The sequence below is a fragment of the Pantoea stewartii genome (genome assembly GCF_011044475.1).
GTDB classification, from domain to species: domain Bacteria; phylum Pseudomonadota; class Gammaproteobacteria; order Enterobacterales; family Enterobacteriaceae; genus Pantoea; species Pantoea stewartii.
This window is the reverse complement of record NZ_CP049115.1, coordinates 3,558,684-3,674,026: the sequence shown is the minus strand read 5'-3', so window position 1 is coordinate 3,674,026 and position 115,343 is coordinate 3,558,684. Positions and strand designations below refer to the sequence as shown.

Annotated in this window: 91 protein-coding genes, 2 pseudogenes, 1 riboswitch and 1 other annotated feature (2 of these 95 cut by a window edge); of the genes and pseudogenes, 32 read left to right on the top strand and 61 right to left on the bottom strand. The window is 54.1% G+C overall.

Annotation, left to right across the window (positions count from 1 at the left end):
• The 5 genes and pseudogenes from dtnK to G5574_RS17230 all read right to left on the bottom strand — a co-directional run.
• A protein-coding gene (gene dtnK / locus G5574_RS17250; protein ID WP_164482958.1) for a D-threonate kinase crosses the window boundary here: on the bottom strand, positions 1–1,203 show its 5' portion. The gene continues 66 nt to the left of window position 1, outside the view; only the first 1,203 of its 1,269 coding nucleotides appear in the window; it begins with the start codon at positions 1,201–1,203; its stop codon lies off the left edge, out of view.
• Positions 1,200–1,770: pseudogene (locus G5574_RS17245) on the bottom strand (2-keto-3-deoxygluconate permease). Before G5574_RS17245 ends, dtnK begins: the two are co-directional and overlap by 4 nt.
• Before the next feature lie 150 nt (positions 1,771–1,920).
• A complete protein-coding gene (yacL, locus tag G5574_RS17240; protein ID WP_006117708.1) occupies positions 1,921–2,283 on the bottom strand; it encodes a protein YacL in 363 nt (120 codons plus the stop codon).
• A gap of 159 nt (positions 2,284–2,442) precedes the next feature.
• Positions 2,443–5,040, bottom strand: a complete 2,598-nt coding sequence (acnB, locus tag G5574_RS17235) for a bifunctional aconitate hydratase 2/2-methylisocitrate dehydratase (protein ID WP_072021701.1) — start codon at positions 5,038–5,040, stop codon at positions 2,443–2,445.
• Positions 5,041–5,285: 245 nt separating this feature from the next.
• Positions 5,286–6,284: an aldo/keto reductase gene (locus G5574_RS17230; protein WP_006117706.1), complete on the bottom strand. Its 999-nt coding sequence runs from the start codon at positions 6,282–6,284 to the stop codon at positions 5,286–5,288.
• Between the two features lie 97 nt (positions 6,285–6,381).
• On the opposite strand from G5574_RS17230, the gene G5574_RS17225 reads away from it, so the two are divergent.
• Entirely contained in the window at positions 6,382–7,302 is a 921-nt protein-coding gene (locus G5574_RS17225; RefSeq protein WP_006117705.1) for a LysR family transcriptional regulator, read from the top strand.
• Positions 7,303–7,918: 616 nt separating this feature from the next.
• Here G5574_RS17225 and lpdA read toward each other — a convergent pair.
• From lpdA to pdhR, 4 genes are all read right to left on the bottom strand, one after another.
• Positions 7,919–9,343 (bottom strand): dihydrolipoyl dehydrogenase, encoded by a 1,425-nt coding sequence (gene lpdA, locus G5574_RS17220; RefSeq protein ID WP_028724707.1) that lies wholly within the window; start codon positions 9,341–9,343, stop codon positions 7,919–7,921.
• Between the two features lie 282 nt (positions 9,344–9,625).
• Positions 9,626–11,521, bottom strand: a complete 1,896-nt coding sequence (gene aceF / locus G5574_RS17215; protein ID WP_164482957.1) for a pyruvate dehydrogenase complex dihydrolipoyllysine-residue acetyltransferase — start codon at positions 11,519–11,521, stop codon at positions 9,626–9,628.
• Positions 11,522–11,535: 14 nt separating this feature from the next.
• Positions 11,536–14,202 (bottom strand): pyruvate dehydrogenase (acetyl-transferring), homodimeric type, encoded by a 2,667-nt coding sequence (aceE, locus tag G5574_RS17210; RefSeq protein WP_164482956.1) that lies wholly within the window; start codon positions 14,200–14,202, stop codon positions 11,536–11,538.
• A gap of 102 nt (positions 14,203–14,304) precedes the next feature.
• Complete coding sequence (pdhR, locus tag G5574_RS17205; protein ID WP_033740273.1) at positions 14,305–15,069, bottom strand: pyruvate dehydrogenase complex transcriptional repressor PdhR; 765 nt, start codon at positions 15,067–15,069, stop codon at positions 14,305–14,307.
• A 512-nt stretch (positions 15,070–15,581) separates the two neighbouring features.
• Between pdhR and aroP the strand changes: the two genes are divergently transcribed.
• The 3 genes and pseudogenes from aroP (at position 15,582) to G5574_RS17190 (ending at position 19,465) form a co-directional block, all read left to right on the top strand.
• Positions 15,582–16,937, top strand: coding sequence for an aromatic amino acid transporter AroP (gene aroP, locus G5574_RS17200; RefSeq protein WP_164482955.1), 1,356 nt, complete (start codon positions 15,582–15,584; stop codon positions 16,935–16,937).
• A gap of 176 nt (positions 16,938–17,113) precedes the next feature.
• Positions 17,114–18,509 (top strand): annotated as a pseudogene (locus tag G5574_RS17195) (glycoside-pentoside-hexuronide (GPH):cation symporter).
• Complete coding sequence (locus G5574_RS17190) at positions 18,506–19,465, top strand: glycoside hydrolase family 43 protein (RefSeq protein WP_164482954.1); 960 nt, start codon at positions 18,506–18,508, stop codon at positions 19,463–19,465. The pseudogene G5574_RS17195 and the gene G5574_RS17190 overlap by 4 nt, the downstream one beginning before the upstream one ends.
• Here G5574_RS17190 and ampE read toward each other — a convergent pair.
• Both ampE and ampD read right to left on the bottom strand, forming a co-directional pair.
• Positions 19,447–20,301, bottom strand: a complete 855-nt coding sequence (gene ampE / locus G5574_RS17185) for a beta-lactamase regulator AmpE (protein ID WP_006117697.1) — start codon at positions 20,299–20,301, stop codon at positions 19,447–19,449. The two genes, G5574_RS17190 and ampE, sit on opposite strands and share 19 nt — an antisense overlap.
• 2 nt (positions 20,302–20,303) lie before the next feature.
• Positions 20,304–20,858, bottom strand: a complete 555-nt coding sequence (ampD, locus tag G5574_RS17180; RefSeq protein ID WP_006117696.1) for a 1,6-anhydro-N-acetylmuramyl-L-alanine amidase AmpD — start codon at positions 20,856–20,858, stop codon at positions 20,304–20,306.
• Positions 20,859–21,058: 200 nt separating this feature from the next.
• Here ampD and nadC point away from each other — a divergent pair, with 200 nt between their 5' ends.
• From nadC to hofC, 4 genes are all read left to right on the top strand, one after another.
• Complete coding sequence (gene nadC, locus G5574_RS17175) at positions 21,059–21,955, top strand: carboxylating nicotinate-nucleotide diphosphorylase (RefSeq protein WP_033740266.1); 897 nt, start codon at positions 21,059–21,061, stop codon at positions 21,953–21,955.
• 174 nt (positions 21,956–22,129) lie between these two features.
• The gene (gene ppdD / locus G5574_RS17170; protein ID WP_006117693.1) at positions 22,130–22,579 is read left to right on the top strand and encodes a prepilin peptidase-dependent pilin; all 450 of its coding nucleotides are present in this window, start codon (positions 22,130–22,132) and stop codon (positions 22,577–22,579) included.
• On the top strand, positions 22,572–23,954 hold the full coding sequence (gene gspE, locus G5574_RS17165) for a type II secretion system protein GspE (RefSeq protein WP_164482953.1): 1,383 nt from the start codon (positions 22,572–22,574) through the stop codon (positions 23,952–23,954). Before ppdD ends, gspE begins: the two co-directional genes overlap by 8 nt.
• Complete coding sequence (gene hofC, locus G5574_RS17160; protein WP_164482952.1) at positions 23,951–25,150, top strand: protein transport protein HofC; 1,200 nt, start codon at positions 23,951–23,953, stop codon at positions 25,148–25,150. The genes gspE and hofC overlap by 4 nt, the downstream gene beginning before the upstream one ends.
• Before the next feature lie 39 nt (positions 25,151–25,189).
• Here hofC and G5574_RS17155 read toward each other — a convergent pair whose 3' ends face one another.
• Complete coding sequence (locus G5574_RS17155; RefSeq protein ID WP_033740262.1) at positions 25,190–26,230, bottom strand: GMP reductase; 1,041 nt, start codon at positions 26,228–26,230, stop codon at positions 25,190–25,192.
• A gap of 226 nt (positions 26,231–26,456) precedes the next feature.
• On the opposite strand from G5574_RS17155, the gene coaE reads away from it, so the two are divergent.
• From coaE to yacG, 3 genes are read left to right on the top strand one after another with little or no spacing between them, the layout of a single operon-like run.
• Positions 26,457–27,074: a dephospho-CoA kinase gene (gene coaE, locus G5574_RS17150; protein WP_164482951.1), complete on the top strand. Its 618-nt coding sequence runs from the start codon at positions 26,457–26,459 to the stop codon at positions 27,072–27,074.
• 3 nt (positions 27,075–27,077) lie between these two features.
• Positions 27,078–27,821, top strand: coding sequence for a cell division protein ZapD (zapD, locus tag G5574_RS17145; protein WP_006117688.1), 744 nt, complete (start codon positions 27,078–27,080; stop codon positions 27,819–27,821).
• 8 nt (positions 27,822–27,829) lie between these two features.
• Positions 27,830–28,027 (top strand): DNA gyrase inhibitor YacG, encoded by a 198-nt coding sequence (gene yacG, locus G5574_RS17140; RefSeq protein WP_006117687.1) that lies wholly within the window; start codon positions 27,830–27,832, stop codon positions 28,025–28,027.
• A 31-nt stretch (positions 28,028–28,058) separates the two neighbouring features.
• Here the strand turns inward: yacG and mutT are convergent, their stop codons facing one another.
• The 22 genes from mutT to ilvI form a co-directional block, all read right to left on the bottom strand.
• Positions 28,059–28,454, bottom strand: coding sequence for an 8-oxo-dGTP diphosphatase MutT (mutT, locus tag G5574_RS17135; protein WP_006117686.1), 396 nt, complete (start codon positions 28,452–28,454; stop codon positions 28,059–28,061).
• Between the two features lie 132 nt (positions 28,455–28,586).
• Positions 28,587–31,292, bottom strand: a complete 2,706-nt coding sequence (gene secA, locus G5574_RS17130; protein ID WP_164482950.1) for a preprotein translocase subunit SecA — start codon at positions 31,290–31,292, stop codon at positions 28,587–28,589.
• Positions 31,293–31,359: 67 nt separating this feature from the next.
• On the bottom strand, positions 31,360–31,866 hold the full coding sequence (gene secM / locus G5574_RS17125) for a secA translation cis-regulator SecM (protein WP_233255760.1): 507 nt from the start codon (positions 31,864–31,866) through the stop codon (positions 31,360–31,362).
• Positions 31,867–32,156: 290 nt separating this feature from the next.
• Positions 32,157–33,074 carry a UDP-3-O-acyl-N-acetylglucosamine deacetylase gene (gene lpxC, locus G5574_RS17120; RefSeq protein ID WP_033740259.1) on the bottom strand — a complete coding sequence of 306 codons (918 nt, stop codon included), beginning with the start codon at positions 33,072–33,074 and terminating at the stop codon, positions 32,157–32,159.
• A gap of 101 nt (positions 33,075–33,175) precedes the next feature.
• Positions 33,176–34,330, bottom strand: coding sequence for a cell division protein FtsZ (gene ftsZ / locus G5574_RS17115; protein ID WP_006117682.1), 1,155 nt, complete (start codon positions 34,328–34,330; stop codon positions 33,176–33,178).
• Between the two features lie 71 nt (positions 34,331–34,401).
• Positions 34,402–35,658 carry a cell division protein FtsA gene (ftsA, locus tag G5574_RS17110; protein WP_006117681.1) on the bottom strand — a complete coding sequence of 419 codons (1,257 nt, stop codon included), beginning with the start codon at positions 35,656–35,658 and terminating at the stop codon, positions 34,402–34,404.
• Positions 35,655–36,494, bottom strand: coding sequence for a cell division protein FtsQ (ftsQ, locus tag G5574_RS17105; protein WP_054634500.1), 840 nt, complete (start codon positions 36,492–36,494; stop codon positions 35,655–35,657). The genes ftsA and ftsQ overlap by 4 nt, the downstream gene beginning before the upstream one ends.
• A 1-nt stretch (position 36,495) precedes the next feature.
• Entirely contained in the window at positions 36,496–37,413 is a 918-nt protein-coding gene (locus G5574_RS17100; RefSeq protein ID WP_164482949.1) for a D-alanine--D-alanine ligase, read from the bottom strand.
• Positions 37,406–38,881 carry a UDP-N-acetylmuramate--L-alanine ligase gene (gene murC / locus G5574_RS17095; RefSeq protein WP_006117678.1) on the bottom strand — a complete coding sequence of 492 codons (1,476 nt, stop codon included), beginning with the start codon at positions 38,879–38,881 and terminating at the stop codon, positions 37,406–37,408. The genes G5574_RS17100 and murC overlap by 8 nt, the downstream gene beginning before the upstream one ends.
• A gap of 75 nt (positions 38,882–38,956) precedes the next feature.
• Positions 38,957–40,015, bottom strand: a complete 1,059-nt coding sequence (gene murG / locus G5574_RS17090; RefSeq protein ID WP_039338747.1) for an undecaprenyldiphospho-muramoylpentapeptide beta-N-acetylglucosaminyltransferase — start codon at positions 40,013–40,015, stop codon at positions 38,957–38,959.
• Complete coding sequence (gene ftsW, locus G5574_RS17085; RefSeq protein ID WP_164482948.1) at positions 40,012–41,226, bottom strand: cell division protein FtsW; 1,215 nt, start codon at positions 41,224–41,226, stop codon at positions 40,012–40,014. Before ftsW ends, murG begins: the two co-directional genes overlap by 4 nt.
• Positions 41,226–42,542: a UDP-N-acetylmuramoyl-L-alanine--D-glutamate ligase gene (murD, locus tag G5574_RS17080; protein ID WP_164482947.1), complete on the bottom strand. Its 1,317-nt coding sequence runs from the start codon at positions 42,540–42,542 to the stop codon at positions 41,226–41,228. Before murD ends, ftsW begins: the two co-directional genes overlap by 1 nt.
• Positions 42,543–42,544: 2 nt before the next feature.
• Positions 42,545–43,627 (bottom strand): phospho-N-acetylmuramoyl-pentapeptide-transferase, encoded by a 1,083-nt coding sequence (gene mraY / locus G5574_RS17075; RefSeq protein ID WP_033740254.1) that lies wholly within the window; start codon positions 43,625–43,627, stop codon positions 42,545–42,547.
• Positions 43,621–44,979, bottom strand: coding sequence for a UDP-N-acetylmuramoyl-tripeptide--D-alanyl-D-alanine ligase (murF, locus tag G5574_RS17070; protein WP_164482946.1), 1,359 nt, complete (start codon positions 44,977–44,979; stop codon positions 43,621–43,623). The genes mraY and murF overlap by 7 nt, the downstream gene beginning before the upstream one ends.
• Positions 44,976–46,463: a UDP-N-acetylmuramoyl-L-alanyl-D-glutamate--2,6-diaminopimelate ligase gene (gene murE / locus G5574_RS17065; RefSeq protein ID WP_164482945.1), complete on the bottom strand. Its 1,488-nt coding sequence runs from the start codon at positions 46,461–46,463 to the stop codon at positions 44,976–44,978. Before murE ends, murF begins: the two co-directional genes overlap by 4 nt.
• Entirely contained in the window at positions 46,450–48,216 is a 1,767-nt protein-coding gene (locus G5574_RS17060; protein ID WP_006117671.1) for a peptidoglycan glycosyltransferase FtsI, read from the bottom strand. The genes murE and G5574_RS17060 overlap by 14 nt, the downstream gene beginning before the upstream one ends.
• Positions 48,217–48,232: 16 nt before the next feature.
• On the bottom strand, positions 48,233–48,553 hold the full coding sequence (gene ftsL, locus G5574_RS17055) for a cell division protein FtsL (RefSeq protein WP_006117670.1): 321 nt from the start codon (positions 48,551–48,553) through the stop codon (positions 48,233–48,235).
• Complete coding sequence (gene rsmH / locus G5574_RS17050) at positions 48,550–49,491, bottom strand: 16S rRNA (cytosine(1402)-N(4))-methyltransferase RsmH (protein WP_054634505.1); 942 nt, start codon at positions 49,489–49,491, stop codon at positions 48,550–48,552. Before rsmH ends, ftsL begins: the two co-directional genes overlap by 4 nt.
• Before the next feature lie 2 nt (positions 49,492–49,493).
• Positions 49,494–49,952: a division/cell wall cluster transcriptional repressor MraZ gene (mraZ, locus tag G5574_RS17045; protein ID WP_006117668.1), complete on the bottom strand. Its 459-nt coding sequence runs from the start codon at positions 49,950–49,952 to the stop codon at positions 49,494–49,496.
• Positions 49,953–50,445: 493 nt separating this feature from the next.
• The gene (gene cra / locus G5574_RS17040) at positions 50,446–51,456 is read right to left on the bottom strand and encodes a catabolite repressor/activator (protein ID WP_006117666.1); all 1,011 of its coding nucleotides are present in this window, start codon (positions 51,454–51,456) and stop codon (positions 50,446–50,448) included.
• Positions 51,457–51,642: 186 nt separating this feature from the next.
• Positions 51,643–52,134: an acetolactate synthase small subunit gene (ilvN, locus tag G5574_RS17035; protein ID WP_006117664.1), complete on the bottom strand. Its 492-nt coding sequence runs from the start codon at positions 52,132–52,134 to the stop codon at positions 51,643–51,645.
• Between the two features lie 2 nt (positions 52,135–52,136).
• A complete protein-coding gene (gene ilvI / locus G5574_RS17030; protein ID WP_006117663.1) occupies positions 52,137–53,861 on the bottom strand; it encodes an acetolactate synthase 3 large subunit in 1,725 nt (574 codons plus the stop codon).
• Between the two features lie 903 nt (positions 53,862–54,764).
• Here ilvI and leuA point away from each other — a divergent pair.
• From leuA to leuD, 4 genes are read left to right on the top strand one after another with little or no spacing between them, the layout of a single operon-like run.
• Positions 54,765–56,327 (top strand): 2-isopropylmalate synthase, encoded by a 1,563-nt coding sequence (gene leuA, locus G5574_RS17020; protein WP_006117662.1) that lies wholly within the window; start codon positions 54,765–54,767, stop codon positions 56,325–56,327.
• A 2-nt stretch (positions 56,328–56,329) separates the two neighbouring features.
• A complete protein-coding gene (gene leuB, locus G5574_RS17015; protein WP_006117661.1) occupies positions 56,330–57,421 on the top strand; it encodes a 3-isopropylmalate dehydrogenase in 1,092 nt (363 codons plus the stop codon).
• A gap of 4 nt (positions 57,422–57,425) precedes the next feature.
• Positions 57,426–58,823 (top strand): 3-isopropylmalate dehydratase large subunit, encoded by a 1,398-nt coding sequence (leuC, locus tag G5574_RS17010; RefSeq protein ID WP_164482944.1) that lies wholly within the window; start codon positions 57,426–57,428, stop codon positions 58,821–58,823.
• Between the two features lie 10 nt (positions 58,824–58,833).
• Positions 58,834–59,439 (top strand): 3-isopropylmalate dehydratase small subunit, encoded by a 606-nt coding sequence (leuD, locus tag G5574_RS17005; protein WP_033740246.1) that lies wholly within the window; start codon positions 58,834–58,836, stop codon positions 59,437–59,439.
• 72 nt (positions 59,440–59,511) lie between these two features.
• Here the strand turns inward: leuD and G5574_RS17000 are convergent, their stop codons facing one another.
• Positions 59,512–60,690 carry an MFS transporter gene (locus G5574_RS17000; RefSeq protein WP_033740244.1) on the bottom strand — a complete coding sequence of 393 codons (1,179 nt, stop codon included), beginning with the start codon at positions 60,688–60,690 and terminating at the stop codon, positions 59,512–59,514.
• A 253-nt stretch (positions 60,691–60,943) separates the two neighbouring features.
• On the opposite strand from G5574_RS17000, the gene sgrR reads away from it, so the two are divergent.
• The 4 genes from sgrR (at position 60,944) to thiQ (ending at position 66,046) form a co-directional block, all read left to right on the top strand.
• The gene (gene sgrR / locus G5574_RS16995) at positions 60,944–62,605 is read left to right on the top strand and encodes an HTH-type transcriptional regulator SgrR (protein ID WP_033740242.1); all 1,662 of its coding nucleotides are present in this window, start codon (positions 60,944–60,946) and stop codon (positions 62,603–62,605) included.
• Between the two features lie 35 nt (positions 62,606–62,640).
• A riboswitch (TPP riboswitch) is annotated at positions 62,641–62,745 on the top strand.
• Positions 62,746–62,788: 43 nt separating this feature from the next.
• Positions 62,789–63,775, top strand: a complete 987-nt coding sequence (gene thiB, locus G5574_RS16990; RefSeq protein WP_033740240.1) for a thiamine ABC transporter substrate binding subunit — start codon at positions 62,789–62,791, stop codon at positions 63,773–63,775.
• A complete protein-coding gene (gene thiP, locus G5574_RS16985) occupies positions 63,751–65,361 on the top strand; it encodes a thiamine/thiamine pyrophosphate ABC transporter permease ThiP (RefSeq protein WP_033740239.1) in 1,611 nt (536 codons plus the stop codon). Before thiB ends, thiP begins: the two co-directional genes overlap by 25 nt.
• Positions 65,345–66,046 carry a thiamine ABC transporter ATP-binding protein ThiQ gene (gene thiQ, locus G5574_RS16980; protein WP_033740237.1) on the top strand — a complete coding sequence of 234 codons (702 nt, stop codon included), beginning with the start codon at positions 65,345–65,347 and terminating at the stop codon, positions 66,044–66,046. Before thiP ends, thiQ begins: the two co-directional genes overlap by 17 nt.
• Here the strand turns inward: thiQ and G5574_RS16975 are convergent.
• Positions 66,043–66,807, bottom strand: coding sequence for a DedA family protein (locus G5574_RS16975; RefSeq protein ID WP_006117654.1), 765 nt, complete (start codon positions 66,805–66,807; stop codon positions 66,043–66,045). The two genes, thiQ and G5574_RS16975, sit on opposite strands and share 4 nt — an antisense overlap.
• Before the next feature lie 167 nt (positions 66,808–66,974).
• Here G5574_RS16975 and polB point away from each other — a divergent pair, with 167 nt between their 5' ends.
• The 3 genes from polB (at position 66,975) to rluA (ending at position 73,088) form a co-directional block, all read left to right on the top strand.
• Positions 66,975–69,335 carry a DNA polymerase II gene (gene polB, locus G5574_RS16970; RefSeq protein WP_164482943.1) on the top strand — a complete coding sequence of 787 codons (2,361 nt, stop codon included), beginning with the start codon at positions 66,975–66,977 and terminating at the stop codon, positions 69,333–69,335.
• 155 nt (positions 69,336–69,490) lie between these two features.
• Positions 69,491–72,397 carry an RNA polymerase-associated protein RapA gene (rapA, locus tag G5574_RS16965; RefSeq protein ID WP_033740345.1) on the top strand — a complete coding sequence of 969 codons (2,907 nt, stop codon included), beginning with the start codon at positions 69,491–69,493 and terminating at the stop codon, positions 72,395–72,397.
• A 37-nt stretch (positions 72,398–72,434) separates the two neighbouring features.
• Complete coding sequence (gene rluA, locus G5574_RS16960) at positions 72,435–73,088, top strand: bifunctional tRNA pseudouridine(32) synthase/23S rRNA pseudouridine(746) synthase RluA (RefSeq protein ID WP_006117651.1); 654 nt, start codon at positions 72,435–72,437, stop codon at positions 73,086–73,088.
• A gap of 55 nt (positions 73,089–73,143) precedes the next feature.
• Here the strand turns inward: rluA and djlA are convergent, their stop codons facing one another.
• Positions 73,144–73,956 (bottom strand): co-chaperone DjlA, encoded by an 813-nt coding sequence (gene djlA / locus G5574_RS16955; protein WP_006117650.1) that lies wholly within the window; start codon positions 73,954–73,956, stop codon positions 73,144–73,146.
• Between the two features lie 182 nt (positions 73,957–74,138).
• On the opposite strand from djlA, the gene lptD reads away from it, so the two are divergent.
• From lptD to apaH, 6 genes are read left to right on the top strand one after another with little or no spacing between them, the layout of a single operon-like run.
• The gene (gene lptD, locus G5574_RS16950; RefSeq protein WP_164482942.1) at positions 74,139–76,511 is read left to right on the top strand and encodes an LPS assembly protein LptD; all 2,373 of its coding nucleotides are present in this window, start codon (positions 74,139–74,141) and stop codon (positions 76,509–76,511) included.
• Positions 76,512–76,565: 54 nt separating this feature from the next.
• Positions 76,566–77,861, top strand: a complete 1,296-nt coding sequence (gene surA / locus G5574_RS16945; RefSeq protein WP_054634509.1) for a peptidylprolyl isomerase SurA — start codon at positions 76,566–76,568, stop codon at positions 77,859–77,861.
• Entirely contained in the window at positions 77,851–78,843 is a 993-nt protein-coding gene (pdxA, locus tag G5574_RS16940) for a 4-hydroxythreonine-4-phosphate dehydrogenase PdxA (protein ID WP_164482941.1), read from the top strand. The genes surA and pdxA overlap by 11 nt, the downstream gene beginning before the upstream one ends.
• Entirely contained in the window at positions 78,836–79,657 is an 822-nt protein-coding gene (gene rsmA / locus G5574_RS16935) for a 16S rRNA (adenine(1518)-N(6)/adenine(1519)-N(6))-dimethyltransferase RsmA (RefSeq protein WP_033740232.1), read from the top strand. The genes pdxA and rsmA overlap by 8 nt, the downstream gene beginning before the upstream one ends.
• 3 nt (positions 79,658–79,660) lie before the next feature.
• Complete coding sequence (gene apaG, locus G5574_RS16930; RefSeq protein ID WP_006117645.1) at positions 79,661–80,038, top strand: Co2+/Mg2+ efflux protein ApaG; 378 nt, start codon at positions 79,661–79,663, stop codon at positions 80,036–80,038.
• Positions 80,039–80,093: 55 nt separating this feature from the next.
• Entirely contained in the window at positions 80,094–80,951 is an 858-nt protein-coding gene (apaH, locus tag G5574_RS16925; RefSeq protein WP_164482940.1) for a bis(5'-nucleosyl)-tetraphosphatase (symmetrical) ApaH, read from the top strand.
• Positions 80,952–81,004: 53 nt separating this feature from the next.
• Here apaH and folA read toward each other — a convergent pair whose 3' ends face one another.
• The 11 genes from folA to ribF all read right to left on the bottom strand — a co-directional run bounded on the left by folA (position 81,005) and on the right by ribF (position 96,283).
• Complete coding sequence (gene folA / locus G5574_RS16920) at positions 81,005–81,487, bottom strand: type 3 dihydrofolate reductase (RefSeq protein WP_006117643.1); 483 nt, start codon at positions 81,485–81,487, stop codon at positions 81,005–81,007.
• Between the two features lie 231 nt (positions 81,488–81,718).
• Entirely contained in the window at positions 81,719–82,858 is a 1,140-nt protein-coding gene (locus tag G5574_RS16915) for a porin (protein WP_033740230.1), read from the bottom strand.
• A 295-nt stretch (positions 82,859–83,153) separates the two neighbouring features.
• The gene (locus tag G5574_RS16910) at positions 83,154–84,053 is read right to left on the bottom strand and encodes a GNAT family protein (RefSeq protein ID WP_164482939.1); all 900 of its coding nucleotides are present in this window, start codon (positions 84,051–84,053) and stop codon (positions 83,154–83,156) included.
• 657 nt (positions 84,054–84,710) lie between these two features.
• The gene (gene carB, locus G5574_RS16905; protein ID WP_164482938.1) at positions 84,711–87,941 is read right to left on the bottom strand and encodes a carbamoyl-phosphate synthase large subunit; all 3,231 of its coding nucleotides are present in this window, start codon (positions 87,939–87,941) and stop codon (positions 84,711–84,713) included.
• A gap of 13 nt (positions 87,942–87,954) precedes the next feature.
• A complete protein-coding gene (carA, locus tag G5574_RS16900) occupies positions 87,955–89,103 on the bottom strand; it encodes a glutamine-hydrolyzing carbamoyl-phosphate synthase small subunit (RefSeq protein ID WP_164482937.1) in 1,149 nt (382 codons plus the stop codon).
• A 468-nt stretch (positions 89,104–89,571) separates the two neighbouring features.
• A complete protein-coding gene (gene dapB, locus G5574_RS16895; RefSeq protein WP_006117639.1) occupies positions 89,572–90,387 on the bottom strand; it encodes a 4-hydroxy-tetrahydrodipicolinate reductase in 816 nt (271 codons plus the stop codon).
• A gap of 212 nt (positions 90,388–90,599) precedes the next feature.
• Positions 90,600–91,550 (bottom strand): 4-hydroxy-3-methylbut-2-enyl diphosphate reductase, encoded by a 951-nt coding sequence (ispH, locus tag G5574_RS16890; RefSeq protein ID WP_054634514.1) that lies wholly within the window; start codon positions 91,548–91,550, stop codon positions 90,600–90,602.
• Positions 91,531–92,001 (bottom strand): FKBP-type peptidyl-prolyl cis-trans isomerase, encoded by a 471-nt coding sequence (gene fkpB / locus G5574_RS16885; RefSeq protein WP_006117637.1) that lies wholly within the window; start codon positions 91,999–92,001, stop codon positions 91,531–91,533. Before fkpB ends, ispH begins: the two co-directional genes overlap by 20 nt.
• Before the next feature lie 3 nt (positions 92,002–92,004).
• Positions 92,005–92,508, bottom strand: coding sequence for a signal peptidase II (gene lspA / locus G5574_RS16880; protein ID WP_006117636.1), 504 nt, complete (start codon positions 92,506–92,508; stop codon positions 92,005–92,007).
• The gene (gene ileS / locus G5574_RS16875) at positions 92,508–95,327 is read right to left on the bottom strand and encodes an isoleucine--tRNA ligase (RefSeq protein ID WP_164482936.1); all 2,820 of its coding nucleotides are present in this window, start codon (positions 95,325–95,327) and stop codon (positions 92,508–92,510) included. Before ileS ends, lspA begins: the two co-directional genes overlap by 1 nt.
• A gap of 29 nt (positions 95,328–95,356) precedes the next feature.
• Entirely contained in the window at positions 95,357–96,283 is a 927-nt protein-coding gene (ribF, locus tag G5574_RS16870) for a bifunctional riboflavin kinase/FAD synthetase (protein WP_006117634.1), read from the bottom strand.
• 317 nt (positions 96,284–96,600) lie between these two features.
• Between ribF and rpsT the strand changes: the two genes are divergently transcribed.
• Positions 96,601–96,864 carry a 30S ribosomal protein S20 gene (gene rpsT, locus G5574_RS16865; protein ID WP_006117633.1) on the top strand — a complete coding sequence of 88 codons (264 nt, stop codon included), beginning with the start codon at positions 96,601–96,603 and terminating at the stop codon, positions 96,862–96,864.
• A gap of 344 nt (positions 96,865–97,208) precedes the next feature.
• On the opposite strand, the gene nhaA is transcribed toward rpsT, so the two are convergent.
• The 6 genes from nhaA to tal form a co-directional block, all read right to left on the bottom strand.
• A complete protein-coding gene (gene nhaA, locus G5574_RS16860; protein ID WP_006117632.1) occupies positions 97,209–98,387 on the bottom strand; it encodes a Na+/H+ antiporter NhaA in 1,179 nt (392 codons plus the stop codon).
• Positions 98,388–98,623: 236 nt separating this feature from the next.
• The gene (gene dnaJ, locus G5574_RS16855; protein ID WP_006117631.1) at positions 98,624–99,766 is read right to left on the bottom strand and encodes a molecular chaperone DnaJ; all 1,143 of its coding nucleotides are present in this window, start codon (positions 99,764–99,766) and stop codon (positions 98,624–98,626) included.
• A 102-nt stretch (positions 99,767–99,868) separates the two neighbouring features.
• Positions 99,869–101,779: a molecular chaperone DnaK gene (gene dnaK / locus G5574_RS16850; protein WP_164482935.1), complete on the bottom strand. Its 1,911-nt coding sequence runs from the start codon at positions 101,777–101,779 to the stop codon at positions 99,869–99,871.
• Positions 101,780–102,186: 407 nt separating this feature from the next.
• Positions 102,187–103,494 carry an MFS transporter gene (locus G5574_RS16845; protein ID WP_164482934.1) on the bottom strand — a complete coding sequence of 436 codons (1,308 nt, stop codon included), beginning with the start codon at positions 103,492–103,494 and terminating at the stop codon, positions 102,187–102,189.
• 104 nt (positions 103,495–103,598) lie between these two features.
• The gene (mog, locus tag G5574_RS16840) at positions 103,599–104,186 is read right to left on the bottom strand and encodes a molybdopterin adenylyltransferase (protein WP_006117627.1); all 588 of its coding nucleotides are present in this window, start codon (positions 104,184–104,186) and stop codon (positions 103,599–103,601) included.
• Between the two features lie 116 nt (positions 104,187–104,302).
• A complete protein-coding gene (tal, locus tag G5574_RS16835) occupies positions 104,303–105,256 on the bottom strand; it encodes a transaldolase (RefSeq protein ID WP_033740221.1) in 954 nt (317 codons plus the stop codon).
• 207 nt (positions 105,257–105,463) lie between these two features.
• Here tal and yaaA point away from each other — a divergent pair, with 207 nt between their 5' ends.
• A complete protein-coding gene (yaaA, locus tag G5574_RS16830) occupies positions 105,464–106,237 on the top strand; it encodes a peroxide stress protein YaaA (protein WP_054634518.1) in 774 nt (257 codons plus the stop codon).
• Positions 106,238–106,289: 52 nt separating this feature from the next.
• Here yaaA and thrC read toward each other — a convergent pair whose 3' ends face one another.
• The 5 genes from thrC to G5574_RS16805 all read right to left on the bottom strand — a co-directional run bounded on the left by thrC (position 106,290) and on the right by G5574_RS16805 (position 112,015).
• Positions 106,290–107,573, bottom strand: coding sequence for a threonine synthase (gene thrC, locus G5574_RS16825; protein ID WP_006117624.1), 1,284 nt, complete (start codon positions 107,571–107,573; stop codon positions 106,290–106,292).
• 3 nt (positions 107,574–107,576) lie between these two features.
• Positions 107,577–108,506 carry a homoserine kinase gene (gene thrB, locus G5574_RS16820; RefSeq protein WP_006117623.1) on the bottom strand — a complete coding sequence of 310 codons (930 nt, stop codon included), beginning with the start codon at positions 108,504–108,506 and terminating at the stop codon, positions 107,577–107,579.
• A 2-nt stretch (positions 108,507–108,508) separates the two neighbouring features.
• Positions 108,509–110,971 carry a bifunctional aspartate kinase/homoserine dehydrogenase I gene (thrA, locus tag G5574_RS16815; protein WP_033740220.1) on the bottom strand — a complete coding sequence of 821 codons (2,463 nt, stop codon included), beginning with the start codon at positions 110,969–110,971 and terminating at the stop codon, positions 108,509–108,511.
• 25 nt (positions 110,972–110,996) lie between these two features.
• Positions 110,997–111,116: a sequence feature (Thr leader region), on the bottom strand.
• Positions 111,055–111,123 carry a thr operon leader peptide gene (gene thrL, locus G5574_RS24050; protein ID WP_071988721.1) on the bottom strand — a complete coding sequence of 23 codons (69 nt, stop codon included), beginning with the start codon at positions 111,121–111,123 and terminating at the stop codon, positions 111,055–111,057. It overlaps the preceding feature by 62 nt.
• A 187-nt stretch (positions 111,124–111,310) precedes the next feature.
• Positions 111,311–112,015: a tRNA/rRNA methyltransferase gene (locus G5574_RS16805; protein WP_006117621.1), complete on the bottom strand. Its 705-nt coding sequence runs from the start codon at positions 112,013–112,015 to the stop codon at positions 111,311–111,313.
• A gap of 601 nt (positions 112,016–112,616) precedes the next feature.
• Between G5574_RS16805 and arcA the strand changes: the two genes are divergently transcribed.
• Complete coding sequence (gene arcA / locus G5574_RS16800) at positions 112,617–113,333, top strand: two-component system response regulator ArcA (RefSeq protein ID WP_006117620.1); 717 nt, start codon at positions 112,617–112,619, stop codon at positions 113,331–113,333.
• A gap of 39 nt (positions 113,334–113,372) precedes the next feature.
• Here arcA and creA read toward each other — a convergent pair whose 3' ends face one another.
• Positions 113,373–113,846, bottom strand: coding sequence for a protein CreA (creA, locus tag G5574_RS16795; protein WP_006117619.1), 474 nt, complete (start codon positions 113,844–113,846; stop codon positions 113,373–113,375).
• A 197-nt stretch (positions 113,847–114,043) separates the two neighbouring features.
• On the opposite strand from creA, the gene robA reads away from it, so the two are divergent.
• The gene (gene robA, locus G5574_RS16790) at positions 114,044–114,910 is read left to right on the top strand and encodes an MDR efflux pump AcrAB transcriptional activator RobA (RefSeq protein ID WP_006117617.1); all 867 of its coding nucleotides are present in this window, start codon (positions 114,044–114,046) and stop codon (positions 114,908–114,910) included.
• A gap of 46 nt (positions 114,911–114,956) precedes the next feature.
• On the opposite strand, the gene gpmB is transcribed toward robA, so the two are convergent.
• On the bottom strand, positions 114,957–115,343 hold the 3' portion of the coding sequence (gene gpmB / locus G5574_RS16785) for a 2,3-diphosphoglycerate-dependent phosphoglycerate mutase GpmB (RefSeq protein ID WP_033740218.1). 261 nt of this gene lie beyond the right edge of the window; 387 of the gene's 648 nt are visible here — the last part of the coding sequence; its start codon lies beyond the right edge, outside the window; it ends in the stop codon at positions 114,957–114,959.

Sequence of the window (115,343 nt, the reverse complement as noted above, 5' to 3'; positions counted from 1 at the left end):
TCCCCCTGCTTTAGTGATAACGGGTAAATCATCGATGTCACTGTTTACGAAGGTGCCACACGGGATACAGGGCGCCACTTCGCCGTGGATACGGTAACCTTCGGCGCCGAGAGCATTCGCCACCGCGATCGCGATGTCGCCGCCCGTCAGGAACAGCCCACCCGTACGGGCACGATCCAGGATCGCTAAGGTGATATCCCCCATTCGCCGACTCAGCGTTTCGCCCAACGCCTCGCGACTCAATGCATATTTTCCGGTCAGCGCTGCAATCTGGTTACGGTCGTCCCCGTGGCTGCTGGTCTGCAGAATACAGTGCCTGTTCTGTGCAAGGATCTGGCACGCCTGCTCTACGATCTCTTTTTGCTCTTTCTCAGGTGCAAGCAGGGTTTCAACCGCGATTCTGACCACGTCAGCCCGCCCCAGACGTTGCGCCTGGGCTACCTGACGCCGGGTCATTTCACTCATCGAGCCCGCCACCACCAGAACCGGAAGCGTTTGATCGCTGTCCATATAGCTGTCGGTCGGAAGCGCGTTGGCCAGTCCCGCCGCCCCAACCAGCAATGGGCGCGCAGCCATTGAGAGAGCAGCCCGGGCAATCAGGGCCAGATCGTTATCGCTTTCTGCATCAATAATGACGATGCTGGCGGGCTGTTGGCGCAGGTTTTCAAGCCGGTCTGCGAGGTCGCCACGCCTGACGTCGTCCAGCGTCATCTCCCTGACAGGCAGATCGGTCTGTAAGCCGATCAGCGTGCGGATACGCGAGGAGATAATCGGTGTGCGCGGATCGCTGGCAAACTCGGTTTCCAGCAACGGGCGCTGGTGAACCCAGCATTCACCATTGCGCGTCATGCGCCCCGCAGACGGAATGGCTGCGGCGACAATCGCCAGCGTGGTTCCGCTGGCGGCCATAGCCGCAGCAATCTCTGCGCCGGGATTGCCACGAAAGGTAGAGTCGATTTTTTTATAGATCAGCACGCTGTTTTGCCCAGGGCGCACCCAGGGAGACAGCGCCTGTTTCACCGCAACCGCCGCCTGCTCAGCGCTGAGTGCCCGGCTGTCTGTGTTAATCACCAGCACATCAGCGCGACGTGAGGGCTTTTGCTGTGACGTCAGCATCACTTCCGTACGTGCCCCTTTTTTAGCCAGTTGCACGCCCGTATCATTCGCACCGGTAAAGTCGTCGGCAATAACGATCATTTTCATCGTGATTTTTCCGTAGATAAAGCGACAGCCCGTCGCTGATTACCTTTTGCCACCCAGGAAGGTCAGCATCGGCGTTAAAAGGGCGGTGACAATCACCGATGTCGCAATCAGCGGCGTTGCCGCGGCGACCACACAAGACAGAGCCGGATCGGCCTGCGCCAGCGCAGCCGGCGTGACGGCAGTTGTCCTGGCGGCGGCCCCTGCCGGGACCGTATGAAGACCGCCGTTGCTGTTGTCCATCGCCGCAATGACCGCAACGGATGACAATCCCCACCGGCCTTCAGGGCCAGACAACGTATCGACAGACAGACCCAGCGCGACAGCAGCAGGACACTTCGTCACGGTGATACCGCCGCCCGTAACCCGCGCCTGGGGCAGCGCTTTAACCGATCTCATGCATAACAAAAAAACACCGATAAGCGCAGGCACGTCCTCTTTAAACGGTGCCGGCGTAAAGCCCCCTGTCCCTGAGGCGTCGGGAGCCAGCGTGTTAGCGGCGGCCCCCAGCACTAACGGGATAATCATCATTCCGCCAGGCACTTTTTCGATTGTTTCCTTAATCTTCATACCACCACCTTAGTGATTAATTACAATCACTATGATGATATTAAATCACAAGGATAAAATATGCGGCGGGAATCTCAGATTAAAACGCTGATAATTGAGCATTATCAATCAACAAAGGAGGTAAATGGCGATCGGTGTGCAAGCTTTCAATCATTTGCCCGACATAAATCGCCGCCAGGCGGCAATCACGGCCAGGAAATCTTCCTTACCGCAGAAGCACAGGCTTTCTTCATCGTAGTAATTCATGCCCTCTTCCATCTCATCGCCTTCGAAATTCAATGTATTCGCGCGGACAATGACCTCTTCATCATCCATCCAGAGCGTATATTCGCGCCCGATGCGCTGCCACTGGCGCTCACTGCCTGTAAGTTTTTGGGCTTCGGCTTCAACCTCATCCAGCACGCTGGCGTCATGCCCGACTTCTTCATTAAACCAGTGGCCTAATGCTTCATGGCCCATCGACATGCGCACTTTTACCTTGCCCGTGATGTCGCGTAAAAATTCATACTCCATGATCTTATCTCTTTGTCAGTTACTCGCGCTGTTATACCGCTATTTTTATTGCCGTGCACCTGCTTAGCGCGCCTATCCAGATTCCCTGGACGCCCCTTTTCAGGCATAAAAAAAGAGGAGCGCCGGGGCGCTCCTCTCAAACAGAACGATCGTCACCTGTCAGACGGCAGTCTGGAAAATCACGCCGTCTGCTTTTTCCGTGTACTGACTCAACTGGTCAAAGTTGAGATAGCGATAGGTGTCAGTGGCTGTTTTATCAACCTGTGCCATGAACTGCTGATACTCATCTGGCGTAGGCAGTTTACCTAACAGCGATGAGACGGCAGCCAGCTCCGCAGAGGCCAGATAGACATTAGCCCCTGTACCCAGACGGTTCGGGAAGTTACGGGTTGACGTCGAGACCACCGTTGCGCCGTCAGCCACACGTGCCTGGTTACCCATGCACAGTGAACAGCCCGGGATCTCAATACGCGCACCGCTCTTACCAAATACGCTGTAGTAACCTTCTTCTGTCAGCTGAGCCGCGTCCATTTTGGTCGGTGGTGCAACCCACAGACGGGTTGGTAACTGGCCTTTATGGCTGTCCAGCAACTTACCTGCCGCACGGAAGTGACCGATATTGGTCATGCACGAGCCGATAAAGACTTCATCAATCTTCTCGCCCTGCACATCAGACAGCAGACGCGCATCGTCCGGATCGTTTGGCGCACACAGAATCGGCTCTTTGATCTCAGCCAGATCGATGTCAATCACCGCGGCATATTCCGCATCGGCGTCGGCTTCAAGCAACTGTGGATCCGCCAGCCATTTCTCCATGCCTTCGATACGGCGCTCCAGCGTACGACGATCGCCGTAGCCTTCCGAGATCATCCATTTCAAGAGGACAATGTTAGAGGTCAGGTACTCTTTGATCGGCGCCTGATCCAGCTTAATGGTACAGCCTGCAGCAGAACGTTCTGCAGACGCATCGGTCAGTTCGAACGCCTGCTCAACTTTCAGATCGGGCAGACCTTCAATTTCAAGGATGCGGCCAGAGAAGATGTTCTTCTTGCCTTTCTTCTCGACGGTCAGCAGGCCCTGCTTAATGGCATACAGCGGAATGGCGTGAACCAGATCGCGCAGCGTAATGCCAGGCTGCATTTTACCTTTGAAACGTACCAGCACCGATTCCGGCATATCGAGCGGCATAACGCCCGTTGCCGCAGCAAAGGCGACCAGGCCCGAGCCTGCCGGGAACGAAATCCCGATAGGGAAACGCGTATGAGAATCGCCACCTGTTCCGACGGTATCCGGCAGCAGCATACGGTTCAGCCAGGAGTGAATAACCCCGTCACCCGGACGCAGAGAAACCCCGCCGCGGTTCATGATGAAGTCAGGTAACGTATGGTGCGTGTTCACATCCACCGGCTTAGGATAAGCCGCCGTGTGACAGAACGACTGCATGACCAGGTCAGCCGAAAAGCCCAGGCAGGCCAGGTCTTTCAGTTCGTCTCGGGTCATTGGACCGGTAGTATCCTGTGAGCCCACAGAGGTCATCTTAGGTTCGCAGTACGCACCGGGACGGATGCCGTCAACACCACAGGCACGGCCCACCATTTTCTGTGCCAGCGAGTAGCCACGTGTGCTTTCAGCCACGTCTTTCGCGATACGGAACACGGTACTGGCAGGCAGCCCCAGCGATTCGCGCGCTTTGGTCGTCAGGCCACGGCCAATGATCAGGGGAATACGACCACCAGCACGGACTTCATCGATCAGGACGTCGGTTTTCAGTTCAAAACTGGCCAGCAGGTCGCCGGTTTCGTGGTTGCGGACTTCACCTTTGAAGGGATAGATATCAATGACATCGCCCATATTCAGGTTGTTCACATCCACTTCAATCGGCAGCGCGCCTGCATCTTCCATGGTGTTGAAGAAGATAGGGGCAATTTTGCCACCCAGCACAACGCCACCGCCTTTTTTGTTTGGCACGTTCGGAATGTCATCGCCCATAAACCACAGCACCGAGTTGGTCGCCGATTTACGTGATGAACCGGTGCCTACAACGTCACCGACGTAGGCCAGCGGGAAACCTTTGGCCTGCAGCGCTTCAATTTGTTTGATCGGTCCGATGTTGCCTGGCTCATCTGGCTCAATGCCTTCGCGGGCATTTTTCAGCATTGCCAGCGCATGCAGAGGGATATCAGGACGTGACCAGGCATCCGGTGCCGGAGACAGATCGTCTGTATTGGTTTCGCCAGTGACTTTGAAAACCGTTACGGTAATTTTTTCAGCCAGCTCTGGACGTGACAGATACCATTCGGCATCCGCCCATGACTGCATCACCTGTTTCGCATGCGCGTTGCCTGCTTTGGCTTTTTCTTCAACGTCGTAAAAGCTGTCAAACATCAGCAACGTGTGGGAAAGCGCTTTTGCCGCAATCGGCGCGAGTTTCGCATCATCTAATGCTTCAATCAGAGGATGGATGTTGTAACCGCCCTGCATGGTACCGAGCAGTTCAACGGCTTTTTCAGGAGATACCAGAGGAGAGGTTGTTTCGCCTTTGGCGACAGCAGCCAGGAAACCTGCTTTAACATACGCCGCTTCATCGACGCCGGGTGGTACGCGGTTGACCAACAAATCGGTCAAAAATTCTTCTTCACCCGCAGGTGGATTTTTTAGCAGTTCAACCAGCGCGGCCATCTGGGAAGCATCTAATGGCTTAGGTACGATCCCTTGGGCAGCACGCTCGGCAACGTGCTTACGGTATTCTTCTAGCACGACGTTCTCCTCGCTCTCATTGTATGGGTTTCCGGTGCACCCTGATGACAACGCATTCCATGAGTAGGGTAAGGTGCCCGGTTCCGCGTGGGGCAGCATAGCAGGATTTCAACAGCTTGTTAATCTGTTTACAAAAAAGCAACATTGCGGTTTTCTGCAGCAGAATGCGCTACCTGAACAGAGATAAACGAAAAAAACGCAGGGCTTAATGCCCTGCCGGTTAACCCAGTCATTTCGCTGTAAGCTTAACGATCGATCATGCCATATTCTGCATCCGCATAGCGTTCACCCCGCACGTTTTGCGGCGCAAAGAGCCTGTCCAGCGTGTCACTGTCCGCCCCTGTCAGGACGACATTCGCTGCGGCACAGTTTTCTTCCAGATGATGGACCTTGCTCGCTCCCGGAATCGGCACAATATCTTCCCCCTTCGCCATGACCCATGCCAGCGCCAGTTGTGCCGCAGTAATACCATAACTGTGTGCCATCTCAGTGAGCTGCGCGACTAACTTTTGGTTATGTTCCTGTGCCTGCTCCTGAAAACGGGGCAAACTGCGGCGGAAGTCATGCGGATCCAGCGCGTCCACGGACGTCAGTTTGCCCGTCAGGAAGCCCCGGCCCAACGGACTGTAAGGCACAAAACCGACATTCAGTTCACGACAGGTCGCCAGAATGTCCTGCTCGGGATCGCGGGTCCAGAGTGAGTATTCGCTTTGTAAGGCAGAGACGGGATGGACGGCACAGGCGCGCCGCAGCGTAGCAGATGAGACTTCAGACAACCCAATATAGCGGGCTTTTCCCTCTTTAATCAGATCCGCCATCGTGCCAATCACGTCTTCAATCGGTACGCTCGGATCAAAACGGTGCTGGTAAAGCAGATCGATATGATCGGTCCCCAAACGGGTTAACGATCCTTCGACTGCGCGGCGAATATGCTGAGGCTGGCTGTTAACGCCCGTCATCTTTTCCCAGCCCTGACCTTCGCCAGTAATCGCAAAACCAAATTTTGTGGCCACCGTGATATTGTCGCGGCGGCCTTTAAGGGCTTTAGCGATGAGCACCTCGTTGGTAAATGGACCGTAGATTTCGGCGGTATCCAGAAAGTTGATGCCCAGTTCAAACGCGCGCGACAGCGTATTTAATGCCTGCTGCTCATCATGATTGCCATAGGCGAAGGTCATGCCCATGCAGCCGAGTCCCAGTGCTGAAACGCGTAATCCCTGATTACCCAATTGACGTTGTTGCATGATGTTTTCCTCTTTGTTGCGGTGTTATTGTTATAATCCTCATCAATACCAACAACAATTGCGCTATTCTTGCCCATTCAGTGAGGAAAATTCATCAATGACACTTTCGCGGGCCACCCTGCAGGAACTGGAAATGTTCAGCGCCATTGCGCACCACCGGAGCTTCCGCAAAGCCGCACAGGCACGCAACGTGACGCCGTCTGCGCTGAGCCACGCCATGCGTCATTTCGAACAACGGCTAGGGGTGAGATTACTCAACCGCACGACGCGCAGTGTCTCACTGACCCAGGCTGGACAACATTTTCTGCAGCGCATTCAGCCTGCCTTACTCGATTTATCGCAGGCCGTGGATGAACTTAACGACTGGCGAGCCCGGCCTCACGGTACGCTGAAACTCAATATGCCCCGCTCTGCAGAAGCGCTGTTTTTTGACAGCCTGATCCTGCCATTCCTCCAGCGCTATCCGGACATTACGCTGGAAATTGACAGCAACGATGCGCTGGTGGATATCCTTGAAGCCGGTTTTGATGCAGGCATTCGCTACGGTGATGTGCTGGCGCAGGATATGATCGCCCTGCCCTTTGGCCCGGCAATGCGTACACTGGTTGTCGCAAGCCCGGCGTTTATCGAACGTCATGGTGCCCCGCAAACACCGGACGATCTGCTGCAGTTTCCCTGCATTGAGCGGCGTTTCCCGAGCGGGCAACGCTATCGCTGGGAATTCATGCACGCAGGGAAAAAGCGGGAAGTCGCCGTCAGTGGCTCTCTGGTGCTGGACAACAACGAACGAATATTGCAGGCCGCCCTTGCGGGAGCAGGGATTGCTTTTCTGCAGGAGGCCGTGGTCAGTGCCAGTCTGCGAAGTGGCTCACTCGTTGAGCTGTTAAGTCACTATACGGAGAATGCCGATGGCTTCTGGCTCTACTATCCCGGCAGGCGTTATGTCTCTGCACCATTACGTCATTTTATTGACTGGTTACGTGTTAATAATAACGAAGTGATCAACCATCAAAATTAACAGCAACATAAGAACCGAGAAATAATTATTTTAAAATAGTCATGAAAGAATCAGCATAAATAACATTTAAAATATAAAAGACAGAAATTTTTATTAATTAGCATTATGAAAAAATAAAAAACCAGGGGACAGTAAAATAATAAATGCGTAGACTGCGGTTGGGCGCCTGAAGCTTTCTGCTTTGGGTAAGAACCTGAGGTGGAAAGAGGAAGGAACCGCTCACATTAATCAGTCAACTAATGCGAGCGGAGGTCACTACCCTAACACCTCAACACTGTCAGGGTAGCCCCTCGCTCGATGAAAATCAAGAGAGGTGCCACCATGAAGTCGAAATACGGTTTACTTGTTATTAGCGGGTTAATTCTCTTAGGATTGAGTTTATCAAACCGAGGTTCATTATGTGAGCTTCGCCTCAGAATAATGAGTGCTGAACTTTCGGCTGTCTTGAATTACGAAACCAGGCAGTAAAACTTCGTTAGTGGCGGAGTTTACTCCGCCCTATATGCCAGTGTAAATGTGTTAGCGCAGGCGCCCTTTCCTTTATTGATTTTCTTATTCGATAATAATCAGCATAAAAAAACGGCCCCATAAGGGGCCGCTATGACTGTCCTGAGACTTATTTCTTCTTCGCTTTCGCGTTAGGCAGATCGGTGATGCTGCCTTCAAAAATTTCAGCCGCCAGTCCTACGGATTCATGCAGGGTTGGGTGCGCATGAATGGTCAGCGCAATATCTTCTGCGTCACAGCCCATTTCAATGGCCAGACCGATTTCACCCAGCAGTTCACCGCCGTTCGTTCCGACAATGGCACCACCGATAACACGATGGGTCTCTTTGTCGAAAATCAGTTTGGTGATGCCATCTGCACAGTCAGAAGCAATCGCACGGCCTGATGCCGCCCACGGGAACGTGGCGGTTTCATAGCTGATGCCTTTCTCTTTCGCTTCTTTCTCAGTCAGACCGACCCAGGCAACTTCTGGCTCAGTATAGGCAATGGAAGGAATCACTTTCGGATCGAAGTAGTGTTTCAGACCTGAAATGACTTCTGCCGCAACATGGCCTTCATGCACGCCTTTGTGTGCCAGCATTGGCTGACCTACAATGTCGCCGATCGCATAAATGTGTGGCACATTGGTGCGCATCTGCTTGTCAACGCGGATGAAGCCGCGATCGTCAACTTCGACACCGGCTTTGTCAGCATCCAGGCCTTTACCGTTCGGTACACGACCAATCGCAACCAGAACCGCATCATAACGCTGAGCTTCGCCCGGCGCTTTTTTGCCTTCCATCGAAACATAGATACCGTCGTCCTTGGCTTCTACGGCGGTCACCTTGGTTTCCAGCATCAGGTTAAATTTCTTGCTGATACGTTTGGTAAAGACTTTAACCACGTCTTTATCGGCCGCTGGGATAACCTGGTCAAACATCTCGACCACGTCGATCTCTGAACCCAGTGCATGGTAAACGGTAGCCATTTCCAGACCGATGATTCCGCCCCCCATAACCAGCAGACGCTTAGGCACTTCTTTCAGTTCCAGTGCGTCAGTGGAATCCCATACACGAGGATCTTCATGAGGAATGAATGGCAGTTCGATAGGACGTGAACCTGCAGCGATAATGGCGTTATCGAAGTTAATAGTGGTTGCGCCACCTTCACCTTCGACCACCAGCGTATTGGCACCGGTAAATTTGCCCAGGCCATTAACCACTTTCACTTTACGCCCTTTCGCCATGCCAGACAGGCCACCGGTCAGTTGGTTAATCACCTTCTCTTTCCAGCTACGGATTTTGTTGATATCCGTTTGCGGCTGACCAAACACAATGCCGTGTTCTTCGAGCGCTTTCGCTTCTTCAATCACTTTAGCAACGTGCAGCAGCGCTTTAGACGGGATACAGCCTACGTTAAGACAGACACCACCGAGGGTGCTGTAGCGCTCAACCAGTACGGTTTCCAGACCTAAGTCAGCGCAACGAAAAGCTGCAGAGTAACCTGCAGGACCTGCCCCAAGTACCACGACCTGAGTTTTAATCTCTGTACTCATCATGACCTCTTATTGGATTTCCGGCGGGTCAGACGCTGAGCCTATCCCATTAGGCTAGTTAACTGGCCATATTGCGTCTGCTGCTGCAAACATTCCCCTATCGGATTTGCCTGCCGTGACTCAATCTGACTGCGCCAATTATGCCTAATGGAATAGGCTCATAATGTCCTTATTCCACCGGGACATGTTCACCGCAAGAGTTTACAGAATTGTTAATAAACTGCCAACAGCGGTGCCCTGAATGTTACAAAAAGGCCGGCATTTGCCGGCCTTTTGCGCTTTTTACATAACCAGACGACGAATGTCTGACAGCATATTGCCAATAATAGTAATGAAACGTGCACCATCCGCACCGTCGATAACACGGTGATCGAAGGACAGAGAGATCGGCATCATCAGACGTGGTGCAAACTCTTTACCGTTCCATACAGGCTCCATTGCGGATTTGGACACGCCAAGGATGGCCACTTCCGGCGCGTTAACAATCGGCGCAAAGTGCGTGGTGCCCAGGCCGCCCAGGCTGGAGATGGTGAAACAACCGCCCTGCATATCGCCTGCGGTCAGTTTGCCATCGCGCGCCTTTTTAGAGACCGCCATCAGCTCACGAGACAGCTCGGTGATGCCCTTCTTGTTCACGTCTTTAAAGACCGGAACGACCAGACCATTTGGCGTATCGACCGCCACGCCGATGTTGATGTATTTTTTCAACGTCAGCTTCTGCGCGTCTTCAGACAGGGAGCTGTTGAAACGTGGCATCTGCTCAAGCGCTGCAGCGACAGCTTTCATGATGAAAACCACTGGCGTGTATTTCACGTCCAGTTTGCGCTTCTCGGCTTCGGCGTTCTGCTGCTTTCGGAAAGCTTCCAGATCGGTAATATCGGTTTTATCAAAGTGGGTTACGTGTGGGATCATCACCCAGTTACGGCTCAGGTTGGCACCCGAGATTTTCTGGATACGGCCCAGTTCCACTTCTTCAACTTCACCGAACTTACTGAAGTCAACTTTCGGCCATGGCAGCATGCCCGGCAATCCGCCACCGCTGGCTGCGGCTGGCGCAGCCTCTGCGCGTTTCACTGCATCTTTCACGTAAGCCTGAACGTCTTCTTTCAGGATACGGCCTTTGCGTCCTGTGCCTTTCACCTTCGCCAGGTTAACGCCAAATTCACGCGCCAGGCGACGAATCACCGGCGTGGCGTGCACATAGGCTTCATTCTCAGCAAACTCGCCTTTGCTGTCTGCTTTTGGTGCAGGGGCAGCGGCAGGCTTAGATTCCGCCGCCGCAGGTGCAGGGGCCGACTCTTTCTTAGCCGCCGGTGCCGCGGCAGGGGCAGCGCCTTCCACTTCAAACACCATGATCAGCGAACCGGTGCTGACTTTATCGCCCGTCGCGACTTTCAGTTCTTTGACGGTGCCCGCGAACGGTGCCGGAACTTCCATCGACGCCTTATCGCCTTCCACTACAATCAGTGACTGCTCAGCCTCGACTTTATCGCCGACCTTCACCAGCACTTCGGTGACTTCAACTTCGTCGCCGCCGATGTCAGGTACGTTAACGTCTTTTGCCCCTGCGGCCGCAGCGGGTGCCGTCGCAGCCTCTTCTTTCACTTCTGGCTTCGCATCAGCAGCCGGTGCAGCACCCTCTGTTTCAAAGACCATGATGTGAGAGCCGGTATTCACTTTATCGCCGGTGGCGATTTTAATCGCTTTCACCACGCCCGCGAACGGTGCCGGGACTTCCATTGAGGCTTTGTCGCCTTCAACGACGATCAGCGATTGTTCAGCTTCAACTTTGTCGCCCACTTTCACCAGAATTTCGGTGACTTCGACTTCGTCACCACCGATATCCGGTACGTTAACGTCTTTGCTGGCGCTGGCAGACGCAGCGGCGGCAGGGGCGGCCTCGGCATTTTTCTCTTGAGCTGGCGCCGGTGCCGCTTCAGCAGCACCTTCTGCGTCAAACATCATGATCAGCGAGCCGGTTTCCACTTTGTCACCGGTTGCGATTTTGATCTCTTTTACTACGCCGGCCTGCGGCGAAGGCACTTCCATAGAGGCTTTATCGCCTTCTACAGTGATCAGCGACTGCTCGGCTTCCACCTTATCGCCAACCTTGACCAGAATTTCGGTGACTTCAACTTCGTCTGACCCGATATCCGGTACCTTGATTTCAATAGCCATTACTCTGTTACCTCTTAAGCCAGACGCGGGTTAACTTTATCGGCATCGATCTTGAACTTCACGATCGCATCCGCCACGACTTTCTTATCGATTTCGCCACGTTTAGCCAGTTCACCCAGCGCGGCTACCACAACGTATGCTGCATCCACTTCAAAGTGGTGACGCAGATTTTCACGGCTGTCAGAGCGGCCAAAGCCGTCGGTGCCCAGCACACGGTAATCGCTTGAAGGCACGTAGCTGCGAACCTGCTCAGCAAACAGCTTCATGTAGTCGGTTGATGCGACAGCGGGTGCTTCGTTCATCACCTGAGCGATGTAAGGCACACGCGGCGCTTCTGTCGGATGCAGCATGTTCCAGCGCTCACAATCCTGACCATCGCGGGCCAGTTCGGTGAACGAGGTGACGCTGTAAACGTCCGAACCGATGCCGTAATCAGCCGACAGGATCTGCGCGGCTTCACGCACATGGCGCAGGATAGAACCTGAACCCAACAGCTGAACTTTACCTTTGCTACCGTCTACGGTTTCCAGCTTGTAGATACCTTTACGGATACCTTCTTCGGCACCTTTCGGCATCGCTGGCATGTGGTAGTTTTCGTTCAGCGTAGTGATGTAGTAATAAATGTTTTCCTGCGCTTCACCGTACATGCGTACCAGACCGTCGTGCATGATGACAGCCACTTCGTAGGCATACGCCGGATCGTAGGAGATACAGTTTGGAATGGTCAGTGACTGAATATGGCTGTGACCATCTTCATGCTGCAGACCTTCACCATTTAGCGTAGTACGGCCTGAGGTACCGCCGACCAGGAAGCCGCGCGCCTGCTGGTCACCCGCCAGCCACATCAAATCACCAATGCGCTGGAAGCCAAACATCGAATAATAGATGTAGAATGGAATCATCGGCAGGTTGTTGGTGCTGTATGAGGTCGCCGCCGCCAGCCAGGACGATCCTGCGCCCAGCTCGTTGATCCCTTCCTGCAGAATCTGACCTTTCTCGTCTTCTTTATAGTAAGCCACCTGCTCGCGGTCCTGCGGCGTGTACTGCTGACCGTTCGGGCTGTAGATACCAATCTGACGGAACAGGCCTTCCATACCAAAGGTACGGGCTTCATCGGCAAGAATCGGCACCAGACGATCTTTAATCGACTTGTTCTTCAGCATCACATTCAGCGCACGCACAAACGCGATGGTGGTAGAGATCTCTTTGTTCTGCTCTTCCAGCAGCGCACTGAACTCTTCCAGCGCCGGCATTTCCAGCTTTTCCGTGAAGCTAGGCTGACGTGAAGGCAGGTAACCGCCTAACTTCTCGCGCTGACCATGCAGGTAATTGTACTCTTCGGAACCTTTCTCAAAGGTGATGTAAGGCAGCGACTCAATTTTGTCGTCTTCGACCGGCACGTTGAAACGATCACGGATATAGCGTACGCCATCCATGTTCATCTTCTTCACCTGGTGCGCGATGTTCTTGCCTTCTGCGGTGTCACCCATACCGTAACCTTTGATGGTATGAGCCAGAATCAGAACCGGCTTGCCTTTGGTGTCCTGCGCTTTTTTCAGTGCCGCGTAAATTTTCTTCGGATCGTGACCACCACGGTTCAGTGACCAAATCTCATCGTCTGACCAGTCTTTCACCAGCGCAGCGGTTTCCGGATATTTACCGAAGAAGTGCTCACGCACGTAGGCACCATCACGCGATTTAAACGTCTGGTAGTCGCCGTCGACGGTTTCGTTCATCAGTTGGATCAGTTTACCGCTGGTGTCATTGCGCAGCAGTTCATCCCAACGACCGCCCCAGATAACCTTGATCACTTCCCAGCCAGCACCGGCAAAAATGCCTTCCAGCTCGTTGATGATCTTACCGTTACCGGTGACCGGTCCATCCAGACGCTGCAGGTTACAGTTGATGATAAAGACCAGGTTATCCAGTTTTTCACGGGTCGCGATAGTGATCGCACCTTTGGATTCTGGTTCATCCATCTCGCCGTCGCCCAGGAACGCGTAAACGGTCTGGCCAGAGGTGTCTTTCAGACCACGGTGTTCCAGGTACTTCAGGAACTTAGCCTGATAGATAGCGTTGAGTGGGCCCAGGCCCATTGAAACGGTCGGGAACTGCCAGAACTCCGGCATCAGTTTTGGATGCGGATAAGAAGACAGGCCTTTGCCATCGACTTCCTGACGGAAGTTATTCATCTGCTCTTCGGTCAGACGGCCTTCCAGGAAAGCACGGGCATAGATACCCGGAGAAATGTGGCCCTGGAAGTACACCAGATCGCCGCCATCTTTCTCACTGCGCGCGCGGAAGAAGTGGTTAAAACACACTTCATAGATAGTGGCAGAAGACTGGAAGGAGGACATGTGGCCGCCAAGCTCCAGATCTTTCTTCGATGCGCGCAACACCGACATGATGGCGTTCCAGCGGATAGCGGATCGGATACGACGTTCAAGTGAGGTGTTGCCCGGATATTCCGGTTCATCTTCAACGGCAATAGAGTTGATATAGTTACTGATAGCGGCAGCACCGCCAGCAACTTTCACACCGCCTTTACGGGCTGCACTCAGCACCTGATCAATCAGATACTGTGCACGTTCAACACCTTCTTCACGGATGACCGATTCGATCGCCTGTAGCCAGTCACGAGTTTCAATCGGATCCACGTCATTGTGTAAACGTTCTGACATGGGGGTATTCCTTATCTGTGTCTAATACGTTGAAAAATCGGGAGCCTGTTAACGTCAGGGAGACAGGCTCGTCGCACATGTCCGCACGATCTTTGCCGCGCGTTATTCCTTACGTTGCTGTAAACGACGTAGGGAGCGTTCTCGACGGCTCTGCTCCCGACTTCTGTCCAGCAAGATTTCCTCAATGAACGCCAGGTGACGGTGTGATGCCTCGCGTGCTTGTTCTGGCTCACGAGCCACAATCGCCTCAAAAATTCTGGCGCGGTGACCGCTCACTTTCGCCAGCATTTCCCGGCGAGAGTAGAGCAATTCAAAATTCTGTCGGACATTCTGTTCCAGCATAGGGCCCATTGATCGTAGCAAATGCAAAAGCACGACATTATGGGCCGCTTCTGTGACAGCGATCTGATACTTCATCACTGCGTCTGCTTCAGCGTCGAGATCGCCGCTGTCCTGCGCCTGTTGGATATGAAGATGACAGTCGCGAATACGCTGCAAATCTTCTTCTGTGCCACGCAGTGCCGCATAGTAAGCCGCAATGCCTTCTAAAGCGTGGCGCGTTTCCAGCAGATCAAACTGAGATTCCGGATGTTCGGCGAGTAGCTCTACGAGTGGATCGCTCATGCTCTGCCAGAGATGTTTTTGTACGAATGTTCCGCCGCCCTGACGGCGTAGTAACAATCCTTTCGCTTCTAATCGCTGGATTGCCTCACGGAGAGACGGACGTGAAACATCGAATTGTTTGGCGAGTTCGCGCTCGGGGAGCAACTTCTCTCCCGGCTGCAGCGTCCCTTCCATAATGAGGGATTCCAGTTGCTGCTCAATCGCATCGGAGAGTTTGGGTTGACGAATCTTGCTATAAGCCATCTTCCCTTCTTAAAGTATGCCGGTCAAACAAAGTAAATTGGTAATACCAATTCAAAAAAGGTGCCCGTAAAGTAACAAAGTATTCACCTTGTGTCTATACGGCATCTGTGACACTTCAGTGAAGGAATGCGGGATGCGCGCGTTAAATCCAGAGATAAAAGTGGAGAATCAGGCCATACCTGGACGTTAATTTTTTTTAACCTTTACCAAAAATTACACAGCATGTATGACTAAACCGATTTAGCCATCAGCGCCTGGTCAGCGCAGTTTGCTGCCGTTTTTCTCATCGGGGGCTAATAAGACGGCAGACCGTTTGATTCTTTTTAAGCCAACTCGTACCGGGGCTGGCGAAAGCAGGTGCAAAGCCCTGCGCTTATCACTATTCTGTTGGTCAGGTTACAGCTGGCGGCATTACGCAAGTCTGACACCTTAAAAACATCAGTCTTAAGTGTATTTAATTCTTTACAGTCAGCACATTCTGAAGCGAAGAATAACAACATCATGAGGTGTGTATGGAACAACAGCACGGTGAATCGCTGAAGCGCGGTTTAAAAAATCGCCATATACAGTTGATCGCCTTGGGCGGTGCAGTGGGAACCGGCCTGTTTCTGGGCAGCGCGTCGGTCATCAAATCCGCAGGTCCCGCCGTTATTTTAGGCTATGCGATTGCCGGGTTTATCGCCTTTCTTATCATGCGTCAGTTGGGTGAAATGGTGGTCGAGGAGCCCGTTGCCGGGAGCTTCAGCCACTTTGCCTATAAATACTGGGGAAATTTTGCCGGTTTCGCCTCTGGCTGGAACTACTGGGTGCTGTATGTGCTGGTCGCCATGGCGGAGCTGAGTGCCGTCGGTAAATACATTCAGTTCTGGGCGCCCGATTTTCCCACCTGGGCATCAGCCGCTATCTTCTTCGTGCTGATTAATGCCATTAACCTGACGAACGTTAAAGTGTTTGGTGAAATGGAGTTCTGGTTTGCCATTATTAAAGTTATCGCGGTGATTGCGATGATCCTGTTTGGCGGCTGGTTACTGTTCAGTGGTACCGGTGGGCCGCAGGCAACCGTGCGTAACCTGTGGGAACACGGCGGCTTTATGCCGAATGGCCTCGGTGGGCTGGTGATGGTTATGGCGATTATCATGTTCTCCTTTGGCGGTCTGGAACTGGTCGGGATTACGGCGTCAGAAGCGGACAATCCTGAAACCACGATTCCAAAAGCCACCAACCAGGTGCTGTGGCGGATCCTGATTTTCTATATCGGCTCGCTGGCAGTGCTGCTGTCATTAATGCCGTGGACGCGCGTGACTGAAGATACCAGCCCCTTTGTGTTTATCTTCCACGAACTGGGCGATGCCATGGTTGCCAATGCACTGAACGTGGTGATCCTCACCGCCGCACTGTCGGTCTATAACAGCTGCGTTTACTGTAACAGCCGCATGTTGTTTGGTCTGGCACAGCAGGGGAATGCGCCAAAAGCGCTGCTGAACGTGGACCGCCGCGGTGTGCCCGTGATGAGTATTCTGGTGTCAGCCGTCGCCACCGCGCTGTGCGTGCTGCTGAACTTCCTGATGCCGGGTGAGGCGTTTGGTCTGCTGATGTCGCTGGTCGTGTCTGCGCTGGTCATCAACTGGGCGATGATTAGCCTGGCGCACCTGAAATTCCGTAAAAAGAAAAACCAGCAGGGCGTTACCACCCGTTTCAAAGCGGTACTGTACCCTCTGGGTAACTGGGTTTGCCTGATCTTCCTGGCTGGCATCCTGGTCCTGATGGCGATGACGCCAGGCATGGCCATTTCCGTATGGCTCATTCCTGTCTGGCTGATCATCCTGGCTATTGGCTATTTCATCAAGAATAAGACGCAAAAAGCCTGACGGCATTGCCTGCCCGCCGACAGAAAACGGCGGGCAGGCAGTCGGTAAACCCGACCCTGCTCACACTTCTCCCTGCACGGCTGTTTTGTCCATCATCCCAACAATTTCGTGCCGCGCCGCCTGTGGATTAAACATTAATAATCCTTTTATGTTTAATTCCTCTGCAGGTTACAACAATGACAGATAACCCCCTCTCATTCAGAGAAAAGCTGGGCTATGGCATGGGTGATGCGGGGTGCAACATGATCGGTGGCGCTGTCATGCTGTTCCTCAGCTATTTCTATACCGACGTTTTTGGCTTAGCACCGGCCTTAGTGGGCGTGCTGTTACTCTCGGTGCGCATTCTGGATGCCATCACCGACCCGATAATGGGCGCGATAGCTGACCGTACCAAAAGCCGCTGGGGACGTTTCCGTCCCTGGTTACTGTGGGTGTCAGTGCCCTACGTTATATTCAGTGTACTGATGTTTACCACGCCAGACTGGAGCTATCCCAGCAAGGTCGTCTGGGCCTTTACCACCTACTTTTTCATGTCCCTGGCCTATACCGCCATTAATATCCCCTACTGCTCGCTGGGTGGCGTCATGACTAACGATCCCGGTGAGCGTGTCTCCTGCCAGTCGTACCGGTTTGTCATGGTCGGCATTGCCACCCTGATTCTGTCACTGTCGTTGCTGCCGATGGCGGAATGGTTTGGCGGTGAGAACAAGGCGCGGGGTTATCAGATGGCGATGGCTGTGCTGGCCCTGGTGGGACTGGCAATGTTTCTGTTCTGCTTCGCCACCGTGCGGGAACGTATTCAGCCTGCCGTCCCTACTCATGATGAGCTGAAAAACGATTTGCGTGATGTGTGGAAGAACGATCAGTGGGTGCGCATCTTGCTGTTGACACTTTGCAATGTCTGCCCGGGTTTTATTCGTATGGCAGCAACCCTGTATTACGTGACCTGGGTCATGGGACAAACGGCGCACTTTGCCACGCTGTTTATCAGCCTGGGCGTGGTTGGCATGATGCTGGGTAGCACGCTGGCAAAAGTCCTTACCGAGCGCTGGTGTAAGTTGAAAGTCTTTTTCTGGACCAATATCGCCCTTGCCCTGTTCTCCTGCGGTTTCTACTGGCTTGATCCCCACGCCACCGTGACAGTCGTTATCGCTTACTTTCTGCTGAATGTCCTTCATCAAATTCCCTCCCCTTTACACTGGTCTTTGATGGCGGATGTGGACGATTACGGTGAATGGAAAACCGGTAAGCGTATTACCGGCATCAGCTTTTCAGGCAATCTGTTCTTTCTCAAGGTCGGACTGGCCGTCGCGGGGGACGATGGTCGGTTTTCTGCTCTCGGCTTACGGTTATGATGCAGGTGCGAAACAGCAATCGGCTCACGCGCTTAACGGCATTGTCCTGCTGTTTACCGTTATCCCCGGGGCTGGCTATTTGATTACCGCGGGCGTGGTGCGACTGATGAAAGTGGATCGCACATTAATGCAAACCATTCAACGCGATCTTGCCCTCCGCCAGATTCAGGCGCACGAAAAACACCCTACCGAGCTTCCGACTGGAGAGTTGAAATGAGCGAAAACTGGCCCAACCCCTTTATTGAACGGCGCGCCGATCCGTTTATCCTGCGCCACGGAGAACACTATTACTTTATTGCTTCCGTACCGGAATATGATCGTCTTGAGCTACGTCGTGCCAGCACGCTAACGGCCTTACGCACCGCGACACCGGTCGTGGTCTGGCGTAAACCCGATATTGGGCCGTTCAGTGAGCTGATCTGGGCACCGGAGTTGCATCGTATTGAGGAACACTGGGTTATCTATTTTGCCGCAGCGCCTTCGCGCGATATCAAAGATGGCTTGTTTCAGCACCGGATGTACGCGCTGGTGTGCAACGATGACGACCCGCTCAGTGGCCACTGGCAGCCCCCGCGCCAGGTGTTAAGTCATCTCGACAGTTTTGCGCTGGATGCCACCCACTTTGTTCACCAGGGGAAAAACTGGTACTTATGGGCGCAGAAAGATCCTGCAATTCCAGGGAATTCCAACCTCTATCTGGCTGAATTGCGTAATCCATGGACGCTCAAAGGTAAACCGGTGATGCTGAGCCGTCCTGAATATGAATGGGAGTGCGCGGGGTTTAGCGTCAACGAAGGCGCGGCCGCGATAGTGCATGGTGACTGGCTGTTTATTACCTATTCTGCCAGCGCAACGGATGAAAACTACTGCATGGGCCTGCTTTCCATTCCGCGTGATGCCGATCCGCTGAACGCGATGGCCTGGCAGAAATCAGCGCGTCCGGTCTTTGCAACCAGTTGGGAAAACCGCCAGTATGGACCGGGACACAGTTGTTTTACTCAGGATGAGAACGGGCGCGATCTGCTGGTCTATCACGCACGCAATTATACAGAAATTGAGGGCGATCCCCTTTGGGACGGTAATCGCCATACGCGTCTGAAATATTTTCACTGGCGTGAGGATGGCACACCCGACTTCGGGGTTCCCCCTGCCGACTACACCAACGTGCCGTAAATGGTCAGCAACGCCACAACCACCACCAGCACCAGCGAAATGCGCTTCGCCAGCGCCACGGCGACACGTGGCGTTGCGACCTTATCGCTGTGCGGATCGCGAGCCAGCGAAAACTGCGCCAGCGTGGTTAAAACCTGGTACTGCGAGTGGTGCCTGTCCGTCAGCGAGGCAAACCAGGCAGGCAAGGCTTTCTCACCGTGCCCCAGCAGCGCATAGGCAACGCCCGCCAGCCGCACCGGGAGCCAGTCAACCACATGCAGAATGCTGTCCACGCCAGACTGAGAGCGGGCCATGGGCGTGCAGTGTTTTGCCAGCCAGCTTTGCCAGGCGCGTAAAAACGCATACCCCACGAGCAACACCGGTCCCCAGGCACCGCCCACCACGAACCAAAACATCGGTGCCAGATAGAAACGGAAGTTAATCCAGATGAGCGCATTCTGAAGCTCACGAAGGAATTCGCGTTCGCTGCACTCAACAGGCACACCGTGGATCAGGGTTAACTCTGCCGCCATGGCCTGATGTGCCGCGGCGTCATCACGACTCGCCGCCTGCAAATACGTATGATAGTGCTGACGCACCACACCCGCTCCGATGCACAGTAACCCCACCACGATCCAGAACAGAAGCTGAGGAATACCAAACAAAATGCCTTTCAGGCTCCCGACCACCAGCGCGGTCAGGCCCATCGCGATAATCAGCATCAGCAGTGTGCGCATCACCGAAAAGTGCTGACGGCGACGAAACACAGGCTCCAGCCGGTGATCCAGTTGCCAGTGCTCCCCCAGCTTAAACAGCCGTTCCCAACCTAAAACCAGTAACAAGGTAAATAACGTCATAGTTACTCCAATTTTTGTTGCTGTAACCGCTGTTTAAAATCGTCCCAGTCAAACGCCGGGCCGGGATCGGTTTTCCGTCCCGGTGCAATATCACTGTGGCCGGTAATGCGCGCAGGCGTTAACGGATAATGGGCTAACAACGTCTGCGTGACCTGATGCAGAGCGGCGTATTGTGCCTCGGTATAAGGTTCAATATCCGTGCCCTCCAGTTCAATGCCAATTGAAAAGTCGTTGCAGTTTTCCCGCCCCTCAAACTGCGAGATGCCAGCGTGCCAGGCACGTTTATCAAAGGGAACATATTGCACGATTTCGCCATCACGTCGGATAAGGCAGTGCGCCGCAACGCGCAGATGAGCAATCTCAGCAAAGTAGGGATGCGCGTCGGCAGGCAGCGTGCCGGTGAACAGTTTATCAATCCACGGGCCGCCGAATTCGCCGGGCGGCAGGCTGATATTGTGAATGACCAGAAGGGATGGCGCTTCGTTATGCGGCCGATCATTACAATGGGGGGACGGCACCTGTCGCACACCGGACAGCCAACCTTTTTCTACTTTCATGCTGGATTCTCTTCGCAGGACCGGTTTGAGAATAGCATGAATTTTAAGGGATTATTGCGTCAAAATGCGTTGCACTATCGGGCTGATAAACGCACATGTTAAGTATACTAAACAAAAAGTGACTAAGGACTGGTGCCTTCGCGCTATTCAGGCTATGGTAATCGCCTCTGTTACCTGACATTTACTGGAGCGGAACGCGTATGTCTGTGCGTCGCTATGATCCTGACAGTCGCCATCAGGCGCTGCTTGAACGTATTGAAAATGATATCCCCGAGGCCGTTGAACGCGCATTAAAGGAAGATCTCGGCGGTGAGACAGAGAGCGACCGCGACATTACCGCGCAGCTCCTGCCAGCCGACAGTCGGGCACATGCTCAGGTTATTACCCGTGAAGCCGGTGTTTTTTGTGGTAAACGCTGGGTCGAAGAGGTGTTTAACCAGTTAGGCGCGCACACCGCCCTGACATGGCATGTGGAAGATGGACAACATGTTATCCCGGATCAACCCCTGTTTGAGGTTGACGGGCCAGCCCGCCTGTTGCTGACGGCCGAACGCACCGCATTAAATTTTGTACAAACCTTGTCCGGCGTCGCCACGGAAGTCAGCCGCTATGTCGCGCTGCTGGAAGGCACACAGACACAGCTTCTGGATACACGCAAAACATTGCCAGGCCTGCGAACAGCGCTGAAATACGCCGTGCTGTGCGGTGGCGGCAGTAATCATCGCCTCGGCCTGTCCGATGCGTTTCTGATTAAAGAAAACCATATTATTGCCAGCGGCTCAATTCGTCAGGCCGTCGAAAAAGCCTTTTGGCTTTATCCGGATGTCCCTGTGGAAGTCGAAGTTGAATCGCTGAAAGAGCTGGAAGAGGCACTGGCTGCGGCGGCCGACATCATCATGCTGGACAATTTTTCCCTTCAGGCGATGCGCGAGGCGGTGAAGATCACGGCTGGTCGTGCGCTACTGGAGGTGTCAGGCAACGTCACCGAAACGACGATTCGGGACATCGCCGAGACCGGTGTGGATTATGTCTCTGTCGGCGCGCTGACCAAGCATGTGCGTGCTCTGGATCTGTCGATGCGCTTTCAGGCGCAATAATCCCTGTTGCCGTGCCGCCGGCACGGCCTGTTTTGTGCACCAGCATCCAGTGACGTAGTCCTGTTCCTGTAACCCACCAGATTTATTGCCTGCCCTTTTCCACTCTCCGGGTTTCCTGCTGTTATTACCGACAGCGTCTTCCTAGACTGCGGCCTTCTTACTCAGGAGGCACATATGCACTATCAACAAGGATTCACGTTAGTTGAATTAATGATTGTGGTCGGCATCGTGGCGATCCTCAGCGCTATCGGGCTGCCTGCCTATCAAAATTATCTGCAGCGCGCCGCGCTGACCGACATGCTGCAAACCATGGTGCCCTTTAAGACGGCCGTTGAGCTTTGCGCGATTGAACGCGGCGGGCCTGAACAGTGTCAGGCCGGGCAACGCGGTATTCCGCAGGGCACAACATCACGTTACGTGTCGGCGATCACCGTGGTCAACGGCATGATTACCCTGACCGGGCAGGAGAGCCTGAATGGATTAAGCGTAGAAATGCTGCCCGTCTGGGACAGTAACGAAGGCACGCTCGTCTGGCAGCGTACCTGTACCAGCACTAACACCACGTTACGCGACAACTGTCAGGAACAATTCCGCTTTGACAGTCGTGGGGGCACAAATGAGTAAACCCGACGATGCGGTAGCACTGATCTGTCAGCGCTACCGCGCCATCATCCTCGACCACAACGCGACGCATTTACGTCTTGCTGTCGCTGAGCAGGTTCCGCCAGGACTGGCCGAAGCCCTGCGATTTGCCAGCCCGTGTCAGATCGCTATTGAGTGCTGGCCGCAGGCCCGGCTCGAACAGGCTGAAGCGATGCATAGCCCCTTGTGTGCTAAAGAGGGTGCCGCCACAGAATCGGCAATCGATACCGCCAGCCAGCTTCTGCATCAGGCCGCACAGCGGCGGGCCTCAGACATCCATATTGAGCCTTATCAGCAAAGCCTGCGTATTCGTCTGCGCATTGACGGCGTGTTGCATCCCCTGCCCCTGCAACGGGACATACAGCCAGCGGCTCTGCTGGCGCGGCTTAAAATTTTGGCCGGACTGGATATTGCCGAACGTCGTCTGCCACAGGACGGTCAGTTCAGCCATGAGATTGACGGTCAGGTCGCTTCCTTTCGGCTCTCAACGTTGCTGACGCAGGGCGGAGAGAAAGCCGTCGTACGTTTGCTGCAGCGGGAAGGCGCTACACTGTCCCTGGACTCGCTGGGCTTACCCGCGGCACCGCTGCGCCTGCTCAAGGCTGCGCTGGCACAGCCCCAGGGCCTGATTCTGGTCACGGGCCCAACCGGCAGTGGAAAAACGTTTACCCTTTACAGCGGACTGAGCGCGATTAATCAGCCCGGAAAGAACATTTGCAGTGTGGAAGATCCCATTGAGATCCCTTTGCCGGGCATCAATCAGACGCAAATTAATCCAAAGTATGGGCTCGATTTTAATCGCGTGTTACGCGCGCTGCTTCGCCAGGATCCGGATGTCATCATGATAGGCGAAATACGTGACGGCGAGACCGCTGAAATTGCCGTAAAAGCCGCGCAAACCGGTCATCTTGTCCTCTCGACTTTGCACACTAACTCAACGGCTGAAACGCTAACGCGCTTACGCCAGATGGGCATTCCTGGTTATTTACTGGGCTCAGCGTTGCGCCTGATTATTGCTCAGCGCCTGGTCAGACGCCTGTGTCCGCACTGTCGTGAACCTGCACAGGCCGTGGCACATCTCCCGGCGTCAGTCTGGCCAGGCACGTTAAAAACCTGGCGGGCACCGGGTTGCGATCACTGCTTTTCGGGTTATTTTGGCCGTCTGGCTTTATTCGAAATCCTGCCCGTTACAGCCAAACTGCAAAATGCTATCGCCGCCGAAATGCCTCTGGAGGAGGTATTGGCGCTGGCAAAACAGCAAGGGATGCGCACGCTACAGGCTTCGGGGCTGGACGCTGTCAGCCGCGGCGAAACCTCTCTGGAGGAGATGCAGCGCGTTATTGGGCTCGAATCATGACGCACCTTTTTCTTTATCGCTGGTATGCCGTAGATACACAGGGCAGACTGCAAACGGGTTATCATCTGGCCCCCGACAGTGAGACGCTGTCTGACGACCTTTCGCGTCGGCACTTAGTGCCGGTGAGCGAGAAGCGGGAAAAAGTGATGCGACGACGTGACTGGCGGTCACAGCATAAAATTGATTTCATTCGCCAGCTCGCCACCCTGCTAAAGGCGGGCCTTCCTTTATCGCAAAGCCTTGATCTGCTGGCATCAGGTCACCCGCACGCCGCCTGGCGGGCGTTGATGCAGGCCTTACAGCATCACGTCTTGCGTGGCGAGCCATTTTCGCAGGCATTACGCCAGTGGCCAGAGGTTTTTCCGCCACTTTTCGCTGCGCTAATGGCGGTCGGCGAGCTGACCGGCCAGCTGGATATCTGCTGCGAACAACTGGCGCAGCAACAAACACGCCAGCAGCATTTGCGCGCTAAGGTTCTGAAAGCCCTGCGTTATCCCCTGTTTATTCTGTTCGTGGCGTTGGCCGTCACCTGCGGTATGTTGCTGTTTGTCTTGCCGGAGTTTGTTTCCGTCTATGCCTCGTTTGGCGCGCCTTTACCCGCCTTCACCGCCGCCGTTATCACCGTGTCCGACGCATTACAGGCGGGCGGATTGCCGCTAATCGGGGGCATTGCCCTGCTGTCGACGGGCTGGTACCACGCGCGACGGCGCTCTGAAAACTGGCAGCGCTGTGAGCAACGCGCCCTGCTGCGTGTGCCGGTTATCGCCGGGCTATGGCAGGGTAGTCAACTGACGCAAATCTACAGTGTGTTGCAACTGACCCAGCAGGCAGGATTAACCCTGCTCCAGGGACTTGATGCGGCCTGTGTCACGTTGTCATCGCGGCTGTGGCAGGATGCCATCAAGGCTATTCAGCAGCACATTGCGCAAGGCAATCCTCTGCATCAGGCGTTGCACGCGCATCCCCTGTTTACGCCACTTTGTCGTCAGTTGATTCGTGTGGGCGAAGAGTCAGGCGCACTGGATGTGATGCTGGCGCGTCTGGCTGAATGGCATGAAAGAGAAACGCTGACGCGGGCTGATAATCTGGCCGCCTCGCTGGAGCCCGTGATGATGGTGGTGATTGGCGGCATTGTCGGCACACTGGTGATCGCCATGTATCTGCCTGTGTTTGGGCTAGGTGAGGCCATGCAGTAAAGGTACTCCGTTCCTTTACTGCATGCTGAGCAGACAGGGTTAACGGGAAAAGATGCGGTTTTCCTGCTCGGCCACCCGAATAAACGTGGTGCGCTTGGTTAACTCTTTTAGCCGCTCAGCTCCCACATAGGTGCAGGCAGAACGAAGCCCGCCGAGAATATCGCGAAGGGTTTCTTCTACTGGTCCGCGCAAGGGGAGTTTCACTGTCTTCCCTTCTGCCGCACGATATTCCGCCACGCTTCCCGCATGACGTTTCATTGCGGATTCTGAGCTCATGCCGTAAAACAGCATAAACCGCTCGCCGTTTTCTTCTGTAATTCGGCCTTCGCACTCATCATGTGCCGCCAGCATACCGCCCAGCATGACAAAATCCGCGCCGCCACCAAACGCTTTGGCGATATCACCCGGCACAGCGCATCCGCCATCGCTGACGATTTGCCCACTCAGGCCGTGCGCCGCATCGGCGCACTCAATCACGGCAGAGAGCTGCGGATATCCCACGCCGGTTTTGACGCGCGTGGTGCAGACTGAGCCCGGTCCAATCCCCACCTTCACGATATCGGCTCCGGACAGGATTAGCTCTTCGACCATTTCCCCCGTGACGACGTTACCCGCACAAATCGTTTTGCCCGGGAAGATCTCACGCGCACGCTTCAGGAAATCGACAAAGTGCTCAGAATAACCATTGGCAACGTCAATACAGATGAACTGCAGGTCATCGCAAATGGCCATGACCGCGATAAGTTTGGTGAGATCGGCGTCTGAGGTGCCGGTAGATACCATCACATATTTCAGTACTGATGCCGGTACGCGTTGAACAAATGCCCGCCAGTCTTCCACACTGTAGTGTTTGTGTACGGCTGTTAAGACATTGAAACTGGCCAGCGCCTCGGCCATTGAAAAAGTCCCCACCGTATCCATGTTGGCAGCGATAACAGGTACGCCGCGCCAGTCCAGGCCGGAGTGTTTGAACGTAAAGCTGCGATCCAGTTCGACCTGAGATCGGCTTTTCAGCGTGGAGCGCTTTGGACGAATCAGTACGTCTTTAAAGCCCAGTTTCAAATCTTCTTCAATGCGCATACATAGTGTCCTGGTAAGAGGTTATTCATCGCCATGAAGGGCGTTATCACAAAGCCAGTCACCTCATGATACGCGCCATTTGCACCGCAACAAGAGTGCGAATTTCACTTTATTTACGCTACAATCCATCAGATTCGACGGCGTCTTTCTAACGAAATCGGACGCGCAACATGATCGTGTCGTAACGCTTTGGCTTACCTGTGACTGAACGACTAAGAGAGTGAGAGTGAGAGATACGCCCTACACGGTGGCGCTGACCGGTGGCATTGGCAGCGGCAAGAGCACTATTGCCGCGTACTTTGCTGCAGAAGGCGTCACGATCATTGACGCTGATGTCATTGCCCGCGAGGTCGTCGAGCCGGGCACGCCTGCTCTGCAGGCGATTGTTGCACGCTATGGTGACAGTATTCTGACCGATCAGGGAACACTACAACGTGCGCGCTTAAGAGAGATTATTTTTGCGGCACCTGATGAAAAAAACTGGCTAAACGCGCTGCTTCATCCCCTGATTAACGCCCGCACACAGCAGCTTAAAGCGCAGGCGACCTCACCTTATGTCCTGTGGGTCGTGCCGTTGCTGGTTGAAAACCAGCTCCAGCACCAGGCCGATCGGGTTTTGGTTATCGACACCGATGAAGAAACACAGCTGAAACGTACGCTCGCACGCGACAACGTTTCTCCTGAGCAGGCTAAACGCATTCTTGCGGCACAGGCGACGCGCCAACAGCGCCTCGCCTGTGCCGATGATATTATTGATAACAGTGGCGCGCCTGAAAATGCGCTACCCCAGGTTGCCAGACTTCATCAGCATTATCTGAAGCTTGCGGCAGCGAAACAGGATTAATCCATGAGTACAGTCGTTCTGTTTGAACATCCACTGAATGAAAAAATGCGCACCTGGCTGCGTGTCGAATTCCTGATCGATCAGTTGCATCAGGTTACGCCATTGGAAAATACCGCCACGGCACTGACTTTTTTTCGTCTGATCGGCGAACTGCTGGATATCTTTGAACGCGGCGACATGCGCACCGAGTTGCTGAAAGAACTTGAGCGTCAGCAAACCAAACTGCGCGCGTGGGCGGATGTGCCCGGCGTCGATATGTCCGTGGTGGATGCATTGCGCGACAAACTAAAAGCACAATCTGTTCTGCTTAACAGTGCGCCACGTATGGGGCAGCAACTGAGGGAAGATCGTCTGATTGCTCTGGTTCGTCAGCGGCTCAGTATTCCGGGCGGGTGCTGCAGTTTCGATCTGCCTGGTCTGCACATCTGGCTGCATCTGCCGCAGACAACTCGTGATGCGCAGGTGACAAGCTGGATGGAAACCCTGATACCGCTGCACAGCACACTGGCCATGTTGCTCGATTTAATCCGTCAGTCGGGCACTTACCGTTTACAAACCAGTCTGAACGGTTTTTATCAGGATAATGCCGAAGGCGCCGATCTTCTGCGTCTGCAACTGGACATAGAGGACGCACTTTATCCTCAGGTATCCGGTCATAAGAGCCGTTTTGCGATACGTTTTATGCCACTGGACAGTGAGCGCGGTGAAGTCCCTGCGCGCCTCAACTTCCAACTGGCCTGTTGTTAGAGGTGAACATGCAGGAAGAAATTATGACCGTTAACTGTCCGCAGTGCGGTAAAACGGTTATCTGGGATGAACTGAGCCCGTGGCGGCCGTTTTGCAGCAAACGTTGTCAGTTAATTGACCTTGGCGAATGGGCTGCGGAAGAAAAGCGCATACCCAGCAGCGATGAATTGAACGACAGTGACAACTGGAGTGAAGAAGAACGCTAAGTCACGCGGTGGGGCATAATGCCCCACCCTGTTACAGTTCGCCTGCCACCAGACGCGCTATCAGTTCATGATTTGCCGCCGGAAATTCTTCAGCGATCAGCGCCCGCTGTTCGACCCAACGCTGTGGCTGACCTTCTTTGCCCCAGGGTTCACCTTTCCAGCCTTCGACCAGGAAAAAATGCAGCGTCACACGCAGATCGTCATAGGTATGATCTTTGATGCCAATGGCGCGGGCATCAGTCACCTCAATGCCGGTTTCTTCGAGCAGTTCGCGCACTAAACCCTGCTCAGGGCTTTCACCCGCTTCAATTTTACCGCCGGGAAATTCCCACTTATTGGCCATGTAGGAGGAAGCCGCACGCTGGGCAAGAAAAATGTGTTTATCAGCATTGCGGATAATGCCGACGGCAACCTGCAGGTGCTTCATGAAGGTATCCTGAAGAGTAGGTGAATGAGCGCTGATTCTAAAACATGTTAAGCGGGTTGTTAACCGCGCCATCGTTCAGCGGACAAAAAGCCAAAAAAAGGAGCCAGAGGCTCCTTTTCAGTCAACACGTTATCAGGCCAGGCGACCATGACACTGTTTGTATTTCTTACCTGAACCGCATGGGCAAGGATCGTTACGTCCGACTTTACGCTCGCCGCCCTGCTGGGCAAGCGACTCGGCCGCCAGCACATCTTCGCTGACATGGCTGAGATGCTGCTGCTGCGCCAGACGCTCTGCCTCTTCGCGACGTTGCTGCTCCATCGCTTCCACTTCTTCTGGCATTCGCACCTGCACCTTGCTCAGTGTGCTGATTACTTCATACTTCAGCGTTTCAAGCATGGCGGCAAACATGGCAAACGATTCACGTTTATATTCCTGCTTCGGATCTTTCTGCGCGTAGCCACGTAAGTGGATGCCCTGACGCAGATAATCCATTGCCGCCAGGTGCTCTTTCCACAGGGAGTCCAGCGTTTGCAGCATCACGCCTTTCTCAAAGTTATGCATCATCTCCGCGCCCACGATCTCTTCTTTCGCCGCATAGCTATCGGCAGCGTGTTTCATAATGCGCTCACGCAGCGTCTCTTCATGCAGGTCCGGTTCTTTATCCAGCCATTCACTGATTGGCAGATCCAGATCGAAATCGTTACGCAGGCGCTCTTCCAGTCCCGGTACGTCCCACATTTCTTCCAGTGACTGCGGTGGAATGTAGCTGTCGATAATCGATTTATAGACGTCTTCGCGAATACTGTTGATGGTATCGGAGACATCAGAAACATCCAGCAGCTCATTACGCTGGCTATAGATCGCGCGGCGTTGGTCATTCGCCACATCATCGTATTCCAGCAGTTGCTTACGAATATCGAAGTTACGGCTTTCCACTTTACGCTGTGCGTTGGCAATGGCTTTGGTTACCCACGGGTGCTCAATGGCCTCGCCCGGTTTCATTCCCAGCTTGCGCATCATGTTAGAAACACGATCAGAGGCAAAAATACGCATCAGCGCATCTTCCATTGACAGGTAGAAACGTGAAGAACCCGCGTCCCCCTGACGACCCGCACGACCGCGCAGCTGGTTGTCAATACGACGCGATTCATGGCGTTCCGTACCGACGATATGTAAGCCACCTGACGCCAGCACGGCATCATGGCGAACCTGCCAGGCCGCTTTAATCGCCTCGATCTGCTCTTCAGTCGGATCCTGCAGCTCAGCGACTTCGGCATGCCAGCTACCGCCCAGCATAATATCGGTACCACGGCCCGCCATGTTGGTGGCGATGGTCACGGCACCCGGCTGACCAGCCTGAGCAACAATATCCGCTTCGCGGGCGTGGAATTTGGCGTTCAGAACATTGTGCTTAATGCCTGCGCGTGTCAGCTCGTTTGATACAACTTCTGACTTCTCGATCGAAATCGTACCTACCAGTACCGGTTGCCCTTTCGCGGTACGTTCGCGAATATCCTCAATAATGGCATCGATCTTCTCTTTCTCTGTCATGTAGACCAGATCGGCCAGATCTTTACGCACCATCGGACGGTTGGTTGGCACAACGATGGTATCGAGCTTGTAGATGGAGCTGAACTCAAACGCTTCTGTATCAGCCGTACCCGTCATACCGGCCAGCTTTTCATAGAGGCGGAAGTAGTTCTGGAAGGTGATCGATGCCAGCGTCTGGTTTTCGTTCTGGATTTCAACGCCTTCTTTGGCTTCAACGGCCTGATGCAGACCATCAGACCAGCGACGTCCTTGCATGGTACGACCGGTATGCTCATCGACAATGATGACTTCGCCATCTTTAACGATGTAATCAACATCGCGCGTGAACAGCGCATGTGCACGCAGCGCAGCCGTCACGTGATGCATCAGCATGATATTCGTCGGTGAATAGAGGGATTCACCTTCCACCATAATGCCCTGGCTCACCAGCAGCTCTTCGACTTTCACCAGGCCGCGCTCGGTCATGTGCGCCTGACGCGCTTTCTCGTCAACCCAGAAATCGCCTTCACCCTGGAAGTGGTCAGAATCTTCTTTTTCCTGACGGATCAGGTGAGGAATGATTTTGTTCACTTTGGTATAGAGTTCAGAGCTGTCTTCTGCCGGACCTGAGATGATCAGTGGCGTTCGCGCTTCGTCAATGAGGATGGAGTCGACCTCATCCACCAGCGCATAGTGCAGTTTACGCTGTACGCGCTCTTCAGGGCTGAACGCCATGTTGTCGCGCAGATAGTCGAAGCCATATTCGTTGTTCGTACCGTAAGTGATGTCCGCTGCATAGGCTTCACGTTTGGCAACGGAAGGCAGACCTGACATGTTGATACCGACACTCAGACCAAGAAATTCAAACAACGGGCGGTTATTTTCCGCATCACGCTGGGCCAGGTAATCGTTGACGGTAACAACATGAACGCCTTTACCGGTCAGGGCATTCAGGTAGGCTGGCAGCGTTGCCGTAAGCGTTTTACCTTCACCGGTACGCATCTCAGCAATACAGCGGTTGTTGAGTACCATACCGCCAATCAGCTGGACATCAAAGTGACGCATGCCAAAGACGCGTTTACTGGCTTCACGCACGGTTGCAAAGGCTTCCGGAAGTAAACTCTCCAGCGACTCGCCTTTTTTCAGGCGCTCACGGAACAGTTCCGTTTTCGCTTTCAGTTCTTCATCAGAGAGCTTTTCAAAATCCGGTTCCATCTTGTTGATGATATCAACGGTTTTACGCATGCGGCGCAAAGTACGATCATTGCTGCTACCAAAAACCTTGGTTAACATTTTGATTAACATAATAAATATATTCTCAATTCAGCCGAATCGTCGGACTGCGAAATCTAAAAGGGTGTAATGAAAGTGATTAGCAGAACAATGAAGCGGGGCCAGCACGGATACCGTGCACTTTGCCATGCCAGGCTGCTCGCGTCAGGGCAGGCGCGTCAGACACAGGCAGCAGAGACAAACCAAAGGCGTCGTATGTCTGTGCTGTCTGGGAGGTCAATAAGGCATGAAGTGAATCGATTAACGCCAGCTTTTGCGCGGCCAGCGGATGTACCTGCTCTTCCGCCTGAGACTGCGGCGTCAGCGTGAAAGAGAGGTGGCGGATAACCGTGCGAATGGCATGCTGGTGCCAGTAGTCAACCGTAAAACTGGGACGTCGCGAGGCTTCCTGAAGACGAATAAGATGATCGAAACGAACGGCATTGCCGATGAACAGGCTGCTGGCTGAGGATTCGGATCCGGTGTTAAGTTCCGCTGTTTGCGCACACGCCGGCAAGCCGAGACTGGCCGCCACCATTCCCAGCAGGAAATGAGGCCAGAAATAGCGTCTACCTATTTGTCGCCAGCGTAGAAGGATTCCGATCACAATTGTTCCATTGCGCATAACAATTTCATTATTCACTGCTGTTTTCAGCAGCATGCAGCCTGTAAAAGCGCCAGAGATAGTAACACTAATGTGGCGTGCCGACACCTGCGTTTAAAGCGACAACGGAAGAAATCGCACCTGATTGTGCAGCAATTCAGCAATTGTTTGCTTTAGCATGTGAAGAGTGTCGCAACACACAGAGAGCGAGGGCGGGGCAATAAAAAACGGCCGGCGCGACTGACCGGAGAGAGTGTCAGCGCAACCAGCCGTTTTTACGTTCTGATCAGGAATTAAGCCAGAACCAGATTTGGTGCTTTAAACGCCAGCGGCAATTCAGCTTCGTCTTCGAAGGTCGCCCATTCCCAGGCTTCCTGCTTAGCCAAAACGGCCTGCAGCAGTTTGTTGTTCAATGCATGGCCCGATTTGTACGCGGTAAACGCGCCGATAATGTTATGGCCACACATAAACAGATCGCCGATAGCGTCCAGCATTTTGTGACGGACAAACTCGTCTTCAAAACGCAGACCTTCTTCATTAAGCACGCGGAAATCATCAAGGCCTATCGCACAATCTAAACTACCGCCCAGGCACAGGCCTTTAGACTGCAGATATTCGATTTCATGCATGAAGCCAAAGGTGCGTGCACGGCTAATCTGACGAACAAACGCTTCGGCAGAGAATTTCATCTGGTAACGCTGAGAGCTGGCATCGATAGCCGGGTGTTTGAAATCAATAGTGAAATCAAGCGAAAAACCGTTATACGGTTTAATTTCCGCCCATTTATCACCATCTTCAACACGCACGGTTTGCTTAACGCGCACAAACTTCTTGGCGCTGCTGAGCTGCTCGATACCTGCATCCATCAGCAGATAGATAAAAGGCGCTGCGCTGCCATCCATAATCGGGATTTCAGGTGCATCGACTTCCACAATAATGTTGTCGATGCCCAGGCCCGCCAGTGCGGCATTCAAGTGTTCAACTGTCGAAATACGCACGCCTTCATCATTCACCAGGCAGGTACTCAGCATGGTGTCGCGCACGTATTTTGCATCAGCCGGAAAATCAACCGGGGGATTCAAGTCGGTGCGACGATAGATGACCCCGGTATTAGCCGGTGCAGGGCGCAACGTCAGGCTGACTTTCTTGCCGGTATGTAAACCGACACCTGTCGCCTGAACAATACGTTTTAATGTCCTTTGTTTGATCATCGTAATTATCTCGCAATATTACTTTCCGACCGCCAGTATACGTTACCAGCGGGCGAACACTTTAGCACAAAGAGCGGGAAAACCCAATTATAAGGTTATTCCTAGTCGGCCTGCTTACGCAAAAACGCCGGTATATCAAGGTAATCTGGCTCTTTGTTCGATTGCGCATTCTGATCGTTCACCACTTTCGCTGCAGGTTTCTGCTCCTGCGGCAGCGGCGACATACCGTGCTGCTGGTAACGGTGATCCATCACTGGCTGGCTGGCCGGTTTGTTGGTGACCAGCGTGATTTCAGGGCGCTTGTCCATACCAATACCGGTTGCCACCACGGTGACGCGCAGTTCATCGTTCATTTCTGGATCCAGAGAGGTACCGATAACCACGGTGGCGTTGTCTGAGGCGAAGGCGCGGATGGTATTACCCACGGTTTCGAACTCATCCAGACGCAGGTCAAAGCCTGCCGTGATGTTGACCAGCACGCCACGCGCACCAGACAGGTCGATATCTTCCAGCAGTGGGCTGGAAATCGCCATTTCAGCAGCTTCTTCCGCACGATCTTCACCGCATGCCACGCCAGAGCCCATCATGGCATAACCCATTTCTGACATGACGGTACGCACGTCAGCAAAGTCGACGTTCATCAGGCCAGGGCGGGTAATCAGTTCAGCGATACCCTGCACTGCGCCTTTCAGCACGTCGTTGGCTGCGCCAAAAGCGTCGAGCAGCGAAATGCCGCGCCCAAGCACTTTTAACAGCTTGTCGTTAGGAATGGTGATCAGTGAATCGACGTGCTTAGACAGCTCTGCGATCCCCTGCTCGGCAAACGCCATGCGCTTCTTGCCTTCGAAGTTGAAAGGCTTGGTCACGACCGCAACGGTCAGAATACCTAAATCTTTCGCCACTTCAGCTACAACAGGCGCTGCACCGGTACCGGTACCGCCACCCATTCCCGCTGCGATGAACACCATGTCTGCCCCTTCCAGCGCAGAACGCAGTGCTTCGCGATCTTCCTCTGCAGAGTTACGGCCCACTTCCGGGTTCGCACCCGCACCCAGCCCTTTGGTAATGTTATTACCAATCTGGATGGTCTGGCCGACCGCTGTTTTACGCAACGCCTGGGCGTCGGTGTTAACAGCGAAGAATTCCACACCTTCGATACGCTCGCGTACCATGTGCTCTACGGCGTTGCCGCCGCCACCGCCGACGCCGATGACTTTAATCACCGCGTCATTGGTTAATTCCATAGGTTCAAACATGATTTCTCTCCGTTATGTGCCTGTCGCCTGGAGATCACAAAAGAAAACAGCATGATCCCCTTTTACAAAAATTAAAACTCTTTTTTTAACCAACTATTGATACGTTTAAACCAGTTGCCGACTGAAACCCGCTTTTCCGCCTCTGCGTCACCGTTCATGTGTGACTCTTTGCCGTAATGCAACAGCCCTACCGCCGTGGAATAGTAAGACTCCTGCGCGTAGTCCGTCAGGCCAGTAATGTTCAGCGGCTGTCCAATGCGCACCTGCGTATGGAATACGCGCTGCGCGCAGGCGGCCAGACCTTCAATCTGCGCCGCGCCGCCGGTTAATACAATCCCCGCAGCAAGATGGTGTTTCACTCCCTGCTGGCGAAGCTGCTCTTGCAACTGCAAAATCTCGTCATTGACCAGATTTAAAAGTTCGGTGTAACGCGGCTCAATTACCTCAGCCAGCGTCTGACGCTGTAAGCTCCGTGGCGGACGTCCGCCAACGCTCGGCACTTCAACGTTCTCATCTTTTCCAACAATCGATCCCAGCGCGCAACCATGCCGGACTTTAATCGCTTCCGCATCGGTAGGCGGCGTGCCAAAGGCGTACGCAATATCGCTGGTAACTACATTGCCCGCATAGGGAATGACCTTCGTGTGGCGCAGTGCACCGCCAGTATAGACGGCGATATCCATTGTGCCGCCCCCGATATCCACCACGCAAACGCCCAGTTCGCGTTCGTCTTCGGTCAGTACAGCAAAGCTGGACGCCAGACCGGCAAAAATCAGTTGGTCAACTTTGAGGCCACAACGTTCAACGGCTTTAACAATATTTTTCGCCATATCATTGTGACAGGTGATCAAATGGACTTTCGCCTGCATACGTACACCGGAAAGGCCGACCGGGTTCTTGATGCCTTCCTGGTAATCGATGGCATATTCCTGAGGAATAACGTGCAGAATGCGATGCTCGTCACGAACGCGCACAGACTTTGCCGTGTGCACCACATTCTCTACATCATCCTGAGTCACTTCCTCTTCTGAAATCGGAACCATCCCGATTTCGTTCTGGCAGCTGATATGTTTGCCCGATAATGCAAGGTAGACGGAGGAAATCTGGCAATCCGCCATCAACTCAGCCTGATCAATGGCGCGCTGTACGCATTTCACCACCGACTCAAGATCGTTAACGCCACCTTTATCCATACCGCGGGACGGACAACTGCCGACCCCAATAATATTGACCATACCATCGGGCAGAATTTCCCCAACCAGGGCGGCGACTTTCGCAGTGCCGATTTCGAGTCCAACTACCAGTTTTCTGTCCGTTGCCTTGATCATTGTTGTTTAGCCTGTGCCTGGTTTTGTTGCTGATTACTGTCCTGTGGCTCCATCACTATCGGTGTCCAGCCAACGGAGGCGCCAGAGTCATAGCGTAAATCAACGGAGTTGATGCGCTTGTGTTCATTCTCGCCTTGTTGCTGCAACACCGGATAAAGCTCAATAAAACGATTCAGACGCTTCATGGTATCGGTACGGCCCAGTTCGATACGTACATCGTCACTGGTCACCAGCTGCCATGAACGTCGTGCCGTCATCGACGCCACCTTCAGGGTAAACTTCCTGGCCTTCAGCACATCATCCATACTGTGATAGCCCGCCAGGACCTCTTTTTCACTGCCTTCTGGCCCATACAACATGGGCAACGTTTCTTTGCCCATATGATTCGCCGGTACGCTAAATGACACGCCGTCGCTGTCCACCATATGCGCGTCATTCCAGCGTGCCACCGGCGTGTACTCAACCAGATGAATCTTCAGTTCATCAGGCCACTGTTTGCGCACACTGACCTGTTTAATCCACGGCAACCGTTCAATCTGCTGCTGGATAATGTTCACATCCTGCGACATAAAGGTGCCGGGTGGCCCCAGGGATAAAATCGCCTGGCGGATGTCGTCGTGGGTGGTGTAATGCAACTCACCGGTGACCACCAGTTTCGACAGGGGTAAGCGGGATGCATCGTTCATCCACTTCAGCACCACTAATCCACCCGCAATCATTATGCCCATCACCATCAGCAGAAAGACGATGCCAAACAGCCGGGCACCGTTACTGCGGCCGGTGCGTGCCCGCTCCTGCGCCTCACGATTGCGTACATTCATCGCCGCCTGTGACATATCAGTCGGCCAGTTCCAGAATGCGTACGACCAGTTGAGAAAAGGTCAGTCCCGCCTGCTTTGCTGCCATCGGCACTAAGCTGTGGCTGGTCATGCCCGGGGAAGTATTGGCTTCCAGCAACTGAAAGCGGCCTTCACCATCGGTCATCACATCGACACGACCCCAACCCTGACATCCCAGCGCCTGCCAGGCAGACCACACCAGCTGTTGTAATTCTGCTTCACGCTCTGCACTCAGCCCTGCGGGACAGAAGTACTGAGTATCGTCAGAAATGTATTTAGCTTCATAGTCATAAAACTCGCTGGCAGTCTTTATTTTTATCGCTGGCAGAATCTGATCGCCCAGAATGCCCACGGTATATTCTTCACCACTCAGAAACGCCTCGATAAGTACGTTATCGTCGTGACGAAATGCCTCTTCCAGCGCGGCCATCAGATCACCCTGCTGATTAACCCGGCTGATGCCAACGCTGGATCCTTCACTGCTCGGTTTAACAAACAGAGGGAAGCCCAGTGCGGCAATCGCCGCCTCTGTCGCGGCGTCCAGACCCGACTGCATCTGTGCACGGGTCATCCAGACAAACTTACCTGCCGGCAGTCCCCTGCCCTGCCACAGTAATTTGGTACGCAGCTTATCCATGGTCACCGCCGACGCCATGACCCCGCTGCCGGTATAAGGCAGTTGCAGGAATTCAAGCACGGCCTGAAGCGTGCCGTCTTCGCCACCGCGACCATGCAGCGCGATAAAGGCTTTGTCGAAGCCCTGCGCTTTCAGATCCAGTACAGACTGCTCGCGTGTATCAATACCGTGCGCATCAATGCCCGCTTCACGTAAACCGGCCAGTACGGCAGCCCCGGACATCAGGGAGACCTCACGTTCGGCTGAGGTGCCACCCATCAAAACAGCCACTTTAGACATGACGGCCCTCCACTTTGCGCTCTGGCTGCAGTTTGCATTCCGCCAGTTTACGCGCCACTTTCCCGACGTTACCTGCGCCCTGAACCAGAATCAGATCGTTACCTGACAATAACGGCGCCAGCATCTCGACTAACGCATCATGCTCCGGCACCAGAATGGGGTCGACTTTACCGCGGTTGCGGATTGCACGACACAGCGCACGGCTGTCAGCACCCGGAATCGGCGTTTCGCCGGCGGCATACACATCCAGCATCAGTAAAACGTCGACCTGTGACAGCACGTTGGCAAAATCGTCAAACAGGTCGCGCGTGCGGGTATACCGGTGCGGCTGAAAGACCATCGCCAGTTTTTTATCCGGCCAGCCTGCGCGCGCCGCTTTAATGGTGGCATCCACTTCCGTTGGGTGATGGCCATAATCATCAACCAGCATAGCCGTGCCAGGCGTGCCGTTGACCGGTTCGGTAGCAAACTCGCCCAACTGATCGAAACGACGGCCGGTTCCCTGGAAGCTCTCCAGCGCAGCCAGAATCGCGCTGTCTTCAATGCCTTCTTCGCTGGCAACCGCAACCGCTGCCGCCGCATTCAACGCGTTATGCCGTCCCGGCGCATTCAGCGTGATCGCGAGTGGTGCCTTGTCCTGACGAATCAGGTTGAAATGCACCTGAGCGCCACGCTGTTCAAAATCTTCAATGCGGAAATCCGCATCCTCGCTGAAACCATAGGTCGTAATCTGACGTCCTACACGCGGTAACAAGTCGCGAATCACCGCATCATCAACGCACATCACCGCACGGCCATAGAAGGGCAGGTTGTGCAGAAAATTGATAAACGTCTGCTTCAGGTTTTCGAAATCACCCTGATACGTGTCCATATGATCGGCTTCGATATTGGTCACGACGGCAACCATCGGCTGCAGATGCAGGAAGGACGCATCGCTCTCATCCGCCTCGGCGATCAGATAACGGCTGCTGCCCAGACGCGCATGCGTGCCCGCCGCTTTCACCAATCCACCGTTAACGAAGGTCGGATCCAAGCCACCTTCGGCATAAATGCTGGAGACCATCGCCGTTGTCGTAGTTTTGCCGTGCGTTCCGGCGATCGCAATGCCATGACGAAAGCGCATCAGTTCTGCCAGCATCTCAGCGCGACGAATCACCGGGATACGTTGCTCGCGTGCCGCAACCAGCTCAGGGTTATCCTGAGAAACCGCACTGGAGACCACGACGACACTGGCATCCGTCACGTTTTCCGGGCGGTGGTTGAAGTAAATCGTTGCGCCCAGATTGATCAGATTTTGGGTTACCGGGTTAGGCGCCAGATCAGAACCGCTAATATGGTAGCCTTCATTCGCTAACACTTCGGCAATACCGCCCATGCCAGCACCGCCGATGCCGACAAAGTGAATGTGCCGGACGCGACGCATCTCGGGCACGATTGAACGCAGTTTTGCCAGTTGTTGTGTATTCATTACGCTTTCTTATACCTACTCATTCAGTTTGTGCTCAGGTTGTTGAGCACGGGCCAGCCAGGCTGACCTGATTCTTTAACGTGCGGCGCGAGCCACTTCCTGTGCAACCCGTTCGGTGGCATCAGGTACCGCTACCGCGTGGGCCTTTTCTGCCATCGCGAGTAATGTTGAACGGTCCCAGTGACGCAACGTTTCCGCTACCGCCTCCGCAGTAAACTGCGGCTGCTCAAAAATTTTGGCTGCCCCTGCGCCTTCAAGCGGCAGGGCATTCCAGTACTGCTGGCGATCTTTGTGCTGAAACGGCACGAAAATCGCCGGTAAGCCTGCGGCAGCGATTTCGCTTACCGTTAATGCGCCAGAGCGGCAAATCACCACGTCGGCCCAGGCATACGCAGCGGCCATATCATCAATAAACTCGGTCACTTTATGCTGCGGCTGACCGGCTTGCTGATAGGCCTGTTGGACTTCTTGCAAGGCGCCCTTACCCGTTTGATGCCAGAGGGTAATGGTCTCGCCCAACCTGGCGGCAATCTGAGGCAATGTCTGGTTCAGAATGCGCGCGCCCTGACTGCCCCCGATAACCAGAATACGAATCGGTCCACTGCGGCCAGCCAGCCGTTGCGCCGGTGACGGCAGCGCCAGCACATCGGTACGCACCGGATTACCCACAACGTCCGCGTGCGGAAAGGCGCCCGGGAAGGCCTGCATGACCTTGGTGGCAATTTTAGCCAGCCATTTATTGGTGAGCCCGGCAATACCGTTCTGCTCATGGAGTACCACTGGCACCCCGCAACTCCAGGCGGCCAGACCACCGGGCCCCGATACATAACCGCCCATGCCGAGCACCACATCGGGCTTCCAGGCTTTGATAATCTTGCGCGCCTGACGCCAGGCGTTGAAGATGCGTACCGGCGCTAACAACAGCGCTTTACTGCCTTTACCGCGTAATCCACTGATGCGGATAAAATCAATGTCGATACCGTGCTTCGGTACCAGGTCGGCTTCCATACGATCGGCCGTGCCTAACCAGCGCACCTGCCAGCCCTGCGCCTCAAGATGATGCGCCACAGCCAGCCCCGGGAAAACATGCCCACCGGTTCCTCCTGCCATGACCATCAATCGTTTACCGCTCATCGACCACCCCGGGTAAACGCCTGCGCTTTAGCCAGACGCGTTTCATAATCAATACGTAACAAAAATACGATGGCCGTCGACATAATGAGCAGGCTCGAGCCACCGTAACTAATCAGCGGTAATGTCAGACCTTTTGTCGGCAACATCCCCGCCGCCGCACCCACGTTGACCAGCGCCTGAAAGCTGAACCAGACGCCGATTGAGCAGGCCAGAAAGCCGGAGAAACGTTGGTCAAGTTCAAGTGCGCGGCGGCCAATCGACATGGCGCGAAAAGCCACGAAGAATACCATTAACAGGGCTAAAACCACACCGATGTAACCCAGTTCTTCTCCGATAATCGAGAAAATAAAGTCGGTATGTGCTTCCGGCAGGTATTCCAGTTTCTGTACCGAATTGCCCAGTCCCTGGCCCCAGAATTCGCCTCGGCCAAACGCCATCAGTGACTGAGTAAGCTGGTAGCCGCTGCCGAACGGATCTTCCCACGGATTCCAGAAAGAGGTCACACGGCGCATACGATAGGGCTCGGCGATGATTAACAACACCACTGCGAAGATGCCGGAACCGATAATCGCCAGGAACTGCCACAGCTTTGCCCCCGCCAGGAAGAGCATCGCGAGCGTCGTGACAAACAGCACCACCACCGTACCCAGATCGGGCTGAGCGAGCAGCAGCACCGCCAGCACGACCATCACCCCCATCGGCTTACAGAAGCCCCAGAAGTTATTGCGGACTTCCTCAACCTTACGCACCAGATAACTGGCGAGATAACAGAAGAGCGTGAGCTTAGACAGTTCCGCTGGCTGAATACGCAGTGGACCCAGTGCAATCCAGCGTGATGCCCCGTTTACGGAGCTTCCTACGACCAGCACAATCAACAGCATGACGACCGACGCCATCAACATCACGTTGCTGTAGCGTTGCCAGAAATCCATGGGTACGCGCAGCGTGACCAGCGCGATACCAAACGCCAGCGCAATATAGAACGCATCACGCTTGGCAAAGTAGAACGGATCGTCATTCAGACGCTGTCCCACCGGCATTGAAGCCGATGTGACCATCACAAACCCGATTGCAGCCAGCCCCAGGGTCAGCCAGAGCAAAGTCCGATCATAGAGCACCTGCGAGGTATCGTCGCTCTCACGCGCCCCCATCACCCAGTTACTCAGGCGACCTGACAGATAATTCATAATGCCCGCTCCAGGAATACGCATCAGCTTAACTCCCTGGCCAGTTGCGCGAAGACATCGCCGCGCTGTTCAAAATTGCGGAACTGGTCAAGGCTGGCGCAGGCCGGGGAAAGCAGGACCATGTCGCCTGGCTGTACCTGTTTTGCAATCTGCGCCATCGCCTCCTGCAGCGTTTCGGTCCTGACCGCCACGTCAGGGCGGAGCGCGGCCAGTGCATCACCATCGCGCCCAAAGCAAAACAGCCGGATACGATCGCCCTGCAGATACGGCTGCAATGGAGAGAAATCCGCAGATTTGCCATCGCCTCCCAGCAGTAACCAGAGCGTACCGTCAACCTGTAATCCCTTCAGAGCCGCTTCCGTACTGCCCACATTGGTTGCTTTTGTATCATTGATCCAGCGCACACCGCGGCTTTCATGAACCAGCTGGAAACGGTGCGCCAGACCTGAATAAGCCGCCAGTGCGGACAGACTGGTCGAGCGTGGCAGACCAACCGCATCGGCCAGCGCCAGCGCGGCGAGCGCATTGGTGTAGTTATGCTGTCCGACCAGCGTCATCTCGTCTGTGTTCAGGACTTTTTCGCCTTTCGCCCGCAGCCAGACACTGCCCTGCTGCTTGTTCAGGTGATAATCGCCGATATCAATACCGAAACTGACACAGCGTGCGTCGGCACCGCGTACCGGCATGGTCATGCCATCGTCGGCATTCACCACGCAAACCTGAGCGTTCTCGTAAATCCGCAGTTTTGCCGCGCGATACTGCTGCATACCTAACGGATAGCGATCCATATGATCTTCGGTCACGTTCAGGATCGTGGCCGCTGCGGCCTTCAGGCTGTAGGTGGTTTCTAACTGGAAGCTGGAAAGCTCCAGAACATAGAGCTGAGCGGGCGCTTTCAGCAGGCTCAGCGCGGGCAACCCAATATTACCGCCGACGCCTACCTGCCAACCGGCGGCTTTCGCCATTTCGCCGACTAACGTAGTGACCGTACTCTTTCCGTTTGAACCGGTGATCGCCACGATCGGTGCCTGTGCTTCCCGGCAAAACAGCTCAATGTCGCCGACGATTTCAATGCCCGCGTCTGCCGCTTCACACAATGCGGGATGGGCCAGGGCAATGCCGGGGCTGGCCACGATGAGATCCGCAGCCAGCAGCCAGTCGCGATTGAGACCGCCCACATAGCGTTCCACCTGCTCAGGCAGTTTATCCAGCCCGGGCGGTGATACACGGGTATCCATCACGCGGGGCGTTACACCCTGCGCTATAAAGAAATCAACACAGGACAGGCCGGTCAGGCCTAATCCGATGATGACGACTTTTCTCCCGCGGTAATCAGCCATGATTAACGTACCTTCAGCGTCGCCAGGCCAATCAGCACCAGCATGAGCGAAATAATCCAGAAGCGCACAATCACGCGCGGCTCTGGCCAGCCTTTCAGTTCGTAATGGTGATGGATCGGTGCCATGCGGAAAATACGCTGGCCACGCAGCTTGAACGATCCCACCTGCAGGATCACCGACAGCGTTTCAACCACAAACACGCCGCCCATAATCACTAATAAAAATTCCTGGCGCAGCAGGACAGCGATGGTACCGAGCGCGCCGCCCAGTGCCAGCGAGCCGACATCGCCCATAAAGACCTGAGCCGGATAAGTGTTAAACCAGAGGAAACCTAATCCAGCCCCAACAATCGCCGTACAGACGATAACCAGCTCACCTGCGTGACGCAGATAAGGAATGTGCAGGTAATCGGCGAACTTCACGTTACCGGTCGCCCAGGCGACCAGGGCGAAACCGGCCGCAACAAACACTGTCGGCATAATGGCCAGACCATCCAACCCATCAGTCAGGTTGACGGCATTGCCGGTACCGACGATAACGAAATAGGCCAGTACGATGTAAAACAGGCCAAGCTGTGGCATCACATCTTTGAAAAACGGCACCACGAGTTCCGTCGCAGGCGTATCTTTACCAGCCAGATAGAGCGCAAAGGCGACACCGAGCGAAATCACCGACATCCAGAAATATTTCCAGCGGGCAATCAGCCCCCTGGTATCCTTGCGAACCACTTTACGGTAATCATCAACAAAGCCAATGACGCCAAAGCCCACCAGCACCACCAGCACGCACCAGACGTAGGGATTAGAAGGATAAGCCCACATCAGCACCGACAACGTAATCGAGGTCAGAATCATGATGCCGCCCATCGTCGGCGTGCCCCGCTTGCTGAAGTGCGATTCGGGACCATCATTACGGACAACCTGCCCGATCTGCAGCTTTTGCAGCCAGGCAATCAGACGCGGCCCCATCCACAGCGAAATAAACAGTGCGGTCAGCAGGCTGACAATGGCGCGAAACGTCAAATACGAAAAGACGTTAAAACCGGAATAAAATGCGACCAGATGCTCGGCCAGCCAAACTAACATGTTCCTTTCTCCTGTAAGCTCTGTACTACCTGCTCCATGGCGGCACTACGCGAACCTTTAATCAATACGGTCATTTCTTTGTGTTCGGACAGCAACTGGCGTAATCGTTCAGTCAGCGCCGTTTTATCGCTGAAATGTTCGCCAACTTCGCTACTTTCACTCATAAAGTGGCTGAACTGCCCGGTGCTTAATACCCGGTCAACGCCCGCAGCTTTGGCCGCCAGACCGACTTCGCGATGAAGTTGTTCACTTTCATCCCCTAATTCAGCCATATCGCCCACCACCATCACACGGTAGCCAGGCATTTCAGACAGCACCTGTGCCGCCGCAACCATCGATCCTACATTGGCGTTATAGCTGTCATCCAGGAGCAGTTGATGATTTGAGAGCCGGACAGGAAATAAGCGACCAGGAACGGACTGCAGGCTTTTCAGCCCGGTCTGCACCGCGCTAAGCGGTGCATCGACCGACAACGCAAGCGCCGCCGCCGCCAGAGCATTGGCGATATTGTGCCGACCGGGCAGAGGCAGAATAATGTCGATGTCACCACGGGGCGTATGCATGACAAAATGGGTGCCATCCTGGCGAATACGGATATCGCGCGCACCAAAGTCGCAGTCTGCGGCCTGCGGCGAGAAGCGCCATACCGTTTTACCGTGCAGGTTCTCCTGCCAGCGTGGCCAGTCATTGCTGTCAGCATTTAAAATCGCCGTTCCCTTTGCGGGCAGGCCGTAAAAAATTTCACCCTTCGCTTTTGCGACACCTTCAAGCGACCCGAAACCCTCAAGGTGCGCGGCAGCCAGATTATTGACCAGCGCCGCTTCCGGACGAACCAGGTCGGTGGTATAGGCGATTTCACCCTGATGATTAGCGCCAAGCTCAATCACGGCATACTGATGTTCTGGCGTGAGACGCAGCAGGGTCATGGGCACGCCAAAATCGTTATTCAGGTTACCGGCGGTATGCAGCGTTTCGCCGCACTGGCGTAAAATCGCTGCGGTCATTTCTTTCACTGACGTTTTACCGGATGAGCCGGTCAGCGCAACAACGCGGGCACTGACCTGCTGACGCACCCAGGACGCCAGCTTACCAAAGGCGATGCGCGTGTCTTTGACAACGACCTGCGGCACCGACACAGGTAAATGCTTACTTACCAGCAAGGCTTTCGCGCCCTTGGCAATCGCATCCTCGGCAAAGTCATGTGCATCGAAGCGCTCACCCACAATGGCAACAAACAGACTGTCTGCGGTGACCTTGCGGGTGTCTGTCGTGACGGTGTTGAACGTCAAATCGTCGCCGTGCAGCGTACCGCTGGTGACCTGCGCTAAGGTGCGTAATGAAACCGGAATCATGCAATGCCTCCTAACAGCGTGGCGACCGTAGCACGATCGGAGTAGTCCAGCCGCTGATGACCAATAATTTGATAATCTTCATGGCCTTTACCAGCGACTAACACAATGTCGTCGGGCTGAGCCTGCATAATAGTGCTGGTGACTGCCTGTGCACGGCCCGCGACAACGCGAGCGCGGCCCGGATCAAGAAGGCCGCTCAGAATGTCCTGCACAATTGCCGCAGGATCTTCGCTGCGCGGATTATCGTCAGTAATCACGACCACATCGGCAAACTGTTCCGCAATGGCACCCATAAGTGGGCGCTTACCTTTATCGCGATCGCCGCCACAGCCGAACAGGCACCATAGTTTACCTTTACAATGCAGGCGGGCGGCGGCCAGTGCTTTCTCTAATGCGTCGGGCGTGTGGGCATAATCCACCACGACAGTGGGTTTGCCCGGCGCGGAGAAGACTTCCATCCGTCCGGTAACCGGCTGCAGTTTTGCGGCAACGCGCAGTAAATCATCCAGTGCATAACCCAGCGCCAGCAGTGTGGCCAGCGCCAGCAACACGTTACTGACGTTAAAAGCCCCCATCAGACGACTGTCCAGTTCGCCATCGCCCCAACTGGAGCGGAAACGAATGTGGGCACCATTGTCGTGATAGTTCACCTCGGTTGCGCGAAGCCAGCGACCTTGGCAGCCAGGCTGCAGGTTATTTTCCATCGAGACAGCAACCGCATCAGGCAGGTTTGCCAGCCAGCGGCGTCCGACTTCATCGTCGGCATTCAGGATGGCCACGCCCACCTGATGTTCAGAAAACAGCAGCCATTTAGCTGACTCGTACTGTTGCATATCGCCGTGATAATCCAGGTGATCGCGACTGAGGTTGGTAAAGACAGCGGCAGCGAACGGCAAGGCTGCGACACGATGCTGCACCAGACCGTGGGAGGAGATTTCCATGGCGGTCAGCGACGCGCCCTTGCTGGCCAGTTCATCCAGAGTATGCTGGACGTCCACAGCGGAGCCGGTGGTGTTTTCGGCAGGCACGAGCTGGCCGACCAGACCATTTCCCACCGTCCCCATCACCGCGCTGGTTTCACCCAGCAGCTCAGCCCACTGGGCCAGCAACTGACTCGTGGTCGTTTTGCCATTAGTGCCGGTGATGCCAATCAGTTTTTGTCTTTCGCCCGGCTGTTGGTAAAAACGCCCCGCCAGAGCGGAAAGACGCTGGGGCAACTGTGCAAGATAGATAACCGGCACGCCGTGCATTTCGCGTATTTCACCGTCGCTCGCTTCCCCTTCGGCTTCCGCAATCACGGCGGCCACGCCCTGGGCAATGGCCTGAGGAATGAAGCGGCGTCCATCAACCTGATGGCCGGCGATAGCGACAAACAGATCACCCGCAGCCGCCACGCGACTGTCCAGCGTCATGTCACGCAACGGGCGCGCAGGTGCACCGGGCACCCACGGTCCGAGTAAGTCGCGCAGGTTACGATCTGTCACTTGTTTCCTCACTTCTGTTTGTCACCAACTCGTTCTTGTCATTGGTCGGCAGCGCATCCGGCTCGATGTTCATGGTGCGCAGTACGCCGCCCATGATGGCACCAAACACCGGTGCAGAAACCGCACCACCATAATATTTACCGGCCTGAGGATCGTTGATGACCACAACAAGCGCAAAACGAGGACGGCTGGCAGGTGCCACGCCTGCGGTATAGGCGATGTATTTGTTCACATAACGCCCGTCCGGTCCGACTTTTTTCGCCGTACCGGTTTTAATGGCGACGCGATAACCTTTAATGGCGGCTTTCACGCCGCCCCCGCCCGGCAATGCAACGCTTTCCATCATATGCACCACGGTTTTCACCAGAGCTTCAGGAAATACGCGCTCACCGCCCACCGGCGGATCCACTTTGGTGATTGAGAGCGGGCGGGCGATACCAAAGCTGCCAATCGTTGCGTAGACTCGCGCTAACTGTAACGGCGTTACCATTAGCCCGTAGCCGAAAGAGAAGGTGGCCCTCTCTATGTCAGACCACCGTTGTTTTTTAGGGTATAAGCCACTGCTTTCCCCGACCAGCCCCAAATTGGTCGGTTTACCCAGACCAAAGCGCGAGTAAGTTTCTACCAGCGCTGAGGAGGGCATCGCTAACGCCAGTCGGGAAACACCGACGTTACTCGATTTCTGTAGTACGCCAGTCAGCGTGAGTTCGTTATAGCGCGCTACGTCTTTAATCTCATGACCATTTACGCGATACGGCACGGTGTTCAAAACGCTGTTCTCTTTCACCACGCCGCGTTGCAGCGCGGTCATCACCACCATCGGTTTTACCGTCGAGCCGGGTTCGAAAATGTCGGTGATGGCCCGGTTGCGCATCAGATCTTTTGGCGTGTCGCTGAGGTTATTGGGGTTATAGGCAGGGCTGTTCGCCATCGCCAGGACCTCACCGGTATTCACATCCACCAGAACCGCCGTTCCCGATTCGGCTTTGTTAAAGGCGACCGCATTATTCAGCTCACGGTACACCAGCGCCTGTAAACGCTCGTCAATGCTCAGCGTGAGGTTATGTGCCGCACGACTGTCCACCGATGAAATGTCTTCGATAACGCGCCCATAGCGATCTTTACGCACGGTACGCTCGCCGGGCTCACCCGTCAGCCATTTGTCAAAGCTCTTTTCGATGCCTTCGATTCCCTGACCATCGATATTGGTGAAGCCAATCAGATGTGAGGTGACCTGTCCGGCAGGGTAATAACGGCGTGATTCTTCGCGCAGATGGATACCGGGCAGCTTGAGTTTTTTGACGTATTCACCAATGGCGGGATTGACCTGGCGGGCCAGATAGATGAACCGGCCTTTAGGATTGGCATTTACGCGGGCGGCCAGTTGATCAATGGGAACAGAAAGCGCATCTGAGAGCGCACGCCAGCGACTGTCGAGCGTGACACCGCCCGCATCATGCAGCTCTTTGGGATCGGCCCAGATGGCGTTAACCGGCACGCTGACCGCCAGCGGACGCCCGCCGCGGTCGCTGATCATCCCCCGCGAGGTGGGCACGGCCTGAACGCGCAGTGAACGTAAATCGCCCTCTTTAACCAGTTTGTCCGGATTAATCACCTGCAGCCAGGCCACGCGTGATAACAGCCCACCTAAGGCCAGTAAAATGCAACCGCATAACAACGCAAAACGCCAGCTTACAAAGCTGGCTTTATCTTCTGGTTTTTTTAACTTCAGCGTTCTTTTTACGCCGCTCATTAGCAGTAACAGGTCCTTATTTTTGCACCACGATGTTTTCCTGCGAAGGATCAACGTGCTGCATCTGCAGCTTCTCGGTGGCGATCCGCTCAACGCGGCTGTGATCGCCAAGGGCATTCTCTTCCAGAATTAAGTTGCGCCACTCAATGTCCAGCGCATCGCGCTCAAGCACCAGTTGCTCTCGCTGGGCAGTCAGCAAGCGTGTTTTGTGCGTCGTTGTCACGACCAGCACGGCAGAAACCAGCACAGCAATCAGCAACAGAAAAGGGAGTTTCCCTTTACGCATAATGTCGCCCGCGATGACAGCGGGTAAGCTGTGCCGTTCGTTGCCAATCATGCGTCAGTTCGCTCCGCAATTCGTAAAACGGAACTGCGCGCACGGGGATTCTCTTTCACCTCCGTGTCGCCAGGTACCATTTTGCCTAGCAGCTTCAACTGACGCCCACCCAGTGCATTCAGTTGCTGCTCGGTCATGGGTAAGCCATGGGGCACCTGCGGCCCGCGGCTCTGATCGCGCATAAACCGCTTCACCAACCGGTCTTCCAGCGAATGGAAGCTGATGACAGACAAACGCCCTTGCGGAGCCAGCACATCGACTGCACCTTTTAATGCGGTGTCGATCTCTTCCAGTTCGCTGTTGATCCAGATGCGAATGGCCTGGAAACTACGGGTCGCCGGGTGTTTGAACTTGTCTTTAACCGGTGTTGCTGCGGCAATCACCTCTGCCAGCTCTTTCGTGCGCGTCATCGGTTGATCCCGGTTGCGTTCCACAATCGCCCGCGCAATCCGCTTCGCAAATCGTTCTTCACCATAGGTTTTCAGCACAAAGGCGATATCGGCCTCTTCTGCCTGCATCAACCATTCGGCGGCAGAGTGGCCGCGCGTGGGATCCATGCGCATATCCAGCGGCCCGTCGCGCATAAATGAAAACCCGCGTTCGGCATCATCCAACTGCGGGGATGACACGCCCAGATCCAGTAATATGCCGTCAATCTGACCTGCCAGTTCACGCTCTGCCACATACTCCGCCAGCGCGGAAAAGGGGCCATGAACAATGGAAAAACGCGGATCCTTTATTTCAGCGGCCGCGGCGATAGCTTGCGGATCACGGTCAATGGCGATGAGCTTTCCGTTGGCGCCAAGCTGCGCCAGAATCAAGCGTGAGTGACCGCCACGACCAAAGGTGCCGTCAATATAGATTCCGTCTTCCTTGATGTTGAGGCCATTCACTGCCTCATCCAACAGCACGGTGGTGTGTTTATAATTTTCCTGCATAGCTATAGCGATAAATCCTGCAACCGCTCAGATAAAGGCGACTGAGCTGACTGTTCTGCGTCAATATCATCCCTGACTTGTTGATACCAGGTCTGTTCATCCCACAGTTCAAACTTGTTGAACTGCCCAACCAGCATCACTTCTTTGCTTAAATTTGCATGCTGGCGAAGGGTATTCGCCAGCAATAAGCGGCCCGCATTATCCATCTGACACTCACTGGCATGTCCCAACAGTAAACGCTGCACGCGGCGCTCCATCGGATTCATGCTGGACAGACTCGCCAGTTTTTTCTCAATGATTTCCCATGCGGGTAAGGTGTAAAGCAACAGGCATGGCTGATGGAGGTCGATGGTACAAACCATCTGCCCCTGCGATTCCTCGTTCAGCAAATTACGGTAACGGGTTGGTACCGCCAGTCGTCCTTTGCTGTCGAGATTGACTAACGTTGCTCCACGGAACATGTCAGTCTCACCCCTCAGTTACCCATTTGCACCACTTTATCCCACTTTTTACCACAAAACGAGTTTAAGGATCGTAGGAAATCATTGTCAAGCCGGAGCGGCAGTAGAATATGATTATTTACCGAGGCGGGAATTAACACTGAAAAGGTTTCAAAACGCCGGAAGATGATTAATCAAAATTAAACTAATGAATAATTGAATAAAAAATTCAGCTCTGAAAAAAAACGGCGAAAATTAACACGTTTATTACGGTTGAATAATCCGATGCCGTTTTGAGACAGGGGACGCATTTTAGGGGATTTCTTAACGGAAGCCTAGCCACTCGCCTGATGTTAAGGGGCTAAACCAGCGTTAAGTTGTAAGTAAACAAGAATGGTCTGTTAACTTAATTTGTTAGAATGAATGTTAAACGCTTACGCTTTTTTACTTTGGATAAGAAAGAGTTTAAAAACAGCATTTAAACATCGGGGCAGACAAATCGCTGCCCGTATTATTAATTAGAAATTCTGCTTAATTGTCCGCGACGTAATAAATTGCGGCGAATACGCGTTAATCCAGGCTTGGGTTTACGCGGTTCATCAAGAGACGCTAATACCAATTCCAGTACCCGTTCGGCTACATCACGATGACGCTGGCCTACCGATAACACCGGGCACTCCAGGAAGTCCAGCAGTTCATGATCGCCAAAGGTGGCGATCGCCAGATTGGACGGCAGGCGGCCGTTACGCTTCAGGGTCACATCCATCACACCCTGTAACAGGCCGAATGACGTGGTGAACAGCGCGTCTGGCATTGAGTGATCCTGCAAATACTTTTCGAACACGGCGGCCGACGCCGTGCGCTCAAAACTATTGCAATAGAGGAAGTCGATGGGACGCTCATCCCCTTTCCAGGCTTCTCTGAATCCCAGCTCACGCAGAAAGCTGACCGATAATTCTGGTAACGCGCCCATGAACAGAACGTTGCTGACCTTAAGCTGACGCAGTTCAGCCGCCAGGGCATAAGCATCGTCCTGGTCAGCACCGACCACGCTGGTAAAGTGTTCACGATCCAGCGCGCGGTCCAGTGCGATAATGGGCAGGGGATTGTTAATCCAGCGTTGATAAAAAGGATGCTCAGGAGGAAGTGAAGTGGATACGATAATGGCGTCCACCTGGCGTTGCAGCAGATGCTCAATACAGCGCATTTCATTGTCAGGCTGATCTTCAGAACAGGCGATCAATAACTGGTAGCCACGCTGGCGGGCCTGACGCTCAAGATAGTTAGCAATACGTGTATAACTGGTGTTTTCCAGATCGGGAATCACCAGACCGATCGAGCGCGTGCGCCCGGCGCGCAGCCCTGCCGCCACAGCATTAGGATGATAGTTATGCTCGCGGACCACCGCCATGACTTTCTCAACGGTTTTATCGCTGACACGATACTGCCGTGCCTTTCCATTAATGACGTAACTGGCCGTGGTGCGCGATACACCCGCCAGGCGCGCAATTTCATCCAGTTTCACTGTAACCCCACCGTTAAGCGGGTCTGATAACCCGCAGATAAGCTATGGACATTCTTTTATCACATCTAACAGCAGAAAAGTGCGCGGAGCAACCGCTTTTCTGATGGTGAACCTTGTTCTGCACAAAAAAGAAAAAACCCGGCATTTCGCCGGGTTACATTCGTTTTAGATCGTTACGGCGCGTGATTAACGCATTATCCGTTCGCCACGTGAAACACCGACGATGCCGGAGCGCGCGACTTCTACAATTTCAGCCACTTCGCGTACCGTGCTTAAGAATGCATCCAGCTTATCGCTGGTGCCTGCCAGCTGAACCGTGTAAAGCGAAGGCGTCACATCAATAATCTGGCCCCGGAAAATTTCTGCGCTGCGCTTTACCTCTTCGCGGCCATAACCTGTCGCCTGAATTTTCACCAGCATAATTTCACGTTCGACGTAAGCGCCCTGCCCTAACTCGGTCACACGCAAAACATCGACCAGTTTGTGCAGCTGTTTCTCAATCTGCTCCAGGACTTTCTGGTCGCCAACAGTCTGAATCGTCATGCGTGACAGCGTAGGATCGTCCGTGGGCGCAACCGTCAGGCTCTCAATGTTGTAGCCACGCTGTGAAAACAGGCCAACAACACGAGACAATGCGCCGGATTCGTTTTCCAGCAAAACCGATAAAATGCGACGCATAATTAAGTCCTCTCCGTTTTGCTCAACCACATCTCATCCATACTGCCACCGCGAATCTGCATCGGGTAAACATGCTCACTGCCGTCAACGTTAACATCAACAAACACCAGTCGTCCTTTTGCCAGAGTTTCCAGTGCCAGCGTCAGCTTCTCTTCCAGCTCCGCAGGATGACTGATGGCAATGCCTACGTGACCATAGGCCTCCGCCAGGCGAACGAAATCAGGCAATGATTCCATATAAGACTGAGAATGGCGGCCAGAGTAAATCATGTCCTGCCACTGTTTCACCATGCCCAGGAAACGGTTGTTCAGGTTCAGCACTAATACCGGCAGATCATACTGGAGCGCGGTCGAAAGCTCCTGAATGTTCATCTGAATACTGCCATCGCCCGTCACGCAAATCACGGTTTCGTCAGGCAGCGCCATTTTGACACCCAGCGCGGCAGGCAGGCCGAAGCCCATGGTGCCGAGGCCACCAGAGTTAATCCAGCGACGGGGTTTATCAAAGGTGTAGTAGAGCGCGGCAAACATCTGATGCTGCCCTACGTCCGATGTCACGTAAGCATCACCATTAGTAAGACGGCAGATGGTTTCGATCACGGCCTGGGGTTTGATTTTGTCACTGGTACGATCGTAGGCAAGGCACTGACGCCCGCGCCAGGTCTCAATCGACTGCCACCAGTCACGCAGACTGTCTAACTGCTGCTTCGCCTCCGTGTGATCAAGCAGTTCCAGCATCTGCTGTAACGTCTGTTTTGCATCGCCCACAATCGGAATATCCGCGGAGACCGTTTTGGAAATCGACGTCGGATCGATATCAATATGCATCACGGTGGCGTTCGGGCAGTATTTTGCCAGATTGTTGGTGGTGCGATCGTCAAAACGTACACCAACGCCGAAGATCAAATCGGCATTGTGCATCGTCATATTCGCTTCGTAGGTGCCGTGCATACCGAGCATACCTACGCACTGGCGATGGCTGCCAGGGAACGCACCCAGCCCCATCAGTGAAGTCGTGACCGGAATATTCAGGCGCTCAGCCAGCTGCAACAGCTCGGCTTCACACGACGACGTAATGGCACCGCCGCCGGCATAGATAACCGGCTTATGCGCCGCCAGTAAGGTTTGTAACGCACGCTTAATCTGGCCTTTATGGCCCTGAATTGTCGGATTATACGAGCGCATGCTCACTTCCTGCGGATAGTGATAAGGCAGCTTATTCGCAGGGTTAAGGATATCTTTTGGCAGATCGATAACCACCGGTCCCGGGCGACCGCTGGATGCCAGCCAGAACGCTTTTTTCAGTACCGTCGGGATCTCTTCGGTGTTTTTCACCAGAAAACTGTGTTTCACCACCGGGCGGGAAATCCCCACCATGTCACATTCCTGGAAGGCATCATAACCAATCAGCGAAGACGGCACCTGACCCGACAGAATGACTAACGGAATAGAATCCATATAGGCGGTCGCGATACCGGTGATCGCATTGGTTGCACCCGGCCCGGACGTCACCAGCACCACACCGACTTCACCGGTTGCGCGTGCCAGACCATCGGCCATGTGGACCGCACCCTGCTCGTGGCGGACCAGAACATGGTCGATGCCCCCCACAGTTTGCAGTGCATCATAGATATCGAGTACTGCGCCACCCGGATAACCGAACACTTGCTTCACGCCCTGGTCGATCAACGACCGGACGACCATTTCGGCTCCTGACAACATCTCCATTTTCTGCCTCCCGGCTTGAGGAACTGAATCCACTGGCGACGGCTTTTCCGCTAGCCATATGCATCCTGCCCTGTTTCGCCAATTAAAATCAAAACCTTATGTTTTTGCTAAGACCGCAGAACTCATTTCTGCGATCCAGATACAGAGAATTCTGCTGGGTTAATTTTTCTAAGAGTAGGTCGATTACCATAACCGTAGAAAAACGGGCTGGCAAACGCCAAACGCATTTGATGAAAGGCGGCGGGATTCAAAGCCTCTGCCCGCCAACTTTTGCCTGCGATTATTAAACTAAATACGTTCAATAATGGCAGAGGAAAATGCTGTGAATGATATTTTTTGTAGCCATATCTAAGAAATAAAAAAAACCTATGACGAACGGACTCAGCCAGCCATCTTTTCCTCATGCGTTTTTATGGCGTAATTATCTTATAAAAATTTAAAGCGCATGAGATTATGCTGCCTGAGATGGCCTGATTATGGATAAAGCGATACTGGAATATTAATTTATCATTATATTTCATCACCTTAAAAATCAGACTTTCTCCTGTAACCCCGTATCAGCAGTAATGAACGTCATGGGTTCTGTCCGCCTCGTTTAATACTCTGTGAGCGTCAAAAATGTCAGAACATTTTTCTTTGTGGCGGCTGAAAATAACCCTTCGCTTATGGTTGACATCGATTGTTGATTCCAGTACCAATAGATGCAGCAAAAAATTCACGGGGTTTGAAACATGTCACGTTCTTTTCGTCTATCAGGTCTACTACTTATCGCAAATTCTCTGCGCGGTAGACTTGTGGGCGAAATCAAACACTGATTCGAACCTGCTAAAAGTTAAAAACCCGCGCCTGTCGCGGGTTTTTTTATGCTCGTTGCAAGGCAAGAAACGCAAAAGGATGAACACGATGAGCCAGCAAGTTATTATTTTCGATACCACTCTGCGTGATGGTGAACAGGCCTTACAGGCCAGCCTGAGTGTGAAAGAAAAACTGCAGATTGCGTTAGCGCTGGAACGTATGGGCGTTGATGTGATGGAAGTCGGCTTCCCCGTCTCGTCACCAGGTGATTTTGAATCCGTACAAACCATTGCGCGTACTATTAAAAACAGTCGGGTTTGCGGCCTGGCGCGCTGCGTTGAGCAGGACATTGATGCCGCCTACGAATCATTGCGGGTTGCCGAGGCCTTCCGCATCCATACCTTTATTGCCACCTCGCCGATGCATATCGCCACGAAACTGCGCAGCACCTTACCCGAGGTAATTGAGCGGGCGGTGCGCATGGTAAAACGTGCCCGTAACTATACGGACGATGTTGAATTCTCCTGTGAAGACGGTGGTCGTACGCCCATTGACGACCTGTGCCGCATGGTCGAAGCCGCCATAAATGCGGGCGCAACCACCATCAATATCCCTGATACCGTTGGCTATACCCTGCCGAATGAATACGCCAACATTATCAGCCAGTTAATCAACCGCGTACCGAATATCGACAAAGCGATTCTGTCTGTGCACACACACGACGATTTAGGCATGGCCACCGGTAATGCGATTGCAGCGGTGCAGGCCGGGGCGCGTCAGGTGGAAGGGACATTGAACGGCCTGGGCGAACGTGCCGGTAACTGTGCGCTGGAAGAAGTGATCATGGCGATTAAAACCCGCCAGCAGATCATGAATGTTCATACCAACATTCACCATCATGAAATTTATCGTACCAGCCAGATGATAAGCCAGATCTGCAATATGCCGATTCCGGCCAACAAAGCGGTTGTCGGATCGAACGCGTTTGCCCACTCATCGGGCATTCATCAGGACGGCGTGATTAAGAATCGTGAAAACTATGAAATCCTGACGCCAGAATCCATTGGCCTGCATAAAATTCAGCTTAATCTGACATCCCGTTCCGGTCGTGCAGCGGTAAAACATCGCATGGAAGAGATGGGCTACACAGAGAGCGAATACAATCTGGATTCCCTGTATGACGCTTTCCTGAAACTGGCGGACAAGAAAGGTCAGGTTTTTGACTACGACCTGGAAGCGCTGGCTTTCATCGACAAACAAAACGAAGAGCCTGAATTTTTCCAACTGAATGATTTCACTGTGCAGTCAGGCTCCAGTATTACGGCGACCGCGTCGGTCAATCTGGGTTGTGGCGAACAGACGAAATCAGAAGCGGCGACCGGGAACGGTCCGGTTGATGCGGTTTATCAGGCCATTAACCGAATTACCCAGTTCAATGCCGAGCTGGTTAATTACAAGCTGACGGCAAAAGGCCACGGCGAAAATGCCCTGGGCCAGGTCGATATTGTGGTGAGCTACAACAACCGCAAATTCCACGGCGTTGGTCTGGCGACAGATATCGTCGAATCGTCTGCCAAAGCGATGGTGAACGCCTTAAACAACATCTGGCGAGCCAAACAGGTCGAGAAAGAGTTACAGCGCAAGTCTAAAGATCAGAAGGAAACGGTGTAATCATGTCAAACTCTTCACATATCGCAGTACTGGCGGGCGACGGTATCGGCCCGGAAGTGATGGCGCAGGCTATCAAGGTATTAGATGCCGTTCGTCAGCGCTTTAATCTGCGTATTACCACCAGCGAATACGATGTGGGCGGCATCGCCATTGACCGCCATGGTGAACCGCTCCCCCCGGCCACTGTAGCCGGTTGTGAGCAGGCTAATGCGATTCTGTTCGGTTCCGTGGGCGGGCCAAAATGGGAACACCTGCCCCCGGCTTCCCAGCCCGAACGTGGCGCGCTGCTTCCCCTGCGTAAGCATTTTAAACTGTTCAGTAACCTGCGCCCGGCGGCGCTGTACAGTGGTCTCGAAGCGTTTTGTCCACTGCGCAGCGATATCGCGGCACGCGGTTTCGACATTCTGTGTGTCCGTGAACTGACCGGCGGCATCTATTTTGGTCAGCCGAAAGGACGTGAAGGCAGCGGTCCGCATGAACGCGCGTTTGATACCGAAGTCTACCATCGCTTTGAAATCGAACGTATTGCACGTCAGGCTTTCGAGTCCGCCCGCAAGCGCCGCAACAAAGTGACCTCCGTGGATAAAGCCAACGTACTGCAAACCTCGGTCATGTGGCGCGAGATCGTCAACGAGATTGCGAAAGATTATCCCGATGTGCAGTTGAGCCATATGTACATCGACAATGCCACCATGCAGCTGATTAAAGATCCTTCTCAGTTCGACGTGCTGCTGTGCTCAAACCTGTTTGGCGACATTCTGTCAGACGAGTGCGCGATGATCACCGGTTCTATGGGCATGCTGCCCTCAGCCAGCCTGAGCGAAGACGGCTTTGGCCTCTACGAACCGGCTGGCGGCTCCGCACCGGATATCGCCGGGCAGAACATTGCCAACCCGATTGCTCAGATTTTGTCGCTGTCACTGCTGCTGCGCTACAGCCTGAACGCCGATGAGGCCGCTGCCAGTATTGAACGCGCCATCAGCCGTGCGTTAGCCGAAGGTTACCGCACCAAAGATTTAGCCGGTGATGGCCCTGCGATTAGCACCGATGAGATGGGCAGCATCATTGCTCGCTTTGTCGCCGAGGAAAAATAATAAAATGAAAACTTTATACCAGAAGTTATTTGATGCACATGTCGTTCAAGAAGCGCCGAATGAAACGCCGCTGCTCTATATTGACCGTCACCTGATTCATGAGGTGACCTCACCGCAGGCGTTTGATGGCTTGCGGGCGCACGGTCGTAAAGTGCGCCAGCCATCGAAAACCTTCGCCACCATGGATCACAACGTTTCTACCCAGACCAAAGATATTCATGCCTCGGGTGAAATGGCCCGTATTCAGATGCAGGAGCTGATCAAGAACTGTGCGGAATTTGGCGTGCAGTTATATGACCTGAATCACCCGTTCCAGGGCATCGTGCACGTCATCGGTCCGGAACAAGGCATGACCTTACCGGGCATGACCATTGTCTGCGGTGACTCGCACACGGCTACACACGGCGCTTTTGGCTCGCTGGCCTTCGGTATCGGTACCTCTGAAGTCGAGCACGTTTTTGCCACTCAAACCCTGAAACAGGGCCGTGCTAAAACCATGAAGATTGAAGTGACAGGTACGGTTGCCCCGGGCATTACGGCGAAAGACATCGTGCTGGCCATTATCGGCAAAACCGGCAGCGCGGGCGGTACCGGCCATGTTGTCGAATTCTGTGGTTCCGCGATCGAAGCGCTGAGCATGGAAGGCCGCATGACGCTGTGTAACATGGCTATCGAGATGGGCGCAAAAGCCGGTCTGGTGGCTCCCGATGAAACCACCTTCGCCTACCTGAAAGGACGTCAGTTTTCACCGGAAGGTGAGAAATGGGTGCAGGCCGTTGAATACTGGCGCACGCTGAAATCCGATCCGGACGCGAAATTTGACCGCGTCGTGACGCTGCGTGCAGAAGAGATCGCCCCGCAGGTTACCTGGGGAACGAACCCTGGGCAGGTTATCGCGGTGGATGCGCAGATTCCCGACCCGGCCTCGTTTGCGGATCCCGTGGAGCGGGCATCCGCAGAGAAGGCGCTGGCTTATATGAACCTGCAACCCGGTATCAAACTGACCGACGTCAGCATCGATAAAGTCTTTATTGGTTCCTGCACTAACTCGCGCATCGAAGATCTGCGCGCCGCCGCCGCGATTGCCAAAGGGCGTAAAGTTGCGCCGGGCGTTCAGGCTCTGGTGGTGCCAGGTTCAGGCCCGGTTAAAGCCCAGGCCGAAGCCGAAGGGCTGGATAAGATCTTTATTGAGGCCGGATTTGAATGGCGCCTGCCTGGCTGCTCCATGTGTCTGGCGATGAATAACGACCGCCTGAATCCCGGCGAGCGTTGTGCTTCAACCAGTAACCGTAACTTCGAAGGCCGCCAGGGCCGTGGCGGACGGACACATTTGGTCAGCCCGGCGATGGCCGCTGCTGCTGCCGTTAATGGCCATTTCGCTGATATTCGCAGCCTGACATAAGGACGCCATCATGGCAGAAAAATTTACGCAACATACGGGTTTGGTGGTGCCACTGGATGCCGCTAACGTCGACACCGACGCCATCATTCCAAAGCAGTTTTTGCAGAAAGTGACGCGTGTTGGTTTCGGTGCGCATCTGTTTAACGACTGGCGTTTCCTGGACGATCACGGCCTGGAGCCCAATCCGGATTTCGTGCTCAACTTCCCGGAGTACAAAGGGGCGTCCATCCTGCTGGCACGTGAAAACTTTGGCTGTGGTTCGTCACGTGAGCATGCGCCATGGGCACTGACCGATTACGGTTTTAAAGTCGTCATCGCGCCGAGCTTTGCCGATATTTTTTATGGCAACAGCTTTAATAACCAACTGCTGCCGGTCACGTTGACTGAGGAGCAGGTAGACGAATTGTTTACCCTGGTAAAAGCCCGTCCGGGCATCCGCTTCGAAGTGGATCTGGAAGCGCAGGTGGTTAAAGCCGGCGACAAGACCTACAGCTTTAAGATTGATGATTTCCGTCGCCACTGCATGCTGAACGGACTGGACAGCATCGGCCTGACGCTGCAGCACGAAAGCGCGATTTCAGCTTACGAAAATAACCAGCCCGCCTTTATGCGCTAAGCTTCGTTATCACCGTACGGCCCGGTCTGCTGACCGGGCTTTTTTTTGCCCTGCGCATCTCACAGGCGCAGATCACGCCTCTTTGACTCTTCTGATCATCACCAACGTAACCAGCGAAATCGCTGCAATCACCCAGTACACACTGCCGTGCCCAAAATGTTCAACCAGCGCACCCTGACATAGCCCCGCCAGGATAATCCCGGTCGAAATGCTGTTAGTAAACAGGGTGGTGGCCGCGCCCGCCCGTCCAGGCATCAGATCCTGAAACCACAACATGCCAATGCCTGCGACCACGCCGATAAACAGGGCGTTAAACACCTGCAGGATCAGCAGCGCCAGATGGCTGTGAAACAGGATAAGGCCGCTGTAGAACACGACGGCAGCAGCCACGGCGGCGGCCATCATATTCCGCTTGCCCCATCGTTTGGCGTAAAAGCCCGCCACGATCATGACCGGGATCTCCAGCCCTGCAGCCGTGCCCATTAAGATTCCGGCCAGATTTTCAGGTAAGCCCAGATCCGTACTGATCCATAACGGCATGTCGATGATATACATGGTGTTGCAGGTCCACATCAGCGTCGATGCGGCAAACAAAATACGCACATCACGAATACGCCAGCCACTCAGCGGAATTCCGCCTGACTGCATCAGGGACGCGGTGCGCGGCACCGAGGGCACCGTGAACCAGATCAGCAGAAAACAGAGAAAAAACAGCCCGGCGGCCACGCTGAACAACGTGACAAAGCCAAAATTCAGCGCCAGCGCAAATGATAATGGCGGGCCAATCACCCAGGCCAGCGAGACCTGAGCACGCATGACAGAGCTGAACATCACCACTTCGCGCGAAGCACTGTCGGCATATTCACGCGCCAGGGCAAAAAGCTGCGGCATGGCGACATTCGCCAGCGACGACAGCAGTACGCCCAGCGTTATCAGCGTCAGATAATGGCGGGTAAAGGCGAACAGGAGCGCGTTTGCCAACGCCAGCATGCAGCACAGCAAGATGATATTGCGGCGATCGCCGACCCGGTCGGAACGTTTTGCGATCATCATGCTCACCACAATCCCGGCAACGGCATTGAGGGTAAAAAACAGCCCAACCCACAGCGGCGGCACCTGCACTTCTCGCGATAAAAACAGGCTCAGCGTCGGTGCCTGAAGCGCGCCCGCTACGCCGAGGATAAAGGCGGTCACCATAAAAGCGAAAAACACTGGATTGAAACGGCGCGAGAATGCTAACAAAGATTTCATGCCTTATCCCTGACAGAACAACAATAGAAACGGGAAGCGTGTCCCCCGACCATAACCTGCAACGTAAAAAAAACCAGCAGAATAACTCTGCTGGCAAAATCGTAGCACACTACTCAGAAGGGACGGGCATCGCTGCCGTCCATGTCAGAGCGCCATCCATCGCTGAATGCCTCCCGCTCTTCCAATGCGAGAAAGTTTGCCTCTAAAATAGGGCAGGAAAAACAGAGCAGGTTTCAGAGGGAGTTCCTCTTTTATGTCGTCATCACGTCTGAAGCAGCAGTTCATTCGTCTGTGGCAGAGCTGTCAGGGGCAATCGCAGGAAACCACCCTGGGTGAACTGGCCGACGCCCTGCACTGTTCACGTCGCCATATGCGGAACCTGCTTAACAGGATGCAGGAAGCCGGCTGGCTCACCTGGCAGGCGGAGGCCGGACGGGGCAAGCGATCCGTGCTCACCTTCTGCTACACCGGACTAACCTTGCAGCAGCAGCGCGCTGAAGACCTGCTGGAACAGGATCGTATTGATCAACTGGTGCAGCTTGTCGGCGATAAAGATCAGGTCAGACAGATGATCAGCGCGCATCTGGGCCGCAGTTTCCGGCAGGGAAAACATATTCTGCGCGTCCTCTACTATCGCCCTCTGCTCAATCTGCTGCCTGGATCGCCCCTGCGTCGGTCAGAAACCCATATCGCTCGTCAGATTTTTAGCGGTCTGACACGCATAAATGAGGAAAAAGGGGAAATCGAAGCCGATATCGCTCATCACTGGCAGCAACATTCGGATCGACACTGGCGCTTTTATCTACGTCCGGCTATCCGTTTCCATCATGGCCGGGAACTCGACATGGACGATGTGATTGCCAGCCTTGAGCGCCTGCGCCAGCATCCGCTGTTTTGCCATCTTCAGCGACTTGACTCCCCTGCCCCCTGGACGCTGGATATCTATTTAGATCAGCCCGACAGCTGGCTACCCTGGCTGTTGGGCAGCGTCAGCGCCATGATTCTGCCGCGCGAGTGGCCCGATATGCGCGATTTTGCCCGTCAGCCCATAGGGACAGGGCCCTATCGGGTCATCCGCAATCAGCAAAGTCAGCTGAAGATCGAAGCCTTCGACGACTACTTTGGCTATCGCGCCTTGATCGATGACGTGTCGGTATGGGTGCTGCCCGAGATCAGTGACGAAGTGGTTTATGCCGGTGTTCGCCTGCAGGGCGAACAGGCCGATGAGAAACAGGAAGAGAGTCGGCTTGAAGAGGGCTGCTACTTTTTACTGTTTGACCAGCGCTCCGCGAAGGCAGGCGAACCGGGCATTCGACGCTGGCTTAGCTTCCTGCTTAACCCCATCGCCTTACTGAACAATGCGGATCTGGGCTACCAGCGTTACTGGTTTCCTGCTTACGGCCTGCTGCCCCGCTGGCACCACCGGCGTGATTTGACACCGGTAGAAAAACCCGCAGGCCTGACACACCTGACGCTGACCGTTTATAACCAGCACATTGAGCACGTCAGTATCACCGATGCCTTGCGTCCACTACTGGCGCAACACGACGTGACGCTGGACGTGCGTGAGGTCAGTTATGAATCCTGGCATCAGGGCACAGGTGAAAGCGATATCTGGCTCGGCAGCGTCAACTTTACCCTGCCCCTGGACTATTCTCTGTTTGCGCTGTTATACGAAGTCCCGTTGTTGCAGCACTGCCTGCCGGTGAACTGGCAGCAGGATGCTGCGCGCTGGCGTGAGAAAACGCTCCCCCTTGCTGAATGGGCGAAACAGCTGGTTGAAAGCAACTGGCTTCATCCGTTGTTTCATCACTGGCTGCTGCTGGAAGGCCAGCGCAGTATGCGCGGGGTACGGATGAATACGCTGGGGTGGTTTGACTTTAAATCCGCCTGGTTTGCACCGCCCACGCTGTGATCCTTTCCCGGCGGGCATTAAATGACTAGAATGTGACGTTCTCAACGGGGTGCCTCTTTCCATCATGTCAGAGCGCTGAGATATACCCGTCGAACCTGAATCGGTTAATGCCGACGTAGGGATTTGAGAGGCAACTTTGCTCAGATCCTTTGCGACTCAACCCTGCCGCTATAGGAGCGCAAAGTGTTAAAAAACGTCCTGCCCGTGCTGCTGTTACTCTCTGCCCCGGTCTTCGCGGCCAAACCTGTCCTGACGGTTTACACCTATGATTCGTTTTCCGCTGACTGGGGACCCGGTCCGGCCGTTAAAAAAGCCTTTGAAACCCAGTGCGGTTGCGAACTGAAATATGTGGCCCTGGAAGACGGGGTTTCGCTGCTGAATCGCGTCCGTCTGGAAGGCAAGAACAGCAAGGCCGATGTGGTCTTAGGGCTGGATAACAACCTCCTGCAGGCCGCGCAACAAACCGGGCTGTTTGCCAAAAGCGACGTTGATACCGGTAAATTGCAGGTTCCCGGCGGCTGGAAGGACACCACCTTTGTGCCCTTCGATTACGGCTACTTCGCGTTCGTCTATAACATAAACACGCTGAAAAACCCACCAAAGAGCCTCAAAGAACTGGTCGAAAGCCCCGAAAAATGGCGCGTGATTTATGAAGATCCCCGCACCAGCACGCCGGGCCTTGGCCTGCTGCTGTGGATGCAAAAAGTCTACGGAGACAAGGCGCCTGAAGCCTGGCAAAAGCTGGCAAAGAAAACCGTCACGGTGACCAAAGGGTGGAGTGAAGCCTACGGTCTGTTTCTGAAAGGCGAGAGTGATCTGGTGTTGAGCTATACCACGTCGCCGGCTTATCACATTATTGAAGAGAAGAAGGATAACTATGCCGCGGCACCGTTTGCCGAAGGCAACTATCTGCAGGTGGAAGTGGCAGCCCGCCTGGCTAACAGCAAACAACCAAAACTGGCAGAGCAGTTTATGCAGTTCATGGTCACGCCCGCTTTCCAGAATACGATTCCAACCGGCAACTGGATGTACCCGGTGATCAAAACCGACCTGCCTGCAGGCTTTGCTTCACTCAGCGTGCCGAAGACGGCATTACAGTTTTCGCCTGAAGCCGTCGCCAGCCACCGTTCACAATGGGTCAGCCAATGGCAACGCGCCGTGAGTCGCTGATCCCCTTCTGGCTGATTCCGGGTTCACTCGCCACGTTGCTGCTCTGCAGCGTGGCGTTGTCAGCTTTTGCTGCACTGTGGATGGCGGCCCCGGCGACCGACTGGCGCGCGGTTCTGCAGGATACCTATCTGCATCATGTGATTGGCTTTTCATTTACGCAGGCGCTGCTCTCCGCCCTGCTCTCTTTGCTGCCGGCCATTCCGCTGTCCCGGGCTCTCTATCGACGCCGTTTTCCTGGCCGTCAGGGATTATTACGCCTGTGCGCCATGACGCTGGTCTTGCCGGTGCTGGTCGCGGTATTTGGTCTGCTCACTGTCTATGGTCGGGTGGGCTGGCTGGCCCGGCTTTGCGCCTGGCTTGGCGTGGACTATCACTTCTCGCCTTACGGGCTTCAGGGCATTTTACTGGCCCATGTTTTTTTTAACCTGCCGCTGGCCACGCGCCTGATGCTGCAGGCGCTGGAAAGCATTCCGGCCGAACAGCGTCAGCTTGCTGCACAGCTGAATATCCGTGGCTGGCATCACTTTCGGCTCCTTGAATGGCCGTGGCTACGTCGCCAGTTACTGCCTACCGGTGCGTTGATTTTCATGCTCTGCTTCGCCAGTTTTGCCACGGTGCTTTCACTGGGTGGCGGGCCGCGGGCCACCACTATCGAACTGGCCATTTTTCAGGCTTTAAGTTACGACTACGATCCGGGACGCGCCGCACTCCTGGCGTTGATTCAGCTTGGCTGCTGCCTGGTATTGGTGCTTCTCAGTCAGCGCTTCAGTCACGCCATTCCCGCTGGCAACACGCAGCGCCAGGGCTGGCGCGATCCGCAGGATTCCGTGCTGGCGCGCATCAGCGACATTGCTCTCATCGGTTTAGCCTTGCTGTTACTGCTACCGCCCCTGATCGCAGTGATTATTAATGGCCTGGACGGCGGACTGCGCGGCGCCTTGCAACAACCGGCGTTGTGGCAGGCAACATTCACCTCACTGCGCATCGCCCTGGGCGCTGGCGTGCTGTGCGTGTTACTGACGACCATGCTGCTCTGGAGCAGCCGCGAACTGCGCCTGCGCCAGCGTAAACTTGCCGCACAATTTATGGACACCAGCGGCATGCTGATTCTGGCCATGCCGGGTATCGTGCTGGCAACCGGCTTTTTCCTGCTGCTGAATGCCACAACAGGGCTGCCCGATGCGGCGGATGGCGTAGTGATGTTCGCCAATGCACTGATCGCCATTCCCTATGCCCTGAAAGTGCTGGAAAACCCGATGCGGGATATCGCAGAACGCTACAACCACCTGTGCGGCGCATTAGGGATCAGCGGATGGAACCGCCTGACGCTGATAGAACTCCGTGCACTTAAGCGGCCACTGGCACAGGCGCTGGCGTTTGCCTGCGTACTGTCAATTGGAGACTTTGGCGTCGTGGCGCTGTTCGGTAACGCCGATTTCCGTACGCTGCCTTTCTACCTCTATCAGCAGATTGGTGCCTATCGTGGGGCCGACGGAGCCGTTACCGCATTACTGTTGCTGGTGCTCTGCCTGTCTCTGTTTACTCTGATGGAAAAATTACCGGGTCGCCATGCTGACACTGAATAATCTGACTTACCTGTATCAGCATTTGCCGATGCGTTTTTCCCTTCACGCCGGGCGCGGCGAACGGCTGGCGATTCTTGGTCCAAGCGGCGCGGGTAAGAGTACGTTGTTAAATCTGATTGCCGGCTTTCTGCCCGTCAGCCAGGGCAGTCTGATGATGGATGGCGTCGATCATACCCACAGCGTGCCCGCTCAGCGCCCGGTATCGATGCTGTTTCAGGAAAACAACCTGTTTCCGCATCTCAGCGTGGAACAGAATCTGGGGCTGGGCTTACATCCCGGGCTCAGGCTGACTGCGGACCAGCGTCAGCAGGTAGCCACCATTGCACAGCAGGTCGGGCTCAGTGAGATGCTGTCGCGCCTGCCAGGCCAGCTCTCAGGTGGACAACGTCAGCGCGTAGCGCTGGCACGCTGCCTGCTGCGCGAGCGGCCGGTATTACTGCTGGATGAACCTTTCTCGGCGCTTGATCCGGCACTGCGTGGCGAGATGCTCAACCTGGTGCGTACCGTCTGCGAAGCCCGTGAAATCACATTACTTATGGTGTCGCACAGTCTTGAAGATGCGCAGCAGATTGCGCCACGCAGCGTGGTGGTGGTAGATGGACGGGTTTACTGGGATGGCGCAACGGACCGGCTGCTGTCAGGGGACGTGCGGGAAGCCGATGTGCTCGGCATCCCACGTCGTTAACCGATAAAGACCTGCCACAGCAGGTGGCGGAAAACTGGCATCATCGGGTGAAACTGAATACCGACGAAGGCCGCAACGGCCACGACCAGGCCCAGTGGCGCTAGCCAGCGCAGTCGTTCAGGCGGCAAATACGCGGTGGCCCAGTCGCGGGTCTTTTCACCGCGCCACCAGCGCCAGCACAGCCAGCATCCCAGCCACACCACAAGGGCAACGGCAACCAGCAGCCAGATAAAGTGACCGCCCTGGGCTTCTTTCGGGACATCAATCGCCACGCCTGCCAGAATCCCCGGCAACAGATAAAGCGGGGGCCATAAAATACAGCCGATCAGATTGGGGGGCAGAAACTTGCGTACCGGCAATTCCAGCATACCTGCCGCCAGCGGGATCAACGGGCGAGTGGGTCCCACAAAACGGCCGACCAGAATGGTAAACATGCTGTGCTGATACAGCGCATGTTCGGTTTTATCCAGCAGCCCTTTGTATTTTTGCAGGTACTTCCAGCGATGAAGCGGCCCCTGAAACTTCCAGCCAATCCCGTAAGAAACCCAGTCGCCAAGCAGACAACCGACGAAGCCAGCGGCCCAGGCGGGATACAAACCGATCTGCCCACTGCCCACCAGCGCGCCAAGGCTCGCCATCATCACGGTGCCGGGGAGCAGCAGCCCCACAAACGCCAGTGACTCCAGAAACGTCACCAGCGCCACGGCAAACAGCGCCCACTCCAGCGACTGTGTAATCAGGTGTTGAACCCAGGCTTCCATATCAATCCTCAGAAAAAGCAGAAGGCTGGATTGTCCAGAGCAGACATCACAGCGTCAAGGCAAGAATTGTAGGCCAATATTGACAAAACGCACCGGGAGACACTGTATAAATATCCATGTTATACTTTTTAACCGCATGTCCGATTCGCTATCAGCCTGGAGAATACGTGAATAAGCCCCGCGCAGGGTTTCTGCTGAGCCGTCACTGGCGCGATACGCCGCAAGGCACCGAAATTACGCTCTGGCTGGCCACCGATGACGGTGCTCAGCGCGTCGTGCTGCCTGTGCAGGAATCGGTGACGTTTATTCCCTGCGAGTACCAGGCGCAGGTCGAAACGCTGCTGCAGGACGAGCGCCAGGTGCGCATGCAGCCTCTCCAGTTAACCGATTTTCGCCGCCGGCCGGTATTTGGCCTTTACTGCCGCCAGCATCGCCAGCTTCAGTGGATTGAAAAGAAACTGCGCGAAAACGGCATTCCCCTTTACGAATCCGATATTCGTCCGCCTGAACGCTATCTGATGGAACGGTTTATCACCGCGCCCGTGTGGTTCGATGGTGACGCGCAGGGCGATGCGCTGGTTAACGCCCGGCTCAAACCGCATCCTGACTACCGCCCACCGCTGAAATGGGTCTCTCTGGATATCGAAACCACCCAGCATGGCGAGCTTTACTGCATCGGCCTTGAAGGCTGCGGCCAGCGTCAGGTTTACATGCTGGGACCGCCTAACGGCGATGCCAGCGCACTGGATTTCGAACTCATTTACCTGGAAACCCGCCCTCAACTGCTGGAGGCGCTCAATCGCTGGTTTGCCGACCACGACCCCGATGTGGTGATCGGCTGGAACGTGGTGCAGTTTGACCTGCGCGTTCTGCAGAAACATGCCGACCGCTATGGCATTCCGTTACGCCTGGGCCGCCAGCAGGCTGTACTGGAATGGCGTGAGCACGGTTTTAAACCCGGCGTGTTTTTTGCCCAGGCGCCAGGTCGGCTGATCATTGACGGTATTGATGCGCTGAAATCCGCCTTCTGGGATTTCCCCTCTTTTAGTCTGGAGTCGGTTTCACAACAACTGCTCGGCGAAGGCAAAGCTATTGATAACCCGTGGCAGCGCATGGAAGAGATCAACTGGCGTTTTGCCAACGATAAACCGGCGCTGGCACGCTATAACCTGAAGGACTGCGAGCTGGTCACACGCATCTTCCATAAAACCGAGATCATGCCGTTTTTGCTGGAGCGCGCCGCCGTTAACGGGCTGGCGGTCGATCGCCACGGCGGCTCTGTGGCGGCCTTCAGCCATCTGTATATTCCCCGCATGCATCGGGTTGGTTTTGTCGCCCCCAATCTCGGCGATGTTGCGCCGGAAGCCAGCCCCGGCGGCTATGTGATGGATTCCCGGCCAGGCCTGTATGATTCCGTATTGGTGCTGGATTACAAAAGTCTTTATCCCTCGATTATCCGCACCTTTCTGATCGATCCCGTCGGCCTCATCGAAGGGCTGGCGCACCCAACGGATGCGGATTCGGTGCCCGGCTTTCGTGAGGCGCGCTTTTCACGTGAAACGCATTGCCTGCCCGCGATTGTGGAACAGATTTGGCAGGGACGCGAAACCGCGAAAAAACAGGGCAATAAGCCCCTGTCGCAGGCCCTGAAAATCATTATGAATGCGTTTTATGGCGTGCTGGGCACCAGCGCCTGCCGCTTTTTTGATCCTCGCCTGGCCTCGTCGATTACGCTGCGCGGTCATGCCATCATGCAGCAAACCCGCGAGCTGATTGAAGCCGAAGGCTATGATGTGATCTATGGCGATACGGATTCTACCTTTGTCTGGCTCAAGTCCGCCCGGGATGAAGCCGAGGCGGAAGCAACAGGCCGCGCACTGGCCGCGAAGGTCAATGACTGGTGGCGTGAACATCTCCAGCAGCAATATGGCCTGACAAGCGCACTCGAACTGGAATATGAAAATCACTTTTGCCGTTTCCTGATGCCAACCATTCGCGGTGCCGAACAGGGCAGTAAGAAACGCTACGCGGGATTAATTCGTGAAGGCGACAGTGAACGTATGGTGTTTAAAGGGCTGGAGTCCGTCCGGACCGACTGGACGCCACTGGCGCAGCAGTTTCAGCAGGAACTCTACAGCCGGATATTTCATCGTCAGCCCTGGGAAGAGTACGTCCGCACAACCGTTACACAGCTGCTGGCGGGCGAACTGGACGATCAGCTCATTTATAAGAAACGCCTGCGTCGTCCGCTGAAGGAGTATGAACGCAATGTGCCGCCTCACGTGCGCGCCGCCCGTCTGGCGGATGAACACAACCGTAAACTGGGTCGGCCGCTGCAATATCAGACCGGTGGCCGCATTCGCTATGTGATAGCGACGGGCGGCCCCGAACCCGTTGAAGCCCGGACCACGCCGCTCGACTACGATCACTACGTCACGAAACAGCTGCAACCTGTTGCCGAAGGCATTTTGCCTTTCGTCGAGGGTGACTTTGCTACACTGATTACCGGGCAACTGGGGCTTTTTTGACAGGTGACGAATGCCCTGCCATCCAGTACCATAACGCCCTTCCTCAAAACTCACTGCTCTGACATACGCACCAGGCCCCTTTTGCCTGGTTGACATGCTATTGCCTGAGAATGGGGAACACCTTCAAAAACGTTAAAAATTCGAGCAAAAATTATATGGTTTTTACATTAGGTCAGCGTTGGATTAGTGATACAGAAAGTGAACTGGGATTAGGTACCGTGGTGGCGATCGATACTCGCATGATCACGCTGCTCTTCCCGGCCACAGGGGAAAATCGCCTCTACGCTCGCAGCGACTCGCCCGTCACCCGCGTGATTTTTAACCCGGGCGATACCGTGACCAGCCATGAGGGCTGGCAAATGCGGGTGGATGAAGTCCGTAATGACAATGACCTGATAACCTATATCGGTACGCGCCTGGATACTGAAGAAACCAACGTGATGCTGCGTGAAGTCATGCTCGACAGCAAACTGGTGTTCAGCAAGCCCCAGGATCGTCTGTTCGCTGGCCAGCTCGATCGCATGGATCGCTTCGCCCTGCGTTTTCGTGCGCGTAAATATCAAAGTGAACAGTACCGCCTGCCCGTCAGTGGCCTGCGTGGGATGCGTACCAACCTGATTCCCCACCAGTTGCATATCGCCCATGATGTGGGCCGTCGCCATGCACCGCGCGTTCTGCTGGCGGATGAAGTGGGTCTGGGTAAAACCATCGAAGCCGGTATGATCATTCAGCAGCAGCTGTTGGCTGGCCGCGCTGAGCGCGTACTGATTGTGGTACCAGAAACGCTGCAACATCAGTGGCTGGTTGAAATGCTGCGCCGCTTCAACCTGCGCTTTGCGCTGTTCGATGACGATCGTTACGCCGAAGCCCAGCACGACAGCGACAATGCCTTCGATACGGAACAACTGATTATCTGTTCGCTGGACTTTGTTCGTCGCAATAAGCTGCGTCTTGATAAGCTGGCCGACGCGGACTGGGATCTCCTGGTGGTCGATGAAGCGCATCACCTGGCCTGGTCTGAAGGTGAGCCAAGTCGTGAATACCAGGTCATTGAAAAGCTCGCCGAAAACACACCAGGCGTCCTGCTACTGACCGCCACGCCAGAACAACTGGGCATGGAAAGCCACTTCGCACGCCTGCGCCTGCTCGATCCCGATCGTTTCCACGACTTCGCCGCCTTCGTCGAAGAGCAACAGCATTTCCGTCCGATTGCCGATGCGGTCACCTCCCTGCTGGCGGATAATCCCATCTCGCAAGACGAGATGAATATGATTAATGAGCTGGTTGGCGAGCAGGATATCGAACCGCTGCTACAGGTCGCCAACAGTGACCGCGAGGGCAAACAAGAGGCGCGCCAGGAACTCATTTCCATGCTGATGGATCGCCACGGCACCAGCCGCGTGTTGTTCCGTAACACCCGTAACGGCGTGAAGGGCTTCCCGAAACGGGAATTGCATACCATTCGCCTGCCGTTGCCAGCTCAGTACCAGACGGCCATCAAAGTTTCCAGCATCATGGGCGCGCGTAAAAGCGCCGAAGAACGCGCGCGCGACCTGCTCTATCCGGAGCAGATTTATCAAGAGTTTGAAGGCGACACCGGCACCTGGTGGAACTTCGATCCACGTGTAGAATGGCTTATGGGCTATCTGACCAGCAACCGTAAAGAGAAGGTGCTGGTGATTTGCGCGCAGGCCGCAACCGCTCTGCAACTGGAGCAGGTATTACGCGAGCGTGAAGGTATCCGTGCCGCCGTGTTCCACGAAGGGCTGTCGATTATTGAACGCGATCGGGCTGCGGCCTGGTTTGCCTCAGAAGAAAACGGCGCACAGGTTCTGCTGTGTTCAGAAATCGGCTCTGAAGGCCGTAACTTCCAGTTCGCCAGCCGCCTGGTTATGTTCGATCTGCCGTTTAACCCGGATCTGCTGGAGCAGCGCATCGGTCGTCTGGATCGTATCGGTCAGGCGCATGACATTCAGATTCTGGTGCCATGGCTGGAAAAAACCGCTCAGGCGGTCCTGCTGCGCTGGTATCACGAAGGGCTGGATGCCTTTGAGCACACCTGTCCGACCGGCAGAACCCTCTATGACAGCGTGCACGCTGAACTGATTAATTATCTGGCTGCGCCGGAAAACAGTGAAGGCTTTGATGACTTTATCGACGCCTGCCGTAAACAGCATGACGCGCTGAAATCTCAGCTTGAACAAGGTCGGGATCGGTTACTGGAGTTGAACTCGAACGGCGGCGACGCCGCGCAGATGCTGGCGAATACCATTGCCGAGCAGGATAACGACACCGAGCTGGTCAACTTTGCCCTGAATCTGTTTGATATCGTGGGCATCAATCAGGAAGATCGTAGCGATAACCTGATTGTGCTGACGCCGTCAGATCATATGCTAGTCCCGGATTTCCCGGGCTTACCTGAAGACGGTTGCACCATCACGTTCAACCGCGATCAGGCCCTGTCGCGTGAAGATACCCAGTTTATTACCTGGGAACATCCGCTGATCCGTAACGGCCTGGATCTGATCCTGTCGGGCGACACGGGCAGTTGTGCGCTGTCGCTGCTGAAGAATAAGGCATTGCCTGTCGGCACGCTGCTGGTAGAACTGATTTACGTGGTGGAATCTCAGGCACCTAAGCATCTGCAGTTAACCCGTTTCCTGCCGCCAACGCCTGTGCGTTTGCTGTTAGATCGCAAGGGCACTAACCTGGCAGGTAAAGTGGAGTTCGAGAGCTTCAACCGTCAGTTGAATGCGGTCAACCGCCACACAGGCAGTAAGCTGGTGAACGCCGTTCAGCAGGATGTTCACGCTATTCTTACCCTGGCGGAAAAAGAAGTCGTCAGCGAAGCACGTGCCATAATCGATACGGCACGGCGCGAAGCGAGTGAAAAGCTGGGGGCCGAGTTATCGCGTCTGGAAGCCCTGAAAGCCGTCAACCCCAATATTCGTGACGATGAAGTTGACGCGCTGGAAAGCAATCGCGAGCAGGTGCTGGAAAGTCTGGATGAAGCCACCTGGCGCCTGGATGCGCTGCGTCTGATTGTGGTTACGCATCAGTAAGTTCAGGGCCGCAAGGCCCTCTTTTTTGGAATAATGTATGGAACCCTATAATCCGCCGCTTGAGCCCTGGCTGCACATTCTCTATCAGGATGCGCACATCATGGTGGTGAATAAGCCCAGCGGCCTGCTTTCCGTGCCGGGTCGACTTGAGGCGCACAAAGACAGCGTGATGACGCGGATCCAGCGGGATTATCCTGAAGCCGAATCGGTGCATCGGCTGGATATGGCCACCAGCGGCGTGATTGTCGTCGCACTGACGAAAGCCGCTGAGCGTGAACTAAAACGTCAGTTTCGCGAGCGCGAACCCGCCAAAACCTATGTCGCTCAGGTCTGGGGACATCCGGCAGAGGAAAAAGGCCTGGTGGATTTGCCCTTGATTTGTGACTGGCCCAACCGGCCAAAACAGAAAGTGTGTTTTGAGACGGGTAAGTCGGCACAAACCGAGTATCAGGTGGTGGAATATCGGGACGATAACAGCGCACGCGTCACGTTGAAGCCCATTACCGGCCGTTCGCACCAGTTGCGCGTGCATATGCTGGCGCTGGGCCATCCGATACTTGGGGACGGGTTTTATGCTCACCCGGAAGCCAGGGCAATGGCAAGCCGGCTTCTGCTGCATGCCGAATCGCTGACCATCACGCATCCTGCGTTTGGCAGTGCGATGACCTTCAAGCAGCCCGCCGATTTCTGACCGGCCCGTTTATGACTCGCGCGCCCCGCGGATGAATCCCCGGGGCGCACGCCGCTTACTTAAAGCCTTTTTCTTTGCGAATCAGATCGTAAGCCGACTGAATGTCCTGCGCTTTCTGTTTGGCCATTTCCATCATTTCTGGCGGTAACCCTTTTGCCACCAGCTTATCGGGATGGTGCTCACTCATCAGTTTGCGATAGGCTCGCTTGATGGTAGTGGCATCATCACTGCTTTTCACGCCCAGCACATTACAGGCATCGTCCAGCGTAGGACCGCGTTGTGCCTGCTGGAAACCGCCTTGAGAATAACTGCGGCCGCCGCCAAACTGCTGGCCGCCTTCCATCATGCGCAGAAACTGATCGAACTGGCTGTGTGAAATGCCCAACTCTTCACCAATAACGTACAGGACCTGACGTTCGTTGGGATGCAGTGTGCCGTCGGCAAACGCGGCCTGAATCTGAATTTCCAGAAACATCCGAATCAGGTCAAAACGACCAAAGCAGGCACTGCGTAATTCGCGCAGTTTGGTCCGCAACGGATATTCGCCCTGTTTGCCCTCACGAAAAGCACGTTGTGCGGCAGTACGCGCCTCACCGTGAAGCTGCATGCGGTCCATAAACAGAGACGCAATCTGGATGTCCGCTTCCGTTACGCGCCCTTTCGATTTGGTTAAATGCCCCATCACCTGAAACGTGGTGCTGAAAAACAGTGACTGTCGGGTCTGGGTGTTTGAAAAGTACGCCTTGCTTTGTGCGCCGCGAACCTTGTCAAATCCATGCCCAATGATCAGGCCGATTACAATTCCCCAAAAGCCCGCGCCAGACAATAATCCCAGCACCAGACCTATAACTTTTCCCCAGTAGCGCATAAACTCCTCAATTCGCCATGCTTACGGCTGAAAATTGCATTATCATACCTGTCATTTATCTCAGCGCCTAACGGCAGCGCGGACAGAAAAGGATTAACACTGGCGCAACGCCAGGCAGTGCGTTAGTCTCTGACCCGATTGTCGGCATGATGCCAGTTTTCATGGAATTCTCGATACCGCGTATGAAAAAACGTATACCTACTCTGCTGGCCACCCTGATCGGCGCAGCCATTAGCCAGCAAGCCTTCGCCGACGATTTAATGTCGCAGTGTATGTTAGGCGTGCCGAGTTATAATCGCCCTCTGGTCAATGGCGATCCCAATCAGTTGCCCGTTACTATTCACTCGGATTCCGTGAAAGGCAACTATCCTGATGATGCCATTTTCAAAGGTGATGTAGACGTCAGCCAGGGCAACAGCCGCATGCTGGCTGATGAGGTGCAACTTCACCAACGCCAGCCAGAAGGTCAGACGACGCCCGTCCGGACCGTCGATGCGCTAGGTAATGTGCACTACGACGATAATCAGGTCATCCTGAAAGGTCCGAAAGCCTGGTCGAATCTTAACACCAAAGATACTAACGTCTGGGACGGTGATTATCAGATGGTCGGCCGCCAGGGGCGGGGTACAGGCGATCAAATGAAGCTGCGTGGACAAAACCGTTACACCATCATGGAAAACGGCACCTTCACGTCCTGTCTGCCCGGCAGTAACAGCTGGAGCGTGGCGGGGTCCGAAATCATTCAGGATCGCCAGGAAGAAGTGGCAGAGATCTGGAACGCGCGCTTTAAGCTTGGCCCGGTTCCGGTGTTTTACAGCCCGTATCTGCAGTTGCCGCTGGGCGATCGGCGCCGCTCAGGCTTCCTGATCCCTAATGCCAAATACGGCAGCAGTAACGGTTTCGAGTTTATTCTACCTTACTACTGGAACATCGCGCCTCAGGCCGATGCCACCATTACGCCGCACTATATGAGTAAACGTGGTCTGCAATTGCAGAACGAATTCCGTTACCTCACAGAAGCGGGCGCAGGCCTGGTCGAATTTGACTATCTGGCCTCAGACAAGCAGTACGACAATGATAAAGCGTTACGTCAAATCGCGCAGAACGACAGTTCTGATCGCTGGTTGTTTTACTGGCGTCATGCCGGTGTATATGACCAGCACTGGCGCTTTAACGCCGACTATACCAAAGTCAGCGATCCGTTCTATTTCAACGATTTGACGTCACCCTATTACACGTCCACCGACGGCTATGCCTCACAGAAATTCAGCGTCGGTTATGCGGATACTAACTGGGACGCAGCCCTGTCGACCAAAGATTTCCAGATTTTTGGTAATACCAGTAACAGCAATGTCTATCGTGCCTTCCCGCAACTTGACCTGAACTGGTACCAGAACGATGTCGGTCCGTTCGACACGCGGGTCTATGCTCAGGCTGTGAAATTTGTCAATGTAAACAGCAAGTTCCCTGAAACCACGCGTTTACATGTTGAACCTACGCTCGATCTGCCGTTATCAAACAGCTGGGCCAGCCTGGATACTGAAGCCAAATTTCTGGCCACGCACTATCAGCAAAAAGATGTTGATTACTACAACGCTAACTTTGCCCCCACCAGCACTACCAGCGGTGTCCTGAAAGACTCCGTCAACCGCACATTACCGCAGTTTAAAGTTGATGGGCGCATGGTATTTGATCGTGATATGGACTGGGCACAGGGTTACACCCAAACGCTGGAGCCAAGGGTTCAGTACCTGTATATCCCGTATCGGGACCAGAGCGACATCTATCCTTACGACTCCACGCTGCTGCAAACGGACTACACCGGCCTGTTCCGCGATCGCTCTTACAGCGGTCTGGATCGCATCGCCTCAGCGAACCAGGTCGCGACCGGTGTGACTACACGAATTTATGATAATGATCTGGTTGAACGTTTTAACGTTTCTGTGGGTCAAATCTATTCGTTCACGCCTTCACGTACAGGCGTTAACCAGACCAATAAAGATGACGATACCGGCAGTCTTCTTTGGGCCGGGGATACGTACTGGAAGATCAGCGAACGCTGGGGCGTGCGTGGCGGGCTGCAATACGATACCCGCCTGAATAACGTGGCGCAGGGCAATACCGTGCTGGAATACCGTCGTGATGCTGACCGTATGGTGCAGTTGAGCTACCGTTACAGCAGCCCGGAGTATGTTGCTTCTGCGCTTAACGACAGCTCACTGGTGAATAACCCGATTTATAAAAACGGGATTTCACAGGTTGGCACCACGGCAAGTTGGCCAATTCATGATGCCTGGTCGGTGGTTGGCGCGTATTACTACGATACGCGCAATAATCGCCCGGCATCACAGCTGGTTGGCCTGCAGTACAGCTCGTGTTGCTACGCGATTCGTCTGGGATATGAACGTAAAATCAACGGTTGGGAAAACAACGACAGTAAGTACGACAACCAAATCTCATTCAACATTGAGTTACGTGGCCTGAGCTCGAATTATGGCCTGGGCACTGGCCAGATGCTGAGTCAGGGGATCATCCCTTACCAGCGTGCATTCTGATGTTGTGATGTTTGACAGGCAATCCCGCAGTGCGGAACCAATAATGGATAAAGTATGAAGAACTGGAGAATGCTGATTCTTGGTGTGGCGATCAGTGCCAACACCGTGTTCGCAGCACCACAAGTGGTTGATAAAGTTGCAGCTGTGGTTAATAACGGCGTGGTCCTTGAGAGTGACGTGGACAGCATGATGAACACCGTTAAATCTCAGGCGAAACAGGCCGGCCAGCAGCTACCGGACGATAAAACCTTACGCCATCAGATCCTTGAGCGTGAGATTATGGACGCGATCATTCTGCAGTTAGGCGATAAAGCCGGTTTGCAAATCAGCGATCAGCAGCTGGATCAGGCCATTCAGAATATTGCAGCACAAAACCACATGACCCTCGATCAACTGCGCAGTCGTCTGGCCTATGACGGTATGGACTACAACACGTATCGGTCGCAGATTCGTAAAGAGATGCTGATCTCTGAAGTCCGTAATAACGAAGTCCGCCGTCGCGTCACCATCCTGCCACAGGAAGTGGATACGCTGGCAAAACAGGTGGGTGCGCAGAATACTCAAGGGACAGAGATGAATATCAGCACCATTCTTCTGCCGCTGCCTGAAAACCCGACACAACAGCAGGTTGACGACCAGGAAAAACTGGCAAAACAGCTGGTGAGCGAACTGAAGGGCGGTGCTGATTTCGGCAAACTGGCCGTTACCTACTCCGCTGACTCCCAGGCCCTGAAAGGCGGCAATATGGGCTGGTCAAAAATTGAAGAGCTGCCGACGCTGTTTGCTCAGGCTCTGGCCACGGCAAAAAAAGGCGATATCGTTGGTCCGATTCGTTCCGGTGTGGGCTTCCATATTCTGAAAGTGAACGATTTGCGTGGCGAAAGCAAAAACATCTCTGTCACCGAGGTGCATGCACGCCATATTCTGCTGAAGCCGTCACCGATCATGACTGACGATCAGGCCCGCGCGAAGCTGGAACAAATTGCCGCCGATATCCGCAGCGGTAAAACCACTTTTGCGGCCGCCGCAAAACAATTCTCTGACGATCCGGGCTCGGCTAACCAGGGCGGCGATCTGGGATGGACCTCGCCTGAAGTCTTTGACCCGGCGTTCCGCGATGCGCTGCTACGCCTGAAAAAAGGGGAAATTAGCCAGCCCGTTCATTCCTCTTTCGGCTGGCATTTGATTCAGTTGCTGGACACGCGTCAGGTTGATAAAACGGATGCAGCCCAGAAAGAGCGTGCTTACCGCATGCTGTTCAACCGCAAGTTCGCGGAAGAAGCGCAGACCTGGATGCAGGAGCAGCGTGCAGGGGCTTACGTGAAAATTCTGGATAACAATGCGCAGTGATTGTCGTGTGGTGATTACGCCCGGCGAACCCGCCGGGATTGGTCCCGATCTGGCTGTGCAACTGGCTCAACAGGCCTGGCCTGTTGAGCTGGTCGTTTGTGCGTCTCCCCAGCTCTTGCTGCAGCGCGCCGCATTGCTGGGTTTGCCTCTGACCCTTCGTCTTTACGATTCTGCCGAGCCTCCAGTGCCCCAGCAGGCCGGTACACTCACCGTCCTTCCCGTTGAACTCCCGCAGCCCGTCACACCCGGTACGCTTTGTGTCGACAACGGTCACTATGTACTGGAAACGCTGGCTCGCGCCTGCGACGGCTGCTTGTCCGGTGAGTTTGCTGCATTGATTACCGGCCCTGTGCATAAGGGCGTGATCAATGACGCGGGGATACCGTTTACAGGCCATACCGAATTCTTTGCCGAGCGTGCAGGCGCGCATCGCGTGGTCATGATGCTGGCAACAGAGCAGTTACGCGTCGCGCTTGCGACCACGCACCTGCCGTTAAAAGCGGTCGCTGACGCCGTCACCTGGGATTGCCTGCATGAAGTGATCACCATCCTGCATCAGGATCTCAAAGAGAAATTCGCGATCGCCCAGCCGCATATTTTTGTTTGTGGGCTGAATCCTCATGCGGGTGAAGGCGGCCACATGGGTCGGGAAGAGATAGACACGATTATCCCGGCCCTGAATGAACTCCGCCAGCAGGGTATTCAGCTGACTGGCCCATTGCCCGCGGACACACTTTTCCAGCCCAAATATCTGCAACATGCCGATGCGGTGCTGGCGATGTATCACGATCAGGGCTTACCGGTTCTCAAATTTCAGGGATTTGGTCGCGCGGTAAATATTACCCTCGGCCTGCCGTTTATCCGTACCTCAGTCGATCACGGCACCGCGCTTGAACTAGCCGGGTTGGGTCAGGCTGACGCGGGCAGCTTTATCACGGCGCTTAATCTCGCCATCACTATGATCAAGAGCAGTAATGAATAATCGCGTCCATCAGGGGCACTACGCCCGTAAACGTTTCGGGCAGAACTTCCTGAACGATCAATACATTATCGACAGCATTGTCTCCGCCATTCATCCGCAACGCGACGAAGCGTTAGTCGAGATTGGGCCGGGCCTCGGTGCCCTGACTGAACCGGTCGGCGAACGTCTCGACAGCTTAACGGTTGTGGAGCTTGACCGCGATCTGGCAGCCCGCCTGCAGACACATCCGTTTTTAGGTCCTAAGCTGACGATTTATCAGCAGGATGCCATGACCTTTGATTTTGCCGCGCTGGCTAAAGAGAAAGGCCAGCCGCTACGCGTCTTTGGTAATCTGCCCTACAACATTTCGACCCCGCTGATGTTTCATCTGTTCAGCTATACTGGTTCGATTAAAGATATGCACTTCATGCTGCAGAAAGAAGTGGTTAATCGCCTGGTGGCCGGTCCGGGCAGCAAAGCATATGGTCGCCTGAGCGTCATGGCGCAGTATTACTGCCAGGTCATCCCGGTGCTGGAAGTGCCACCGCACGCTTTTACGCCGCCTCCTAAGGTGGATTCAGCGGTAGTACGTTTGGTGCCTTTTATGACGCCACCGCATCCGGTAAAAGACGTGCGTATTTTAAGCCGTATTACCACGGAAGCGTTCGGCCAACGTCGTAAAACGCTGCGTAACAGCCTGAGCCATATGGTAACTGCGGGTGCGCTGGAAGACTTGTCGATCGATACGGGCCTGCGTGCAGAAAACGTGTCGGTTGCGCAATATTGTCAGTTAGCAAACTGGTTGGCAGACCATCTGGATAAACCGCAGGAGTAACCTATGAGTGAACCGGCCCGCGTATCGATCCACGTCCAAAGCCTTTATGTCGCCTCGCAATCCTCACCGGAAGAAGAGCGTTATGTTTTTGCTTATACCGTTACGATCCGCAATTTAGGCCGCTCCTCTGTGCAACTGCTCGGGCGCTACTGGTTGATCACCAACGGCAATGGACGTGAAACAGAAGTTCAGGGTGAAGGCGTAATCGGTGAACAACCACACATTGCGTCCGGTAGTGAATACCAATATACCAGTGGCGCGGTGCTTGAAACGCCTATGGGCACGATGCAGGGCCACTATGTGATGGTGGATGAGCAAGGCGATACGTTTCACGTCGACATCCCCGTTTTCCGCCTGGCTGTTGAAAGCCATATTCACTGAACCTGATGCCTTTCGCCCGACTAACGGGCGACTGTTTTTAGTTGGATAATTCACAATGAATACTTACCTGATTGGCGACGTTCACGGTTGTTATGATGAATTACGTGCTCTGCTAAACCAGGTGAACTATGATCCTGGTCAGGATACCTTGTGGCTGACAGGTGATCTGGTCGCACGTGGGCCCGGCTCGCTGGAGGTACTACGCTACGTCAAATCGCTGGGAGACAGCGTTCGCCTGGTTCTGGGCAATCACGATCTGCATTTGCTGGCCGTTTATGCCGGCATCAGCCGCAATAAACCTAAAGATCGCCTGACGCCACTGCTGGAAGCGGAAGACGCAGATGAATTGATCAACTGGCTACGTCGGCAGCCTCTGCTGCAGGTTGATGAAGAAAAGAAGCTGGTGATGGGCCATGCGGGCATTACGCCGCAGTGGGATCTGGAGACGGCGCAACGCTGCGCGCGTGAAGTCGAAGCCGTCCTGGCCAGTGACAGCTATCCGCTGTTCCTTGATGCCATGTATGGCGACATGCCGAATAACTGGAGCGAATCCCTGTCCGGCCTGTCGCGGCTACGTTTCTCTACTAACGCGTTGACCCGTATGCGTTTTTGCTTCCCAAACGGACAGCTCGATATGATTTGTAAGGATGCGCCTGAATCAGCGCCGCCACCGCTTAAACCCTGGTTTACGATTGAAGGGCCCGTTGCCCGCGATCACACCATTGTGTTTGGGCACTGGGCATCACTGGAAGGCAAAGGGACACCAGAGGGCATTATCGGTCTGGATACCGGTTGCTGCTGGGGTGGGAATCTGACCCTGCTGCACTGGGAAACGCAGCGTTATTATGTTCAGCCTTCCAACCGCCAGCTTTCTGTACCAGACGATCTGTCACCCCAACAGTCAGCCAGCTGATCCACCGCCATAAAAACGCCTTGTCCCAACAACAAGGCGTTTTTCGATCCCCATTAACGACGTCGTTCGAGGATCTCGAAGCAGTAGCTGTGCGAATTCTGCTCGTCAGCGTCATGGAATTCGCTAAAGGTAGAATGCCATTCATCCGGTTCGTAGTCCGGGAACTGGGTATCCCCTTCTACTTCAGCATCAATATGCGTCAGATAAAGGCGGTCAGCGCGGGCTAACATCTGTTCATAAATGCGGCCGCCGCCAATGACCATGATCTCTTCAGCTTCGCCCGCAGCGTTTACTGCGTCATCCAGCGACGTTACCCAGGTAACGCCTTCTGCGTGACCGGGTTTACTGCTGACCACAATATTCAACCGGCCCGGTAAAGGCCGGCCAATCGATTCAAAAGTCAGCCTGCCCATAATGACGGGCTTTTTCAGTGTGTTGCGCTTAAACCACGCCAGATCTGCAGGCAGGTCCCACGGCATGGCGTTTTCCATTCCAATAATGCGATCTGCTGCTAATGCCGCGATAAGACTAATCATGTTAAAAAGCTCGCTGAAAAAAAACAGGCGCCATGATACGTAAAGGTTAAACCTTCGTCGATAGCAGGAACGGGCTTCTTAAATAAAGCGGCATAGACACCGCCTTTCAGAGTTTGTACAGGGTTTTACTCCGCAAAAATCGCGGTTATAACCCTTAAATCGCCAGATAATGACGTGAGTGCGTGATAAACACAGAGAATAAAACGGCTCCAGACGGAGCCGTTGGGATTATCAGAAATCGTAGCGGAAGCGAACCAGATTCATGTCGCCCTGATTATCCGTGCTGGACGTGAAGACATGTTCGTAATCCACACGGAAACCATAGTCAAGGAACAGCGTTACGCCCAGACCATTGTCGATGCGCTGGTAGTTACGGCCATTCGCATATTCTAAACGGTCACCCATGACATAAGGCTGAACGGCTTTGACACCATATTGCGCCACCGGGATTTTATATCCGGCGTAATATTCGATGCCCCAGGCATCATCCGCAAAATAGTTATTCACGTTGCGCTGTTTGGTGGTCAGGAAGTTTTGGTACCAGCCACCCCCTGCTGACAGGGTCCAGTTACCTGGCGTCCAGCTCAATGCTGTTCCAAAAATGTTTTGGTCGTAATCTTTACTGTTGCCAGTAGCAGGATTACGCATGCTGGCGCGGGTGTAGTTCCAGGCCGTACCCCATGCCAGGGTAGGCGTAATATTGTAATTCACACCCAGCGAGCCACCGCCCTGGCGCTTATAGCGCAGCCCGTTGCCCGGCAGATACTCGTTATCGCTAAACAGGTAAGAGGCGTAAAGATCGACTGCCCCATAACTGTTTTTGTATTTCAGCTGTTTACGAGAACGGTAGGAACCATCGTAATCACCGTTAATGCCGTTGCCCGGTGCCTGGGCCAGCATGTCGTAATCCCAGATATCCGTCTTGGCACCCACAACATCGTAATAAACGCTGTTCTGCTGACCAAAGGTTAACTGGCCCCAGGTTTTACTTTTCAGGCCGGTATAAAGCTGGCGGCGAGTAGTCTCGTGCGCACCTTCAGCGTAGTGATTATCCCAGTTGAACACGGCCGGAATGTTAACGCCCAGTTCATAGTAGCTGGTCCAGCTAATATCATCGAACAGGTAGTAGTCGGCGCTGAAACGGAAACGGGATCCGCCGTCAAAGCCATTACGCTTGTAAGATTTATCGTTGACGCCGGTTTGATGATTAAACTGGGGGCGAATGCTGCCACCAAATTTGAAATCGAGACGGCTAAGGGGATCGCCTGCTTGTGGGTCTTGTTTAAGAAGAGTGATTTCAGCCTGGCTGGAAAACGTGACCAGAGCCAACAGTGCAGCCACTGCACTCAGTGCAAAATTACGCGCTTTCATTGTTATGAATATCCTGTTTACGCTCTCTTCATGAGCGGGCAGGATATTACATTGGCCATGCATGACTTGGTAGTACTTTGTATTATAAATTCGTGCGAAAAAGCGAATCAGGCATGATTTGATAATAATTAAATCAAATTTCTTAAATTGTTTACCCACCTCTCTCTTTTGCCGGAATCGTATCAGACATCGTGCGGCTTTTTTGCCTCAGTCATTTCCTGAAAAACGGTAAGAGAAACAGGCCCGCCTGGTAACTGTTATTGAAGATAAGACGCGTTCTCACAACGCACTGACTTCAGATAATGACGCGTCCATTAGGCACAGCATGGCACCATCTGTTTTTGTACTCTCCTGACATCGAACCATAGGAATAATAGAGAGGAACCTGTTTATCAGACGCCTCCTGATGCAAAGAGGTAAGATTCTTCCACATCAGCATCGTCCCCACTGCGCCCGCATTGCTGTCCATCCGGTAGCCAATATTGATAAAGTCCACAAACATGCCAACCTGGCTATTTACAGAGACCAGTAATTGCAGCCCGATTGGCTCATTGTTCAGGAACATCATATGCCCTTTGAAGCAGTGCTGGAACTCACGGAAAAAGGCTTTATTGATGTCTCTTTCAGCGATTGGCTGCTCTCGTCTCGCGCGATATAACGCTTCGAAAACCTCAAAAATATGCTCACCATCAAGATGATTTACATTAAGCAAACTTCCGCCATCAGCGAGGAATTTTCTTAATTCGCGTTCGCGGGTTGAGACAGTTTTTCGTGAGAAGTCGACAGCAGGATTTTTCGTCAATGCTGCTTTATTCTTGCTCAACAAACGATAAGACGCATTAAGAAACGTATTACCGTGCAGATGATGCAACGACTTACAACGAAAGGGCAAAAGGACCTTTGTTTTGGTGTCGCGACAAAAGGGTATATAAACGGATGTTGATGGGGTCAGTAGCGCAGGAAGCGAACGCTGAGGGTTTTTACCATCGTTGGCGAGCCAGCCTTTTTCAACGCAAACGCTCCCTACCATAGCCCCTTTCACCTTATAGGCATAAAACGTGAAAGGCTGCTGATGGCGCATCCGGAAAGCGATAAATTCCGGCGCTGACTCACAGTTGTACCCAAAATCATCACACGCTTTTTGATAGTCGTTAAAAGAGCACTGCTCCCATCTGAAAAAACTGGGGATCAACATGGTAAATACGCACTTATATTAGCGAAAAAGGTTTACAGTACCTGTCGGCACTCCGGAACAGCATGGCCTTAACCAATTCCGCATTGTAAAGTTAAGCACAACAACAGAACAGTTTGTTATTCGCGACTTTATATAATAATGGCATCCCGTTTAGATTTCGTTGATTTATTGGCAATGATTTAAAATAACAGGGCGAGGCCTGACGAGCAATATTAAAAACAAGAGCAACAAGAAAAATAAACAATTTGATGAATAGCTAGCTGAAACCAATTAAACATGAAAAAGGAATTAACTTATAATTAATCTTTTTTAAACGGATGATCCATCGGCAACACAGCATTCTTATTTTTTATAAAATAAACTTTTCATTTGATTCAGAGCATATCTGGAATATTACAGCGCCGTTTAAACCTGTGGGCTGTGATGACGCATGGCCGAGAGCCACAGCCGCATTTAGACGGGGTGCGAATGGTGGCGTGAGACAGAAAAGGCGCGCTGGTCAGGCTGTTGCAATACAACTCTCTCTGCATCAGCTTTACAGGCACATCGTGTAAACACATGCGATGTGAACTGGACGTACTGCAAAAAAAAGCCCCTGCCAGAAGTGCTCTGCTTATGGCAGAGGCTCCCGACAGGGGCCTGAGCGCTCAGTCTGCGCTATTTATGCGCAAGGATTTGCGCATGCATCTCCTGCACCGAAATGACTTTTTCGGTTGGATCGGCATTTAGCGCCATTGCCGTTGCGAAGCCACCGTTCAGCGTCGTGTCGTAATGCACCTTATATTGCAGTGCGCTGCGACGAATCAGCTTGGAGTCTTCAATCGCCTGACGACCTGCTGTGGTATTTACGATATAGGCGTACTCACCGTTTTTCAGGCGGTCCTGAATGTGCGGGCGGCCTTCGTGAACCTTATTCACCAGGCGCGGGTTAATACCGGCCTCGCCCAGTACCACAGCCGTACCGTGCGTCGCATCCAGTTCAAAACCAAACTTCTGCAACTTCGCCGCGAGATCAACGATACGTTTCTTGTCGCCTTCACGAACGGACAGCAGCGCACGTCCGGTTTTCTTCATGTTGCTTTGCGCACCCAGCATCGCCTTGGCAAACGCCTCAGCAAAGGTTCGGCCCACGCCCATGACTTCCCCGGTTGAACGCATTTCAGGTCCCAGAATCGGGTCAACGCCCTGGAATTTGTTAAACGGCAGCACCACTTCTTTGACAGAGTAGTAAGGTGGAATCACCTCTTTGGTGACGCCCTGCTCCGCCAGCGTTTTGCCTGCCATTACGCGGGCTGCCACTTTTGCCAGCGGAACGCCGGTTGCTTTTGACACGAACGGGACGGTACGCGCCGCACGCGGGTTAACTTCAATCAGGTAAACTTCGTTGTCTTTGACCGCAAACTGTACGTTCATCAGGCCACGCACATTCAGCTCAAACGCCAGTTTTTCAACCTGCTGACGCATGACATTCTGAATATCCTGACTCAAAGTGTAGGCCGGCAGAGAACAGGCCGAGTCACCCGAGTGAACGCCAGCCTGCTCGATATGTTCCATGATACCGCCGATCAGCACGCGCTCACCGTCGCAGATAGCATCCACATCGACTTCGACGGCATCATCCAGGAAGCGATCCAGCAAGACCGGCGCATCGTTGGACACTGACACCGCCGTCTGGAAATAGCGTTTCAGGTCGATTTCGTCGTAGACAATTTCCATGGCGCGTCCGCCCAGGACATAAGACGGGCGGACCACCAGCGGATAACCAATGCCCGCCGCTTTTTCAACCGCCTGCTCCAGCGTGGTGACGGTGGCGTTAGCTGGCTGCTTCAGACTCAGACGGTCAACCGCCTGCTGAAAACGTTCACGGTCTTCTGCGCGATCGATGGCATCCGGGCTGGTGCCAATGACCGGCACACCTGCCGCTTCCAGCGCGCGAGCCAGTTTCAGTGGCGTTTGTCCACCGTACTGCACGATAACGCCTTTCGGTTTTTCGATGCGCACGATTTCCAGCACGTCTTCCAGCGTGACAGGTTCAAAGTAGAGGCGGTCAGAAGTGTCGTAATCGGTGGACACGGTTTCCGGGTTACAGTTGACCATGATGGTTTCATAGCCATCTTCACGCAGCGCCAGTGCTGCGTGGACACAGCAGTAGTCAAACTCAATGCCCTGACCAATACGGTTTGGTCCACCACCCAGCACCATAATCTTGTCGCGATCCTGATTAGGATGAGCTTCGCACTCTTCTTCATAGGTGGAGTACATATAAGCGGTATCTGTTGCAAATTCCGCCGCACAGGTATCCACGCGCTTATAGACTGGGTGAAGATGATGCTGCTGACGCAGTTTACGAATCTCGCCTTCCGCGACGCCCGCCAGGGCTGCCAGACGTGCGTCGGCAAAACCTTTGCGCTTCAGCGCGCGCAGGAAATCCGCGTTAAGGCCATTGATGCCTTCACGCGCTACCTGCTCTTCCAGGCGAACCAGCTCTTCAATCTGCACCAGGAACCAGCGATCAATATTGGTAAGATTAAATACGCCATCGACCGACATGCCTGCACGGAACGCGTCCGCGATGTACCAGATACGATCCGAACCGGCATCTTTCAGCTCACGACGAATGCGGGTCAACGCTTCCGCATCGTCCAGATGCACTTTCGGGTCAAAACCATTAGCTCCCACTTCCAGACCACGCAGTGCTTTCTGCACCGACTCCTGGAAAGTACGGCCAATCGCCATGACTTCACCCACCGATTTCATCTGGGTGGTCAGACGGTCATTCGCACCGGCAAATTTTTCAAAGTTGAAGCGAGGAATTTTTGTCACGACATAATCGATAGACGGCTCGAACGAGGCTGGTGTGCGTCCCCCAGTGATATCGTTCATCAGTTCATCCAGCGTAAAGCCTACCGCCAGTTTCGCGGCCACTTTTGCAATCGGGAATCCGGTGGCCTTCGATGCCAGCGCTGAAGAGCGTGACACACGCGGGTTCATCTCGATGACGATCAGACGGCCATTTTTCGGGTTCACCGCGAACTGGACGTTGGAGCCACCGGTTTCCACGCCGATCTCACGCAGTACCGCCAGCGAGGCGTTACGCATGATCTGGTACTCTTTGTCGGTCAGCGTCTGTGCGGGCGCCACCGTAATGGAGTCACCGGTGTGAATGCCCATGGCGTCAAAGTTTTCGATAGAGCAGACAATGATGCAGTTGTCGTTTTTGTCACGCACAACTTCCATCTCATACTCTTTCCAGCCAATCAGCGATTCGTCGATTAACAGCTCGTTGGTAGGCGAAAGATCGAGTCCGCGTTCGCAGATCTCTTCAAACTCTTCGCGGTTATACGCGATACCGCCACCGGTGCCACCCATAGTGAACGACGGACGAATAATGCAGGGGAAGCCGACATCGGCAGCCACCGCCAGCGCTTCTTCCATCGTATGTGCGATACCGGAGCGCGCCGTATCCAGACCAATGCTTTTCATCGCCACGTCGAAGCGGCGGCGGTCTTCCGCTTTATCGATCGCATCGGCCGTGGCACCGATCATGGTTACGCCAAACTCGTCAAGAACGCCCTGACGTTCCAGCTCCAGCGCACAGTTCAGCGCCGTCTGGCCGCCCATGGTTGGCAACACCGCATCCGGGCGCTCTTTCTCAATAATCTTACGTACTACTTCCCAGTGAATCGGCTCGATGTAGGTTGCATCGGCCATTTCCGGGTCGGTCATAATGGTCGCCGGGTTCGAGTTCACCAGAATGATGCGGTAACCCTCTTCGCGCAGGGCTTTACAGGCCTGGGCACCGGAATAGTCGAATTCGCAGGCCTGACCGATCACAATCGGACCGGCACCAAGAATCAGGATGGATTTTATATCTGTACGTTTTGGCATGATTAGCTCCTGATTACTTTGCTTTCGAACGGAATGCGTCAATCAACTCGATAAAGTGGTCAAATAACGGTGCGGCATCACCCGGCCCCGGGCTGGCTTCAGGATGGCCCTGGAAGCTGAACGCAGGCTTGTCGGTGCGATGGATACCCTGCACGGTTTTATCAAACAGCGAAATATGCGTTACCCGCAGATTGGCGGGCAGATGGGTTTCATCCACCGCAAAGCCGTGGTTCTGTGCCGTAATCATGACGCGATTGTTATCGAGATCTTTCACCGGGTGGTTACCACCGTGGTGACCCAGCTTCATTTTTACGGTTTTTGCGCCGCTGGCCAGTGCCAGCAACTGGTGGCCAAGGCAAATGCCAAACACCGGAATGTCGGTTTTCAGAAAGGCTTCAATCGCCTCAATGGCGTAATTGCAGGGCTCCGGATCACCCGGACCGTTTGACAGGAAGATGCCATCCGGATTCATCGCCAGAACGGTTTCGGCGGGCGTTTTAGCCGGGACAACCGTCAGACGGCAGCCGCGGTCGACCAGCATGCGCAGAATATTGCGCTTAGCGCCATAATCGTAAGCCACAACATGGTAGGGCAGCGCTTCTGCTGACGTCTGCGCAGGTAAATCCCCTTCCAGCGTCCAGCTCCCCTGCAACCAGGTATAGGTTTCTGCCGTCGTCACTTCCTTCGCCAGATCCATCCCTTTCAACCCCGGGAAGGCCTGCGCTTTCTGTAAGGCCAGAGCGGCATCCGGATTGTCGCCCGCGATAATGCAGCCATTCTGTGCGCCTTTCTCGCGCAGCAGACGCGTCAGCTTACGTGTATCAATATCGGCAATAGCAACAATGTTATTGCGCTGCAGATAGGCTGACAGGCTCTCTTCGCTGCGGTAGTTGCTGGCAATAAGTGGCAGGTCGCGAATGACAAGCCCCTGAGCGTGAATCTGGCTGGATTCTTCATCGGCGGGGTTGGCACCAACGTTGCCGATATGAGGATAAGTGAGAGTAACGATTTGACGAGAATAGGAAGGATCAGTGAGGATTTCTTGATAACCAGTCATTGACGTATTGAAAACGACTTCCCCCACTGCCGACCCTGTAGCCCCGATGGCCCGACCGTGGAATTGGGTTCCGTCTTCCAGAACCAAGAGCGCTGACTTAATCAAAACATCCTCCAGGGAATAAACAGTCACAATATCTGCATATTAATTCATAATGATGATCTGAATCAATGCAAAAACGGCCTGAGTGGTCAATTTTTGGCAAATTGCGCGCATTCTAATGATCGCTCTGGTACTTGTCCACCCTGAAGCCACTTTTTTAACATCTTTTCAGGCTCAGAGCGGAAAAAAAGAGGATAAGGGACAAAAACAGGGGAAAACACAATCAAATAATCGTTTGCTCATCGTTGAGAAGCATTATTCTGCCTGAGAAGGCTATGAATTTTGACCAAATGGTCAAATTTAACAGGTTCACCGTCAAGATGAAGAGAGAAGAAACAAGTTTATGAGCATTTATACAGCAAAAATAAACAAGAGGCTTATTTTTTACAAAATTAAGGGCAATAATATTATTGCCCTTTTTCAATCAATGAATTAGCGATTGAAATCACCACATCACACAGGTAAAACCCATTATAAACTGGCTAAATCAAGGACATCACGCATATCGTAAAGCCCTTTTTTCTTCGCACTTACCCATAATGCCGCCTTAACCGCGCCATTAGCAAACGTCATACGGCTTGACGCCTTATGAGTAATCTCTACACGCTCTCCCTCGTCTGCAAACATGGCCGTGTGTTCGCCGACAATGTCACCGGCTCGCACTGTTGCAAAACCAATGGTTTGAGCCTTACGTTCGCCGGTGTGCCCTTCGCGACTGTAAACGGCATGATCAGCCAGTTTCCAGTCCATGGCGTCGGCAATGGCTTCCCCCATGGCCAGCGCCGTTCCTGAAGGAGCGTCCACTTTGTGACGATGATGCGCTTCGATAATCTCAATATCCGCATAATCGCCCATCACGGTAGCGGCTTTCTCCAGCAGCTTCAGAACCAGATTGACGCCAACGCTGAAGTTCGCCGCAAAGACAATCCCCGTCTCTGTTGCCGCATCACGAATCGCCGCCTTACCGGCTTCGTCAAATCCGGTCGTACCAATAATCATTGCCTTGCGGTGTTCACGGCACAGTGCCAGGTAGGCCAGCGTCCCTTCGGGACGGGTGAAATCGATTAAGACGTCAAAATCATCCATCACAGCACGCAGATCATCGACAACGGGAACGTCCAGTTTGCCCACGCCCGCCAGTTCACCAGCATCGGTGCCGATTAATGACGAGCCCGGACGTGCCAGTGCCGCGCCCAGCTCAACGCCGTTGGCGTGAACGACCGCCTGAATCAGGTTACGGCCCATGCGTCCCGGCGCACCCACGATGGCAATGCGGATATTCTTCATATTTATTCATTCCTAAAACAAAACTATGCATGCAAGCGCAATCAGGTTAACCATGAGATAACAACTGCGCCACTTTTTCTCGGGGATAATAAGAATTTTTATGCCAGGCGAAGGCGATTATCAGTAAAAGCAATTTCACCTCGTCGTTGGCCGGGCGGCGGATAGCAAAAAGGCCGAACAGAGTCGGCCTTTTTGCTACTACAGGTTTGTTGTCACTGCACGTTGCGGACATCAACCCGCAACTCTTTGGGGACTTCAAACACGATATTTTCTTCCCGCCCTTCCAGGACTCTGGCTTCGCCGCCACCTAACGCCTGCAGACGGCTGATGACATTCTGCACCAGAATATCCGGCGCCGATGCACCCGCGGTGACGCCAACACAGCGGGCCGCGGCGATCCATTCGGGCTGGATATCCTCTGCATCGTCGATCAGATAAGCCGCTTTACCCATGCGCTGCGCCAGTTCGGCCAGACGGTTAGAGTTTGACGAGTTTTTAGATCCGACTACCAGCACGACATCCGCCTCTTCAGCGAGTGCCCTTACCGCTTCCTGCCGGTTTGTCGTGGCATAGCAAATATCATCTTTACGTGGGCCGACAATTTTCGGGAAACGGGCACGCAACGCATCAATCACTTCAGAGGTATCATCGACCGACAGCGTGGTTTGCGTCATGAAAGACAGCCGGTCATGATCTTTAACGTCCAGTTTCCAGACGTCATCCGGGGACTCCACCAGATACATGCCGCCCTTGGGGTTATTGTACTGCCCCATGGTGCCTTCGACTTCCGGGTGCCCGGCGTGACCAATCAGCACCGACTCTTCGCCCCGGCGGCTGGCGCGCGCGACTTCCATGTGCACCTTGGTCACCAGGGGGCAGGTCGCATCAAAGACCGTGAGATCACGGCTTTTCGCTTCGTTACGTACCGCCTGAGAAACGCCATGGGCAGAGAAAATCAGGATAGCACCATCCGGCACTTCGCTGATTTGCTCAATAAAAATTGCGCCGCGCTGGCGCAGGCTGTCCACCACGTAGCGGTTATGTACCACTTCATGACGCACATAGACCGGCGCACCAAACAGCGTCAGTGCGTTTTCAACAATGCTGATGGCGCGATCGACGCCAGCACAAAAACCACGTGGATTAGCCAGCAGAATTTGCATGGTTCGCCTCCAGTACCGGATCGATTTCCAGCACCTCAATGTCAAACTGAACGCGATGGCCTGCCAGCGGATGGTTAAAATCAACGGTGATCGAATCACCATTGATTTCGCGAATCACGCCCGGCATTTCACTGCCGCCCATGCCGGTAAACAGCATAATAGCCCCAATCTCAGGCTCGCCCGCTTCATTAAAGTCGCGACGCGAAAAGTACTGGATCAGATCAGGACTGACACCGCCAAACGCCTCTTCCGGTGCCAGTGAGAACTGATGTTTATCCCCGGCTTTTAAGCCCAGCAGTGCCTGTTCCAGCGCGCCGGACAGGCTACCGTCACCCAGACGAAACAGCGCAGGTTTACCGCTGGCGCGGGTGGATTCCGCCACTGAGCCATCTTCCAGCTTCAGAACGAAATGCAACAACACCGCGCTGTCGCGCTGTACAGACTCAGACATGGTTTACCCTTTTTTAACCTGCTTGCTGGACGGATTAAAAAACCCCTCCAGCACCACCAACGCCGCACCGATACAGATGCCGCAGTCAGCGATATTAAATGTAGCAAAGTGCCAGTTACCGATATAGAAATCGATAAAATCCACCACGAAGCCATGATACGCACGATCAAACAGATTACCGACAGCGCCGCCGATAATGAGCGCATAAGCACTGTTGGCGATCTTCTGTTGGGCGCTGTTGCGATACATCATCACCAGCAGCGACACCACAATCGCCAGCGCAATACCGGCGAAGAACCAGCGCTGCCAGCCGCCTTTATCCGCGAGGAAACTGAACGCCGCGCCGTAATTGTGCGCGTAAAACAGGTTAAGGAACGGCATCAGCGGCTGCGTTTCATGCAGCATCATGTTGTTCATTACCCACTGCTTGCTGACAAAATCAACAACGATAACAACCAGCACCAGCCACAGCCAGCGCAATCCGGTGGAGAAAACAGGTCTACTCATCAGGCAAACTTACGCTCTTCACCGTTTCCGGCTACGTTAGTGTAACAGCGACCGCACACCGCAGCGTGCTCAGGGTTCTGACCGACGTCACTAGTGTAGTGCCAGCAGCGCGGACATTTCTCGCCTTCGGCTTTGTGCAGGCCGATTTTCAGACCTTTTACCAGTTCACTTTGCTGCGCATCAGCGTCAGCCTGAGCGTAGTCGGCAACCTCAGCACCGGAGGTCAGCAGCACAAAGCGCAGCTCATTACCCAGCGCCTTCAGCTTCGCCGCCAGCTCGGCATCAGCATACAGCGTGACAGAGGCTTCCAGCGCGCCACCAATGCGTTTATCGCTACGTGCCTGCTCAATCACCTTGTTCACTTCACCGCGCACTTTAAGCAGTTCAGCCCAGTACGCATCGTTCAGCGCTTCGTTTTCAGGCAGACCAAACAGGCCGGTGTACCACTCTTCAGTGAACACATACTTCGCGCGCTCGCCCGGCAAATAGCCCCAGATCTCATCAGCTGTGAAAGACATGATCGGCGCCATCCAGCGCACCAACGCTTCCACAATGTGCCACAGCGCAGACTGACAGCTACGGCGCGCCAGGCTGTCACCTTTCGCGGTGTACTGACGGTCTTTGATGATATCCAGATAGAAGGAGCCCATCTCAATGGAGCAGAACTGCATCAGGCGCTGAATCACTTCGTGAAAATCGTAGTGCTCGTAGGAAGCCACGATATCCGCCTGCGCCGCCTGCGCACGTCCTACCGCCCAGCGATCGACCACCACCATCTCTTCCGGTTTAACCAGATCGGTGGCCGGATTAAAGCCGCTCAGGTTCGCTAACAGGAAACGCGCCGTGTTACGGATACGACGATAGGCATCGGCAGAGCGCTTCAGGATTTCGTCAGAAACGGCCATTTCGCCCGAGTAATCGGTCGAAGCAACCCACAGGCGCAGAATGTCTGCCCCGAGCTTATCCATCACATCCTGCGGCGCAACGGTATTACCAATGGATTTGGACATCTTGCGGCCCTGACCATCAACGGTAAAGCCATGCGTCAGCACCTGACGATAAGGCGCTTTGCCTTTCATCGCTGTCGAGATCATGAGCGAGGACATAAACCAGCCACGGTGCTGATCCGATCCTTCCAGATACATATCCGGCGTATTACCGCCAAATTCCGGGCGCGCATCCACGACGGAATAGCTGGTCGATCCTGAATCGAACCAGACGTCCAGCGTATCCGGCACCTTCACATAGTTGTCGGCATCATCGCCCATCAGATCGCGGGGATCGAGATCCCACCATGCCTGAATACCGTCCTGCTCAACGCGCTGCGCCACTTTTTCCATCAACGACAGGGTGTCCGGGTGCAGTTCTTCGGTCTCTTTATGGACGAACAGCGCCATTGGGACGCCCCAGGTACGCTGACGGGAAATACACCAGTCAGGACGGTTGGCGACCATGGATTCAATACGCGCCTGGCCCCAGTCCGGGATCCACTGAACGCCTTTAATCTCTTTCAGGGACTGCGCGCGCAGGCCTTTCTGATCCATGCTGATAAACCACTGCGGGGTAGCACGGAAGATGATCGGGGTTTTATGGCGCCAGCAGTGCGGGTAGCTGTGCAGCAGTTTTTCAACATGCAGCAACGCGCCCTTCTCTTTCAGCAGTTCAACGATCAACTCGTTTGCTTTAAAGACGTTAATGCCGTCAAGCCCGGGATAGGTACCGGGCAGGTAAGCGCCATCAGGCCCAACCGGATTCGCCGTTTCCAGACCGTATTTCTGACCGATCACATAGTCATCCGGACCGTGACCCGGTGCTGTGTGAACCGCACCGGTACCGGCATCCAGCGTCACGTGATCGCCCAGAACCACCTTCGACTGGATCTGCGCCAGGAAAGGGTGCTGGAACAGTTGAAGCTCCAGTGCTGCGCCCTGGCAGGTACCCAGCACAGTCCAGTCGCTGACGCCCGCGCGTTTCATGACGCTCTCAACCAGATCCTTCGCCAGGATCAGGGTGCGGCCCTCAATCTGCAACAGCTGATAGTCAAATTCGGGGTGCAGAGAGATGCCGCGGTTAGCAGGCATGGTCCACGGCGTGGTTGTCCAGATGACCAGCGAAACGGGGCCTTCTGAGGCCGTTACTCCAAATGCCGCACGCACGGCATCCGCATCCACGGCATTAAACATGACATCGATGGAGGGCGACGTTTTGTCATAATACTCAACTTCCGCTTCCGCCAGCGCAGAGCGGCAATCCATGCACCAGTGCACCGGCTTGGCACCTTTGTGCAGGTGGCCATTACCGATGATTTTGCCCAGCGCACGAATGATATTCGCTTCGGTCGTGAAATCCATCGTCAGGTAAGGACGATCCCAGTCGCCCAGCACGCCCAGACGAATGAAGTCGGCTTTCTGTCCTTCAACCTGTTCGGCCGCGTATTTACGGCAGGCTTCGCGGAATTCGGCGGCGGTGACTTTCTCGCCCGGCTTACCGATCATCTGCTCAACTTTGTGCTCGATAGGCAAACCGTGACAGTCCCAGCCCGGCACATACGGTGAATCGTAGCCCGCCATGCCTTTCGACTTGACGATAATGTCTTTCAGAATCTTGTTAACAGAGTGACCAATATGAATGCTGCCGTTCGCATAAGGAGGGCCATCATGCAGGATAAAGGTTTTTTTCCCTTTTTTGGCTTCGCGGATGATGCCGTAAAGATTGTCATCATACCAACGCTGCAGCATTCCCGGTTCGCGTTTGGCCAGATCGCCACGCATGGGGAACCCCGTTTCCGGCAAATTCAGGGTAGATTTATAGTCACTCATCAGATTCTCGATTCCGTTTTTTGCTCAGGTTACAGGCCAAAAAATTGTCGGGCCGTTACCGTGTCTTTCGCAATTTGCTCTTTCAACGCGTCCAGTGAAGCAAAGCGCTGCTCGTTTCGTATTTTCTGCTTCAATACCACATCAATGTGGCGACCATAGAGATCCATATTGATGTCCAACAGGTGAACTTCAAGCTGTTGGCGTAAACCTTTTACTGTCGGGCGCGTGCCAATGTTGGCGACGCCGGGCAGGGGTTTCGGCCCCAGGCCCTCGACTTCTACCGCATACACGCCTTTGACCGGCGAGACGCAGCGGCGTAAAGGGAGATTGGCAGTAGGGAATCCCAGCGTGCGTCCCAGTGCATCACCGTGCACCACGCGCCCTGAGATACTGAAAGGATGGCCCAACAGCGACTGCGCCAGCGCCAGATTGTCCTCAGCCAGCGCCTGACGCACCGCCGTGCTGCTGATGCGTTTACCGCCGTCGCAAAACGTTTCTGTGCTGACGACGTCGAAACCGTATTCTACTCCGGCTTTCTGTAATAGCAGGAAATCCCCCTGCCGACCAGCGCCAAAGCGGAAATCATCCCCAACGGCCAGGTAGTTCACGCCCAGTTTGCTCACCAGCAATTCGCTGATAAAACTTTGCGCCGAGAGTGCGGCGAAGCGATGGTCGAACCGCACGCACAGCACATAATCCACGCCGATTTCTGCCAGGTACCTGAGTTTTTCGCGCAGGCGGGTCAGTCTGGCAGGGGCATTGCCACCGGCAAACAGCTCCAGCGGCTGAGGTTCAAACACCATCACCATGACCGGCAATTGACGTTTCCGGCCTTCTTCCATCAACCGCCCCATCAGCGCCTGATGGCCGCGGTGCACACCATCGAAATTACCAATGGTCAGAACGCAGCCGTGATGCTGCGCATTAAGATTATGAATACCGCGGATAAACTTCATGGCTGACTCAAACCGGTGGAAATCGGCGGATTATACCCTCGAAAGCCGCCGAGGTTAACCCGTGAACACGCCTTTCATGCGTAACAGGCCGTATTTACCGGCACGCAGAGCCACAAAGAGAATTTTGTTGCGAAATACTGTATTCAGGACACAGAAGCTGGTAGAATCTTGCGCCATCAAATACGTAACCGAGTGTCGTGCAGGTTATCACTTGTGAACGACGCTTATTTGCACAAATCCATTGACAACAGAAGGTCCAAAAGGCATAGTCCTCGGCCTTTGATTTGTCTCTATCGAACATATTTGGGAGTTGGACCTTGGCTAATATCAAATCAGCTAAGAAACGTGCCGTAACATCTGAGAAACGTCGCAAGCATAACGCAAGCCGTCGCTCTATGATGCGTACCTTCGTTAAGAAAGTATACGCGGCGATCGCTTCAGGCGACAAAGCTGCTGCGCAGAATGCATTTAATGAAATGCAACCAATCGTGGACCGTCAGGCTGCTAAAGGTCTGATCCACAAAAACAAAGCTGCACGTTATAAAGCAAACCTGACTGCACAGATCAACAAACTGGCTTAATCGCCTTTTGTTTATCGCTTTGTTGAAAGAACCGGCTCTGAGCCGGTTTTTTTATGTCTGCGATTCACCGCCGACCTTCCTCTTTCCCGCTTCCTTGCCGGACAGCCCGCGCAGATGGCGAACCGCTTCAAAGCTCGCCTTTCTGTGACAACGGATAGCCCACGGACGACGGGAAAACGCTATCAGGCATAAGCGGTAGGTGCCCATAATTCAGCCTGTGCCGTCCCGATCCGATATCTGCCCTTTTCGCGTTATCCCCGTACGCAAAAAGGTAATCTGTTATGTTCGCCCTGGCTGCATAACCGCGTCGGGGAAGGCAAAAGGAGGCTTACGCCTCCTTTCGTTTAACGCAGTTTATATCGCAATAACGTGTAACCCAGTACGGCCGAGAGCAGTGAACCGCTCAGAATCCCCAGCTTCGAGAATGTCACCAGCTGTTCATGAGCCGCATCAAAAGCCAGCGAGCTGATAAAGATCGACATCGTAAAACCAATGCCGCACAGCACGCCAATCGCCATGATATCGCGCAGCGTCGTGCCATTGGGCAGCACCGCCAGCCTCAGCGTCACCGCCAGCCAACAGAACAGGGTAATCCCTAATGGCTTACCGATCAGCAGGCCAAGGATGATGCCCAGCGGCTCGGGTGACAGCACATCGCCAAAGGTAATCCCCGTCAGGGAAATCCCGGCGTTGGCGAAGGCAAACAGCGGCAGAATCAGCCAGTTCACCCAGGGCATCAAGCCATGCGCCAGATGTTCAGCCGGCGAGTGACCGTCTTTCTCTTCCAGCGGGACAAAGAAGCCGACGACGACGCCCGCAAGCGTTGCATGGACGCCGGACTTCAGTACCGCAGTCCACAGCACCAGCCCGACCAGCATATAAACGGCGATATTACGCACATTACACCGGTTCAGGATGGCCAGCACGACAATGGCTCCTACCGCCACGCTGAGGGACGTGACTGAGAGATCGCTGGTATAGAACAGCGCGATAATGATAATCGCCCCCAGGTCATCGATAATTGCCAGCGCCATCAAAAAAACTTTCAGGGCCGTCGGGACACGGCTGCCCAGCAGGGCCAGCACGCCCAGCGCAAAAGCGATATCCGTCGCGGTGGGAATGGCCCAGCCATTGCGGGCGATTTCATCACCGTGATTAAACAGTAAAAACAGGATAGCAGGCGCCGCCATTCCCCCTAAGGCGGCAATAACCGGGAAGACGGCCCGATCGCGGCTGGCCAGTTCACCCGAGATGAGTTCACGCTTCACCTCCAGACCAATCAGCAGGAAGAACAGCGCCATCAGGGCGTCATTGATCCATAACAACAGATTTTTGCTGATATCCAGCTCACCGAAGCGAATCTGCACCGGTGTCTCCAGCAGCGCCTGGTAGCCCTGAGCGGTAGACGCACTGTTCGCGAGAACCATCGCCACCACGGCAGCCAGAATTAACACCATACCGTTGCTGGCATCACTCTCAATAAAACTTTTAATTAAATGCCTGATACGACGAGGTTTTGACAAAATGCACTCCTCCTGAGCGGAAAACACAATGCTGAGCAGTGTAACGATTCACTGAACCTGATAAAAAGCTAATTTATCCGCTTTTACGTAATGTCGACATTTTGGCGACAGCAAAGAGAAGAAGGAAAGCAGGCAAGAGAAGACAGGGCCCTAAGTAACGGCGTACCTCCGCCCTGGTGCTGGCATAAAAAAAGCGGAGAATGTTCTCTCCGCTTTAGTGACATACGTCCGTGCGATTAGCGGGTTAAATCGTCAAAAAACTTTTTCACGCCGTCAAAGAAGCTTTTGGAACGCGGGCTGTTGTGCTCGCCGCTGGGTCCACCAAAGCTCTCTTCCAGCTCACGCAGCAGCGCTTTTTGCTTGTCATTCAGGCTGACTGGGGTTTCCACCACGACACGGCACAGCAGGTCACCTACCGCACCACCGCGCACCGATTTCACACCGCGACCGCGCATACGGAACAGCTTACCGGTCTGAGTCTCTGCCGGTACCTTCAGCTTCACGCGTCCGTCCAGGGTAGGCACTTCTATCTCACCGCCCAGCGCCGCCATGGCAAAGTTGATCGGCACTTCGCAGTAGAGGTTGTTCTCTTCACGTTCAAAGATCGGGTGTTTTTTCACCGTCACCTGAACGTACAGATCGCCCGCGGGTGCGCCCTGCTCACCGGCTTCACCTTCACCGCTCAACCGAATACGGTCGCCCGTGTCGACGCCCGCCGGAATTTTCACCGACAGCGTTTTGGATTTCTCGACGCGGCCATGACCATGACAGGCGTTGCACGGATCTTTGATCACCGAACCCCGGCCATGACAGGTTGGACAGGCCTGCTGCACGGTGAAGAAGCCCTGACGCATTTGCACCTGGCCTGCGCCATGACAGGTCGAACAGGTTTGCGGTTTGGTCCCCGCTTTGGCACCGCTGCCGTGGCAGACATCGCACTCTTCTAACGTCGGAATACGGATCTCTTTGGTCACGCCGCGAACCGCTTCTTCCAGCGTCAGCTCCATGTTGTAGCGCAAATCTGAACCACGGGCTGCGCGCTGACGGCGGCCACCACCAAAGATGTCACCGAAAACGTCGCCAAAGATATCGCTGAAATCTGCACCGCCGCCGCCAAAGCCGCCGCCGAATCCACCTCCGCCCATACCGCCTTGTTCAAAGGCGGCATGACCGTACTGATCGTAGGCCGCGCGCTTCTGGGCGTCCGTTAAGATTTCGTAGGCTTCTTTTGCTTCTTTAAACTTGGTTTCGGCGTCTTTATCGCCTGGATTACGGTCCGGGTGATATTTCATCGCCAGGCGTTTGTACGCCTTTTTGATTTCACGCTCGTCTGCAGATTTGGCGACGCCTAAAATCTCGTAGTAATCACTCTTCGCCATTTATTTAGCCCTTAACATGATCGCACGGGCGTGGAGAAAACTCCTACGCCCGTGCTGGTTTCAACGGCTGTCAGGGCAACCGTCGCGCCCGGTCAGGGGCAATTATTTCTTATTGTCTTTTACTTCTTCGAATTCAGCATCGACCACATCGTCATCTTTCTTCGCTGACGCATCGTGGGCATCCGCTGCACCCGCCTGAGACTGCTGTGCGGCTTCCATCAGTTTGCTGGAAACTTCCATCAGCGCCTGCATTTTGGCATCGATCTCTGCTTTATCTTCGCCTTTCAGCGCCGTTTCCAGCGCGCTCAGCGCCGCTTCGATTGGGGCTTTGTCATCCGCTGACAGTTTGTCTCCCACTTCATCCAGCTGCTTACGTGTGCTGTGAGCGATCTGGTCACCCTGGTTGCGGGTCTGCACCAGCTCTTCGAACTTACGGTCAGATTCCGCGTTCGCTTCAGCATCACGCACCATTTTCGCAATCTCGTCCTCGTTCAGGCCGGAAGACGCTTTAATGGTGATCTTCTGCTCTTTACCGCTGTTTTTGTCCTTCGCTGATACGTGCAGGATACCATCCGCATCGATGTCGAAGGTCACTTCGATCTGCGGCATACCGCGTGGCGCAGGCTGAATGCCGTCCAGGTTAAACTGGCCCAGTGACTTGTTGTCGCTGGCACGCTTACGCTCACCCTGCAGCACGTGAATCGTTACCGCAGACTGGTTGTCTTCTGCCGTCGAGAACACCTGGCTGTGCTTGGTTGGGATGGTGGTGTTCTTGCTGATCAGCGAAGTCATCACGCCGCCCATGGTTTCGATACCCAGTGACAGCGGAGTCACGTCCAGCAGCAGAACGTCTTTCACGTCGCCACCTAACACACCGCCCTGTACCGCAGCACCGACCGCAACCGCTTCATCCGGGTTCACGTCTTTACGTGGCTCTTTGCCAAAGAACTCAGTTACTTTAGCCTGAACCAGTGGCATACGTGTCTGACCACCCACCAGGATAACGTCGTTGATGTCCGAAACGGACAGGCCCGCATCCTGCAGTGCGACTTTCAGCGGCTCGATAGAGCGCGCAACCAGATCTTCAACCAGCGACTCCAGTTTAGAACGGGTCACTTTGATGTTCAGGTGCTTAGGACCGGTAGCATCCGCCGTAATGTACGGCAGGTTAACATCGGTCTGCTGCGCAGAAGACAGCTCGATCTTGGCTTTCTCGGCCGCTTCTTTCAGGCGCTGCATCGCCAGTGGATCGTTGTGCAGATCGATGCCCTGGTCTTTCTTAAATTCTGCCACCAGATAGTTGATCAGGCGGCTGTCGAAGTCTTCACCACCCAGGTGCGTATCACCGTTGGTTGCCAGAACTTCAAAGGTCTTTTCGCCATCAACGTCGTCGATTTCGATGATAGAGATATCGAAGGTACCGCCACCCAGGTCATAAACTGCGATGGTGCGGTTGCCCTGGCCTTTATCCAGGCCGTACGCCAGCGCTGCTGCCGTCGGTTCGTTGATGATACGTTTGACTTCCAGACCTGCGATACGGCCAGCATCTTTGGTTGCCTGACGCTGAGCATCGTTGAAGTAAGCCGGAACGGTGATAACCGCTTCAGTTACGGGCTCACCCAGGAAATCTTCAGCCGTTTTCTTCATTTTTTTCAGCACTTCCGCAGAAATCTGCGGCGGTGCCATTTTCTGGCCTTTCACTTCCAGCCATGCGTCGCCGTTATCAGCACCCACAATTTTGTAAGGCATGATTTTGATATCACGCTGTACTTCTTCGTCCTGGAAGCGACGGCCAATCAGACGCTTGATCGCAAACAGGGTATTCTGCGGGTTGGTCACAGCCTGACGTTTAGCCGGTTGTCCGACCAGAGTTTCACCATCCTGTGTGTAAGCGATGATCGAAGGCGTGGTGCGATCGCCTTCGGCGTTCTCAAGCACACGCGCTTTGGTGCCGTCCATGACCGCAACACAAGAGTTGGTTGTACCCAGGTCAATACCAATAATCTTACCCATCTAAACATCTCCCACTTAAATTCGTTGCCAGTTTGGGTTGTGAACCTTTTATGTGGGCAGGTTGATGACATTCAACCCGACCTCACATGCTTTTTTTCCAACGTCCACAACGCTCGATGACAAGTAAATGGGGTCGCTTAGAAGCGCATCAAGGGTTAAATGAAAAAAAATTTTCAACGGCCGCTCAGGCTGCCTTAACCAAGATAATAAACTGACGCGCTCCCTGACGAGAGTGCGGCAAAATGCCGCCTCGAAACAGTCCACGTTTCGGTTCTGTTCATCCATACAATGGGCAGTCCGGGTACGGTACGCTTTTATCTGGCGCAGGGCGCGGCGGCGAGCATCAGACTGCACGCCGCGGCTGGCAGAGAAAAAGAAAGCGCGGAGCCGGGCTCCGCGTACAGGGTTCAGGCCTGATTGATGCCTTCACTCAGGCAAGGCTCGTGGCTGATATCCTGTCTCAGCCAGACGCTGACGATCAGTCCCACCAGCGCCAGCGCCATGACATACCAGCCAGGCGCCAGGGGAGACACATTCATTAGCAATGTTACGCAAATCGGCGTCAGCCCGCCAAACACCGCATAGGAAAGGTTGTAGGAAAAAGACAGGCCGGTGAAGCGAACCTCGGCGGGGAACGCGCGCACCATGACAAAGGGCACAATCCCGACAACACCCACGCTAAGACCTGCCAGCCCGTAAAGCAAAAACAGGTAATCGGGATGCTGCGGTGCCAGCGAATAGAACAGCCCGCTGCACAGTGCGAGCAATACGCTTCCTGTGCTTAATATCCGGCTGGTACCGAAGCGGTCCACCAGCAGTCCGGATACGATACAGCCCACACACAGCATAATAATCGCAATGCTGTTGGCTTTTAAGGTCAGCGCCGGCACCATTCCATGCTGTTTCTGCAACCAGACCGGTGCCATCAAAATCACCACAACGATACAGGCCGACAGCATCCAGGTCAGCAGAATTGAAATCGCTACCGATTTTCGATGTTTCATGACCACGGTTTTCAGCGGCAGTTCCTGCGCCAGCGTTTTGCGCTGCTGCATCTCCACGAAAACCGGCGTTTCATGCAGCCAGCGGCGTAAATACATGGCGCCTAAGCCAAACGCCCCGCCCAGAAAGAAAGGAATGCGCCAGCCACCATCGTGAATCGCCTGCTGCGTCAGCGTTGTATTAATTAAGGTTGCCACCACCGATCCCAACAGGATGCCAATCGTCAGGCCGGCGGTCAGCGTGCCGCAGGCAATACCAATGCGTTTGTAAGGTACATGCTCCGCCACAAACACCCATGCACCAGGCACTTCACCACCGATAGCCGCCCCCTGCAGCATGCGCAGAAGCAGCATCAACAGCGGCGCGACAAGACCAATCGACGACCAGGTGGGCAACGCGCCCATTGCCAGGGTGGGTAAGGCCATCAGCAATATGCTCAGGCTGAACATTTTTTTACGGCCCACTTTGTCGCCAAAGTGCGCCATGATGATGCCACCAAGCGGACGCGCCAGATAACCCGCGGCAAAAATGGCGAACGTCTGTAACTGGCGAAGCCAGTCGGGGATATCGGCGGGAAAGAAGAGTTCACCGATAACGGCGGCGAAAAAAACGAAGATGATAAAGTCGTAAAATTCCAGCGCGCCACCCAGCGCAGCCAGTGCCAGCGTTTTATAGTCCTGAGGTTTCAGGCGCGGCGTCTCAAGTGTGGTCATAGGCGTCCAGAGATAAAGAGAACGGTTGTAAAGCTGTGCTTACTATACCGTCAATTTATCACCACACCAGCCAGGCTGTAGCTTATTCCTGAAAAGCAGAATATTTAGTTATTTATCTCACGTATGGCGCTTTTTGGGCGAAAAGCTGCTACACATTCCGCGTGGGTTTCGACATAAGGTCCGTCGAGCAACTGTAAACAATAAGGTACAGCTGCAAAAATACCTGGGACCAGGACGTTGCCCTGCGCGTCTTTCAGCCCCTCCAGCGTTTCTTTAATGGATTTCGGCTGACCGGGCAGGTTAAGGATCAGGGATTGTTTACGAATCACGCCCACCTGGCGCGATAGAATCGCGGTCGGCACAAACTTCAGGCTGATTTGCCGCATCTGCTCGCCAAATCCTGGCATCTCGCGATCGGCCACCGCTAACGTCGCATCCGGCGTCACATCACGACGTGCCGGACCGGTTCCACCGGTGGTCAGCACCAGATGACAGAAGCGTTCGTCCACCAGCTCGCAAATGGCCTGCTCAATCATGGGCTGCTCATCCGGAACCAGTCGCGTTTCCAGTTCAAAAGGCGTGCTGATCGCACCGCTCAGCCAGGCTTCCAGAGCCGGAATGCCCTGATCCTGATAAATGCCGTTCGCTGCGCGATCGGAAACCGAGATCAATCCGATACGTAATGTGTTCATGATGTTGTTCGCTGTGGTTTACCGCAGTGCGGTGATAAGGAAAGGACGTAGTGAAAAGAATAACAAACCGTGACGGAAAGGGAAAACCGTGGCGACGGTGCCGCCACGGTGAACGATTACAGCATTTCTGCCAGCATCTTCTCAAGTTTGCCCTGGTCGATGGCAAAGTTGCGGATACCTTCCGCCAGCTTGGTCACCGCCATCGGATCCTGGTTGTGCTGCCACAGGAACTCTGACTCGGTCATTTTCTCCGGACGCGCTTTCACTTCACCGCTGTAGCTCAGCTTACGCTCCAGCGTGCCCTCGCTTTCAGCCAGCTCCTTCAGCAGCGCAGGTGAAATGGTCAGACGGTCACAGCCAGCCAGCTCAATGATTTCACCGACGTTACGGAAGCTTGCCCCCATAACCACCGTTTCATAACCGTGTTGCTTGTAGTAGTTATAGATTTCAGAGACGGATACCACGCCTGGATCTTCGTGTGGCGCGTACTCTTTTTTATCGGTGTTCGCTTTGTACCAGTCGAGGATACGGCCTACAAAAGGCGAAATCAGATACACGCCCGCTTCCGCACAGGCACGCGCCTGGGCGAAGGAGAACAGCAGCGTCAGGTTACAGTTGATGCCTTCTTTTTCCAGCTGTTCTGCTGCACGAATACCCTGCCAGGTTGACGCCAGTTTGATCAGGATACGATCGTTGCTGATACCGGCATCGTTATACAGTTTGATCAGGCTGCGTGCCTTGGCAATGCTGGCTTCTGTGTCGTAAGAAAGACGCGCATCCACTTCGGTCGAAATGCGGCCCGGGACCAGTTTAAGGATTTCCAGACCAATGTTTACGGCCAGTTTGTCAGAGACCAGTTGCAGTTGTTGCTCTTTATCGTTGCTCTGCTGACGTGCCCACGCGATCGCTTCATCAATCAGTTTACGGTATTCAGGGATTTGAGCTGCGTTAAGAATCAGAGAAGGGTTGGTGGTGGCATCCTGGGGTTGATACAGCTTCATCGCTGCGATATCACCGGTGTCGGCCACTACGGTGGTCAGTTGACGCAGGGAGGTCAGTTTGTCCGTCATGTTCTTTTCTCTTAGTTAACTGTCAGGGTGATAAAAGGCTGTTGGGATAATATCACGCGGCAACGGCGGTGCAAGGTCGGGGAATGCCGTTTACGATAGCGCGAACGAATGGGAGTGATTTGCCGATCCTTGCGGCTTTTTTGCTACACTCGCAGCAACAATGACTGGCTCTCCCCTTTCTGAAAGGGACTTACTGAGGACGCGACGATGTTGATGGTGATCTCGCCCGCCAAAACGCTGGATTATGAAAGCCCCCTGGCCACGCAGCACTTTACCCAACCTGCCCTGTTAGAAAAGTCACAACAGTTGATTCAGATTGCGCGTACGCTGTCGCCTGCGCAGATCGCGTCATTAATGAGTATCAGCGATAAACTGGCCCATCTGAACGCTGAACGTTTCAACAGCTGGCATCCCGACTTCAGCCTGGACAATGCCCGTCAGGCTATTCTGGCGTTCAAAGGCGATGTCTACACCGGTTTGCAGGCTGAAACCTTTAGCGAACACGATTTCGACTTTGCGCAGCAACATCTGCGGATGCTGTCGGGCTTATACGGTTTACTGCGTCCGCTGGATCTGATGCAGCCGTATCGCCTGGAGATGGGCATCAAGCTGGCGAATCCGGCAGGCCAGGATCTTTACAGCTTCTGGGGCGACCTGCTCACTGAAAAACTGAATGAAGCCCTTGCCCGCCAGGGCGATGACGTGTTGATTAATCTGGCGTCAGACGAATACTTCAAAGCGATCAAACCGAAAAAACTGCAGGCGCGCCTGATCAAGCCGGTGTTTCTGGATGAGAAAAACGGCAAGTATAAAGTCATCAGTTTCTATGCGAAGAAGGCCCGGGGATTGATGAGCCGCTTTATTATTCAGCAGCGCCTGACCCAACCTGAGCAGTTAACCCGGTTTGACCTTGAGGGTTATCGGTTTGCAGCAGAGGAAAGCAGAGACAACGAACTGGTGTTTAAACGCGCCGAACAGTAAACCTGCCCGACGCGCGACTGAATGCAGGAAGGTGGCACGAGCCACCTTTCTTTTATTTCAGCAAAAAGGCACGCAGTGAGGCAAAATCTGCCTTCATGGTATGCGACAGCAACGGCAGATCGGCACGCTCTGCCAGTTCAGTCGGCAGCGCCAGCTTCTGCTCCAGAATACTTTCCACGCTCTCCAGGAACTTCGCCGGGTGCGCCGTGCCAAGGAATAAGCCGTACTCGCCGTCCTGTAACTGGTCACGCAGCAAGCGCCAGGCAATCGCCGCGTGCGGCTCTGATACGTAACCCAGTTTCGCCAGATCACGCATCGCTTCGCGCGTCACCGCGTCGGATACCGCGCCGTAGGCTAAATCACTCAGGCGCCAGGTTTTGCGACGGAACAGCTCCTCAACGCGCGGCCAGTTATTCGGCTGGCTCACATCCATGGCGTTCGACAATGTCGCGACGGTCGCGTTAGGCTGCCATTCGCCGTTGCCAAGAAAGCGCGGCACCGTGTCATTGGCATTCGTTGCCGCAATAAACCGCTTGATCGGCAGCCCAAGTGACTTCGCCAGCAGACCTGCCGTCAAATCACCAAAGTTGCCACTTGGTACAGAGACGACCAGTTGATTACGTTTTTCCTGCGGCAGTTGCGCGACGGCTTCAAAGTAATAACAAATCTGCGCCAGCAGACGGCTGATATTAATGGAGTTGGCTGAGTTCAGGCCGATAGCTTTCTTCAGTTCCTGATCATCAAAGGCCTGTTTGACCAATGCCTGGCAGGCATCAAAATCGCCGTCAATCGCAATGGTTTCGATGTTGCCGCCCAGCGTACAGAACAATTTCTCCTGCAACGGGCTGATTTTGCCCTGCGGATACAGGATCACGACGCGCACATTTTCCATGCCGTAAAACGCATGGGCGACGGCGGCACCGGTATCGCCAGAGGTTGCCGTCAGAATCGTGATCTGCTCATCTGAACCACTTACATAGGACAGCATCTGCGCCATAAAACGGCCGCCAAAGTCTTTGAACGCCAGGGTTGGGCCGTGGAACAGTTCAAGACAGGCGACATCATCGGTCACCGCTTTGATCGGTGCCGGAAAGGTAAAGGCCGTTTTCAGGCGTTCAGTCAGGTGCGCCGCCGGCACTTCGTCGCCAATATAGGCAGAGAGGATTTTGCTGCTGCGTGTAACAAAATCCATCTCCAGCATGGCATCGATGTCGGTCAGTTCAAATTCAGGCAGCTCAAGCGGGAAAAACAGCCCTTGCTGTGAACCCAGACCTTGTTTCACCGCCTGGGCGAAGCTGACCTGCTCGTTATGATCCTTAAGATTGTAGAGTTTCATGCGTTATCCCAGTTTACGTGCGCCAGCCGTATCAAGACGGCAGATATGGACGAAGCCTTCATCGTTCTGCAGATAGTGCTGGCTCAGCCAGTCGGCCATCTGCTGTGCCGTTTCCATCTGGTTGCAAATGGCAAAGAGCGTGGGGCCAGAGCCCGAAATACCGCAGGCCAGCGCCCCGATATCCTGAGCAGCCTGACGTGCCTGGGCAAAGCCCGGTAACAGCTGAGTCCGGTACGGCTCAGCAATCACATCCTGCATCAGTTTAGCCGCCAGCGCGGGTTGGCGCGTATGGCAGGCATGAATGAATCCGGCCAGCAGTCGGCCGTGCTTGATGCAGTCCTGCTTCGCGTACTGCGCCGGTAAAATCGCCCGCGCCTCCGCTGTTGACACTTTGATGCCCGGATAGGCCATCACCCACAGCCAGTCGTCAAAGCCTGGCACCGCCTGGGTAATGATCCCATTTTCCTCGATCATCAGTTGAATCCCGCCAAGGAAGCACGGCGCGACATTATCGTAATGCACGCTACCGGAAATGCGCCCTTCCAGCTCCCCCATTAACGTCAGGAGTTGGTTGTCATCCAGCGGTTTGCCACAAAATTCGTTCATGGCCATCAGACCCGCAACCACGGAACAGGCGCTGGAGCCCAGCCCCGAGCCTATAGGCATGTTTTTTTCCAGCGTGATCGCCACCGGCACGCTTTTGCCAATGGCTTCGCAGAACCGCTCCCAGCACTGATAAACGATATTCTCTTTAGGATCGCTGGGCAGTTTACTGACAAAGCGGCCAGTATTGCTCAGGCTAAAGCTGTCGGCCGCCTCGACCGAGACGCAATCTCCCAGCAATGAACCATCCACTGGCGAGACCGCCGCGCCCAGCACATCAAAGCCCACGCTGACATTGCCTATTGAGGCCGGCGCATGAATTTTTACCATCATTACACTCCCAACTTCCACGACAGTGTGCGCAGCAGATCGGCGAACACGCCCGCTGCTGTCACGTCATTTCCTGCACCGTATCCGCGCAACACCAACGGAATGGGCTGATAATAGCGGCTGTAGAACGCCAGTGCATTCTCACCGTTTTTCACTTTAAAAAGCGGATCGTTACTGTCTACTGCCTCGATCTTGACTTTGCACGCCCCGCCTTCTTCGATCACGCCGACCAGACGCAACACTTTGCCTGCCTCACGCGCCTGCGCCACTCGGGCGGCAATCGCCGCATCGACGTCGGGCAGTTGCTGCATAAACTGCTCAACATCGGCGATGGCGGTCAGGTGCGCTGGCAGCAACGGCTCAATCTCAATGTCGTGCATTTCGTGTTGATAGCCGGCTTCGCGGGCCAGAATGAGCAGCTTACGCGCGACATCCGTGCCGGATAAATCGTCACGCGGATCCGGCTCAGTGAATCCCATTTCGCGCGCCATGCGCGTGGCCTCCGACAGCGAGACACCTTCATCCAGTTTGCCAAAAATATACGACAGCGATCCCGACAGAATACCGGAGAAGCGGATCAATTCATCGCCTGCATTCAGCAAATTTTGCAAATTTTCAATAACGGGCAAACCGGCGCCCACATTAGTGTCGTACAGGAACTTACGGCGCGATCCGGCAGCGGCGGCGCGCATCTTTTGGTAATATTCCCATGACGCGGTATTCGCCTTTTTATTCGGCGTCACTACGTGGAAGCCCTCAGCCAGGAAATCCGCGTACTGGTCGGCCACCGCCTGACTTGATGTGCAGTCCACAATGACCGGATTGAGCAAATGATACTCTTTTACCAGACGAATTAAGCGTCCCAGATTGAACGGCTCTTTGGCCTGCTCCATCTCGCCTTTCCAGTTACTGAGATCAATACCGTGTACATTGGTTAACAGCGCACGGGAATTGGCGATACCGCATACGCGCAAGTCGATATGCTTCTGTTTGAGCCAGGCCTGCTGGCGATGCAACTGATCCAGCAGGGCGCCGCCCACACCGCCAACGCCCACCACGAAGACTTCAATCACCTGATCGGTGGCAAACAGCATCTGGTGCACCACGCGAACACCGGTGGTGGCGTCGTCATTGTTTACCACGACGGAAATTGATCGTTCAGACGAGCCCTGAGCAATCGCAATGATATTGATATTGGCCCGCGCCAGCGCAGAGAAGAACTTGGCTGAAATCCCGCGCAGGGTACGCATTCCGTCACCCACGACCGAGATCACCGCCAGATTTTCGATAACGTCCAGCGCATCCAGCAGACCATCTTTCAGTTCAAGATAGAATTCGTCCTCCAGCACGCGACGGGCGCGGGCCTGCTCGCTCTGAGGAACGCAGAAGCTGATGCTGTATTCAGACGAAGACTGGGTAATGAGCACCACAGAAATGCCGGTGCGCGACATGGTGGCAAAGACGCGGGCCGCCATGCCCACCATGCCTTTCATGCCCGGGCCGGAGACGTTAAACATCGCCATATTGTTCAGGTTGGTGATGCCTTTGACCGGATACTCATCCTGCTCGCCGTTGCCGCTAATCAGCGTACCTGGCGCCTGGGGATTAGCCGTGTTTTTGATCAGGCAAGGGATTTGAAACTGCGCGATAGGTGCGATAGTGCGAGGATGCAGAACTTTGGCCCCGAAATAGGACAGCTCCATTGCTTCCTGGTAAGACATGGATTTGAGCAGGCGCGCGTCCGGAACCTGGCGCGGATCGCAGGTATAAACCCCGTCCACATCGGTCCAGATCTCACAGCAATCGGCCCGCAGGCAGGCCGCCAGCACCGCCGCTGAATAGTCAGAACCGTTGCGGCCCAGCACCACCAGTTCACCCCGTTCGTTACCGGCGGTGAAACCAGCCATCAGGATCATGTTTTCTGTTGGGATCTGACTGGCTTCAATGCGGCGGGTTGACTCGGCGATATCCACGGTTGATTCCAGATAATGACCGATGGCCAGCAGTTTTTCGACCGGGTCGATCACGCTGACGCCATAGCCACGGGCTTCTAACAGCTTTTCCATAATGGCAATGGAGAGCTTCTCGCCCCGACAGATAATGGCCGCATTGACGCTGTCAGGGCACTGTCCTAACAGGCTGATGCCGTGCAGAACCTGTTTAAGTTGCGCAAATTCGCTGTCAACACGGCTTTTCAGCCCCTCATAGTCGAAACCGGGTTGTGCCTCGGCCAGCCCCTGCAGCAGTTCTGCGAAGATGCGCGTCGCATCACTCAAATTGGGCAACGCATCCTGACCGCTGATGGTTTTTTCAATCATCGCAACCAGGTGGTTGGTAATCTTTGCAGGTGCAGAAAGCACGGTAGCAACCTGTCCCTGTTGCGCATTACTTTCCAGAATATCGGCGACGCGCAGAAAACGCTCTGCATTGGCCACCGAGGTCCCACCGAATTTCAGCACTCGCATGATGTCAACTCTCCTGATTTTGAGTCAAAAAAAAACCCGCACTCGTGAGGTGCGGGCTTCTTTTTTTGTTTTTCCTGGATGCGTCAGCCCGCCCCGTTACCCATGGTAATGGTGGTGGTAATAATTGTGGTGTTCAGGCTGTGATTACGCATTCAGATTTATTTTCTGTCTGTCATTGATTGTCCGTCTGGTTCTAAGAAGTAAATCAAAGCGCACATCAAGTCAACGGTTTTATCCTTTGCGCAAAAAAAACTCGCCATGCTTAGCGTGTGATTGCAGGAAAAAAACCTGGCGAATCGTTTGGTATCGTGCGCTTAATTAACATCTGTCACTAAATAGTTACGCATTCCCCGAGGATTTCTCTGCGAGCTTTTTTTCCACATCATGTAACAGGCGATGCAGCATTGCACTGTCGCGCTGTTCCAGCAAACCAATACGCTGATTAATCCAGTCTGACATTTTGATGTCGTCGCTGACATCCAGTTGCTGGAGTAGCTGCGTCAGACGCTGGCGCAACGCATGCAATTGCTGCGCATCGGCAAGCGGCGTAACGGGCGCTGTGACCTGGTTAAGGGCCGCTAACTGATAACAGTACACCATCACCGCCTGCCCGAGATTTAATGAAGGATAGTCCTGCGCCATAGGGATCCCGGTGAGCAGGTCAACCTGATCCAGTTCCTCGTTGGTCAGCCCACTGTCTTCGCGACCAAACACCAGCGCCATACTGTTTACCCACTGCCGCTTTTCAAGCAACCGGGCTTCAACCTGCTGGGGCGTGGCGTAGTAACGGAACCTGGCGCGACTGCGCGCGGTGGTGGCGACGGAAAAATCGATATCCGCCAGCGCATCAGCCAGCGTAGCAAATGTTTTCACGTTATCCAGGATGTCCCCCGCGCCGTGCGCCACACGGCGTGCAGCCGGGTCCTGCCAGGCATCGCTGGCGACAATGCGCAGTTCACTAAAACCCATGGTTTTCATGGCACGGGCCGCTGCGCCGATATTTTCCGGCCGGGCGGGCGAGACGAGGATAAGAGGAAAAAGCATGATCATTCCATCAGTAAATGTAGACGGTGCAGTGTAACATGTAGCGTGATATTAAGAGGTATAAGCTTTGAGGTTAACACCCTGAAATACATGTTAAAACACGTTAAAAAAAGCCATTGCGTCCTTTTTTATCATAAAGTGCACATTATCAGAAACTTCAAAATAAAAGCCTTTCAATTCAGCCCCCTGTGATAGTAAGTTTCTAACATCCCGTTTTGTGCTGTGCTGTGCCTGTCGGTACAAAAATGACGTGTAATCGCCTTCTGCGTCAATTTTTCGGGATGTTTTTCACAGAAATGTTAACGTGCTACAATTGCATTTGATATAAGTCAACGAAGCGTTGTTTTTATGCTTAGCAGTTGTTGTTATTGCTGTTAGGTTGCTGTTAAGACAGTTAGTATATGTTTCAATTTATTATTCCGCAGGGCATGGAATTGTCGTTACGGCTGGCTGAGCGAACACGGTTGTTGACCTTGATAAAAGCTTATCACAATGACTTTCGTACAACGGTTCAGCAAAGCTTGCCGTTCTCCGCACTGGAGAGCACCTAACCGCTGTACGCCCTGTTTTCAATTTAGTTGGCAAAATTAGGTAGCTAAACATGCAGACCCCGCACATTCTCATCGTTGAAGACGAACTGGTCACGCGTAATACCCTCAAAAGTATTTTTGAGGCGGAAGGTTATGTCGTGTATGAAGCGACCGATGGTGCAGAAATGCATCAGGTATTGACCGACAATGATGTCAACCTAGTTATCATGGACATCAACCTGCCGGGCAAAAACGGCCTGTTACTGGCGCGTGAACTGCGTGAGCAAGCTAATGTGGCATTAATGTTCCTGACAGGACGCGATAACGAAGTTGATAAGATCCTTGGACTGGAAATTGGCGCAGACGACTACATCACGAAGCCATTTAATCCGCGTGAGTTAACTATTCGTGCACGTAATCTGCTGTTACGCACCATGAACTTACCGCTGCCTAATGAAGAGCGTCGTCAGGTCGAGAGCTATAAGTTCAACGGCTGGGAACTGGATATCAACAGCCGTTCATTGATCAATCCCAACGGTGAGCAGTACAAACTGCCGCGCAGCGAGTTCCGCGCCATGCTGCACTTCTGCGAAAATCCCGGCAAAATTCAGACCCGTGCTGATTTGCTGAAAAAAATGACCGGACGCGATCTGAAACCTCACGATCGTACCGTTGACGTCACCATCCGCCGTATTCGTAAACATTTCGAATCCACACCGGATACGCCAGAAATCATCGCTACCATTCACGGTGAAGGCTATCGTTTCTGCGGTGACCTGCAAGAGTAACGGCCTCAGAAAAACGCCCTTTCGGGCGTTTTTTATGCGTTAATGCCAGGGCATAATCGGCACGGCACTCAGCGCATTTTTCGGCGAACCATCCACCACCTTATCCGAATACGCCAGGTAGACCAGCGCATTGCGCTTGCTGTCAAAGAAGCGAACAACCTGCAACTTCTTAAAAATCAGGGAAGTACGCTGGCGAAACACAACGTCACCCTGCGCTTTTCCTTTGGCGATCTTATCACTTAACTCAACCGGTCCGGTTTGCTGACAGGAAATAGCGGCGTCAGACGTGTCCTCTGCGAGTCCCAGTCCGCCCTTAATCCCGCCCGTTTTCGCCCGACTGATATAGCAGGTTACATTTTTAACATCAGGATCATCGAACGCTTCCACCACAATTTTGTGGTCCGGCCCAAACATCTTAAATACGGTATCGACCGAGCCGATCTCTTCGGCCAGCAGCGAACTGGAAAATAGCAGACCAGCGAAGGTGGCGATCGCAAGACGAGTTATTGTCATGAGTTACCATTGCAAATGTAATAGATGAGCATGTAATGTACTGTCAATTGATACAATAACCAATGCAAAAAGGGTATAAACTCCCGCGTTAGTGAATAGTACAACTACCCCAATCAAAGCCGATCACGTCTTTACGCTATAAGTACTATTATTCGTCGACTTCATTTAGCTGCGCCACCAGAGTATGAGGATGTTTTATGGACCAAGCCGGTATCATTCGCGATTTGCTTGCCTGGCTGGAGAGCCATTTGGATCAACCCCTTTCACTGGATAACGTTTCCATTAAGGCAGGTTATTCTAAATGGCATCTACAACGGATGTTCAAAGATGTCACCGGGCACGCCATCGGCGCTTACATCCGGGCACGGCGTCTTTCTAAAGCCGCCGTCGCGCTTCGCCTGACCAGTCGCCCGATTCTTGATATCGCCTTACAGTATCGGTTCGATTCCCAGCAGACCTTTACGCGTGCCTTTAAAAAGCAGTTTAATCAAACCCCTGCATGGTATCGCCGTTCATCTGACTGGAACTCCTTCGGCATTCGCCCACCGATTCGCCTGGGCAATGACACGCTGCCGGAACACCAGTTCGTTACGCTGCCGGAAACCGTACTGTTTGGTCAGACACAGAGCTACACCTGCACGCTGGAACAAATTTCCAAATATCGTGATGAAATGCGCCTCCACTTCTGGCGGCAGTTTCTGCTGGAAACGGATACGGTGCCGCCAGTGCTTTACGGTCTGCACCAGGTCCGTGCCAGTCATGAAAAGGATGATGAGCAGGAGATTCTGTATACCACGGCGGTGCCTGTGGACAGCGCAACGAATATGCACTCCGGGCAGAACGTCAGCCTGGAAGCAGGCGACTATGTGCAGTTCAACTATGCAGGTCCCCGCGTAGATTTGCAGGAATTTATCCTGTTACTGTATGGCACCTGCATGCCGACACTGGGACTGACTCGCCGTCAGGGCCAGGATATTGAACGTTTTATTACCCATGGCGGAAAGAAACGGACCGAACCCCCAGCAGATATTAAGTGCGAGTATCTGATCCCGATTCGCCGTTAATCGCGTTTGTGATTATGCCGTCGCGATGACGGCATGATCTGTCAACTTACCGCTGAAGTTCGTCCAGCGCGGGCTCGTCAAGATGCGAAATATCTCCCGCCGTTTCGACCACCCAGCCCGCTGCCAGCCAGGCGCTTTGTTGATGATCAACGCGGGAAATCGAACAGTTACGCAGACGAAGACGACGTTCCGCATACGCAGGCAATCCCAGAATGGTGCTCACCAGCACGCCCAGCGCCATACCATGGCTGACAATCAAGGGGCGGCTGCCAGCCGGTAACGCCAGGCAGGCATTCAGGGCATCCTGCATACGCTGCGCCAGTTCAGTCATAGATTCGCCCTGCGGAATACGGCCACCCTCAGTGCCGTTAACCAGCGACGCGCGCCAGCCCTCTTCTTCCGCACTCAACTCGTCCAGCAGGCGTTTTTCCAG

Excerpts from the sequence above, each read along its gene's own strand:
- hofC (WP_164482952.1), top strand. The coding sequence starts at position 23,951 with ATGACGCACCTTTTTCTTTATCGCTGGTATGCCGTAGATACACAGGGC.
- murG (WP_039338747.1), bottom strand. The coding sequence starts at position 40,015 with ATGAGCGGTAAACGATTGATGGTCATGGCAGGAGGAACCGGTGGGCAT.
- ampE (WP_006117697.1), bottom strand. The coding sequence starts at position 20,301 with ATGACGTTATTTACCTTGTTACTGGTTTTAGGTTGGGAACGGCTGTTT.
- ftsQ (WP_054634500.1), bottom strand. The coding sequence starts at position 36,494 with ATGTCACAGGCGGCGATGAATGTACGCAATCGTGAGGCGCAGGAGCGG.
- tal (WP_033740221.1), bottom strand. The coding sequence starts at position 105,256 with ATGACGGACAAACTGACCTCCCTGCGTCAACTGACCACCGTAGTGGCC.
- thrA (WP_033740220.1), bottom strand. The coding sequence starts at position 110,971 with ATGCGAGTGCTGAAATTCGGTGGGACCTCGGTGGCCAATGCAGAGCGT.
- G5574_RS16845 (WP_164482934.1), bottom strand. The coding sequence starts at position 103,494 with ATGACCACACTTGAGACGCCGCGCCTGAAACCTCAGGACTATAAAACG.
- rsmA (WP_033740232.1), top strand. The coding sequence starts at position 78,836 with ATGAATAATCGCGTCCATCAGGGGCACTACGCCCGTAAACGTTTCGGG.
- murF (WP_164482946.1), bottom strand. The coding sequence starts at position 44,979 with ATGATTCCGGTTTCATTACGCACCTTAGCGCAGGTCACCAGCGGTACG.
- ileS (WP_164482936.1), bottom strand. The coding sequence starts at position 95,327 with ATGAGTGACTATAAATCTACCCTGAATTTGCCGGAAACGGGGTTCCCC.
- surA (WP_054634509.1), top strand. The coding sequence starts at position 76,566 with ATGAAGAACTGGAGAATGCTGATTCTTGGTGTGGCGATCAGTGCCAAC.
- yacL (WP_006117708.1), bottom strand. The coding sequence starts at position 2,283 with ATGGAGTATGAATTTTTACGCGACATCACGGGCAAGGTAAAAGTGCGC.
- rluA (WP_006117651.1), top strand. The coding sequence starts at position 72,435 with ATGGAACCCTATAATCCGCCGCTTGAGCCCTGGCTGCACATTCTCTAT.
- mog (WP_006117627.1), bottom strand. The coding sequence starts at position 104,186 with ATGAACACATTACGTATCGGATTGATCTCGGTTTCCGATCGCGCAGCG.
- ftsL (WP_006117670.1), bottom strand. The coding sequence starts at position 48,553 with ATGATTGGCAACGAACGGCACAGCTTACCCGCTGTCATCGCGGGCGAC.
- sgrR (WP_033740242.1), top strand. The coding sequence starts at position 60,944 with ATGTCGTCATCACGTCTGAAGCAGCAGTTCATTCGTCTGTGGCAGAGC.
- mutT (WP_006117686.1), bottom strand. The coding sequence starts at position 28,454 with ATGAAGCACCTGCAGGTTGCCGTCGGCATTATCCGCAATGCTGATAAA.
- ribF (WP_006117634.1), bottom strand. The coding sequence starts at position 96,283 with ATGAAGTTTATCCGCGGTATTCATAATCTTAATGCGCAGCATCACGGC.
- lpdA (WP_028724707.1), bottom strand. The coding sequence starts at position 9,343 with ATGAGTACAGAGATTAAAACTCAGGTCGTGGTACTTGGGGCAGGTCCT.
- G5574_RS17000 (WP_033740244.1), bottom strand. The coding sequence starts at position 60,690 with ATGAAATCTTTGTTAGCATTCTCGCGCCGTTTCAATCCAGTGTTTTTC.
- G5574_RS17100 (WP_164482949.1), bottom strand. The coding sequence starts at position 37,413 with ATGTCTAAAGTGGCTGTTTTGATGGGTGGCACCTCAGCCGAACGTGAG.
- yaaA (WP_054634518.1), top strand. The coding sequence starts at position 105,464 with ATGTTGATGGTGATCTCGCCCGCCAAAACGCTGGATTATGAAAGCCCC.
- G5574_RS17155 (WP_033740262.1), bottom strand. The coding sequence starts at position 26,230 with ATGCGCATTGAAGAAGATTTGAAACTGGGCTTTAAAGACGTACTGATT.
- G5574_RS16915 (WP_033740230.1), bottom strand. The coding sequence starts at position 82,858 with ATGAAAGCGCGTAATTTTGCACTGAGTGCAGTGGCTGCACTGTTGGCT.
- aceF (WP_164482957.1), bottom strand. The coding sequence starts at position 11,521 with ATGGCTATTGAAATCAAGGTACCGGATATCGGGTCAGACGAAGTTGAA.
- pdhR (WP_033740273.1), bottom strand. The coding sequence starts at position 15,069 with ATGGCTTATAGCAAGATTCGTCAACCCAAACTCTCCGATGCGATTGAG.
- mraY (WP_033740254.1), bottom strand. The coding sequence starts at position 43,627 with ATGTTAGTTTGGCTGGCCGAGCATCTGGTCGCATTTTATTCCGGTTTT.
- G5574_RS17225 (WP_006117705.1), top strand. The coding sequence starts at position 6,382 with ATGACACTTTCGCGGGCCACCCTGCAGGAACTGGAAATGTTCAGCGCC.
- G5574_RS16805 (WP_006117621.1), bottom strand. The coding sequence starts at position 112,015 with ATGCTTTTTCCTCTTATCCTCGTCTCGCCCGCCCGGCCGGAAAATATC.
- ispH (WP_054634514.1), bottom strand. The coding sequence starts at position 91,550 with ATGCAAATTCTGCTGGCTAATCCACGTGGTTTTTGTGCTGGCGTCGAT.
- thrB (WP_006117623.1), bottom strand. The coding sequence starts at position 108,506 with ATGGTAAAAATTCATGCGCCGGCCTCAATAGGCAATGTCAGCGTGGGC.
- ilvN (WP_006117664.1), bottom strand. The coding sequence starts at position 52,134 with ATGCGTCGCATTTTATCGGTTTTGCTGGAAAACGAATCCGGCGCATTG.
- folA (WP_006117643.1), bottom strand. The coding sequence starts at position 81,487 with ATGATTAGTCTTATCGCGGCATTAGCAGCAGATCGCATTATTGGAATG.
- ppdD (WP_006117693.1), top strand. The coding sequence starts at position 22,130 with ATGCACTATCAACAAGGATTCACGTTAGTTGAATTAATGATTGTGGTC.
- leuC (WP_164482944.1), top strand. The coding sequence starts at position 57,426 with ATGAAAACTTTATACCAGAAGTTATTTGATGCACATGTCGTTCAAGAA.
- G5574_RS17190 (WP_164482954.1), top strand. The coding sequence starts at position 18,506 with ATGAGCGAAAACTGGCCCAACCCCTTTATTGAACGGCGCGCCGATCCG.
- lptD (WP_164482942.1), top strand. The coding sequence starts at position 74,139 with ATGAAAAAACGTATACCTACTCTGCTGGCCACCCTGATCGGCGCAGCC.
- aroP (WP_164482955.1), top strand. The coding sequence starts at position 15,582 with ATGGAACAACAGCACGGTGAATCGCTGAAGCGCGGTTTAAAAAATCGC.
- G5574_RS16975 (WP_006117654.1), bottom strand. The coding sequence starts at position 66,807 with ATGGAAGCCTGGGTTCAACACCTGATTACACAGTCGCTGGAGTGGGCG.
- pdxA (WP_164482941.1), top strand. The coding sequence starts at position 77,851 with ATGCGCAGTGATTGTCGTGTGGTGATTACGCCCGGCGAACCCGCCGGG.
- thrC (WP_006117624.1), bottom strand. The coding sequence starts at position 107,573 with ATGAAACTCTACAATCTTAAGGATCATAACGAGCAGGTCAGCTTCGCC.
- ftsW (WP_164482948.1), bottom strand. The coding sequence starts at position 41,226 with ATGCGTATTCCTGGAGCGGGCATTATGAATTATCTGTCAGGTCGCCTG.
- carB (WP_164482938.1), bottom strand. The coding sequence starts at position 87,941 with ATGCCAAAACGTACAGATATAAAATCCATCCTGATTCTTGGTGCCGGT.
- mraZ (WP_006117668.1), bottom strand. The coding sequence starts at position 49,952 with ATGTTCCGTGGAGCAACGTTAGTCAATCTCGACAGCAAAGGACGACTG.
- murC (WP_006117678.1), bottom strand. The coding sequence starts at position 38,881 with ATGAATACACAACAACTGGCAAAACTGCGTTCAATCGTGCCCGAGATG.
- leuA (WP_006117662.1), top strand. The coding sequence starts at position 54,765 with ATGAGCCAGCAAGTTATTATTTTCGATACCACTCTGCGTGATGGTGAA.
- ftsA (WP_006117681.1), bottom strand. The coding sequence starts at position 35,658 with ATGATCAAGGCAACGGACAGAAAACTGGTAGTTGGACTCGAAATCGGC.
- nadC (WP_033740266.1), top strand. The coding sequence starts at position 21,059 with ATGTCTGTGCGTCGCTATGATCCTGACAGTCGCCATCAGGCGCTGCTT.
- robA (WP_006117617.1), top strand. The coding sequence starts at position 114,044 with ATGGACCAAGCCGGTATCATTCGCGATTTGCTTGCCTGGCTGGAGAGC.
- rsmH (WP_054634505.1), bottom strand. The coding sequence starts at position 49,491 with ATGCAGGAAAATTATAAACACACCACCGTGCTGTTGGATGAGGCAGTG.
- yacG (WP_006117687.1), top strand. The coding sequence starts at position 27,830 with ATGCAGGAAGAAATTATGACCGTTAACTGTCCGCAGTGCGGTAAAACG.
- G5574_RS17230 (WP_006117706.1), bottom strand. The coding sequence starts at position 6,284 with ATGCAACAACGTCAATTGGGTAATCAGGGATTACGCGTTTCAGCACTG.
- dapB (WP_006117639.1), bottom strand. The coding sequence starts at position 90,387 with ATGAAGAATATCCGCATTGCCATCGTGGGTGCGCCGGGACGCATGGGC.
- lspA (WP_006117636.1), bottom strand. The coding sequence starts at position 92,508 with ATGAGTAGACCTGTTTTCTCCACCGGATTGCGCTGGCTGTGGCTGGTG.
- djlA (WP_006117650.1), bottom strand. The coding sequence starts at position 73,956 with ATGCGCTACTGGGGAAAAGTTATAGGTCTGGTGCTGGGATTATTGTCT.
- aceE (WP_164482956.1), bottom strand. The coding sequence starts at position 14,202 with ATGTCAGAACGTTTACACAATGACGTGGATCCGATTGAAACTCGTGAC.
- ampD (WP_006117696.1), bottom strand. The coding sequence starts at position 20,858 with ATGAAAGTAGAAAAAGGTTGGCTGTCCGGTGTGCGACAGGTGCCGTCC.
- G5574_RS16910 (WP_164482939.1), bottom strand. The coding sequence starts at position 84,053 with ATGTTGATCCCCAGTTTTTTCAGATGGGAGCAGTGCTCTTTTAACGAC.
- rapA (WP_033740345.1), top strand. The coding sequence starts at position 69,491 with ATGGTTTTTACATTAGGTCAGCGTTGGATTAGTGATACAGAAAGTGAA.
- dnaJ (WP_006117631.1), bottom strand. The coding sequence starts at position 99,766 with ATGGCGAAGAGTGATTACTACGAGATTTTAGGCGTCGCCAAATCTGCA.
- G5574_RS17060 (WP_006117671.1), bottom strand. The coding sequence starts at position 48,216 with ATGAGCGGCGTAAAAAGAACGCTGAAGTTAAAAAAACCAGAAGATAAA.
- zapD (WP_006117688.1), top strand. The coding sequence starts at position 27,078 with ATGAGTACAGTCGTTCTGTTTGAACATCCACTGAATGAAAAAATGCGC.
- creA (WP_006117619.1), bottom strand. The coding sequence starts at position 113,846 with ATGACAATAACTCGTCTTGCGATCGCCACCTTCGCTGGTCTGCTATTT.
- secA (WP_164482950.1), bottom strand. The coding sequence starts at position 31,292 with ATGTTAATCAAAATGTTAACCAAGGTTTTTGGTAGCAGCAATGATCGT.
- leuB (WP_006117661.1), top strand. The coding sequence starts at position 56,330 with ATGTCAAACTCTTCACATATCGCAGTACTGGCGGGCGACGGTATCGGC.
- apaG (WP_006117645.1), top strand. The coding sequence starts at position 79,661 with ATGAGTGAACCGGCCCGCGTATCGATCCACGTCCAAAGCCTTTATGTC.
- lpxC (WP_033740259.1), bottom strand. The coding sequence starts at position 33,074 with ATGATCAAACAAAGGACATTAAAACGTATTGTTCAGGCGACAGGTGTC.
- ftsZ (WP_006117682.1), bottom strand. The coding sequence starts at position 34,330 with ATGTTTGAACCTATGGAATTAACCAATGACGCGGTGATTAAAGTCATC.
- apaH (WP_164482940.1), top strand. The coding sequence starts at position 80,094 with ATGAATACTTACCTGATTGGCGACGTTCACGGTTGTTATGATGAATTA.
- fkpB (WP_006117637.1), bottom strand. The coding sequence starts at position 92,001 with ATGTCTGAGTCTGTACAGCGCGACAGCGCGGTGTTGTTGCATTTCGTT.
- murD (WP_164482947.1), bottom strand. The coding sequence starts at position 42,542 with ATGGCTGATTACCGCGGGAGAAAAGTCGTCATCATCGGATTAGGCCTG.
- thiP (WP_033740239.1), top strand. The coding sequence starts at position 63,751 with ATGGCAACGCGCCGTGAGTCGCTGATCCCCTTCTGGCTGATTCCGGGT.
- arcA (WP_006117620.1), top strand. The coding sequence starts at position 112,617 with ATGCAGACCCCGCACATTCTCATCGTTGAAGACGAACTGGTCACGCGT.
- thiQ (WP_033740237.1), top strand. The coding sequence starts at position 65,345 with ATGCTGACACTGAATAATCTGACTTACCTGTATCAGCATTTGCCGATG.
- dnaK (WP_164482935.1), bottom strand. The coding sequence starts at position 101,779 with ATGGGTAAGATTATTGGTATTGACCTGGGTACAACCAACTCTTGTGTT.
- leuD (WP_033740246.1), top strand. The coding sequence starts at position 58,834 with ATGGCAGAAAAATTTACGCAACATACGGGTTTGGTGGTGCCACTGGAT.
- ilvI (WP_006117663.1), bottom strand. The coding sequence starts at position 53,861 with ATGGAGATGTTGTCAGGAGCCGAAATGGTCGTCCGGTCGTTGATCGAC.
- gspE (WP_164482953.1), top strand. The coding sequence starts at position 22,572 with ATGAGTAAACCCGACGATGCGGTAGCACTGATCTGTCAGCGCTACCGC.